This is a genomic window from Propionivibrio sp. (genome assembly GCF_041441355.1).
Lineage (GTDB): Bacteria > Pseudomonadota > Gammaproteobacteria > Burkholderiales > Rhodocyclaceae > Propionivibrio.
In genome coordinates, this window is the sequence record NZ_JASDTF010000019.1 from 283,029 (window position 1) to 392,749 (window position 109,721).

Below are 109,721 nucleotides of genomic sequence, written 5' to 3' on the forward strand. Positions count from 1 at the left end.
GGCCGTGCATGCGCGCGAGCAGGAGCTGCTTTTCCGCATGTCGCGCGCCGCCGAGTTCCGCGATCCCGAGACCGGTGCGCACATCCAGCGCATGGCGCATTGTTCGCGCCTGATCGCACAGCAACTCGGTCTGCCGTCCGAAACCCAGGCGCTGATCCTGCAGGCGGCGCCGATGCACGACATCGGCAAGATCGGGATTCCGGATCACATTCTGCTCAAACCCGGGCCGCTCACTTCCGCCGAGTTCGAGATCATGAAGACGCACGCGACGATCGGACATGAGCTGATGCGGGGGAGCGCCTCGTCCGTCATGCAGGCGGCGGCGACGATCGCCGTCTCGCACCACGAACGTTACGACGGCAACGGCTACCCTTACGGCACGGCGGGCGAGCAGATCCCGCTGCTCGGGCGCATCGTCGCGGTCGCCGATGTTTTCGATGCGCTGCTGGCCGAACGCCCGTACAAATCGGCCTGGACGCTCGAACAGGCGCTGGCTTACTTGCACGACGGGCGCGGCAGCCACTTTGATCCGCAATGCGTCGATGCCTTCATGGCCGTGCTCGACGACGTGCTGGCGGTGTGCGAACGTTACCGCGACGAATACATTCCAGGGGCCGGCTGGGGCGAAGGGAGCGTCGAATGACACCGATTTACGATCGAACCGACGCGATTGCCCGTCTGGGGGGGGACGCCGAGCTGTTCGCCGCGGCGGCGGCGATGTTCGTCGCCGAGAGCGAGACTTACCGCGCCGCGCTCAAAGACGCCCTGGCCACGGGCGATGCGGCGCTGCTCCGGCGCGAGGCGCATACCGTCAAGAGCATGCTGGCGACCTTTTCATTCGCCTCAGGGCGTGCCCGGGCGCTGGCGCTCGAACAGGCCGCAGCGGCCGGCGATCTGGCCGAAGCGCCCGCGTTGGCGGCGGCCGTCGATGCCGACATTGCCCTCCTGGCCGAGGCGCTGGCCGACGAAAGCGCGGTCTAGCGCGGCAGACTCAGGCCGCGCGCGGCGTCGGCGGGGGTGCTGTTTGCCGGGACGATGCCGAGTAGCGGTGCCGGCAGCCGTGCCTTGAGCGCCTCCAGGTTTTCCTCGAAACGGTTCATCTGCGGGTCGATGCGGTTGGCGACCCAGCCGGCGAGCGGCAGGCCACGCGCAGCGATGGCATCGCGCGTGAGCAGGGCGTGGTTGATGCACCCGAGGCGCATGCCGACCACCAGGATCACCGGCAGGGCGAGGTCCTGTGCCAGGTCGGCCGCATCGTAACGCGGGCCGAGCGGAACCAGGAAACCACCGACGCCCTCGACCAGCACCGCGTCGGCGTGCGCACGCAGCGCGTCGAAGGCGGTGCGGATCGGTCCAGGTTCGATGGCCCGGCCAGCTTCGGCGGCGGCGATGTGCGGCGCGATCGGCGGCGCGAAGAGGTAGGGATTGACGAGCTCGCGCGCCGGTTTGACGGGCATCGCAGCGAGCAGTTGCTCGACGTCCTCGTTGCACCCGTCGGCATCGGTGCCGGCGGCGATGGGTTTCATGCCGACCGCGTTCAGGCCTTGTGCGGCGAAAGCGTGCAGCAGGGCGCAGGTGACGAAGGTCTTGCCGACTTCGGTGTCGGTGCCGGCGACGAACCAGGCGGGGGCTTGCGGTGCGTTCATATTCGATGCTCCGGGGGGCGGAAGAAAAGTCTCGGCGCGGTCGGGTTCGATTTGCGTCGGCGGCGAAGGCGCGATGGAGTGCGGTGTCTAGCCCGGCCGTCTGGCCGTATACAGCAGTACGTCGTAGCTCGCGGGCAGCCCGGCGGGCGTCCGGTAGGCTTCGTAAGCGGCCTGGACGCGCGTCCAGGCGTCCTTGCCGAGCATGCCGCTGCGACCGCCCTCGCCGACGTTCTGGGCGCCGATGGCTTTGACCGCGCGCAGCAGCGTCTTGAGTTCAGGGTAGTGCACGAGGTGGCGCTCGCGAACGAGTTCGATGTCGAGGAAACCAGCACCGGCGAGCGCGGCACCGATGGCTTCGGGATCGCTGAAGGGCAGCGTGTGACGGTGCGCGTCGATGCCGGAAAAGGCGCTGCGCAATTCGTGGAAGGTTTCGGTGGCCAGGGTGCTGAGCGCCAAGCGGCCGCCGGGGCGCAGGACGCGATGCGCTTCGGCGAAGACGCGGGCGGCGTCGCACCACTGGATGGTCAGGCTCGACCACCAGAGCTCGAAGCGGGCGTCGGCGAATGGTAGGTGTTCGATGTCGCCGGCCGCGCCGGTGCTGAGTTGGGCGCGGGCCTGGCCGAGCATCGCCGGGGCGAAGTCGACGCCGGTGATTTCGGCCTGCGGCCAGCGCTGGCGCAGGAGACCGGCACCGTAGCCCGTGCCGCAGCCGGCGTCGAGGATGTGCGTCGGCGGCGTGGTGTCGAATGTGCTGCGGGCAACGAGGGTGGCGAGCAGGCGGTCGCAGACGCGGCGCTGGACGACGGCGGCGCTGTCGTAGGTGACGGCGGCACGGTCGAAGGAGGCGCGTACGCGCTGCTTGAGATCAGGCGGAAGCATGGCAAAAGTCGCCGACGAGGGCGGTAAAGCGTTCGAGGTCGTGGAGGAAAGGCGCGTGCGCGGCGTCGGCAAACGTCTCGAGCCGTGCTTGCGGCAAGGTCTGGGCGAGCCAGCGCGCGGCGCCGAGCGGCATCAGGGGGTCGCGTTCGCCGTGGATGAGCAGCGTCGGCGTGCGCACGTTGGCGACTTCGGCGCGCAGGTCAACGTCGCGCAGCCAGGCGAGGCCGGAGAGCAAGCTTGCTGCGTCGGGCAAAGGGGCGTCCTTGAGCGTGCGCGCGAGCTGGCGGCCGATGGTGCGCGCTTGCGCATCGCCCTGGTTGAACAGGGCGACGAAGCGTTGCAGCGCTGTGGCCGGGTCGGCGGCGACGGCGGCGGTGAAACCTTCGAGCAGTGCGGGCGGCTGTGCGTCGGGCCAGCCGGTGGTTTGTACGAAGGCCGGCGTGGCGCCGACGAGGATCAGTCCGGCGAGTTTTTCGGGGGCGATTCGGGCCGCCCGCAGCGCCAGTTGCGCGCCGAGCGACCAGGCGCACAGGACGGCGCCGGGCGGCAGGCGGTTGGCCAGAGTTTGCGCGGCCTGCGTGAAGTCGGCGGTGGCTTCGGTGTTGCCGTAGCCGGGCAGGTCGAGCGGCGTGACGCGCTGCTCGGGATGCGTGGCGGCCAGGCGTTCGACGACGGGCGCCCAGGCTGCACGGCCGGCGCCCCAGCCGTGCAGCAGAAAGAGTTCAGTGCTTTTCATGCCAGTTCGCGCAAGGCGTCGACGAGGCGTTCGACGTGTTCGGTGGTGTGCGCTGCGGAGAGCGAGACACGCAGGCGGGCGCTGCCCTGCGGGACTGTCGGCGGGCGGATTCCGGGCACCCACAGGCCGCGTGAATAAAGGGCTTCAGCCAGGGCGACGACGGCGTGGTTATCGCCGACGACGATGGGCTGAATCGCGGTCGGCGAAGGCAGCAGGCGCCAGGGTGTTCCGGCAAGTCCCGTACGCAGTTGTGCGGTGAGCGCGGCCAGATGCGCGCGGCGCGCGTCGCCTTGGGCGATCAGGGCGAGGCTGGCGCGCAGCGCGCAGGCGATGATCGGGCTCGATCCGGTCGAGAAAATGTAGGTTCGGGCGCGTTGCAGCAGCCACTCGATGACCGTCGCCGAGCCGGCGATGAAGGCGCCCGAGGCGCCCGCGGCCTTGCCCAGCGTACCCATGTAGATGAGGCGCGGTGAGGCCGGCAGGGTGAAGTGGGCGCAGGCGCCGCGCCCTTGCGGGCCGAGGACCCCGAAACCGTGTGCGTCGTCGACCACCAGCCAGGCGTCGAAGCGCTCGGCCAGCGCGAGCAGTTCGGGCAGCGGTGCCACGTCGCCGTCCATGCTGAACACGGCGTCGGTGAGGATCAGCTTGCGCTTGGCGGTGCTCGCCGCGAGGCGTGCTTCGAGCGCGGCGAGGTCGGCGTGCGGGTAGCGCACGCTGTGCGCCCGTGAGAGCTGCACGGCATCGATCAGCGACGCGTGGTTGAGCTTGTCGGCGAAGACCGCGTCGTCGCGCCCGACGAGCGCCGGAACGATGGACAGGTTGGCCATGTAGCCGGTCGATAAAAACAGCGCGCGCTCGGCGCCGACGAAGGCGGCGAGTTCCTGTTCGAGCTGTTCGTGCGGCGCGAGGTGACCGCTGACGAGGTGCGAAGCGCCGCTGCCGACGCCCCATTGTTGGGCTCCGGCGACGGCGGCTTCGACGAGTGCCGGGTCGTTGGCCAGGCCCAGGTAATCGTTGCTGCAGAAGCTGACGAACTCGCGCCCGTCGACCACCGCCAGCGGGCCGCAGGGCGCTTCGAGGGTGCGGCGCCGCCGTTTGAGGCCGGCGGTTTCGAGCGCCGCAAGTTCGTCGTGCAGGCTGTCGTAAATCATCCGGCCAGCGCCTCGTCGAGCGCGCCTTCGAGGGCACGGGCCAGATGCTCGATCTCGGCATCGCTCACGATGTACGGCGGCATCACGTAGACCGTGGTGCCGATCGGGCGCAGCAACGCCTCGCGGGCGAGCGCGGCGCGGTAGAAGCGGCGCGAGAAATGCGGGTCGTCGCTGGCGACGTCAAAGGCCTGGATCATGCCGCGCCGGCGCAGGTGGCGCACTTCGGGGCGCTCGGCGAGCGGTGCCAGCGCCGCGTACAGGCGGTCGGAGAGGCTTTTGTTGCGGGCGATGACGTCGTCTTCAGCGAAGATGTCGAGCGTCGCCAGCGCGGCGCGGCAGGCGAGCGCGTTGCCGGTGTAGGAGTGCGAGTGCAGGAAGCCGCGCGCCGTGGCGTCGTCCCAAAAGGCGCCGTAGACGGCGTCGGTGGTGAGGACGATGGACAGCGGCAGATAACCGCCCGAGATGCCTTTCGACAGGCACAGGAAGTCGGGTTTGATGCCCGCCTGATCGTGCGCGAAGAAGGTGCCGCTGCGACCGCAGCCGACGGCGATTTCGTCGCAGATGAGGTGCACGGCGTAGCGGTCGCACAGCGCACGCGCCAGGCGCAGGTATTCCGGGTCGTACATCGCCATGCCGCTGGCGCACTGGACGAGCGGCTCGACGATCAGCGCGGCGAGGGTCTCGTGATGTTTTTCGAGGTGGGCTTCGAGCGCGGCGGCGGCGCGGCGGGCGACGTCGACGGGTGTTTCACCGGGCTCGGCGCGGCGGGCGTCGGGGGGCGGCACGGTCGCGGCCGGGCGGATCAGCGGCGCGTAGGCGTCCTTGAAGATCGCGACGTCGGTGACCGCCAGCGCGCCGACGGTTTCGCCGTGGTAACTGCCTTCGAGGCAGAGGAAATCCCGTTTCTTGTCGAAGCCGCGGTTGCGCCAGCTGTGGAAGGACATCTTCAGCGCGATTTCGGTCGCCGAGGCGCCGTCCGAGGCGTAGAAGGCGTGTCCAAGCGCGCCGCCGGTCAAGGCCGCGAGGCGCTCGGAGAGTTCGACCACCGGGCGGTGGGTGAAGCCGGCGAGGATGACGTGCTCGAGTTCGTCGAGCTGCGCGCGCAGCGCGGCGTTGATGCGCGGGTTGGCGTGGCCGAAGAGGTTGACCCACCACGAGCTGATGCCGTCGAGGTAGCGACGGCCGTCGAAGTCGTACAGCCAGGCGCCTTGGCCGCGCGCGATCGGGATGAGCGGCAGCGAACCGGCATCGCCGTTGGCGTGCTGCTTCATCTGCGTGCACGGGTGCCAGACGGCGCGTTGGCTGCGCGCGAGCAGTTCGGCGTTGTCCATCAGGGCTCCGTCGGGGGGTCAGTGCAGCGACTGCGAGGCGCTGGCCGGCGCTTCGGGCATTTCGACATGCACCGTGTCGCCGTCGGCGTTGGGGTAGAGCGGGGCGCCGCAGTCGTCGCAGAATTCGAAGGGGAATTGCTGGTTGTGGACCACGATGTCCTTGATTCCGGCTTCGCGCAGCAGGCCTTCGATCTCGCCGGTCGAATCGGTGTTCTCGTCCTCGCTGCCGAGCAGCGGCCAGACGACGCCGTGGTAGATGGCTTCGCTGTCGCGGGCGCCGAAGCCGATGCGGTACTCCTCCAGGCGCTGGTCGTGGAAGCCGCCGATCACCGCGCGCAGCGCTTCGGCGGGCTTGCCGAGCGAAGTCTGCAGGAAGGCGACCGAGGCGCGCAGCGAATACGGGCGCGAGGCGAGGTCGGCGGTGCGGCAGGCGCCGTGGTAGGCGTCGGCCAGAAGCGGTTGGAAGGCGCAGCCGGTGAGCAGCGGTTCGAGGCTGGGGCCACCCTGCTTCATCCATTCCTTGAGGGCGGCCTCGCGCGTCATGCCGTCAGCCTCGTTCCAGCGGAAGAGCGCCTGCCCGCGCGGGACGACGACGGCACCCAGCAGGTAGCGGGTGTCGGAGAGGAACTGGTTGGTTTCCGGCATCGTCTCGATGTCGACTTTGTGCGGCGTTCCGGCCAGGGCCGCGCTGCCGAGGTCGCGCATCAGTTGCCAGGTATCGACGAAGCTGCGCGGCAGCTGGTCGGGGCTGTACAGGAAGTCGGCGAGGGCGATCCGCGCCTTGGCCGAGAAGGCGTGCGCGCCAAGTTGCACGGACAGCGTCTGCAAGGTGCTTTTGGCGATCGTCCCGGCCGGGATCGAGAAGCGCGACCAGGCAAGGATCGGGGCGTTGAACAGCAGCACGTCGTACTCCTCGCCCTGATGCGTGACCACGCTGGACTCGGCGCAGGCCTCGATGGTGTCGGCCAGCGCGTCGTGCGCTGCGGCGTGCGCGTCGAACAAACGGTCGAGCGCCGCGTTGAGGTCGTCCTCGGCGCCGTTGAGCAGGAGCTTTTCGACGAGGTCGGCGAGCTGGCGCTCCCAGAAGCTGTCTTCGAGACGGCCGCCCGATTCGGCGAGGCACAAGGCCAGGCGGCCCAGTTCGGCGGCGTCGGCGGAGACGCGTTTGCGCGAGGAAAGACGGTTGCGTTTCATGGCGACGAGGAGAAATGGTCAATCCAGCATTGTATCAAGGGTCGGAGCCGGCTTCCCCTTGCACTTCCAAATGCTGGCGATAGATGGTGCTTTCTTCCATCACCAGTGCTTGTGTGCCCCTGGCGGTGCGGGGTTTCACGGTGCTTCTTGGCGTCACGGAGGCGGCATCAACGAATTTCGGCGATGTTGTTCTTGGGTGGCATGAAAAAATCGCGCGGCCTTTGGCGCAAATGGCGCCACACTGCGCCGATGATCGTTTTCCAGGGCGTACCGCTGACCTGGCGCGAGCGCAGGGCGACGTTGAGCGCGAGGCTGAAACTGACCACGAGGTTGATCGTGCCGATGGCGGCGACGCCGAGCACGGACCAGAGGAGCAGCCAGGCGTTCGGATGACCGTCAAGGCCGACGAAGCCGAGGCCGACGAAGGCCGAGGAGAACGCGACGTGACGGATGTCGAGCGGCAGGCCGAAGAGAAAACCGAGCAGGGTGGTGCCGCCGAGCATGAATCCGAAAAGGAAATTGCCGGCCAGGGCGCCGAGGTTGTTGCCGACGTAATTCGCCACGCGTTGCAGCCGGTACTCGCCGAGCAGGCGGCGTGCCCAGGCAAGCTGCCGGATGCGTTGCGGAATCCGGTTGTAGGCGGCGTAATTGTCGAAGTAGCCGCTGATCAAACCGGCGACGAAGAGGCAGATGCCGGCGATGGCGGCATAGACGACGACGCCACTGTGGATCAGGCTTTGTTCGGTGAGCAGGTGTTCGGCTTTGGCCGGTGGGACGAAATGCGTGCCGCTGAAAAAGTAGACGGCAAAGGCGATCAGTGCGGCGACCGGGACGGCGACCCCGACGTTGCCGAGGATGGCGACGATCTGGGTACGCACGGTGCGTGCGACCAAGGCGGCAAGGGTTTCGGCGTCGCACAGCTTGCCGCCGGACTGGCAGATGGTGGCGGCAATGGCGTTGGCGGTCATGGCCGGTTGTTTGGTGGCGATGGTGCCGTGCAAGAAATGAATCAGGCAAAAACCGAGGCCGTAGTTGAGGCAGAACGCCAGAGCGCCGGTAAGGGGCGCCATCTCGGTATTGGCGAGTAGCAGCTTGAGGCAGGCCATGAAGGCGACGATGAAGCCGCCGACGGCCGCCGAACGGGCGATGGCGAAGTATTCGGCGCGCGTTTCGGAAATGTAGTGTTCGCCGTGCTGGCCGGCATTCTCGGTGACGCGCAGGGCGATGAGTTCGGTGTTCTGCCGCCAGTGGGCGCGCAGGTCGTCGCGCCGGCATTCGGCGGCGACGAGGTGGGTGAACAGGCGAACGATGGGGGGGCGCGCCTGCTCGCCGTCCGGGTGGTGGAGTAGGGCGTCGAGCACATCGAGCAGCGCCTCGCAACGGTCGATCAGCTGTTGCAGGCGTTGCAAGTGGAAGGTCAGGCGGATGCTCGTGCCGTCGCGTGCGGCGCGTTTGCGGATGCGTTCGCTGCTTTGCCGGCATTGGTCGAGCAGGACGCGCAGGTGCTTGTCGTCGCTGATCAGGGCGGCCGGTTGGCGCCACGCGAGCGGATACGTGTCGATGTAGGCGATCAGCTCGGCGTTCTGCGTGGCGAAAGGCGATTCGTATTGCTCAAGCGCCGGGTCGAGGCGCAGCAGCTCCGGGTCCATGCCGCCGGCCGCGATCCAGAACGAAATGATGCGCAGGGCGCGCAGAACCTCCGCGGCGGCATGCGGCAAGGCGGCGCTGGCCGGGGTTTCTTCGAAATGAATGGCTGCGATCAGCTCGAGCCAAGCGGTTTCGCCGAGCCCCGTGACCCAGCGGGCGTCGGACGCGTGCGGGAAAATCCGCCGCAGGCGGGTGCGCAAGCGTTCGTCGTCGAGGGCTTCGGGCAGCAGTTTGTGGCCGATGCGGCGAAAAAGCTCGGTGAAGAAACCGGTGTTCGGCAGGATGCCGGTCGAGGCGTACAGGTCGGCGTGGCGGGTCTCAGTGCTCAGGCCGAGGATGGCTTCGCGCACGGCGCGGCGCAGGTCGGAGCGCGTCTCGAGCAAATGGCACAGCGCGCGCAGCCGGCGTTCTGCGTCCTCCAACTGGTCCGGATTCTCCGGGCGCAGTTCGGCAACGAGCAGGGCGAGCAAATCGGTGGGGTCGGGGTGGTGATCTTTAAAACGGTTGAGGAGTATTTCCATGCGAACGCGGTCGGGAACGACCGGCCTTTGTTTGAGTCGATTACAATCCTAACAAATTCTGTCGGGCGGCCTTTTCGACCGTCTGATCGTGCCTGGATTCAATTCAACCATGCTTATTCTGCTCTCGCCCGCAAAATCCCTCGATTTCGAAACCCCGCCGCATCTGCACGATCACAGCCAGCCGGATTTCCTCGCCGAGTCGGCGCGGCTGATCGGGCGACTGCGCGAGCTGGCGCCGAACGAGCTGGCGTCGTTGATGGGGATCAGCGATCCCTTGGCCGAACTCAACGTTGGGCGATATGCCGCCTGGTCGACGCCCTTCACGCCGGCCAACGCCAAGCCGGCGGTGCTGGCCTTCAATGGTGACGTCTACGAGGGCTTGGACGCAGGCACGCTGAGCGCTGCCGACCTCCTTTTCGCTCAGGATCGCGTGCGCATCCTGTCCGGGCTTTATGGGGTGCTGCGCCCGCTCGACCTGATCCAGCCCTACCGGCTGGAAATGGGGACGCGCCTCGTCAATTCGCGCGGCAAGGACCTCTATGCCTTCTGGGGCTCACGCATCGCCGAGGCAGTGAATGCGGCCGCACGCGCCAGCGGTTCGCCGACGCTGGTTAATCTGGCCTCCGACGAGTACTTCAAGGCGGTCGGCGCGCGGCGTGTCGACGTCCCGTTCGTGCAGCCGGTGTTCGAAGACTGGAGCAAAGGCACGTACAAAGTGGTGAGCTTCTACGCCAAGCGTGCGCGCGGCTTGATGGCGCGCTATGCCGTGCAGGCGCGCCTCGACGACATCGAAGGGTTGAAGGATTTTTCCGCCGAAGGCTATGCCTACGACCCCGAAGCGTCGTCCGGCGAGCGCTGGGTCTTCCGTCGCCGCCTAGCCTAGGCCAAGGCGACGGCAGGCCTCGTCGGCCTTGACGATGGGGCAGGGCGGCGGCGTGCGTTTGTGCTGAGCCAGGCGCAGCAGCAGCTTGTCGCGTGTCACCAGCAGGCCGGCGCCGCTGCGTGCCGCCAGGATCAGGAATTTCTGGTCGTCGACATCGCGGCAGCGCGGCAGGACGTAGGCTTCCCCGTCCTCGCCCGGCAGGCTGTCAGCCAGGTTCAGGTAGCGTTCGAGCAGCGCCCTCTGCGCGGGAGCGTCGAGGCGGAATTCGGGGTAGGCGAGGACGCGCTCAAGCTCGGCGAGGCAGTCGGGATCGGTCAGGGCCTGCACTCGGCCGGCGGTGAGCGCGGCCAGCAAGGGCGCGGTCGCCGGGTTGGCGAAGTGCAGCATGTCCATGATGATGTTGGTGTCGAGTACAAGGCGCGTGCTAAGCGGCGGAATCGTTTCGTTTTTTTGCATCGATCGGTTGTCGTGGCAAGGGGCGGTGCTTAAAATGTGCGGCGATTATCGCCGCGCACGGGTGGCTTTGGTCAATCATTCTTGCAATCGTCTTGGAATCGACTTGAAGGGAACGGCGTGTTGCCCCTGCTCCAGCGCGTAGAAGCAATGTCCGCATGTCGCGACCGAAGTCGTCTGCCCGACGTCCTGTTCGGTGCTGTCGGCGGCATGTTCGGCGAAGGTGCCGACGTTGGCTTGTTCCTGCGCGAGGGCGCATTTGGGCCGCCAGCGCTCAGGCGCTTTTCCGGAGGGGGGTGCGAACGTCGTGCCTGCGAGCTGTGGCTCGCCTGTCTGGACGAAGTGCCGGGTGACGGCAGCCTGCTGCGCCGCGCCATCGACGGGCGGGACTGCGGACTCGTCGCCTTGCAGGCGTCAGAGCTGTGCAACGAGCAAGTCATTCTGGCGTATGCCCGTCACGACGGCGCCACGCCGGAGGACGGCGAGCGTCAGGCGCACGATGTGCTCAGCCTGGCCCGCATTTATGGCCATCAGCTGCGTCTGCTCGATTACGGCGAACTCGACAGCTTGACCCGGCTGCTCAACCGCAAGACCTTCGAGGAGACTTTCGATCGTCTGCTGCAGGCTTCGACGCGTGGATGCGAGTACCTGGGGGGCGAGCGGCGTCAGGCGGACGCCGCGATGCCGGCCTGGCTGTGCGTGATCGACATCGACCATTTCAAGCGGATCAACGACACCTTCGGTCACCTCTTCGGTGACGAAGTCCTGCTGCGCCTCGGCGAGTTGATGCGCCGCACTTTCCGCACCGGCGACCGGTTGTTTCGCTTCGGCGGTGAGGAATTCGTCGTGCTGCTCAACGCCGTGGATGCGGCGCGGGCGGCGCAGAGTTTCGAGCGCTTCCGCCGGCGTGTCGAACGCCACGATTTTCCTCAGGTGGGGCAAGTGACGTGCTCGATCGGGTTTACCCGCGTCGAGGCGCTCGATGTGCCGACTGACGTGCTCGGTCGCGCCGACCGAGCGCTCTATTACGCCAAAGCCAGCGGTCGCAATCGGGTCTGCGACTATGAGGCGCTGCTGGGGGCTGGCGCCATAGCCCAGCCGCAGGTCGTCGACGCCACCCCGGCTGCCGACATCGACGCCCTGTTCGACTGAGCGCGAGGGCGTGAGTCGATGACGCTGCCCGGCTGTTCCGGCGGTCGATGTGCGCGCCTTGATGGTTGATATGGCATTTTTTGTCACCGTGCGCTGAGTGTTCGGAACACGCGTGGCGATTTCTTCAGCAATTCCGAAAGGTTTTTTTGTGCCGTACCGTTTGATCCGGCCCCTGTGCCGCATGCTATTTGGCGTTGAACCGTCTTCGTTCATGGAGGCGAGCGGATGGGGCGTTTGATCCTGGCGCCGATGGAAGGCCTGGCCGATTGCGTGTTGCGCGACGCCCTGACCCGCATCGGCGGTTTTGACGAGGCGGTGAGCGAATTCATCCGCGTGTCCGGCTCCGTATTGCCTGAGCGGAGCTTTCGTCGCTTTTGCCCCGAACTGGCCAACGGCGCTCGAACGCCCGCCGGGACGCCGCTCGTCGTCCAGCTCCTGGGCAGCGATCCGCACTGGCTGGCGCTCAACGCAGAACGTTTGTCCAGCCTCGCTCCGGCTGGCATCGACCTCAACTTCGGGTGCCCGGCGCCGACGGTCAATCGTCACGGCGGCGGCGCCATGCTGCTCGATGATCCACCCTTGATCGCACGCATCGTCGGCGCGGTGCGCGCGGCCGTGCCGCCGGAGATTCCGGTTTCGGCGAAGATGCGACTGGGGGTTCGGGATGCCTCACGTGCCCTCGAGTGTGCCGCGGCGATCGCCGATGCCGGTGCCGCCCGTCTGGTCGTGCATGCCCGAACCAAACTCGACGGCTATGCGCCGCCAGCCCATTGGCACTGGATCGCACGCATCCGCGAGGCGGTCGGGGCGTGCCTGCCGGTGGTGGCCAACGGAGAAGTCTGGAATGTCGCCGATTACCTTCGCATCCGGGCCGAGACGGGTTGCGAAGATGTCATGCTCGGCCGCGGTGCGGTGGCCGATCCCTGGCTGGCGCGCCGCATCGTGGCCTGCTCCGGCGGTCGCGCGCTGGGCGTTCCGGAGGACGGCGAATGGGCGGCGCTGCTGCCGTATCTCGTGCATTTCTGGGAGAGCGTTCAGGCTCGGGTCGAAGCGCGCTTCGTGCCCGGCCGACTCAAGCTCTGGCTCAACGCCTTGCGTCGGGCGTATCCGGAGGCCGAAGCCCTGTATCAGGCGGTGCGTCCTTTGCCGGGGGCCGTGGAGGTCGAAACCGTCCTGCGCCGTGCTGCCGAAGCTTCAGCATCGGCGGCGGCCGGGGCGCGGCGATGAGGCTGTGTCACTTCAAGTGACGATCGGCGATGCGCCGCAATTCTCCGCTGCGTTCGAGCTGATCGACGGCCAGTCGCAGGCGTTGCTGGACGGCCGGAGGCAGGTGCTTGGACATGATGATGTAACGGGCTTCAGAGGCATGGACGTAAACCATGCGGATTTTGTCGAGGACGCCGAGGCTGCGGGCGATCGGGACGATTGCGACCTCGTTGGAGTAGAGGAACCGTCCGCGACCGCCGAGCAGCATGCGCAGCGAGGCCTCGGCGGTTTGTGCGCTCTTGTCGATGTTCAGGCCGAACGACGCGATTTCCTTGAGCTGGGCGCTGGCCTGCGAGGTGATGACGCGGTGTTCGGGAATGGCTTTGATGTCGGCAAGGCTGTTGAGCTTGATCGGGTCGTCGGCGAGCACGAAGATGCCGTCGCGGGTGTGGTATACCGCTTGGGGAAGGTAGGTGTATTTGTCCTGCCGCTCCTCGTCAAGCCCGATGCCGACGAAAAAATCGAGTTCGCCGGAAGCGACGAGCGCCTGGATGCAGGCGAAAGGAACGTAAGTCTGGTCGCCGCTAAACCGGAGCGTGGGGTCGATTTTTTCAATGGCCCGCAGGACGTCGATACCGATGCCGCCGATCAATCCATTGGGCAGTGTGTAGTACTTTGGCGGCGAGAGCTGCGCGGCCGTGCGCAACTCGATCACTCCGTTGGCCCAAGCCTGGCACGCGAACACGAGCCCGGAGAGAGTGATCAGGGCGCGCAACAGAAATCGTATGAACATGGAAAACGTTGGGATGCGATGGAAAGCGATGGAAAGCGGTGCTGGAGCGGCGCGTTTGGCGGGGCAGGGGGGCGACGGGCGAGGTGGAACGATGGGCAGCGTGGCGTCAGGGTTCAACCTATCATAGTCACCTGCACCTTGCCATTGCAGCTCACGTGCCTAGCGTTTTTTGTCTCGACCTTTTTTGATTCATTCTAGTTCCTGATGCAAGTGAATTCTCGTGTTCCCAGCAGTGCGCAGGACGGCGTTCATGTGCAATTGACGACCTTGGTGGCCAAGCATCTGGCCGCTCCTTTCCTCAAGCCTTACGCCGATTACAACCGCCGCGCCGCCGACGAAAGCCTGGCGCGCTACGCCCGTCGTGGCGCGGGGGCGCCGTTGATCCTTGATGCCTGTTGCGGGGTTGGGGAAAGCAGCATCGCCCTGGCGCGGGCCTTTCCCGATCATTACGTGATCGGCGTCGATCAGTCCGCCGATCGCCTCGCCCGGCGCATCGCCGATAAGTCGGCCGAACGTCTGCCGGAGAACGTCGATCTGGTGCGCGCGGACCTCGTCGATTACTGGCGCCTCTTACAGGCGGAGGGCGTCCGGTTGGCGCGGCAGTATCTGCTTTATCCGAACCCCTGGCCAAAAATCGGCCATCTGGCGCGGCGCTGGCATGGGCATCCGGTTTTTCCGAGCATGCTCGCGCTCGGCGGTGATTTCGAGTGCCGTAGCAACTGGCCGATCTACGTCGAGGAAATGGCCCGGGCGATCACACTGGCCACCGGACGGGACGTTGTGGTCGAGGCGTATGCGCCTGAACCGACGCAAGTGCTGACACCATTCGAACGCAAGTACCTTGCTTCGGGCCACGCGCTGTCGCGCCTGCGCGTGGCCTTGCCTTGATGGGCCAGAAATCCCGGTCGAGAATCAGCAGCGGAAGCGGCCGACCAGCGTATTGAGTTCGCTGGCGATCTGTTCGAGCCGGGCCGCCGTTTCGGCCGAGGCCTGCATGGCGGCCGAGGTTTCTTCGACCATCGAGGCGATCTCCTCGACCTTTTGCGCGATGTTGTCGCTGGCGAGGCTCTGTTCGCGCGTCGAATCGGCGACTTCGCGGATGTGTTCGAGCGTCGTCGTCGCGCCATCCTTGATTTGACGCAACGCAGTCGCGGCCTCCTCGGCGGCGGAGATGCCCTCGTCGACTTCCGGCAGGGTGGCGTCCATCGCCTGGACGACTTCGACGGTGTCGGTCTCGATGCCGGAGATCATCTGTTCGATTTCCACCGTTGCCGTCGATGTCCGTTCGGCGAGTTTCCTCACCTCGTCGGCGACGACGGCGAAGCCGCGGCCCTGTTCGCCGGCGCGTGCCGCCTCGATGGCGGCATTGAGCGCGAGCAAGTTGGTCTGGTTGGCGATGTCCTTGATCACGCTGGCGATCGTCGAAATCTGGCGGGCGCGTGCTTCGAGCTTGCGGATGCGGTCTGAGGCGGCGCTGACGCTGACGGCGATGTCGCGGATCTCGCGCGTCGCCCCTTCAATGCGCTCGACGCCGCTGTGCGAGAGTTCGAGCGAGGACGAGGAGTATTGCTGGGTGTCCTTGGCGTTGTCGGAGATGTGGTTGATGCTGACGGTCATCTCTTCGATCGCCGCGGCCATCGAAGACGTGGCGTCGGACTGCTTGTGGGCGGCCTGGGCAACTTCGCGCGAGGAGGTGCTGATCTGTTCCGCCTCGCGGGCCAGTTGGCCCGAAAGCGCGTTGATGTCGCGCATCATCAGGCGCAGCGCGGCAACCATCTGGCCCATCGAATCGAGCATGCTGCCGCTGGGCGCCGGAGGCATTTCGCCCGAGAGGTCACCGGTTGCCACGCGCGCCATGATGCCGTTTGCGACCTCGGGTTCGCCGCCGACCTGGCGCAGGACGTTGCGCGTGATGTAGATGGCGAGCGCGATCTCGACGATCAGGATGAACAGGATGACACCCAGTTCGGACCACAACCGCGAGCGAAAAGCAGCGTCGATGTCGTCGGTGAAGACGCCGGTGCCGATCATCCAGTCCCAGGGCTCGAAATGCATGATGAACTGCAGTTTCGGAACGCTGACCTGGCTACCCGGACGAGGGAAGCTGGAGTCGACGAAAGCACTGCGCTTGCCCTGCAGGGCGGCGAGCAGATACTTGATGACGTAGCGCCCTTGGCCATCCTTGATTTTTTCCAGGAGGTCCTGGCCCATGAATTCGGGGCGGATGTGGAAGGTATTCACCCCCTTCATGGTGTAGGCGTAGAAGTATTCGGTCTTGCCGTCGCTGCCGCCGTAGCGCGCGGTGCGTAGCGCGTCGATTCCCGCCTTTTTGGCTTGTTCGTTAGTCAGCTTGCCCGCCTTGGCCTGCGCGTCGATGTCGGTGAGTGTGTTGTAAACGGCCTCGGTGACCGAGCGGATCTGCAGTCGGCGCGCCTCGAACATGTCGTTGCGCATCGAGGTCGCCGAATAGATGACCGCGAACAGCAGGCCGAGCAGGGAGGCGGCGACAAGTAAAGCGATCTTGGTGCTCAGCTTCAATTTCTGGAACATTTGACAGTCTCCCGGGGATTTTTTGTTTTGTGTTTCATTAAGCCTTCCGCCGCGAAGAACAACGATTGCGGTGGCTCTACAGCTCTTTACGGTTAATATTAGTCTTTCTTGATTTTTCTTTCCTCTCCGTGTCAGCCTGTCTTGCTTGCGGCGCTTGTTGCGCCGCCTTTCGCGTCGATTTCCACTGTTCCGAACTGGCCGCGTCGGAGCGCCCGGGCGTGCCGCCGGAGTTGACGGTTCCGGTGACGGCGCGCCTGTACCGGATGCGCGGAACCGACGACGCGCCGCCGCGCTGCGCCGCGCTTGCCGGCGAGATCGGCCAGGCGGTGCGCTGCACGATCTACGTGCAGCGTCCCGGGCCGTGCCGGGATTTCGCCCCCTACGCCGGGGTCGGCATCGGCGACGATGCCTGCGACGCCGCCCGTCGCCGCTACGGGCTGCCACCGCTCGCGCTGTGAGCGGTGCTCTTTTTATTATTCCGGGAGCTGTTTCGTGACCATTTCACTCGCCGTTCGTGGCGATTACATTCAATTGGACCAGGTGCTCAAAGCCACCGGGTTGTGTCATTCGGGCGGTTTTGCTCACGCCCAGATCGAAGCCGGCGAGGTGCGCGTCGATGGCGTTACCGAGACGCGCAAACGGGCCAAGTTGCGCCCGGGTCAGCGCGTCGAATACGGAGGCGAAAGTGTGCTTCTGTTTCGTGAGGGAAACCATTGCGAAACGTAAGGTGACTAAGGCTTTGGAGGGCTTGCAGCGGCTTCACACCTGCCAATGCTTTGGATAAGATGGCCGAGCTACCTTGGCGGTAGTGTCGTTCTGCCTCGCAGGCCGGCGAAAGCGGGTTGCGGCCCGTTCGCGCAGTGAATTGTCCGCGTCGTCCGTTGCCAACGGGCGTCGGGGGTTTCGCCAAACGCCACTTTTAAGAAAGGCTGCTGCAATGCTGGAATCCTATCGTGCCCATGTCGCCGAGCGCGCCGCGCTCGGCATCCCGCCGCTGCCCTTGAGTGCCAAGCAGACCCGGGAACTGGTCGAGCTGCTGAAGAATCCGCCGCAGGGTGAGGAAGAGGCGCTGGTCGAACTGATTGCCTATCGCGTTCCGGCCGGCGTCGACGACGCCGCCAAGGTCAAGGCCGAATTCCTGGCCAAGGTGGCGGCCGGCAGCGAGTCCTGCAAACTGATTTCGCGCGCCAAGGCGACCGAACTGCTTGGCACCATGCTGGGCGGTTACAACGTCAAACCGTTGATCGACATGCTTGGCGATGCCGAGGTCGGCGCCGTGGCGGCCGAGGCGCTCAAGAAGACCCTGCTGGTCTTTGATTACTTCCATGACGTCAAAGAGTTGGCCGACAAGGGCAACGCCAACGCCAAGGCCGTGCTGCAGAGCTGGGCCGATGCCGAGTGGTTCACCTCGCGGCCTGAAGTGCCGGCCTCGCAGAAGCTGACCGTCTTCAAGGTGACCGGCGAGACCAACACCGACGACCTGTCGCCGGCGCCGGATGCGACGACGCGCCCGGACATCCCGATGCATGCCCTGGCCATGCTCAAGAACCCGCGTCCGGGCATCGAGCCGGACGAGCCGGGCGTGCGCGGCCCGATCCGCCTGCTCGGTGAGCTGACGAAGAAGGGCAACCTGATCGCTTACGTCGGCGACGTGGTCGGCACGGGCTCGTCGCGCAAGTCGGCGACCAACTCGGTCCTGTGGTGGACCGGCGAGGACATCCCCTTCATCCCGAACAAGCGTTTTGGCGGGGTGTGTCTGGGCAGCAAGATTGCCCCGATTTTCTTCAATACCATGGAAGATGCCGGTGCCTTGCCGGTGGAGATCGACGTCCAGCAGATGGAAATGGGCGACGAAATCGAGCTGCGCATCGACACGGCGACGACCACCGTCACCGCGCTCAAGAACGGCGCCGTGATCGCCGAGGCGCAGCTCAAGACGCCGGTGATCCTCGACGAAGTGCGCGCCGGTGGCCGCATTCCGCTGATCATCGGCCGCGGCCTGACTGCCAAGGCGCGCGAAGCGCTCGGCCTGCCGCCCTCGACCCTGTTCCGGCTGATGGCCGACCCGGTCGAGACCGGCAAGGGCTATTCGCTGGCGCAGAAGATGGTCGGCCGCGCTTGTGGCCTGCCCGAGGGCAAAGGTGTGCGCCCGAACGCCTACTGCGAACCGAAGATGACCACCGTCGGTTCGCAGGACACCACCGGCCCGATGACCCGCGATGAACTGAAAGACCTCGCCTGCCTCGGCTTCTCGGCCGACATGGTGATGCAGTCCTTCTGCCACACCGCGCCGTACCCGAAGCTCGTCGACGTGCAGACACACCGCACGCTGCCGGGCTTCATCACCAACCGCGGTGGCGTCTCGCTGCGTCCGGGGGATGGCGTCATCCACAGCTGGCTCAACCGCCTCTGCCTGCCCGATACCGTTGGTACCGGCGGCGATTCGCACACCCGCTTCCCGATCGGCATTTCCTTCCCGGCCGGCTCCGGCCTCGTCGCCTTCGCCGCGGCGACCGGCGTGATGCCGCTCGACATGCCCGAGTCGGTGCTGGTGCGCTTCAAGGGCACGATGAATCCGGGGATCACCCTGCGCGACCTCGTCAATGCGATCCCGTACTACGCGATCAAGCAGGGCCTCTTGACCGTCGAGAAGAAGGGCAAGAAGAACATCTTCTCCGGCCGCATCCTTGAAATCGAAGGCTTGCCGCAGCTCAAGGTTGAACAGGCCTTCGAGTTGTCCGACGCCTCGGCCGAGCGCTCGGCCGCTGCGTGTACGGTGCATCTGGACAAGGAGCCCGTTGCCGAATACCTGCGTTCGAACATCGTGCTGATGAAGTGGATGATCGCCAACGGCTATTCCGACGTGCGCACGCTGACCCGCCGCATCAAGGCCATGGAAGCCTGGATCGCCGATCCCAAGCTGCTCAAGGCTGATCCGGACGCCGAGTACGCAGCGGTGATCGAGATCGATCTGGCCGACGTCAAGGAGCCGATCCTTGCCTGCCCGAACGACCCCGACGACGTGAAGCTGCTCTCCGAAGTGGCCGGCGACAAGATCGACGAGGTCTTCATCGGCTCGTGCATGACCAACATCGGTCACTTCCGCGCCGCCGGCAAGGTGCTTGCCGGGACGACCGACATCCCGACCCGCCTGTGGATCGCGCCGCCGACCAAGATGGACGCCATGATCCTGACCGAGGAAGGCTATTACGCCGTGCTCGGCAAGAGCGGCGCGCGGATGGAAATGCCGGGTTGTTCGCTGTGCATGGGCAACCAGGCGCAAATCCGCAAGGGATCGACGGCGATTTCGACCTCGACGCGCAACTTCCCCAACCGTCTGGGCATCGACACCCGCGTCTATCTCGGTTCGGCCGAGCTGGCGGCGATCTGTGCGTTGATGGGCAAGATTCCGAACGTCGAGGAGTACATGGCGCAGATCCAAGTGGTCAATGCCAAGGCCGGCGACATCTACCGCTACATGAACTTCGATCAGATCGCCGAGTTCGTCGAAGCGGCGGAGACGGTCACGCTCTGAAAACGTGGCCGCGCGGTCGCTCACGTAACCCCGGCCCTGTGCCGGGGTTTTTATTTTTGGATTTGCTACGGAGAACATGGGGCATCGGAAGTTAAACCGTTTATGCTTTTCTCCGTGTTCTCCGTGGTAATGGTTTCCTATGTCGTCCCCCTCTCTGTCCTCGATCCGCGTTGAAGCCCTGACGCCTGAGTTTTCCGCGCGTGCGGAGGCGCTCGCGGCCCGGCTGGGCCTGCCGCTTTCCGGCGAAGCCGGGTTCGCCCTGCAGCTCGGCCCGCAAGGCCTGCAGTTGCTCGATCTCGCGCCTGGTGCGCCGGGCGCGGTGCGGGCCGATTTTCTCGAAGGCGCGAGCGCGCACCGGCGTCTCTTCGGCGGTGGTAGCGGGCAGATGATCGCCAAAGCCGTCGGCCTCAAGCCCGGCGTGCGTCCGCGCGTCCTCGACGCCACTGCCGGCCTGGGGCGCGATGCTTTCGTGCTGGCTCAGCTCGGCTGTACCTTGGATTTGATCGAGCGCCAGCCCATCGTCGCCGAACTGCTGGCCGATGCTCTGTCGCGGGCGCAGGATGATCCGGAGGTCGGCCCCATCGTCGCGTGCATGCACCTTCGGGTTGGCGATGCGATCGCTGCGATGCGCGCCTGGTCAGAGGCTGCGCCCGAAGTGATCTACCTCGACCCGATGTTTCCCGAGCGCGACAAGAGCGCACTGGTGAAAAAGGAAATGCGCCTCTTCAAAACTCTGGTCGGTGGCGACGACGATGCCCCCGAGTTGCTGGAGGCGGCGCTGGCGTTGGCCAGCCACCGGGTCGTCGTCAAACGACCGCGCAAGGCGCCGGTGGTGACTGGTCGGCCGCCGTCACACGCGTTGGAAGGCAAGTCGAGCCGCTACGACATCTACGCGCTCAAGGCATTGTCGCGCGCCGAGGATTAAGCTTGGCGTCTCCGGCCGAGCGCGAAAAAATGCCCGGCCGGAGGTGCAGCACAAAAGGCCGGGCCGTCGTGGCCGGCGCTCGGGCCGGCCGCGGGGGGGGTATCAGGAGGTGCTTGCCGTGGCGTGCCAGAGCCGCAGCTTTTCGAGGGTCAGTTCATCGGTTTCGTGCAGCACCAGGCGGGCGCCGTCAAAGTCCTCGTCCTGGTGGTAATCGCCCAGCGTGACCACGGTGGGGATGCCGGCGGCGAGGCTGGCGGTCAGTCCCGAGGGGGAGTCCTCGACCGCGAGGCAGTCACGCGGCGGTAGCCCGAGCTTGGCCAGGGCGTTCTTGTAGAGGTCGGGCGCCGGCTTCTTGGCGGGCGTGTCATCGCCGGAAGCGATCACCTCGAACCAGTCGTCGGCCTTGGGGCCCAGGTGGGTCTTGAGCAGGCCGACAATGTTCTGTTCGCACGAGCTTGAGGCAATCGCCAGGCGCACGCCGTCGGTGCGGGCGTCGCAGATCAGCTGGCCGATGTCCGAACGCAGGCGGATGTGGCCTTCGGCGAGGCGGCGCTGGTAGTTGCGCACGGCGATCTCGTGAATGCGCGCCAACAATTCATCGCGGTCGGGACGGGCGTTCACGGCCGGGTCGTGGTGTTCGGCGTAGTAACGCAGGCGTTCCAGTCCGCCGCAGATCTTGAGCAGCGAGCCGTAGAACTTTTCGTCCCAGTGCCAGGACAGTCCGACTTCCTTGAACGCCGCGTTGTAGGCGGGACGGTGGCCGTCCCGCTCGGTGTTGGCTAAAGTGCCATCGACGGCAAAGATAAGTGCGCGTAGAGCCATGAGATTCACCTTCGGATGAAGTGGATGGAATCCGTGTCGACCATGGCACGAGGTTAGTCGATTTGCCCTTCGCGCAAAAGGGGTATTCGTGCCGTCGCAGCAATGCACGCGGAATATGTTGGGATGGCGCGAATCTGATGCAATCCAGTGGCCGTGATTGCATTGTGGGTTCTACGTATTGCGGCTCAAATGCAGTTATGCAGGAATGTTAATGTTTCACGATGCGAGAGAAAAACTTGCAGTTGGTTCCTTGTTTGCACTAGGTTGTGCGCAACGATTGCTTGTTGGTATGGCGCAAGCGGTTGAGAATCCGGGCTCCTGGCCCGGTGGAACCTGCATTTCCAAGGCTTGGTCGTTCCGGCGCTGAGCCGGTACGAGGGAGTTAACAACAGGAGGTCTGACTGACGTGAAGCCGACGAATATCGGCCATCCCGACTACTTCCATAAAGTCGTGGATTGCCAATGGGCGTGTCCAGCCCATACGCCCGTGCCCGAATACATCCGCCTGATCGCTTCGGGCCGTTATTCGGACGCCTACATGATCAACTGGCGGTCGAACGTGTTCCCGGGAATTCTCGGGCGCGTGTGCGACCGTCCCTGCGAGCCTGCCTGCCGGCGCGGCCGCATTGACAAGGAACCGGTCGCCATCTGCCGCTTGAAGCGCGTTGCGGCCGACCTTAAGGACGATCTCTCCGAGCGGCTGCCGAAAGCGCCGACGGCCAAGAACGGCAAGCGCGTCGCCTGTATCGGTGCCGGCCCCGCGTCGCTGACCGTGGCCCGCGACCTGGCGCTGACCGGCTATGAAGTGAGCATTTTCGACTGCGGAACCAAGCCCGGCGGCATGGTGCGCACGCAGATCCCGAAGTTCCGTCTGCCCGAGAGCGTGCTCGACGAGGAGTGCGGTTACATCCTCGACCTCGGCGTGAAGGCGCATTTCAACCATTGGGTTAAGAGCCTCAAAGACGTGCTGGCCGAGGGCTGGGACGCCGTTTTCGTCGGCACCGGCGCGCCGCGCGGGCGCGATGCCGACATTCCGGGGCGCCAGGAAGCTGCGGCGCACATCCACATCGGCATCGACTGGCTGGCCAACGTCGCCTTCGGTCACGTAACCAGCGTTTCGCCGCGGGTGATCGTCCTCGGTGGCGGCAACACCGCGATGGACTGCTGCCGGTCGGCGCGCCGTCTGGGCGGCACCGACGTCAAGGTGGTGGTGCGCAGCGGTTTCGACGAGATGAAGGCCTCGCCCTGGGAGAAGGAAGAGGCGCTGCACGAGAACATCCCCATCCTCAACATGCGCGTGCCGAAAGAATTCGTGCACGACAACGGCAAGCTCACCGGCGTGCGTTTCGAGCTGGTGCGCGCCGAGTATGACGACAAGGGCCGCCGCCAGCTGGTGCCGACCGGCGAGCCGGACGAGCTGATCGAGTGCGATCAGGTGCTCGTCGCCATCGGCCAGGAGAACGCCTTCCCCTGGATCGAGAAGGACATCGGCATCGAGTTCGACAAGTGGGGGCTGCCGGTGCTCAACGCCGACACCCTGCAGTCGACGCAGCCCAAGGTCTTCTTCGGTGGCGATGCCGCCTTCGGCCCCAAGAACATCATCACCGCCGTCGCCCAAGGACATCAGGCCGCGGTGTCGATCGACCTGTTCTGTCGTGGCCAGAACCTCCTCGAGCGCCCGGCGCCCGAAGTGGTGATGACCAGCCAGAAGATGGGCATCCACGAGTGGAGCTACGACAACCAGGTCTCCGAGGAAGCGCGCAAGAAAGTGCCGACCAAGGCGCTGGAAATGACGCTCTCGGACATCAAGCTCGAACTCGAAATGGGCTTCGATCCCTTCATGGCCTGTTCGGAAGCCGAGCGCTGCCTGAACTGCGACATGGAGACGGTGTTCGTTCCCAAGAACTGCATCGAGTGCGACGCCTGCGTCGACATCTGTCCGACCGAGTGCATCACCTTCACCCAGAACGGCGAAGAGGACGACCTGCGTGGCCGCCTGAAAGCCCCGGCGAAGAACCGCGAGCAGGCGCTCTACGTCTCCGACACGGTGAAGACCGGCCGGGTGATGGTCAAGGACGAAAACATCTGCCTGCATTGCGGCATGTGTGCCGAGCGCTGTCCGACCGGCGCTTGGGACATCCAGCATTTCTTCCTGCAAATGGCCGAGGCGGGTACGGAGGTTAGCAAGACATGAGCAGCATCCAATCGATTCAAAGTTGTAACGACTTCGTCATCAAGTTCGCCAACATCAACGGTTCGGGTTCGGCTTCGGCCAACGAGCTGTTCGCCCGCGCGATCATGGGCATGGGCGTGCCGGTGGCGCCGCGCAACATCTTCCCCTCGAACATCCAGGGGATGCCGACCTGGTACGAGATGCGCGTCTCGGCCGAAGGCTGGCTCGGCCGCCGCGGCGGCTGCGACCTGATGGTGGCGATGAACCCGCAGACCTGGGACCGCGACGTCGCCGAGCTCGCGCCCGGTGGCTACCTGTTCTACGACTCGACCAAGGCGCTGCCGCGTTCGCGCTTCCGCGACGACATCGTCGTCCTCGGCGTGCCGCTGACCGAGATGTGCAACCGCGAGTACACCGACGCCCGCCAGCGTCAGCTGCTCAAGAACATCATGTACGTCGGCGCGCTGACCGCGCTGCTGGACATGGACCTCGCGGTGCCCGAGAAGCTGATCGCCGACCAGTACCGCGGCAAAGACAAGCTGATCGGTCCCAACGTCCAGGCCCTGAAGCTCGGCTACGACTACGCCAAGGCCAATCTGCCGTGCCCGATCGGCCTGCGCATCGAGCGTGCCGACGGTGTCGGCGACATGATCTTCGCCAACGGCAACGATGCCGCCGGTCTCGGCGCGGTCTACGGCGGCGCGACCGTCGTTGGCTGGTACCCGATCACCCCGTCGACCTCGGTCATCGAATCCTTCTCGAGCTACTGCCGCAAGCTGCGCACCGACCCGGAAACCGGGCAGGCCAAGTACGCCATCGTGCAGGCCGAGGACGAGCTGGCCGCCATCGGCATGGTCATCGGCGCCTCGTGGAACGGCGCACGCGCCTTCACCGCCACTTCCGGCCCCGGCGTCTCGCTGATGCAGGAATTCTTCGGCCTGGCCTACTTCGCCGAAGTGCCGGCGGTGCTGGTGAACGTGCAACGTGGCGGCCCGTCGACTGGGATGCCGACGCGCACCCAGCAGTCGGACCTGATCGCCTGCGCCTACGCCTCGCACGGCGACACCAAGCACGTCATGCTCTTCCCGGAAGACGCCTACGAGAGCTTCACCTTCACTGCGCAGGCCTTCGACCTCGCCGAGCGTCTGCAGACGCCGGTGTTCGTCATGCTCGACCTCGACATCGGCATGAACGAGCGCCTGTGCAAGCCCTTCGACTGGGACGACAGCCGCCGCTACGATCGCGGCAAGGTGATGAGTGCCGAAGACCTCGACGCCGGCAAAACCTTTGGCCGCTACCTCGACGTTGATGGTGACGGCATTCCGTACCGCACCATCCCGGCGACGCACCCGACCAAGGGCGCCTTCTTCAGCCGCGGCACGACGCGCAACGCCTACGCCAAGTACAGCGAAACCGGCGCCGACTACGTCTATAACATGGAGCGCCTGCGCCGCAAGTTCGAGACCGCCAAGACCCTGGTGCCGGCCCCGATCCTGACCGCGGCCGCCAAGAGCACCCGCTACGGCGTGCTCTACTACGGCTCGACCAGCCCGGCGATGGCCGAGGCCTTCGCGCTGCTGGCCAAGGACGGCGTCCAGGTCGACATGATGCGCGTGCGCGGCTTCCCGTTCGCCGCCGAGATCGAGGACTTCGTCGCCAACCACGACGTGGTTTACGTCGTCGAGCAGAACGAAAGCGGCCAGCTGCGCATGCTGCTCATCAACGAGTGCGAAATCGATCCCAAGCGTCTCGTCCGCGTCCTGCACTACGACGGCACGCCGATCACCGCCCGCTTCATCGCGGGCACGATCGCCGAAAACATCGCGGCGCGCGAAGCTGCGCCCGTTCGTCAACAGGTGGCCTCATGACCTATCTCGCCAAACCCAAACTGCTGCGTCCGGACACCCCGAAGAACGCGCTCGGCTACACCCGCCGCGACTACGAAGGCGCGATCTCGACGCTCTGCGCCGGCTGCGGCCACGACTCGATCAGCGCTGCCGTCGTCCAGGCCTGTTTCGACCTCGACATCGAGCCGCACCGCGTGGCCAAGCTCTCGGGCATCGGTTGTTCGTCGAAGACGCCCGACTACTTCCTCGGCAACTCGCACGGCTTCAACACCACGCACGGGCGCATGCCCTCGGTGCTGACCGGCGCGGCGATGGCCAACCGCGAACTGCTGTACCTCGGCGTGTCCGGCGACGGCGATTCGGCGTCGATCGGCATCGGCCAGTTCGCCCACGCCATGCGGCGTGGCGTGAACATGTGCTACCTGGTCGAGAACAACGGCGTCTACGGCCTCACCAAGGGCCAGTTCTCGGCCACCGCCGACAAGGGTTCGAAGAGCAAGCGCGGGGTGGTCAACAGCGACAGCCCGATCGATCTCGTCTCGCTCGCCCTGCAGCTTGGCGCGACCTACGTCGCGCGCAGCTTCTCGGGCGACAAGGAGCAGTTGATTCCGCTGATCAAGGGCGCGCTGCGTCACCGCGGCTCGGCGCTGATCGACGTCATCAGCCCCTGCGTGACCTTCAACAACCACGCCGGCTCGACGCGCAGCTACGACTACGTGCGCGAGCACAACGAGGCGGTCAACCGGCTCGACGTGATCCTGCCGCGCGACAAGATCGAAGCCACCTACGCCCCCGGCGCGCTGCGTCGCGTGGTGCAGCACGACGGCTCGATCCTGATGTTGCGCAAGGTTGATCACGACTACGATCCGACCGACCGCGTCGGCGCCATGAACTACCTGCAGGAACGTCAGGCGCTGGGCGAAATCGTTACCGGCCTGATCTACGTCGACAGCAACGCCGACGACCTGCACCGGCACCTGAACACGGTGGAAACGCCGCTCAACAAGCTTTCCGACGCCGACCTGTGCCCGGGCAGCAAGGTGCTCGAAACGATCAATGCCGCGCTGCGCGGTCGCTGATTAAAAACGGCCGACAGGCCAGGGAGCAAAAACGGCGGGGGCCTCGGCCCTCGCCGTTTTTATTTTGCGCGCCCGATCATCATGGGCCCTGGCATGAGCCTGGAACGACCGCTGCATGCGCTCTGCAGCCGGCCTGGAAGGCGCATCCAGACGCCCTTTGCGGGCTGCCGTGCAAGGGGTTTGAACGGGATCAGAACGGCGCCGGGTGGGTGAACTCGAGCCGTCGGCCGTCCTGCGGATGGGCGAAGGCGAGGAATTCGGCATGCAGCAGCAGGCGTTCCGCTTTGGCGCGCACCGCCGCTTCGGCGTAGAGCGGGTCGCCGAGGATGACGTGGCCGAGCGCCTGCATGTGCACGCGCAGCTGGTGCGTGCGCCCGGTCTCGGGGGTCAGTTCGACGCGCGTGCTGTGCGTCGCGGCGTCGTAGGCGAGTTGGCGAAAGCGCGTCAGCGAAGGTTTGCCCTGATCGAAATCGACCTTGTGCAGTGGCCGGTTCGGCCAGTCGACGAGAAGCGGCAGGTTCACTTCGCCGTCGCTGGCCATCAATTTGCCGTCGACCACCGCCACGTAACGCTTGTCCACCTCGCGCTCCTGGAAGGCGATGCTCAGCCGCCGGTGCATGGCTTTTCCGCGCGCCAGGACGACGAGGCCGGAGGTGTCGAAGTCGAGGCGGTGCACGATCAGTGCGTCGGGGTAGTCCTGCTGGACGCGTGCGATCAGGCAATCCTGCTTGTCCTCGCCGCGCCCGGGGACCGACAGGAGGCGCGTCGGCTTGGCGACGACGAGCAGGCTATCGTCGGCGTAGAGCAGGGCGTGGGACTCGGCGGTGGTGGCAGCGGGCGGGGGCGGCAGGGGCGTGGACATGGCAGAGGTGGAGGCGAGTGCGGCTCGGCTTGGCCGAGCGGGCGTTCGCCGGGGTGCGAAAGGGCGACATTTTCGCCTGTTTTTGCACGCCGCGCACGTCGCCTTGGTTTAGACTGTGACTTTTGTTTCGCCAGACGGACAAACGTTATCCGTTTCCAGGTCCTCCGTGAGGGGCTCCGCTTTGCCGTGCCGCGCCCGGCCCGGCCTGACGCGCCTCCTGGTGTCACGCAGGGTTTTCGACGGCCTGCCGTTTCCCCGTCCTTCGCGTCTTTTGCCGCCTGCCGCCGATGGATACCTTCCTGCACCACGTCTCGCTTGCCGCGCCGCTTTTTTCGCTTGTCTTCGTCGGTTACGGTCTGATGCGCTTTTCCGGCTGGCCGGTGGCGATGTCCGACAGCCTCTCGCGTTTCGTCTTCTCGGTCGCCATGCCGGCGATGATGTTCCGCCTGATGAGCGACTTCTCCAAGCTGCCGCCGGTTGACGCGCGCCTGCTCATCGCCTTCTTCGGCGGCTGCCTGATCGTCTTCTTCATCGGCCGGCTGATCGCCTGGAAGGCCTTCGGCATGGACGGCACGGCGCAATCGGTGTTCGGGCTGGGCGGGGTGTTCTCGAACAACGTCATGCTCGGCCTGCCGCTCGCCAAGATGGCGCTCGGTGACGCGGCCGTGCCCTCGGTGGCGCTGGTTCTGATCTTCAACGCGCTGATCCTGTGGACGCTGGTCACCGTCTCCATCGAATGGGCCAAGCACGGCAGCCTCTCGGTCAAGGGCTTCGCCAAGACCGTGCGCGGCGTACTCACCAACCCCATCGTCGCCGGCATCCTGCTCGGTTCCCTGTTCGGGCTCACCCGCTGGCCGCTGCCGCAGGCGATCGACATCCCGCTCGGGATGATCTCGCAGGCCGCCGCGCCGATGGCGCTGATCGCCTTGGGGATGGGACTGGCCGAATACGGCATCCGCAGCGGCCTCAAGATCAGCCTCGCGATCTGCGCCGTCAAGCTCATCGTGCAACCGCTGGTGGTGTGGGGGCTGGCCGTCGCTTTGGGATTGCCGACGATGGAGACGCAGGTCATCGTCCTCCTGGCCTCGATCGCCATCGGCGCCAACGTCTACCTCATGTCGCGCCAGTTCAAGACCCTCGAAGGCCCTGTGGCCAGCAGCCTAGTGCTCTCCACCGGCCTCGCCGCGCTCACCACGCCGCTCTTGATGACGCTGGTGGGGGCGCGCTAAGCCTCTTGGGAGGCTTTGATTTTTAGCGCAGCATAAAAATCGAGAATTGAATCTACTGGAGGTAGTGAGGTCTTTCGCGACAGCTGCGTATAGTTGTTTATTGCTCTTCGGATGGAGTCTTCTGCTTCTCTCTCAGGATCGAAATGAACGTATTCGTCTCCGTGGCCTTGTTTGTGTTTGACCGAATTTCGCGCAGCGTTCAGCCGGTCGATAAACCATTTCGAGACTTCGATTTCTTCGCGCTGATTTTTTGGGGAGCAGAGGTGAACAAACAGAGATTTAAGCTCATCAGCAGATGATTTCTCTTGATATGTCGGCGATCTAAGGTAGACAGCAAAAATCTCTTCCGCTGCTCCTGAGAGATGTATTGCTGAGTAGTAGCCTTTCCCGGACAAGAAAGAGCAGATAGCCCAGTTCAGTAGCTCAGTGGCAACTTCACTTTTTGTCGTTGAGTTTGGTGCCACAGCGTGAGCATGATTATTGTCTGGATTGTATTCGGCTGTGTTCATCTCTGTTTTCTCGCTACCCGATCGCCCTCAAAAACTCGTTCCTAAGCTGCGCGTCGGCCTCGAACTCGCCGCTGAAGGCCTGGGTGACGACGCGTTCGTCGCCGCGCCGGTCTTCGCCGAGCAGGAGGCACAGCTGTTCGGCCTCGATCACGCAGGCGGCACCGCGCGCCTGGCCGTGGCGGAGCAGGGCTTCGGCGATGTCGCGGGTCATCCATTCCTGGTAGGTGAAGCGGTGGCCGATGGCGTCCACAAGACGGGCGATGCGGCCAAAGCCGTGCAGGCGGCCGCCGGGCAGGTAGGCGACGTGGGCGACGCCGCGGAAGGGTACCAAGTGGTGCGGGCAGACGCCGTGGATGGCGATGCCGCGCACCACGATCATGTCGCGGCGGGGGTCGGCGAAGCCGTCGCCGAGTGCGGTCGCCGGGTCGAGGTCGTAGCCGCCGAGCAGGCGGCGCTGCCAGAGTTCGCGCACGCGTTGCGTGGTGCGTCCCATGTGCGCGCTTTGGGTTTCGATGCCGCAGGCGTGGAGCAGGTCGCCAACCGCGCGCTCGAAGGCGACGGGGTCGAAGGGGCGGCGGCGCGGGATGCCGATCGCGTCTGGCGTGCGGGCGGCGTGGTCCTGGCCGCAATCGACGTGGTCATGGACGTCGTCCGGGGTAAAACGGTCGTCGGCGGGCATGGCGTCCTCGGCTGGGGCTGGGCTGCGGTTCATGATACACGCGGCGTCGGGGTGGAAGGGCGAACGAACGTTTGCTCGGCCGCGATGGATTTTTCTCGATGCGAAACACGACGCGGAAAGGCGAATGAGCGATAATAGCGCCCTTTCCATGGTCGGGTTCCGTCGCCTTTGCGTCGGCGGTCGTGGAGCAGGAATGGTGCGGAATGAAATGCCTTGACGATTTCCGACTCAAGTTCGGAAAGCAGGAACTGGTGCCGATCATGATCGGCGGTATGGGCGTCGATATCTCGACGGCGGATCTGGCGCTTGAAGCAGCGCGCCTGGGCGGCATCGGGCACATCTCCGATGCGATGGTGAACACGGTGGCGGACCGCCGCTTCAACGCCAAGTTCGTCAAGGAGAAGCTGCAGCAGTACAAGTTCAACGTCAGCAACCCGGACAAGTCGGTCGTCCAGTTCGACCTCGGCCAGCTCGCCGAGGCGACGCGCCTGCACGTCGGCAAGACCATGGAAGCCAAGCGCGGCGAAGGCATGATCTTCGTCAACTGCATGGAAAAGCTGACCATGAACGCGCCCAAGGAGACGCTGCGCGTGCGCCTGCGCACCGCGCTGGACTGCGGCATCGACGGCATCACGCTGGCCGCGGGCCTGCACCTCGGTTCCTTCGCGCTGATCGAGGATCACCCGCGTTTCCGCGACGCCAAGCTGGGGATCATCGTCTCCTCGCTGCGCGCGCTGCAGCTCTTCCTCAAGAAGAACGCGCGCCTCAATCGCCTGCCCGATTACATCGTCATTGAAGGCCCGCTGGCCGGCGGTCACCTCGGTTTCGGCATGGACTGGGCGCAATACGACCTGGCGACGATCGTCGCCGAAATTGCCGCCTACCTCAAGGCCGAGCAACTCGACATTCCGCTGATCCCGGCCGGTGGCATCTTCACCGGCAGCGACGCGACGGCCTTCCTCGAGAACGGCGCGGCGGCGGTGCAGGTGGCGACGCGCTTTACCGTGGCGCGCGAGTGCGGCCTGCCCGAGGACGTGCAGCAGGAGTACTTCAAGGCCAGCGAAAGCCAGATCGTGGTCAACCAGATCTCGCCCACCGGCTATCCGATGCGCATGCTGACGGGCAGCCCGGCGATCGGCGACGGCATCCGCCCGAACTGCGAAGCCTACGGCTACCTGCTCGATTCCGGCGGCAGCTGCTCGTACATCACCTCGTACAACCGCGAGGTCGAGGCGCACCCGGAACTCAAGCGCCCGAAGGTGATGGACAAGACCTGCCTGTGTACCCAGATGCGCAACTTCGACCTCTGGACCTGCGGCCACTACACCTATCGTCTGAAGGACACCTCGCGCGTGCTGGCCGACGGCAGCTATCTCATTCCCAGCGCCGAGCACATCTTCCGCGACTACCAGTTCAGCAAGGATAACCGGATCGCCTTGCCCGATCTGCCGGCCTGACCGAACCTCACATGCTCAGTTACCGTCACGGCTACCACGCCGGGAATCATGCCGACGTGCTCAAGCACATCGTGCTCATCCAGCTCGCCCGCTACATGGGGCAGAAGGACAAGCCCTTCACCTACGCCGATACGCATGCCGGCGGCGGCGTCTATGACCTCGAGTCGACCTTCGCCAGCAAGCTTGCCGAGTACCGCGAAGGTATCGGCCGGCTGTGGGAGCGGCGCGACGTTCCGCCGGCCGTGGCCGAGTACCTCGCCGAAGTGCGCGCGCTCAACCCGAGCGGGCGCCTGCTGCAGTACCCCGGATCGCCGTGGATTGCGGCGCGCGTGCTGCGCGAGCAGGACCGTCTGCGGCTCTTCGAGCTGCACAGCAAGGAATCGCGCCTGCTCGCCGAGTGCTTCAAGGAGGCCGGCAAGCGGGTGTCGGTCGAGCCCTGCGACGGTTTCGCCGGCCTCAAGGCAGTGCTGCCGCCGCCCTCGCGCCGCGGGTTGGTGTTGATCGATCCTTCGTACGAAGACAAACACGACTACGAGCGCGTGGTGCAAGGGGTCAAAGATGCGCTGACGCGCTTTGCCGGCGGCACCTACGCGGTCTGGTATCCGCAGCTCACCCGGCGCGAATCGATCGACCTGCCGCAACGCCTGAAGCGCCTGCCGGCCAAGGGCTGGGTCCATGTCGCGCTGCGCGTGCGGGAGCCTTCCAAGGACGGCTTCGGCATGCACGGCAGCGGCATGTTCGTGCTCAACCCGCCGTGGACGCTGCATGCCACCCTGGTCGAGACGATGCCCTGGCTTACCGGGGTCTTGGCACTCGACGCGGGCGCGGGCTTCACGCTCGAACAGCACGCGGCCTGAACGCGCCACTGGATGCGCCCTGCAGCCGGGCTGCACGGCGCATCCAGACGCGGTATTCAGCCGCCCATCCCGTCATTTTTTCCGGGCCTCGGTGTCGCGCCAGCCGGATCCGCCTTCGCGCGCGCCCGGCCTGTTCGGCGTCGGCGCTCCGGGAGGTTCAGTCTCCGCCCGTTTCAGCCGTCGAGTTCCGTGTACTTGCGGCTCGTGCCGTAGCTCTTCTCGATCGGGTATTTCTCGGCGTTCTTCCTGAGCTTATCCAGCGCCGCGGCTTCGAGGTCGATCCCCGCGCGGTCGGCGATGAGCAGCAGGTAAAGCAGCACGTCGGCGCATTCGTCGCGCAGCGCCTCCTGTTTGGCCGGGTCGGCGAGCAGCGCGTCCATCTCGGCGTCGCTCTTCCATTGCGTGAGCTCAAGGAGCTCGCCAGCCTCGAGGTTGAGCGAGACGATCAGGTTGCGCAGGGTGTGAAACTGCGCCCAGTCGCGTTCGTCGCGAAAACGCAGCAGGGCGCGGGTGAGGGCCTGGAGGTCCATGTTCAGGCGAAGAAGCGTTCTTGCGCCGCGGGCGGCAAGGTCATGCCGGTGGCGTGGGCGCGGGCGAGCAGCTCCCAGTAGTAGCGGTAGGAGGCGCGGTCGTGCAGGCGGCCTTCGTGGGCGATCGGCGCCCAGTCCTTGTCCTGCGCGGCGATGAGGATCGCGCTGGCCGTTTCCACCTCGGAAAAGTCGGGGCGCATGGCTTCGACGATGGGCACGATCTGGTTGGGGTGAATGCTCCACATGCGCAGATAGCCGAATTCGTTGCGTGCGCGCTCGGCGTCGTGGCGGATGACGGCAAGGTCTTTCAGTTCGGTGGTGACGTTGTGTGCCGGAACGACCCCGTTGGCCAGCGCCGCGGTGGCGATCTCGCACTTGGCGCGCACGACGAGCGGATGCTCGAACTGGCCCGGGCTCTTCATCGCCGCGCCGGGAATGGCGCCGTGGTGATCGGAGACGAAATCCATCAGTCCGAAGTCGAGCGACTCGACGCCGGGCAGGGCGGCGATGGCCCACACTTCGCGCAGTGCGCCGAGCGTCTCGATCAGCACATGCACCGGGATCGGCGTGGCGATGCCGGCGTGCGCTTCGGCCTCGCGCAGGGCTGCCAGCTGGATGCGGACGTCTTCCGCGCTGCGCGGCTTGGGCAGGGTGAGGAAGGGCAGGCGCGTGCCGGCGCGGCCGACCAGGATCTCGAGGTCTTGCCGCCAGTGCGGATGGGTGACGTCGTGGATGCGCGCGGCGAGGCGGCCGTGGCGGTTGTCTTCACTCATGATCAGCGCCGCGACCATCTCGGCGTGCTCGCGTTCGGCGCCGGCATGGGCGCCGTCCTCGCAGTCGCAGGTGATGTCGAAGATCGGCCCCAGCTCGTTCTGCAGTTGCAGGGCCTTGCGCATCAGTTTTTCGGAGCCGGCGTAGTGGTCGACGGCGGGGAGTACGGGGAAGGGCTTTTCGCCCGGAAACAGGACGTCGCTCGGGTGGCGCATGAGTCGTTCTCGTTGGAAACAGGATCAAGAGTCAGAGAATCAGACAGGATTGTAACCATCCCGGGCGGGGCTGTGCGTGCGCGTCGGGATTCGTCCGGGGCAGGCAAAAAAAGAGCCGCGCGGCGCGCGGCTCTTTGCTTGGGCGAAAGCCGGGTCAGAGCATGCTCTTGACGGCTTCGGCCTCGTCGGTGAGTTCCTTGAGCGTCTTGTTGATCTTCTCGCGCGAATACTCGTCGATCTCGAGCCCTTGGATGATCGTGTAGTCGCCACCCTTGCACTCGCAGGGGAAGCCGAAGACGATGCCGACCGGAATGCCGTACGAGCCGTCGCTCGGAACGCCCATGGTGACCCAGTCGTCCGAACCGTGGTACCAGTCGCGCATGTGGTCGATCGCGGCGTTGGCGGCCGAGGCGGCCGAGGACAGACCGCGGGCCTCGATGATCGCGGCGCCACGCTTGCCGACGGTGGGCAGGAAGACGTCGTTGTTCCAAACCGGATCGTTGATCAGCGCCTTGACGTTGTCGCCGTTCGAGGTGCAGAAGCGATAGTCGGCGTACATCGTCGGCGAGTGGTTGCCCCAGACGACGATCTTCTTGAGGCTGGCGACCGGGCGGCCGCTCTTGCTCGCCAGTTGCGAGGCAGCGCGGTTATGGTCGAGGCGCAGCATGCCGTGGTAGTTGCGCGGGTTGGTGCGGCCGACTTTTTTGGCCGCGGCGGCGGCGATCAGCGCGTTGGTGTTGCACGGGTTGCCGACCACCAGAACCTTGACGTTTTCCTTGGCGTTTTCGGCGATCGATTTGCCCTGCACGGTGAAGATCGCGCCGTTGGCGGCGAGCAGGTCCGAGCGCTCCATGCCGGGGCCGCGCGGGCGTGCGCCAACGAGCAGGCAAAGGTCAGCGTCCTTGAAGGCGACATCGGGGTTGTCGGTGGCGAAAACGCCGGCGAGCAGCGGGAAAGCGCAGTCGTCGAGCTCCATGATCACGCCCTGGCAGGCCTTCTGGGCTTGCGGCAGGTCGAGCAACTGGAGGATGACGGGCTGGTCCTTGCCCAGCATCTCGCCGGAGGCGATACGGAACAGCAGGCTGTAGCCGATTTGGCCCGCGGCGCCGGTAACGGCGACACGAACGGGTGCTTTGGACATGTGCGACTCCTTCGGAGGATAAAAAAAGAAAAGCGATCTTTTGAATCTGAATCTTATTGTCCGGTGCCTCGACGCCAGGGGCGCGTTGTCTGGAGCCGAGCGTGCTGTTACCCGAACCGATCATAAAAGCAATTTTCTGCCAGTGTCAATTGACATGCCATGATCAAGGCGAAAGCCGGGCGATTGGGCGCAAATGGCGCCACAGTGTGGCTTTCGGCGATGCTGTTGTGACTGCGTTGGGGCGTAGCGTTCTGCATTTTTTTTGCATATTAAACGATTCCCGCGCGGGTTGGTTTTCTTGTCATATATAAGACATCTATACCATAATACGGGTTCATTTCTTTGGGCTTTCAGGTCGCCATGAACCGCCTCGCCACCGAACAGTCGCCGACTTTCAGCCCGCTCTATCGCCAGATCCGGGCCCTGCTGACGCGCAACCTGGAAAGCGGCGAATGGCGCCCGGGTTCGATGATCCCCAGCGAGGCCGAGTTGGCGACGCGCTTCGGCGTCAGCCAGGGGACTGTGCGCAAGGCCATCGACGAAATGGCGGCCGAGAACCTGCTGGTGCGCCGGCAGGGCAAGGGCACCTTCGTCGCCTCGCACTCCGATCCGCGCTCGGTCTTCCGTTTTCTCAGCATCCGCGCCAACGCGGGCGAATTGCCGCCGCTCAAGAGCGTGCCCTTGGAGTGTTGGCGGGCGAAGGCGGGCAGCGACGTGGCGCGCGTCCTGGGGATCGAGGTCGGCGCTTCGGTCATCGTGGTACGGCGGCTGTTGCGTTTCGGCACGGCGCCGGCGGTGTTCGACGAGCTGTACCTGCCCGGCGAGTTGTTCGGCGAGCTGACGCTGGATGTGCTGAAGAACTCCAGCGTCTCGCTCTATAACCTCTTCGAGAGCCGTTTCGGGGTGCCCATGGTGCGGGCCGAAGAGCGTCTGAGCGCGGTGTCGGCCGACCGTCTGAGTGCCGAGCTGTTGCAGGTCAACGAGGGCAGTCCCTTGCTTCTCGTCGAGCGGGTGTCCTATACCTATGGCAACAAGCCCGTCGAATGGCGCAAGGGCGTGTGCGCGACCCACGATTTCCACTATTACAACCAGCTGGGCTGAGCGCACAGCCCCTGTTCGCAGGGCGTGCAGGCGCCAGCCGGGTTTGCTTTGAAAGGGAGTGTTGTTGATGGAGAAGAACGAGGAGTACAACCGGCTACGCTGGATCTGTAACCGCAGGTCATTAGCCGAGATGGATTATCTGCTTGGGAACTTTCTCGAAAGCCGATACCTAACCCTGAACGAAGAGCATGCTGCGGCCTTTCGTGCGCTGGCAGAGATGCAGGATCAGGATCTCTGGGCGCTGGTCACCGGGAAAAAAACCTGTGCCGACACGGCGCAGGCAGAAATCATCGAAATGCTGCGGAGCGTAAGAGTGAAGTAAGTCTGGGCTCCTAGCATCGGTGCGTTGAGCGGCGTGTTCTATTGATCAATCAACGGGAGAGCGCAATGACAACCGAACGTAAGGCCAGGCTGATCATCGACGGCGGCGAACCGATCGAATTCCCGATCCTCAGCCCGGTGCACGGCGACGACTGCATCGATATCCGGACGCTGGGCGCCAAGACCGGCTATTACACGTACGACTCGGGGTTCCTGTCGACGGCGTCGTGCCAGTCGAGGATCACCTTCATCGACGGCGACAAGGGCGAACTGCTGTATCGCGGTTATCCGATCGAGCAGCTCGCCGAGAAGTGCAGCTTCCTCGAGGTCGCGTACTTGCTGAAGAACGGCGAGCTGCCGGACGCGCAGCAGAAGGTCGACTTCGAGAACATCATCAAGCGGCACACCATGGTGCACGAGCAGATGGCCAAGTTCTACCAGGGCTTCCGCCGTGATGCGCATCCGATGGCGGTGATGGTCGGCGTGGTCGGCGCGCTCTCCGCGTTCTACAACGACGCACACGACTTCTCCGACGCCGAGCACCGCAGCATCAGTTTCAACCGCATCGTCGCCAAACTGCCGACGATCGTCGCGCTGGCCTACAAGTACTCGCACGGCGAGCCCTTCATGTACCCGCGCAACGACCTCTCCTACACCGCCAACTTCATGCACATGATGTTCGGCACGCCGTGCGAGGAGTACAAGCCGAACCCGGTGATCGTGCATGCGCTCGACACCATCTTTACCCTGCACGCTGATCACGAGCAGAACGCCTCGACCTCAACCGTCCGCCTTGCCGGTTCGTCCGGCGCCAATCCTTATGCCTGCATCTCGGCCGGCATCGGCTGTCTGTGGGGGCCGGCACACGGTGGCGCCAACGAGGCCTGCCTGAAGATGCTCGAGGAGATCGGCGATGTCTCGCGTGTGCCGCAGTACATCAAGCGCGCCAAGGACAAGAACGACAGCTTCAAGCTGATGGGCTTCGGCCACCGCGTGTACAAGAACTTCGACCCGCGCGCCAAGCTGATGCGCAAGGTCTGCGCCGACGTATTGCAGGAGCTGGGTCTCGAGAACGACCGCCTGTTCAAACTGGCGCTTGAACTCGAGCGTATCGCGCTGGAAGACGAGTACTTCATCGAGAAGAAGCTCTACCCGAACGTCGATTTTTACTCGGGCATCGTCCAGAAGGCGATCGGCATCCCCACCGAGATGTTCACCTGCATCTTCGCGCTGGCCCGGACGGTCGGCTGGATGGTGCAGTGGGAGGAGATGATTTCCGACCCCGAATACAAGATCGGTCGTCCGCGCCAGCTTTACGTCGGCACGCCCAAGCGCAGCGTACCGCCATTGGCGCAACGCTAAGCTCGATGAACGGCGGCGGCCTGGGGCGCCGCCGTTTTTTTGTCCGCATCCCAGGCCTTGAGCCTTCGCGCATGAACCTTCCGCAGCATTTCGGGAACAGGCACCTGTCATGATGAACCAACTCTTTTCCAACTCCCTGCTCTTCGGCGGTAACGCGCCTTTCGTCGAGGAGCTGTACGAGAACTACCTCAACGATCCGACCGCCGTCCCGCCCGAGTGGCGGGAATATTTCGACAAGCTGGCCCAATTGCCCGGCGCGGTGGCGCGCGACGTGCCGCACCTGCCGGTGGTCTCGGCGTTTGCCGAACAGGCGCGCCAGGGCGGCTACCGGGCGCTGGCGATGCAACCGGTCGACGACAAGAAACAGGTTGCCGTGCTGCAGCTCATCGACGCCTACCGCACGCTCGGCACGCGCTGGGCCAACCTCGATCCACTCAAGCGCCTGGGTCGGCCGCGCATCGTCGAACTCGAGCCCGGGTTTTACGGGCTCGGCGACACCGATGTGAACACCCATTTCAACGTCGGCTCCTTCCTCGCCGTGCCCGAGCGCGCGACCTTCGGCCAGATTCTCGATGCCGTGCGCGAGACCTATTGCGGCACGATCGGCATCGAGTACATGAACATCAACAACAGCGCCGAGAAGCGCTGGCTCGAAGCGCGCATCGAACCGATCCGCGCCAAAGGCAATTACACCTCGGCGCAGAAGCTGCGTTTCCTCGAGCGCCTGACCGCAGCCGAAACCCTTGAACGCTACCTGCACACCAAATACGTCGGGCAGAAGCGCTTCTCGCTCGAAGGCGGCGAGGCGCTGATCGTCGCGCTCGATGAACTGGTGCGCGTGGCCGGTGCTGGCGGCGTCGATGACATCGTCGTCGGGATGGCCCATCGCGGCCGGCTCAACGTGCTCGTCAATACGCTCGGCAAGACGCCCTCGATGCTCTTCGCCGAGTTCGAGGGCAAGAAATCGGAAGAGCTGACGGCCGGCGACGTGAAGTACCACATGGGCTTCTCTTCGACCGTCTCGACCCCGGGCGGCCCCTGCCAGCTGACCTTGGCGTTCAATCCTTCGCACCTGGAAATCGTCAATCCGGTGGTCGCCGGTTCGGTCTATTCGCGCCAGCATCGGCGCGGCGAAGGCAGCAAACAGAAGGTGCTGCCGGTCATCGTGCATGGCGACGCGGCGGTGGCCGGGCAGGGCGTGAACCAGGAAATGCTCAACTTCGCGCAGACGCGCGGTTACGGCACCGGCGGCACGGTGCATATCGTGGTGAACAACCAGATCGGCTTCACCACCTCCGATCCGCGCGACCTGCGCTCGTCGATCTATTGCACCGACATCTTCAAGATGATCGACGCGCCGATCCTGCATGTGAACGGCGACGATCCCGAAGCCGTGGCGCTGGCCATCCGGTTGGCGGTCGAATTCCGCCAGGAGTTCGCCAAAGATGTGGTCATCGACATCGTCTGCTTCCGAAAGCTCGGCCACAACGAGCAGGACGAGCCGATGGTCACCCAGCCGCTGATGTACAAGCGCGTTGCCGCGCATCCGGGCACGCGCCAGCTCTATGCCGACAAGCTGGTCGCCGAGGGCGTGCTGCCCGGCGATGGGCCCGAGGCGATGATCAGCAACTACCGCGAGCACCTCGATCGTGGCGAACTCCTCTACAACCCGGTGCTTGCCGGCTACACCAACCCGTTGATCATCGACTGGACGCCTTTCCTTTCCCAGCGCTACATCGACAACTGCGACACCACGGTGCCGCTCAAGGAACTGCGCCGCTTGTCCGAGCGGCTGACCCACGTGCCCGAGGGCTTCACCCTGCACAGCCGGGTGCGCAAGATCATCGACGACCGCCGTCTGATGGGGCAGGGCAGCCAGCCCGTCGATTGGGGCATGGCCGAGAATCTCGCTTACGCCTCGCTGCTCGTTTCCGGGCACGGGGTGCGCATCACCGGCGAGGACGTCGGGCGTAGCACCTTCTTCCACCGCCATGCCGTGCTGCACGACCAGAAGCGCGAGCGCTGGGACGAGGGCACCTACGTTCCGCTCGCCAATCTGCAGGAGAAGCAGGCCGGCTTCCAGTGCTTCGACTCGGTGCTTTCGGAAGAAGCCGTGCTGGCCTTCGAATACGGTTACGCGACCTCGAACCCCTTCGATCTGACGATCTGGGAAGCGCAATTCGGCGACTTCGCCAACGGTGCGCAGGTGGTCATCGACCAGTTCATCGCCTCGGGCGAAGCCAAGTGGGGCCGCGCCTGCGGGTTGACGCTGTTCCTGCCGCACGGCTACGAAGGCCAGGGGCCCGAGCACTCGTCGGCGCGCATCGAGCGCTTCATGCAGCTTTGCGCCGAGATGAACATGGAAGTCTGCCAGCCCTCGACGCCGGCCCAGGTCTTCCACATGCTGCGCCGGCAGGCGATCCGCAAGCAGCGCAAACCGCTGGTGGTGTTCACCCCCAAATCGCTGCTGCGCCACAAGGACGCCGTCTCCACCCTCGACGAGCTGGCCAAGGGGCAGTTCCAGCGCATCATCGGCGAAGTCGACCCGCTCGACGCCAAGAAGGTGACGCGCGTCATCTTCTGCTCCGGCAAGCTCTATTACGAGCTTGTTGCCGCGCGCCGTGAGCGCAACATCGGGCACATCGCCATCGCCCGTCTGGAACAGCTCTACCCCTTCCCGCAGGAGGCCTTCCAGGCCGAGATGGCGAAATACCCGAAGGCCACCGAAGTCGTCTGGTGTCAGGACGAGCCGCGCAACCAGGGCGCCTGGTACTGGATCGCCTCGCGCAACCACCTGTCGCGCTCGCTGACCAGCAAGCAGCAGATGCTGCTCGTCTCGCGCCCGGCTTCGCCGTCGCCGGCCGTCGGCTACCACAGCAAGCATGTGGCCCAGCAAAAATCGCTGATCGATTCCGCGCTGGGCGAAATCGGACCGTACAAACTCGCTTAACCCGGAGTCCTCATTCATCATGATCATCGACGTCAAAGTCCCGCAGCTTTCCGAATCCGTCGCCGAAGCGACCCTGGTCAGCTGGCATAAACAGGTGGGCGAGGCCCTGTCGCGCGACGAAAACCTGATCGACATCGAAACCGACAAGGTCGTCCTCGAACTGCCGGCGCCGGCCGACGGCGTGCTGGTCGAAGTGCTCAAGCCCAACGGCGCGACCGTGACCGCCGGCGAAGTCATCGCCCGCCTTGATACCGAGGCCAAGGCCTCAGTCGCCTCGTCGGCCCCGGCCAAGAGCGCGGCGCCAGCGCCTGCCGCACCGGCAGTAGCATCTGCGCCGGCCGCTGCGCCCGTCGTCGGCCAGGCCATGCCTGCGGCACGCAAGATTCTCGAGGAAAAAGGCCTTGCCGCTGAAGACGTGGCCGGCAGCGGCCGCGGCGGTCGGATCACCAAAGCTGACGCGCTGGCTGCATCGGCACCCGCCGCCAAGCCAGTCCCCACGCCGCCTGCAGCGGCTCCGGGAAGCGCGCCGACGGGCGCGCTGGCGCCAGCCCCCGCCGTGGCGCTGCCTTTTGCCGATCGCCCCGAGCAGCGCGTGCCGATGTCCCGCCTGCGTGCCCGCGTCGCCGAGCGTCTGGTGCAGTCGCAATCGACTAACGCCATCCTGACCACCTTCAACGAGGTGAACATGGCGCCGGTGATGGCGCTACGCAAGCAGTACGGCGAGAAGTTCGAGAAGGCGCACGGCGTACGTCTGGGCTTCATGGGCTTCTTCGTCAAGGCCGCGGTCGCCGCCTTGCAGAAATTCCCCATCCTCAACGCCTCGGTCGACGGCAACGACATCGTCTATCACGGCTACATCGACATCGGCATCGCTGTCGGCAGCCCGCGCGGCCTGGTCGTGCCGATCCTGCGCGACGCCGACCAGATGAGCATCGCCGACATCGAGAAGAAGATCGCCGAGTACGGCAAGAAGGCGCAGGACGGCAAACTCTCGCTTGAAGAGTTGACCGGCGGCACCTTCTCGATTTCCAACGGCGGGGTCTTCGGTTCGATGCTCTCGACGCCGATCATCAACCCGCCGCAGTCGGCCATCCTCGGCGTGCATGCGACCAAGGACCGCGCCGTGGTCGAGAACGGGCAGGTCGTCGTGCGCCCGATCAACTACCTGGCCATGTCCTATGACCACCGCATCATCGACGGGCGCGAGGCGGTGCTCGGTCTGGTCACCATGAAGGAAGCGCTGGAAGACCCGGCGCGTCTGCTGCTCGGGGTTTGAACGGTTTAAAAAGGCTTAGAAAATGTCCAAGCAATTCGATGTGCTCGTCATCGGCGGCGGTCCCGGCGGCTACGTGACCGCGATCCGCGCCGCGCAGCTCGGCTTCAAAGTCGCCTGCTGCGAATCCAACCCCTACGCCGACCCCAAGGGCGAGCCGCGTCTCGGTGGTACTTGCCTCAACGTCGGCTGCATCCCCTCCAAGGCGCTGCTGCACACCTCGCACCTCTTTGCCGAAGCGGCGCACGGTTTCGCCGCGCAGGGCATTTCGGTCGGCGCGCCGAAAATCGACGTTCCGACCATGGTCGGGCGCAAGAACGGCATCGTCACCCAGCTCACCGGCGGCATCAAGGGTCTGTTCAAGAAGAACAAGGTGACGCTCCTTGCCGGTCACGGGGCCTTCGTCGGTCCCGCACAGAACGGCGGCTGGCAGGTCAAGGTCGGCGAGGAAGTCGTCGAGGCCGCGCAGGTGGTGGTCGCCACCGGCTCGAAGGCGCGCCATCTGCCGGGCGTTCCGGTCGACAACGTCATGGTCTGCGACAACGTCGGCGCGCTCGACCTGCAGGCGGTGCCGAAGAAGCTGGCGATCATCGGCGCCGGGGTGATTGGCCTCGAGATGGGCAGCGTCTGGCGCCGTCTCGGCGCCGAGGTGACGATCCTCGAAGCCTTGCCCGATTTCCTCTCGGTGGCCGATGTTGACGTTGCCAAGGAGGCGGCCAAGGTGTTCGCCAAGCAGGGGCTGCAAATCCACCTTGGAGTCAGCATCGGTGAGGTCAAGGTCGGCAAGAAGGGCGTTTCGGTCGTCTACACCGACAAGGCCGGTACGGCCTGCACACTCGACGCCGACCGCCTGATCGTTTCGGTCGGACGCATCCCGAACACCGACGGTCTGAATGCCGAGGCGGTCGGGCTCAAGCTCGATGACCGCGGCCGCATCGAGGTCGACGGGCATTGCCGTACCAATCTTCCGGGCGTCTGGGCCGTCGGCGACGTCGTCTCCGGCCCGATGCTGGCGCACAAGGCGATGGAAGAAGCGGTGATGGTTGCCGAACGCATGGCCGGCCAGGCCGGGCACTGCAATTTCGACACCATCCCCTGGGTGCTCTACACCAGCCCGGAAATCGCCTGGGTCGGCAAGACCGAGCAGGAGCTCAAGGCGGCGGGCGTCGCTTACAAGGTCGGCAAGATTCCGTTCATGGCCAACGGCCGGGCGCTGGGCATGGGCGAGACCTCGGGCTTCGTGAAGATGCTCGCCGACACTGAGAGCGACCGCATCCTCGGGGTGCATGTGATCGGGGCCAATGCTTCGGAGTTGATCAGCGAGGCCGTGGTGGCGATGGAGTTCGGCGCCGCGAGCGAGGACTTGGCGCGCATCTGCCATGCGCACCCGACCCTTTCCGAAGTCATGCACGAGGCGGCACTGGCCTGCGATAAGCGGCCGTTGCACTTCTGACCCGCGAGCGCGCAAGCAAAGACGGCACGGGATTTCGATCCCCGTGCCGTTTTTTTTGTGCCTTGAGCCCTTGGGCCAAGCGCCTGCGGTTCAGTGCTCCGCCGCCTTGAGCGCGGCAATGCGCTCCTCAAGCGGCGGGTGGGTCATGAACAGGCGGCGCAGGCCGCTGCCCAGGCCGCCGGCGATGCCGAAGGCGGCCATCTTGTCGGGCAAGGGCGCGGTGTGCGCGAGCTTCAGGCGTTCGAGCGCGGCGATCATGTTCTGCCGTCCAGCCAGGCGTGCGCCGCCGGTATCGGCGCGGAATTCGCGCTGGCGCGAAAACCACATCACGATCATCGAAGCCAGGATGCCGAGCACCAGTTCGGCGACGATCATGGTGACGAAGAAGGCCGGCCCGTTACCGCGCTCGGTCTTGAACACCACGCGGTCGACGAGGTAGCCGATCACGCGCGACAGGAAAATGACGAAAGTATTGACCACGCCCTGAATCAGCGCCAGCGTGACCATGTCGCCGTTGGCGGCGTGCGCGACTTCGTGGCCGATCACGGCCTCGGCTTCCTGGCGCGTCATCTGCTGCAGCAAGCCGGTGGATACCGCGATCAGCGCGGCGTTGCGGCGCATGCCGGTGGCGAAGGCGTTGACCTCAGGCGAATCGTAGATGCCGACCTCGGGCATGTCGATTCCGGCTTCCTGCGCGTATTTGCGCACCGTCTCGACGAGCCAGAACTCGGTGCTCGTCGAAGGTGAGTCGATGACCTGCACTCCGAGTGCGCGCTTAGCCGACCACTTGGAGATCGCCAGCGAGATCAGCGCGCCGCCAAAACCCATCACCGCGGCGAAAGCAAGCAGGGCGCCGAGATTGAGGCCGTTGGCCGCCAGGTAAGGCTGGATGCCGAGCAGGCGCACGCTGAACGAAAGCACCAGCATGATTGCGAGGTTGGTGCCAAGAAAGAGAAGGATGCGTTTCATGGATAGGCTCGGGGGGCGATGAGTCCGGCCGGTTGCCCGGCGGCTTAGGAAACGTCCGCCGAATGCACCGGCGGACGGGTGAGCAGGGCGGCAAACTGGGGGCGGCGCAGGGACTTGACGACGACCGGTGGCGCGTCGTCCGGGATCGGCGCTAGCGCAGTGGGTGAATCTCCAGGCGCCCGCAGCAGTGCGGCGATCGGGCGCGCGCCCGTACCCGCCGCAAGGGCGGGTGCGGAACGCGCGGCTTTCGGGGGGAAGCGACTGCCCATGCTCAGTGGGCGATCGTGGCGTCAGCGCCCTCGGCCATTTGCGGCCGGGCGTGACGGTGTTCGCGCAGGCGCTCGAGGCGACGGGCGACCGTGCGTTCGCTCCGGTCGGCGGCGCGGTCGATCGCGACGTAGAGGTCGGTCTCGACTTCTTCGATGACGACCGGCTGAACGCGGGGCAGCGGAATCTGGATGCGGCAACGTTTGCCGGGGCCGCCGCGGGCGCCATTGACGTCGGAAAGGTCGACGCTGACCGAGCGGATGTCGTGGTTGGCCCAACTCAACGCGAACTGCAGGCGACGCTCGGTGTGCTGGCGCAGGCCTTCGGTGAGGTCGAAACCGTGGGTTTGGATGTCGATGCGCATGCTGTGCTCCTTTCCTGTGGTTTACGACTTTCATGCTAGAGAAGGTAAAATGATCCAACAAGTCGAATAAAATTTATTGAATGTAAGAAAAATTCGATGAATCTTCGGCGCACGGCGAATCGGGGTTCCGGAACGAAGTCGCGCCGATGATAGGGATTGGTTTCCTTGTGCCACGGAAGATGGAGGCGTCTTGGCCACGCTCAACTACAAGCATTTGCGCTATTTCTGGATGGTGGCGCGGACCGGCAGCATCGCCCGCGCGGCCGAGCAATTGCACCTTACGCCGCAGTCGATCAGCGGCCAGCTGAGCGAGTTCGCCGATGCGCTCGGGGTCGTCCTCTTCCGGCGGACGGGGCGCACGCTCGAACTGAGCGAGGCCGGGCGGCGCATGCTGAGCTACGCCGATGAAATCTTTGCGCTCGGCGACGAGATGCTGGACGTGGTGCGCGACTCGCAGACGGTCCTCAGCCTGCCGCTGCGCGTCGGTGTTGCCGACTCGGTTTCGAAATCGGTGGCCTATCGCCTGCTCGAACCCGCCCTGGAACTCGATGAACCCGTCCGTCTGATTTGCCGCGAAGGGCGCCTGTCATCGCTGCTCGCCGAACTCTCGGTGCATCGACTCGATGCCGTGATCGCCGATCAGGCCATGCCGGCCAATCTTAATGTGCGAGCCTACAGCCACCTGCTCGGCGAAAGCCCGCTCGTCATCTTTGCCGCCAAGAGCCTGCTCGATCGCTTTGCGCCGGCTGGGGTCGGTGCGCGCGGAACGTTTGATGCGGAGGTGTTGGCAGACCTGGTCGCCAAAGCACCGTTTTTGCTACCTGGCGAGGATTTCGCCATCCATTCCGGTCTGCTGCAGTGGTTTGAACAAAACCATTTGCGCCCGCACGTCGTCGGCGAGTTCGACGACAGTGCCCTGATGAAGGCGTTTGGTCAGGCCGGTGCCGGCCTGTTCGCGGCGCCGGAGGCGATTGCCGCGCATGTGGGGCGGCAGTACCAGGTGCGGGTGGTCGGCCGCATTCCCGAGGTCGTCGAACGGTTGTATGTCATTTCCGCCGAACGTCGTTTGAGCCACCCGGCCATCGTCGCGATCAGTCGGGCGGCGCGCGAGAACGTTTTCGGGTCGCTGAATGAGGTCTGAAAGGAAAGGCGATTTTGCTCGATACGGACGTTGCCTTTGACTTTTGGTGTTTTTATGTGCAATCCTCCCGGGGTGCTCGCTCGGGTGCCCCGTGGGTCTCGGGTGGGCTGAATTGACGTTTCGCGCTGGGTTGGACGATACTCGCGCGGTTTTCGAAATTTAGCGGAGAGAAAGATGATTGAGCGCTTGAGCGGCGAGGAACTGGTGGCGTTGGTGCGTCGCGTATTCCAGCCCAAGGCCGATGAAAAGAACATCGCCATCCTGGTGGACCTGCCGGATGCGGTGGTCGCCGACAACCCCGACTGGACCGCGCGCCGCGCGACCGCCCTTGAGTGGGCGACGCTGCTCTCGGCCCATGCCGCCGATCTGGGTGGAACGCAGACGACGCTCGTCCTCTACCGTAACGCCCACACTAACAACGGCAACCTGCCCGATACCTGTTGGATCCACTCCGGTGGCGACCTGCCGGCGACGGCCGAGAGCCTCGATCCGGCGCAGGCCATCCCGTTTGCCCAGATCTTCGCCAGCACCCCGATCATGCTGGTGCCGACCCAGTTTTCGGCCACCGCGCCGCTCAAGATGGCGGCCAAGCAGTACCCCTTCCGCGCGGCGACGATGGGCGGCTTCCGTCACGACATGGTGCCGGCGCTGCGCATCGACTACACCGAAGTCAATCGCCGGGTGAACTACCTCAAGAACGTGCTCGACAAGGCGAGCGGCGCCGACATCGTGTTTACGCACCCGGGCGGCGAAGCCAAGCTGCACCTCGACCTGCGCTTCCGCAGCGCCCATTCTTCGAGCGGCCTGCTGCCGAAGACCGGTGCCGCCGGCAATCTGCCCTCGGGCGAAGCCTACATCGTTCCCTACGAGGGCGAGAATGAGCCGAGCCGTACCGCCGGCATCATGCCAGTGCAGTTCGGCAAGGAAGTGGTGCTCTATCGCATCGAGAACAACAAGGCGGTCGAAGTGATTTCGCAGGGCGAGGCGTCGAAGAAAGAAGCCGAACTGCTCGTCGCCGAACCGGCCTACGGCAACATCGCCGAGCTGGGTCTTGGCGTGCTGGCCGCTTTCGGCATCAAGCCGATCGGCAAGGTGCTGCTCGACGAGAAACTCGGCATGCACATCGCCTTCGGCCGCAGTGAGCATTTCGGCGGCCAGGTCGGGCCCGATGCCTTCACCAAGCCCGAAGCGGTGATCCACATCGATCGCGTCTATGTCCCCGAGATGCAGCCGGACATCGGCGTGAAAATGGTGGATATTGCGCTGGAAGAAGGTACAATCCTGCCCCTCATGCGCAACGGCGAGTACGTCGTCGATTTCGCCTGAGTCGGAACGCGGGGGCGCGACGGGAGTCGGAGCCCCCCGGCCAAGCGCTTCGTTTGGCCAGAAAAAAACGGCAACGCCGCCTCCGGGCGGCGATTGACCGGAGTGGAAAACGAGCTGCGAATTGAATCCCTGCGCTGCCGTGTAACGGCATTCCGTTTTCCTTTGGGAGGACCAGTTGAAGATCAGTGCCATTCACATCGGGCGGGTCAGCATTCCGCTCAAGCGTCCGTTCAAGACGGCCTTGCGCCGGGTCGACTCGGCTGAGGACATCGTCATCAGGGTCGAGGCCGACAGCGGTGAAGTCGGTTTCGGTAACGCCCCTCCCACCGCCGTGATTACCGGCGACAGCCAGGATTCCATCGTTGCGGCGATCCGCGACACCCTCGGGCCGCGCCTGATCGGCCAGGACGTCGAGAACCTCGAGGCGATCATGGGTCTCCTCGATGCGGGCATGCTGCACAACCATTCAGCCAAAGCCGCGCTCGACATCGCCGTCTACGACCTCTTCGCGCGTCGTTTCGGCATGCCCCTCTACAAATTCTTCGGCGGCTACCGCACCGCCTTCGAAACCGACCTCACGATCAGCCTCAACGCTCCGGACGAGATGGTGCGCGATGCGCTCTCCGCCGTCGGCGAGGGCTATACGGCGCTCAAGCTCAAGGTCGGCAACGACCCGGCGCTCGATTTCGCGCGCGTGCGCGCCATCCGCGAAGCCATCGGCGCGGGCGTCGCCATCCGTCTCGACGCCAACCAAGGCTGGGGCGCCAAGGAGGCGGTGCGCATCATCCGCCGCTTCGAGGCCGAAGGCCTGGGCATCGAACTGATCGAGCAGCCCGTCAAGGCGCACGACCTCGAAGGTTTGAAATACGTGACCGACCACGTCGAGACCGACATCATGGCCGACGAGTCGGCCTTCGGTCCGTACGAGGTCTTCCAGTTGCTTTCCCACCGCGCCTGCGACCTGATCAGCATCAAGCTGATGAAGGCCGGCGGCCTGCACAGCGCGCTCAAGATCGCGCACTTCGCCGAGACCCTCGACGTGCAGTGCATGATGAGCTGCATGCTCGAAAGCAAGGTCGGGATCACCGCTGCCGCGAGCCTTGCGGCGGGCAAAAAAATTGTCACTCGCGCCGACCTCGATGCGGCTGTCCTCCTTGCCGAGGATCCCGTCGTCGGCGGCGTGAGTTTCAATGGAAACCAGCTGATCATTCCGGAAACCCCGGGGCTGGGCATCAACGACATCTCAGGCTGGATACCAATTACAACTGTGCACTGAGCGTCGGGCGGCATCATCGAGGCGTCGTCATTGTCATTAATCGCAACACAAACTAGCGGGGTGATATTTTGGGTATCGTCTTATCTATTCTCGTGACCGTCTGGGCCGGTTACTTCATTGTCAAGAAGTACAAGGCCCAGGCCGTCCTGTTCATCGCCGGCTTTGCGCTGATGTTCGCGGCCGTCGGTCTTGGCATCGGCACCATCCTTCCGGCCAAGCAGAGCACGGGCCTCGTGCTTTTCGACGCCTTCGAGTTCATCAAGAACACGCTCAGCTCGCGTGCTGCCGGTCTTGGTCTGAACATCATGGCGGTGGCTGGCTTTGCCCGCTACATGGACCACATCGGCGCCAGCAAGGCGCTGGTGCATGCGACCATCAAGCCGCTGCTGCTGCTCAAGTCGCCCTACGTGGTCATGGCCGCGACCTGGGTGCTCGGCATGTTCCTCGGCCTGGCGATCAACAGCGCCTCGGGCCTGGCCATGCTGCTCATGGTCACCGCCTTCCCGATCCTGATCAGCCTGGGCGTCAGCCGCCTGTCGGCCGTCGCGGTCATCGCCACCACGCTCTGTCTGGACTGGAGCCCGAGCGACACCGGCACGCTGCTCACCGCCAACACCGCGGGCATCGACCCCGTCGAATACTGGGTCAAGTATCAGGTTCCGGTGACGGCCTGGGTTCTGCCCTTCGTCGCCGCTGCGCACTTCTTCACCCAGCGCTGGATGGACAAGCGTGACGGGCACGTCGTGCAGCCGGTCGAACTGACCCCGCACGTCAACGCCGACGGCACGGTCGAGAAGCTGCCGCCCAAGTTCTATGCGCTGCTGCCGCTCGTTCCGCTGGCACTGATCCTGGGTTTCAGCAAATACGCGATCGACTCGGTGAAGATGAACATCATCATCGCCATGATGATCGGTCTGGCGGTCGGCATGCTCGTCGAATTCATCCGCACCCGCGACGGCAAGAAGGTCATGGGCGACATCCAGGTCTTCTTCGATGGCCTGGGGATGCAGATGGCCAACGTCATCACCCTGATCGTCGCCGGCGAAACCTTCGCCAAGGGCTTGCAGACGATCGGCACGATCGACTCGATCATCCACGCCGCCCAGGTTTCGGGCTTCGGCGCCGCCGGCATGATCATGGTTACCACGGGCATCATCATCGTCTGCTCGATCATCATGGGGTCGGGTAACGCACCGTTCTTCGCCTTCGCTGCGATGATCCCGGGCGTTGCCGCCAAGATGGGCGTTGCGCCGGTCGTCATGCTGCTGCCGATGCACTTCGCGGCCAGCTCGGCACGCGCCATGTCGCCGATTACCGCGGTGATCGTGGTGGCCTCGAGCATGGGCAACGTTTCGCCCTTTGACGTGGTCAAACGGACCGCGATTCCGATGACGGTATCGCTGATCACGCTGGTCACGGCCAACTTCGTGATGTTCTACTGATCCGCGATCGGAAACGGTTTCGACGGTTTCGGATTTGAACCGGCCCGCGCTTCGGCGCGGGCTTTTTGTTTTTCAGGAACCGCCCCAAGCCGGCCCGGCGCACGGCAAGGCGATGGTTTAGAATTGACGGGTACCCGAGGCAAGGTCTGCAGCGCTCTACAAGGAGAAAAAAATGCCTTTTCAAATGGCAAGCTTGCGCGCGATGTTCGGTTTCTTGTTGTCCTTAATCCTGCTGGCCTCCGTAGCGACGGCCGAAGAAAAACCCTTGGCGGTCTATACCGGCGAATGGGTTCCTTACAACTACCAAGAGGGGCGCGAGATCAAGGGGCTGTCGACCGAGATCCTGCGGGCGATGTGCGCCGAGGCCAAGCTCGAGTGCGGGATCAACTACCTCCCCTGGGTGCGGTCCTACAAAACCGTGCAGAATACCCGCAATGCTTTGCTCTACACCGTGGCCCGGAAGCCCGAGCGCGAGCATGAATTCCTCTGGATTGGCCCGATCCTGCCGCGCGCGACCTATGTTTACGCGCGTTCCAGCCTCGATCACTTGCCGACCAACGCGCAGGAGCTGTCCAGCCTTCGGGTTGGCGTCGTGCGCGGCGAAGCTTCGATCACCGACCTCGAACGCGCCGGCGTGAGCAGTCAGGCGATCGTCGTCCTGCCGGTGAACGTCGATGCCTTGCGCATGATGGCGCGCGGCATGATCGATGCCATGGTCGATACCGAGATTGGCATGAGCTGGAACCTGCGCAACGCCGGCCTGGCGCCGGGGCAGGTGAAGCGGGTGATGCCGTTGAGCGACGTCGGCGCCTACTATTTTGCCCTCAATGTCGATTCCGACCCCGCGCTGGCGCAACGCCTGCAGGCGGCGGTCGATCGCCTGCAGCGGAGCGGCCGGATCAACGCCATCGTCCGCGCCTTCCTGGTCACCGACTAGGCCTGCCCGGGCAGGCCTGGCGCGGATTTAGACGATCATGCCGGCGCCGACGGTGTTGTTGGTCGCCTCGTCGATGACGATGAAGGCACCGGTGGCCCGGCTGTCGGCGTAGGCGTCGATGCACAACGCCTGCGCCAGCTTGAAGCGCACCCGGGCGATGTCGTTCATCGCCAGGTGCTCGGCCGGACCGCGCGCCAGAGTGTTGATGTCCAGGCGGTACTCGACGCCGTCGAGCAAAGCCTTGGTTTCGCGCGTGGTGTGGCGGATGAGGTACTTGCGGCGCGGGTCGAGCGGCGTTTCCGACAGCCAGCAGAGCATGGCTTCGAGCTCGCGCGTCACGCGCGGAGCTTCCCCGGGGCGCACGATCATGTCGCCGCGCGAAATGTCGATCTCGTCCTCGAGCAGCAGGGTGACCGATTGCTCGACCGAAGCGGTGGGCAGCGAAGCTTCGAGGACGCGGATGTCGCGCACCCGGCTCGTGCGTCCGGACGGCAGAACGGCCACTTCGTCGCCGACGGCGATGCAACCCGCCTCGATGCGCCCCATGAAGCCCCGGTAGTCGTGCAGTTCCGGATTGGCCGAATCTTGCGGTCGGCAGACGTACTGCACCGGAAAGCGGAAGGGTTCGGCATGGTCCTGATGGGCCGTGCCAGCGCGTTCCAGCAGCTCGATCAGGGTCGGGCCGGTGTACCAGTCCAGGCGCTCGCCACGTTCGACGACCATGTCGCCGTTCAGGGCCGAGAGCGGAATGAAGTGGACGTCGTCGATCCCGAGTTGGCGGGCGAAGGCGAGGTAGTCGTCCATGATCCGGATGAAGACCTCGTGCGAGTAGTCAACGAGGTCCATTTTGTTGATCGCCACCACGAGGTGCGGAATGCCGACCAGATGCGCGATGCAGGAGTGACGGCGGGTTTGGGTCAGGACGCCCTTGCGCGCATCGACGAGGATGATCGCCAGGTCGGCGGTCGACGCGGCGGTGACCATGTTGCGCGTGTACTGCTCGTGCCCCGGCGCGTCGGCGATGATGTACTTGCGGGTGCCGGTGGTGAAGTAGCGGTAGGCGACGTCGATGGTGATGCCCTGTTCGCGTTCGGCCTGCAGCCCGTCGGTGAGCAGCGAGAGGTCCATGGCCGTGAGGCCGCGTTTCTGCGAGGTGCGTTCGATGGCATTCAGGGTGTCGGCGAGGATGGCCTTGGTGTCGTAGAGCAGGCGGCCGATCAGCGTGCTCTTGCCGTCGTCGACGCTGCCGCAAGTCAGGAAGCGCAGCAGGCCGTTGTCCTGGGTTTGCTCCTTGGACGGGGGGAGGTGTTCGAGTGCGGACATCAGAAATACCCTTCCTTCTTGCGTTGTTCCATTGAAGCTTCGGAGGTCTGGTCGTCGAGGCGGGTGGCGCCGCGCTCGGTGATCGTCGTCGTCGCCGTCTCGGCGATGATCTTCTCCAGCGTGTCGGCGTCGGACTCGACCGGTGCCGTGCAGGTGATGTCGCCGACAGTACGGAAGCGCACGCGCAGCTGTTCGACCGTCTCGCCCGGCGCGGCCGGGGTGATCGCCGTCACCGGCAGCAGGCCGCCGGCCTTGCGTACGACCGGACGGATGTGGGCGTAATAGATCGACGGCAGTTCGAGCCGTTCACGTTCGATGTACTGCCAGACGTCGAATTCGGTCCAGTTCGAGATCGGGAAGACGCGGATGTTCTCGCCCTTGTGGCTGCGGGCGTTATAAAGATCCCAGAGTTCCGGGCGCTGGTTCTTCGGGTCCCATTGGCCGAAGGCGTCGCGGAAGGAGAAGATGCGCTCCTTGGCGCGGGCCTTCTCCTCGTCGCGGCGGGCGCCGCCGATGCAGGCGTCGAAGCCGAACTCCTCGATCGCTTCGAGCAGCGTCACCGACTGGTGCTTGTTGCGCGATTCGTCGGGCGTTTTGAGCACCACCGTGCCGCGGCGCATCGAGTCCTCGACCGAGCGCACGATCAGGCGTTCGCCCATTTCAGCGGCGCGCCGGTCGCGGTATTCGATGACTTCGGGGTAGTTGTGGCCGGTGTCGATGTGCAGCAGCGGGAACGGAAAGCGACCGGGGCGGAAAGCTTTCTCGGCCAGACGCAGCAGGCAGATCGAATCCTTGCCGCCCGAGAAGAGCAGGGCCGGGTTGCTGCACTGGCCGGCGACTTCACGCAGGATATGGATGGCCTCGGATTCCAGCCAGTCGAGGTGGGAGAGGTTGGCGGCGGTTTGCTGGGTCAGTGTGGTCATTGAAACACCTGTGGTTTTATTGTTCAGGTTTTGTCTTCGGCCGGCGCCTGCGACGCCTTGACGGGGGCGAGGCCCTCGTTCGCCTGCGACGACGTCCCGTCGAGCGTGGAATGGACATGCAGGCCGCATTCCTTGGTGTCGGCATTTTCCCACCACCAGCGTCCGGAGCGGACGTCTTCGCCCGGCGTGATGGCGCGGGTACAGGGGGCGCAGCCGATGCTCGGGTAGAAGCGGTCGTGCAGGGCGTTGTAGGGCACGTCGTGCAGACGGATGTAGGCCCACACTTCGCGCTCGGACCAGTCGGCGAGCGGGTTGAATTTCTCCAGCCCGTGCGTCGTGTCGTACTCCTGCTCGGGCAGCGCGCTGCGCGTTGGCGACTGGGCGCTGCGCAGACCGGTGATCCAGGCCTTGCGCCCGGCGAGGGCGCGGCGCAGCGGTTCGACCTTGCGCACTTCGCAGCAGGCGCGGCGCAGTTCGACCGAGTCGTAAAAGCCGTTGATGCCGTGGGTTCGCGTGTAAGTTTCGAGCGCTTCGTGCTGCGGGGTGTAGTAGCGCAGGTGGCGGTTGTAGCGCAGCTCAAGACGGGCCATCAGGTCGTAGGTCTCGGGCGGCAGGCGGCCGGTGTCGAGCGAGAAGATGTCGATCTCCAGGCCGTCGCGTGCGATCAGGTCGGTGAGTACCATGTCTTCGGCGCCCAGACTGTTGGCGAGGACGGCCGGCGCGTAATCGGCGGCGATCCGGGCGAGCAGGGCGCGGGCGCTGTTCACCCTGGCCTGCAGGGCGAGGCGCAAGGCCTCGTCGTCGAGGTGGATGGCCAGGTGCTTCATGCGCGTCCTCCAGCGTCGGCGCGACGGCGGAAGAGCGGCTGCGGCTCGGTGACGGCGGTCTGGTAATGCTCGCTGAAATCGGCGAAACCGCGCAGGGCATCCTCGAGGTCGCGCCCTTCGCGGACGGCGAAAGCATCGAAGCCGCAACGTCGCAGGTTCTGCAGCTGGTCGCGCAGCACGTCGCCGATGGCGCGGATTTCGCCGCGGTAGGCGTAGCGTTCGCGCAGCAGGCGGGCCGTGGTGTAGCCGCGGCCGTCGGTGAATTTGGGGAAATTCACCGCGATGACCGAGAGGTGAGCGAGGTCACCAGCCAGCGTTTCCGCACCCTCGTGGCTGTCGAGCCAGACGCCGACTTCATGCGGTCGGGCGAGGATGGCGGTGCGCTGTGCCTGCCAGACGGCGAGCGGAAAAATGACTGAAGCATTGGGCAGGGCCACACTTTCGGGTGCTTCGCCCTCGGTGAGGACGAGGCGCGTCCAGGCGTCGTCGACGATGCGGTCGTTCTTGATCAGGCGGGGCATCACGCGCTCTCCTTGGCGGTTTCCAGGGCGGCCGTCTTGCGTCGGTCGCGGCCGGCGTAGGCGCGGGCCTTGAAAGGCTCGGTGCCGATCCGGTCAAAGGTATCGATGAAGCGTTCCTCGGGCGTGCGTGCCTCGACATAAACGGCGAGCAGCGCGGCGATCACGTCGGGGATTTCCTCGGCGGCGAATGACGGGCCGATGACTTTTCCGATCGTGGTGGCGTTGCCCTGACGGCCGCCGAGCGTGACCTGATACCACTCCTCGTTGTTCTTATCGACGCCGAGGATGCCGATGTTGGCGACGTGGTGGTGGCCGCAGGAGTTCATGCAGCCCGAGAGGTTGAGCGAGAGTTCGCCGAGGTCATGCTGGTAGTCGAGGTCGTCGAAACGATCCTGGATCGCCTGGGCGACCGGCACCGAGCGCGCATTGGCTAGGGCGCAGAGGTCGCCGCCCGGGCAGCAGATCATGTCGGTCAAGAGGCCGATGTGGGGCGTCGCCAGGCGGTTGGCGCGGGCGATGGTCCATACCGTGTAGAGGTCGGCCTGGCGCACGTCGGCGAGGACGAGGTTCTGTTCGTGGGTGCTGCGCAGTTCGCCGAAGGCGAAGCGCTCGGCCAGGTCGGCGACGGCGTCCATCTGCTCGGCGCTGATGTCGCCCGGCGCGTTACCGTGCGCTTTGAGCGAGAGCGTGACGGCAGCGTAGCCGGGGACGCGGTGGGCATGTACAGCGCGGCTCGCCCAGCGTGCGAAGGCGCGATCCTCAGCCAGCGCGGCGCTGTAGGCCGGGTCGCGGCCACTCTCGTCGAGCGTCACGCGAGCATAGGCCGGGGGCGCAAAGTGCGCGCTGACGCGGGCGAATTCGGCGGCGGTCAGCGTGTTCGGCCCGTCCTTGAGGTGCGCCCATTCCGCCTCGACCTGGCGTGCGAATTCCTCGATGCCGAGAGCATTGACGAGGATTTTGATGCGCGCCTTGTAGGCGTTGTCGCGCCGGCCGTGCTGGTTGTAGACGCGCAGTACGGCGTCGAGGTAGCTGAGCAGATGTTCGGGTTCGAGGTCTTCGCGCAGCACCTGGCCGAGGATGGGGGTGCGCCCGAGACCGCCGCCGACGAAAACGCGCACGCGCACTTCGCCTGCGGCATTGCGCCACAGTTCGAGGCCGACGTCATGCGCGCGGATTACCGCGCGGTCTTCCGCCGCGGCATTGACGGCGATCTTGAACTTGCGCGGCAGGAAGGCGAATTCCGGATGGAAGGTCGACCACTGGCGCAGGATCTCGCAGTACGGGCGCGGGTCGACGAGCTCGTCCGGGGCAACGCCGGCAAAGGGATCGGTGGTGATGTTGCGGATGCAGTTGCCCGAAGTCTGGACGGCGTGCATCTGCACGCTCGCCAAGTCGGCGAGGATGGCCGGCGTTTCCTCGAACTTCGGCCAGTTGAGCTGCAGGTTCTGGCGCGTCGTGAAGTGCCCGTAGCCGCGGTCGTAGCGGCGGGTGATCTCGGCCAGCCGGCGCAGTTGCTCGGCCGAGAGCAGGCCGTAGGGGACGGCGATGCGCAGCATCGGGCCGTGGCGCTGGATGTAGAGACCGTTCTGCAGGCGCAGCGGACGCAGCTCGTCATCCGGCAGCTGGCCGGCGAGGTTGCGTTCGATCTGGCCGCGGAACTGGGCAACCCGTTCGTCGATGATGCGCTGGTCGATTTGATCGTAGCGGTACACGCTGCGCTCCTTAGGCAATTGGTGCAATGAAACTGGAGCGGTGCATCGTAGCAGCGGGCAGTTGCTGCAAAAAGAATATTAAGTTAGATTTGTAGAACTTAAAGTTATTTTGCGTGCTGCCGATGAAGCTGCAACAACTCCGTTATCTGGTTGAAGTCTCCCGCTGCGGGCTCAACGTTTCCGAAGCCGCCGAGACCCTCTATACCTCGCAACCGGGCATCTCCAAGCAGATCAAACTGCTTGAGGACGAACTCGGGGTGATCGTCTTCGAGCGCAGCGGCAAGCGCCTGACCGCGGTGACCGAGCCCGGCCAGCGCGTGCTTGAGATCGCCGCCCGCATCCTGCGCGAAGTCGACAACATCAAGCGGGTTGGCGAGGAATACGCCGGCGGCGACACCGGCAGCCTGGTGATCGCCACCACTCACACCCAGGCGCGCTACGCGCTGCCCGAGGTGGTCAAGCGCTTCGTCGAGCGCCACCCGCGCGTGCGCCTCTCGATGCATCAGGGCAGCCCGACGCAGATCGCCGAATGGACGATCAAGGGCGAGGCCGACATCGCCATCGCCACCGAAGCGCTCGACCAGTACTCGCAGCTCATCATGCTGCCGTGCTACCAGTGGGGGCACTGCGTGATCGCCCCGGATGGCCACCCGATCCTGAACGAGCCCGGCCTTTCGCTGCAGTCCCTGGCGCGCTGGCCGTTGATCACCTACGACCCGGCGTTCTCCGGGCGTTCGCGCATCAATAAAGCCTTCGAGCGCGCCGGCCTGGAACCCAACGTGGTGCTCGCGGCGATCGACGCCGACGTGATCAAGACCTACGTCGGCCTCGGCCTGGGCCTCGGCATCATCGCCCACATGGCCTTCGATCCGGCGCGCGACACCGGCCTCAAGGCGCTGGACGCCACCCACCTCTTCGGCACCAACACCACCCGCCTCGGTTTGCGGCGCGGCACTTACCTGCGCCGTTTCGAATACGATTTCATTGAACTCTTCGCGCCCCAGTTGGGGCGCAAGGCCGTCGATATGGCGATGGCCGGAACAGGAAACCAGGATGAGTACCAACTTTAACGCCGGCGGCCCCGGCCAGGGGCCGGTGGCTCGCGTTTTCGCCGTCATCCTCGGCGCCGTGGCGCTGGCCGCCAGCTTCATGTTCTCGCTCGTGGTGGTGGCCGTGCTGGCCGTCGTCGCGCTCGGCGTTGGGCTTTATTTCTGGTGGAAGACGCGTGCCCTGCGCGAAGCGATGCGCGAGTCGATCGAAGCGCAGCAGCGCGCCGCCGAGGCCATGGGCGCTGCCGGAGCCGACGCACCGCCGGCCGACGGGGCCGTCATCGAAGGCGAGGCCGTGCGCGTGCAGGACGATCCAAACCGCATGATCCGCTGATACGGAGGGGGCTGCGATGTCATGGCGAAACAACGCGATTCGTTTCCGCGCGTCGCTTCTGTTGATGGCCGGCGTGATGTTTGTGGGCGCGGTCTATCTCTGGGGTTCTTCGCCCGCGCTGCCCGAGGCAGTTTTTGCGCGGCACGACGCGCGCGTGCCCATGAGTGGAAAGGCGGTTCGGGTCCAGACCGCGCGCGGGGGCGGAGAAATCCGTCTGGAGCTTGAGGGCGGGGAGAAAGGGCGGACGGATTGCCTGGCCATGTCCTTCGTGTGCGAAGGCGAAGGCGCGGTGATCTATGCCGTGGCCGGTGAGGTCTTGCCCCTTGAGCATGGTTTCGTCTGGCCCGTTTCAGTGGTCCGCCAGGGGCGGGCCGAGCTTTCTCCGGGCGAGAGCCGGCTGGCCTACGAGCAATATTACGAACGCGAATCGACGCGTTACCGCCTGCCGCTGGCGATTGCCTTTGCCCTGCTCGGGCTGGCCTGGTGGGTCGGCCGGTATACCGAGAACGATCCCGAAAACGATTGAGCCGCCGGTGGGCCTTATTCCGTTGATAAAGCCATCGTGCCACGACGCCGCGTTGCAGACCGTGCGAATCGCCGGCAAGGCGAAGGCAAGGACTTGACGACCTTACGGAAGATCTCGGCGCGGAATTACAGCCAGCGCCGCACGTGTGCTTGATAGGCGGCGTACTCCGGGCCGAACTTTTCGCGCAGGTGCCGTTCTTCGGGCACGATCTGGAAGCGCGTGAGGTAGGCGATAAACAGCGGCCAGGCGACGAGGGCCAGCGCGTGGGCGAGGTACGTTGCCCACGCGGCGAGAAGAAGGGCGATGCCGAGGTACATCGGATTGCGCGTGCATCGGTAGATGCCGGTACTGACGACGCAACTGGCCTGTTCCGGGCGCCTCGGGTCCAAGGTGGTTTGCGCGTTGCGGAAGGCCCAGGCCCCGGCCAGGGCGCAGACGAGGCCGGCGAGGGCCAGGGCCGCCGCCAGAGGGCGCCGTGCCGGAAGGTCGAAGGCCAGCGCCGGCCAAACCCAGGCGCCGGCTTTCATGGCCGCGGCCCAGAGGAGCAGCACGGCCGGCGGCGGCAGGCGAAGCTCGAGGCGCTGCATGTTTTTTCCGATCACTGAGCAGGGTCTGACGGCCCGCTGCGGCGGGCCGCCTGGGCCTCCCGCTTCGCCTATTTGACGACGCCGCAGACGAGGCGCGCGCCGCCGCCGCCGAGTGGGGCCGGGTGATCGGCGTGGTTGTCGCCGCCGGCGTGAATCATCAGCGAGCGGCCAGCGAAATCGCTCTCCTTGAGGCGCGGAGCCAGCACCGGCTGGTTGGCGTTGCCCTGTGCATCGACATACAGGGCGGGGAGGTCGCCGAGGTGGCCGTCGCCCCAAGGAGTGCCGTGCTTGCCGCTGCCCTGCGGATCGTAATGGCCGCCGGCGGCCAGCGCCGCGACCTTCTTGCCATTCTGTTCGGCGGCGTCGCAACTCGGGTTCTGGTGCACGTGGAAACCATGCACGCCGGGCGCCACACCTTTCAGGTCGGGCGTCAGGACGACGCCGTAGGGGCTGCTCGTCACGGCGATGGTGCCGACCGGGGCGCCGACGCCGTTTTCATCGACCTTGTACATCGGAACGCTGAGGTCGGCGACGGCCTGACCGGCCGCGAAGAGCAAAGCGGCGGCAACGAAACACTGCGAGACGTGGAACGGAGTACGGAATCCTGACTGCATGCGTGTTCCCTCCTGAATGGATGATGGGGCGTCTGCGGCGGAACCGCCGACGCGTGCACCGCGCGCTGCGGGCGGCCACCGGCGTCTGACCGGTCAGGGGCGGAAAAGTGCGATGCGGGCGATTGTGTCCCGGCGGTGCCGGCCATAAAACACGTGCTGCGCGGGCGGTGGGGGGGCCTATGGCCCTGTGGTGGTCGGTTCAGCGCGTGGCGCCGGGGTGGTTTTCGCCCTCGGCGAGCAACGCCTCGACGGCGTTGAGCTCATCTTCGCAGAACACCGGGAAACCGGCGGCGCGCAAGGCTTCCGTCGTCAGGCCGGCGCCAGCGATGCGGCGACCGCTGAAGCTGCCGTCGTAGATCCGGTGCACGCCGCAGGACGGGCTGCCTTCCTTGAGCAGGGCGCCGACCACCGCCTGCTGGCGGGCCGTGGCCAGTGCCTGGGCGGCGCCGGCGGCGAAGGTCGCGCTCAGGTCGTCGCCGTTGACGCTGACGACGCGGGTGCCTTGGGGCGTCTGTTGGCGTTCGGCCGGCGGGCGCGGGGTCGGCAGGCCGGCGGCGCACTCCGGGCAAAACGGAACGAGGCGGCCTTCCGTGGCCCAGCGTTCGAGGCGTGCGTCGGGCACGGGTTTGCTCTGGCCGTCGTAGCGTACCGGCTGCCCGAGCAGGCAGGCGCTGACCAGAAGGCGTTTCATCGCCGGGCGCCGGCGAGCAGCACGCCGAAGAGGATGAAAGCACTGCCCGAGGCGCGGTTGATCCAGCGGCCGGCGCCGGGGCGGCGCAGCCAGCCGCCGGCGTAGCGCGCGCTGGTGGCGTAGGCCAGGTGGATCAGCACCAGCAGGGTGCTGAAGGTGCACACCAGGACGACGAACTGCGGCACGAAGGGCGAAGCAGGGTCGATGAACTGCGGGAAGACCGACATGAAGAACAGGATCGACTGCGGGTTTGTCAGTTGCAGCGCGAGGCCGGCGGCGAAGCGGCGGTGGAAGGGCGCGGTGACCGCCGCAATCTCGGCATCGCTGCGCACCGGTGCGCGCCACAGGCGCAGGCCGAGGTAAACGAGGTAAGCCGCGCCGACATACTTGACCACGGTGAACGCCTGCGCCGAACTGGCGAGGAGCACGCCGAGACTGGTCGCCGAGAGCGTCGCGACGCAGAAGATGCCGGCTGCCAGCCCCAGAATGCCCCCCAGCGAGTTGCGCAGGCCGAAGCGCACGGTGTTGGTGAGCGTCATGATCACGCCCGGCCCGGGCGTGGCGATGGTGACCGCGGCCATCAGCAAGAAGACGGGAAAGGCGTTCCAGAAAAAGGCGGTCGAAGGCGCAGCGAAGACGTCAGCAGGCATGGCGGGGGAGCGAAAAAATGGCGCGCGAAGCGGAAAGGCGCGGTGGGGAGCGACGAAAGGCGCCATTCTGGCACGTTCCGCCGCGGCTTGTCCGCAGGGCGTGGACCTGTCATCGTGATGGCATAATGGGTGGCGTGCCGGACAATCTTGCCGCCGCACCTTCAAGGAGCGCATGAATGGAAATCGTCGTTTCCCTCGCCGATGCCGTGGCCGAGGCGGAAGTCCTGGCCCTGTACCGCGCCCACCGCTGGTCGGCAGCGGAGAAGCCGGGGCAGCTCATGGCCGCCTTGCGGAACTCGCACGCCCTCGTGACGGCGCGCGTGGCCGGGCGCCTCGTTGGTCTCGCCAATGCCATTTCCGACGGGCATCTGGTGGTCTACTTTCCGCACCTGCTGGTGCATCCCGATTTCCAGCGGCGCGGGGTGGGGCGGCGGATGATGACCTGCCTGCTGGATCAATACCGCGACTTTCATCAGCGCATCCTGGTCGCCGACGGCGCAGCGGTTTCGTTCTACGCGGCCTTGGGTTTTTCCCGCGCCGGGCGGACCGAATCGATGTGGATCTATGCCGGCGGCGAGCATTGACACGATGGCCGCCCGAACCTATCCTGAGCCGGCCTGGAAGCCGCATCCAGACGGGCTTTGCGCCGTGTTGCAAGGCGCTTGAAACGGGCTTTCCAGGCACCCGTTCGGACGAACGGAAACTGCATTTTCGAGGGGAAGGGAAGGACAGTGCTCAAAATTCTGGTGCCCGTGAAGCGGGCGGTCGATTACAACGTGCGCGTGCGCGCCAAGGCCGACGGTTCCGGGCTGGACATCGCCAACGCCAAAATGGCGATGAATCCGTTCGACGAGATCGCCGTGGAAGAAGCCGTGCGCCTCAAGGAAGCCGGCGCGGCCGGCGACGTCGAAGTGGTGGTGGTTTCGGCCGGCGGTGCGGCCTGCCAGGAGACGCTGCGCACAGCGCTGGCGCTCGGCGCCGATCGCGCGCTGCTGATCGAGACCGACGCTGAACTGCAGCCGCTGGCCGTGGCCCGCCTGCTCGCCGCGGTGTGCGCGCGGGAAACGCCGGACCTCGTGCTGTGCGGCAAACAGGCCATCGACGACGACGCGGCGCAGGTCGGTGCGATGCTCGCTGCCAAGCTCGGCTGGGCGCAGGCGCTGTACGCCTCGAAGCTTGAAATGGACACTGGCGCGCGGCTGGCGCGCGTCACGCGCGAAGTCGACGGCGGGCACGAGACGCTTGAAGCCCGCCTGCCGCTGGTGGTGAGCGCCGACCTGCGGCTCAACGAGCCGCGCTACGCAACCCTGCCGAACATCATGAAGGCCAAGAAGAAGCCACTCGAAACGCTGACGCCGGCCGAACTCGGCGTCGACGTTGCGCCGGGGCTGGCCGTGCTCGGCTATGCCGAACCGCCGCGCCGCGCCGCCGGGGTGCGCCTCGAAAGCGTTGCCGAACTCGTCGACAAACTCAAAAACGAAGCCCGGGTGATCGGATGACGCGCTTCCTCGTCCTCGCCGAACACGACCGGCAAATCCTCAAGCCCGCGACGGCGGCCACCGTTGCCGCCGCCGTCCGCATCGCCAAATGTGGCAGCAGTCCCGCCGAAATCGACGTGCTTGTCGTCGGCGACGGCTGCGCTGAAATCGCCGCGCAGGCCGCGCAGCTCGACGGCGTGACGCGCGTGCGCTGCTGCGATGCGCCGCATTACGCCGACCTGGGCGCGGAGAACCTGGCCGCGCTGCTCGCGCCGCTGGCCGCCGAATACTCACACCTGCTGGCGCCGGCCAGCGCCCTGGGCAAGTCGGTGCTGCCGCGCCTCGCCGGGCTGCTCGACGTGCCGCAGGTCTCCGAGATCGTCGACGTCCTGGCGCCGGACACCTTTGTGCGGCCGATCTACGCCGGCAGCGTGCTGACGACGGTGCGCGTGCCTGCGGGCTCGAGCCCGATCCTCGCCACGGTGCGCGCCACCGCCTTCGAACCTGCGACGGTGGCTGTCGCTGCGGCGCCGGTCGAGACCATGGCCGCCGGGCCGGACCTCGGCCTGTCGCGCGTGATCGGGCGCGAGCTCAACGTCTCCGCGCGCCCCGAACTGACGGCGGCCAGCGTCGTCGTCGCCGGCGGCCGCGGGCTCGCCAGCGGCGAGAATTTCCGCGCCCTGCTCGAACCGCTCGCCGACCGCCTGGGCGGCGCGCTCGGCGCTTCGCGCGCCGCCGTCGACGCGGGCTACGTGACCAACGACCTGCAGGTCGGGCAGACTGGCAAGGTCGTCGCGCCGCAGCTCTACATCGCCGTCGGCATTTCCGGCGCCATCCAGCATCTGGCCGGAATGAAGGACAGCCGGGTGATCGTCGCGATCAACAAGGACCCGGAGGCGCCGATCTTCCAGGTCGCCGACTACGGCCTCGTCGGCGACCTGTTTACGCTGGTGCCCGAACTCACCGCCGCGCTTGGCTGAACCCCGGCCCGCCGGGCCGGTCCCAGCCAGGAGAAATCCTGGTGCGGGCCCGGCACGGGCCCCGGGCAAGCGGGAGGTGGCGATGGGCGAATACCGTGCGCCGTTGCGCGACATGCGCTTCGTGCTGGAAGAGTTGGCCGGCCTGGAGGCGATCGCCGCCTTGCCGGGATGCGAGGAGGCCACGCCCGACGTGGTCGAGGCGATCCTCGCCGAAGCGGCCAAGTTCGCCGAGACCGTGCTGGCGCCGCTCAACGCCTCCGGCGACCGCGAAGGCACGCGCTTTGAGGCCGGCGCGGTGCGCCTGCCGCAGGGCTTTGCCGAGGCCTACCGGCGCTTCGTCGAAGGCGGCTGGTCGGCGCTCTCGGGGCCGCCCGAATACGGCGGCCAGGGCCTGCCGCGAGTGGTCGCCGCGGCGGTTGGCGAAATGTGGAAGTCGGCCAACCACGCCTTTTCGCTCTGCCCGCTGTTGACCACGGGGGCCGTCGAAGCCCTGGTGCTGGCCGGCTCTGACGAACTCAAGGCGATCTACCTCGAACCTTTGGTGAGCGGCCGCTGGACAGGGACGATGAACCTCACCGAGCCGCAGGCCGGCTCCGACCTCGCCGCGGTGCGCACCCGGGCCGAGCCGCAGGCCGACGGCCGCTACCGCCTCTACGGGCAAAAGAGCTTCATCACCTACGGCGAGCACGACCTCGCCGAGAACATCGTCCATCTGGTGCTGGCGCGCACGCCGGGCGCGCCGGAAGGCGTCAAGGGCATCTCGCTGTTCCTGGTGCCGAAATTCATCCCCAACGCCGACGGCAGCCTCGGCGCGCGCAACGATGCCCACTGCATCGCGCTCGAACACAAGCTCGGCATCCACGCCAGTCCGACGGCGACGATGGCGTTCGGCGAGCGCGAGGGCGCGCTCGGCTTCCTCGTCGGTGAGGCGCAGCGCGGCCTCGAATACATGTTCGTGATGATGAACGCGGCGCGTTTCGGCGTCGGCATGGAAGGCGTCGCCGTTTGCGAACGCGCTTACCAGCAGGCGCGCGACTACGCCCGCGAACGCATCCAGGGCTATGCCGTCGGCGTGCGCGGCGGGCCGCGTGTGCCCATCGTGACGCACCCCGACGTGCGCCGCATGCTGCTCGTCATGCGCGCCCAGGCCGAAGCCAGCCGGGCCCTGGCCTACGTCGTCGCCGCCGCGCTTGACCTCGGCGAGCGCCATCCCGACCCGGCGCTGCGCGCCGAACGGCAGGCCTTTGCCGAGCTGCTGATCCCAGTGGTCAAGGGCTGGAGCACCGAGCTGGGCGTCGAGGTTGCCTCGCTCGGCATCCAGGTGCATGGCGGTGCGGGCTACATCGAGGGCACCGGCGCCGCGCAACTGCTGCGCGACGCGCGCATCTCGCCGATCTACGAGGGGACGACCGGCATCCAGGCCAACGACCTCGTCTGGCGCAAGCTCGCGCGCGACGGCGGCGCGGCCTTCGTGCGGACGCTGGCCGCAATGCGCGAAGACGCCGAGGCGCTGCCGGGCGCTTGCGCCGACCTGCGCCGCCGCCTCGAAGCGGGCATCGCCGCGCTCGATGCGGCGGGCCGTGCCGAGCTTGCCTACGCCGCACAGGCACCGCGCGCCGCGGCGGCCGGCGCGGTGCCTTTCCTGCGCCTCTTCGGCCTGGTGGCCGGCGGCTGGCAGATGGCGCGCGCCGCGGGCATCGCCGCGCAACGCCTCGCCGCCGGCGGCACCGATCCTTTCGACACCGACAAGCTGACGAGCGCGCGGGTGTACGCCGAACATGCCCTCGTAATGGCCGACGGGCTGTCGGCCTGCGTGTGCGAGGGCGCTGCAAGCGTGCTCGGCCCGTCCGACGAACGGATTTAGATCGTTCGCCTGCGGGCGTGACCTCGCGCCTGCGAGCGGTATAGAATGTGGCGAAGACATATTCTGCAAGCGAGGCGAGGGTGATCCAGACGAGCGATGAAGCCGCAGTCGCGTTGCGACGGGCCATGGATGTTGAGATCAAGGGCGAGCTGTCGTTCCCGACCAGCATCGACGCCAGCCGGCGCGTGCTGCGCGCGGTCGAGAACCCCGACATCGGCCTCGGCGCGCTGGCCAAGATCGTCGTCGCCGAGCCGCTGCTTTCGGCCAAGGTGATTCGTCTCGCCAACTCGGTGGCGCTCAATCCGATGGGCCAGATGGTGAGCGACGTGCGCCACGCCGTGGTGCGCGTGGGCATGGACCCGATCAAGGTCATGGCCATGGCCCTCTTGCTCGATCAGCTGCGCCAGACCCAGCGCCAGGCCGCCTGCCGCGACATCGCCAACCGCCTGTGGGAGCGCTGCGTGCATGTCGCCGCGCTGGCCTTCGTCCTGGCGCGCAAGCTCACCCGGCTCGACGCCGACGAAGCCATGTTTGCCGGCATCGTGCATGAACTCGGGCGCTTCTACCTGCTCTCGCGCGCCGCCGACTTCCCCGCGCTGCTCAGCGATCCGGCGCTGCTCGCCGAGACGATCAACGACCTCGAACCGCTGGCCACCGAGCGCGTGCTGCAGGCGCTCAACCTGCCGCAGAGCGTGCTCACGGCGGTGCGTGCCTCGCGCCACTTCTCCGGCAAGATGCCGCCCGAAACCCTGGGCGACGTGCTCTACGTCGCGCGTGCCGTCTCGCCGCGCGAAAACCCGCTCGACGCCCTCGATGAGCGCGTTGCCGCCAGCACCGAAGCTGCCGTGGCCGCGATCGGCCTCGACGAAGCGACGGTGCGCGAAGTCCTCGCCGCTTCAGGCGACGAGATCTACTCCATCGTGGTGGCGCTCGAAGCCTGAGCCAGAAGGGCGCGGCGCGTTTTTATCGCGCCGCGGAATTACAGACCGCGCATCACGCCGATCTGATCGCAAATCACCGACGTCACCCCGCGCGCGAGCAGGTTTTCGGCCTGCTCGCGGTCGTTGACCGTCCAGCACAGCACCGGAATCTCATGCGCACGGGCGGTCGCCAGAACCGCCTCGCTCGCGCCGCGCGCCGAACAGTGCAGGCTGTAGACGCCGTGCCGAGCGGCACGCGCCAGCCAATCCTCGGGCGGAACGTCCCACAGGTAACCCAGCGGCAGGTCGGGCGCCACGCGCCGCGCTGCGGCCAGGGCTGCGTCGGAGAATGAAGAGACGAGCGGCAGCGCATCGCCCGCCCAGTGTTCGAGGATGGCGCGGGCCACGACTTCGCCCGTCTTTTCCTCAAAGCCTGCTGCCGGCTTGATCTCGACGTTGGCCTTGAGGCCCAGGGCGCGGCAGCGCGCCGCCGTCGCGGCAAAGGTGGGCAGTGGCTCGCCGGCGTAGGCGCGGTGATGGCGGGCGCCGGCATCGAGCATCGCCAGCACGGCGTCGCTCGCCTCGCACACCTTGCCGTGCCCGTCGGTTGTGCGCTCCAGCGTCTCGTCGTGGATCAGCCAGGGCGTGCCGTCGGCCGAGAGCATGACGTCGAACTCGACGGCGCAAAAACCCAGCGCCTGCGTGAGGTCGAGGCCAACCAGAGTGTTTTCGGGCGCCAGCGCCCCGCCGCAGCGGTGCGCGACGACGCGGGGCAAGGGCCAGAGCGGAGCGGGGCGGGAAGCGTTCATTGGGGCGGGGTCCTGTGATGGACAGCAGGTGTTTAAAGAGTGGCGAACATCATATCCTGATCTTTTCCTGAAAGCGCTCTGGATCATCCAGGATCTAACCGTTATCTATCTTTAGAGCCTCGTGGTTCAGCTGGTACTCCTTTTGATCTCGATTTTTCCGTTACGAATGGCGTCAATGAGTTTGTCGATGCTTCCATCGCTCGGTTTGCGACGTTTGTAATCCTCAAGGTTTTTCAAAGCTTGTTCTTTGTCTCCGAGCGTCAAGTATGTCATTCCGATCGTGTACGCTGCATCAACAACGCCGACGGAAAGAGCCTTTTCAAGAAACGGGAGTGCTTCCTTCGGTTTTCCGGTGCCGGCTAGAAAGGTTCCGTACATGTAGTTTCCACGCGGATCGGACGGCGCTGCGGTCAGTAGTCTCAGGAAGATTGAATTGGCTTTTTCGGCCATCCCAGGGATTTTTAGATTATGGCCAATGCTATTGAGGTGTCCGGCGCGGACAAGAAGCTCGATGTTGGGCGTGGGAGAGTTGATTAACGTGTCGAGCATTCCCGATAGTGTCTTCACATCTTGGGTGGCGCGTTGCTGATCTTGTGGTGTGTCAAATTGAGGTGGGTAGTTTTTTGCATGTGCAGACAAGTCATTCAGTATCTGGTCGAGATATGCGCCGTCGAAGCCATATTTTTTCCCTGAAGGCGTTTCGGTAACGGTGAGCAGGCGCTTTAGGTCGTAATTTCCATATTCCTTTGCGTTTGCAATTGGAATGGCGAGTGCAGCAATAATCACGAGAATTAATTTGCGCATGATGTGTAGGTGCCTGGCGTCTGTTATGTGAAGGGTTGTTGTCACTGCTGCCGCGGTGATCTGATCGGGGTGACTCTACGGCATGGCAGAACAGAACAATAAGGGGCGGGCTCCTCTTTGTCCCAGTGCACACCCGTATGTGCGCTGGCTCATCCCGAAATGGGGAAGTGATAAATCAGGAACTGTTGGTCGCGTGTCCATCCGGCGGCCTGATATACGGCCTGGGCGCTTTTGTTGCTGATCGCGGTCGAGAGCGAGACGCGAACGGCGCCCAAGGCCTGCGCAAATTCCGTCGCTGCGGACAGCAATTTTGAGGCCACGCCTTTCCGGCGCGCGCATTCATGCACGAAGAGGTCGTTGAGCACGAAGATGCGCGCCAGCGAGACGGACGAGAAACTCGGGTAGAGCTGGGTAAAGCCCACCGGTGTGTCGCCATCGAGCGCAATGAAGACAAAGGACTCGCCGTGTTCGAAACGGGCGCGCAAAAACGCGTGGGCGGCCGAAATGTCGCTGGGCTGGCCGTAGAACTGGCGGTAGCCATCGAAGAGCGGCGCCAGGGCCTCAAGGTCGGCGAGGACGGCTTGGCGAATGGTGAGCGTGTTCATGCTTTCCTGGAAATAAACGGGCGGGCAGCGTGCGCTGGCTCAGTGACGGGGGCGGATGAATTCAGACCAGGCGCTTGCCTAAGCTTGCCCGCTCCTCAAGGTCGTAGCCGAGTGCTTGGTAGAACTGGATGACTTCGAGGTTGGTCGAGCGTACCTGCAAATTCACTTTGGGGCAGCCGAGTTGATGCAGCCCGGATTCGGCGGCACGCATCAACTTTGTCGCAATTCCTTGGCGGCGGGACGCCGGATCGACCGCCAGATGATGCACCCAGCCCCGCACGCCGTCGAAGCCGGCCATGATGGCGCCAACGATTTTTGCCTCCAGGCAGGCGACGAAAAGGAGCTCGGGCTGGACGGTGAGCTTGGTCTGGATGAGCTTGCTGGGTTCGTTCCACGGCGAGTCGCCCGGAAACACCGTGTTCCAGAGGGCAACCAAGGAGTCGTGGTCGGCGGGGCGGTAGGGGCGGATGGTTAAGGTCGGGACGCTCATGCGATTTTCGGGGGCTGGAGTTGGTCAGCTCTGTGTTGCTCTATTACTAAATGATTTTTTAGGGGGTTACCAGGGAGGTTCATCAAAATCAACACGCGAAACAATTTCCCCATTCTTTACTAGAAGTACGACATATTTTTCGTATATAGATGCGTATCCAAAGTTTACGAATTCCTTTAATTTCCCTCTTGCGATAACAAGTATTCCTGAGTGCCAGTCCGCAAGAATTGGTGGGTTTTTATCCTGGAATTGTGTTTTGAGGTCGACTTCCCTTGGTTTGCTGCATTGCCTATCAATTATTTTTTCAAGAAAAAGTTGATTGTCTTCGATTCGCCAAGATGCATTGTATCCAATTGAGCCAGTGCAAAACCCACCGCTTTCAATTTTGATCTTGCCTTTTTCGATCAAGGTCCGTAAAGGGTTCGAGTGGAGTCGAGAGGTCTCCCCTTCGAAAGTTATCAGATCAGGAGTTAGGGCTGTGGCCTGTGCTGTACCGGTAAGGATCGCGATACAGACAAAGAAAATTGATAGAAGTGTGTGAATGTGAAACCTGATGTGTGATGCGCTTAAATACCCATTGTTTTTTCAGCGCGCTATGTTTTTTCTGGTTTTGCTGGAAAATAGCGGAGATCGGACCAACAAAAGGACAGTACAGTTTTTCTTTTTATCGTCAAAGCGCGGACGGACGATGCGATGCCTGAAACATGTTTTTTGCATCCTACGCCTTGCCATCGGCATCTTCAATCATCATTTTTGATCGTGCCGGAGAGGCGCATCCAGATGCGCCTCTCAGCGGGTGCCATGCCGGGAGCGCCATTCCATGCGCCTTCCAGGCATACCCTAGCGCCCGCGGGATGGGCACTCCAGGCCGTTTTTTGGGAAAGGCGGGGAGCGTTTTTAGGGGTGCTCCCTGTTGCTGTGGCTTCAGTCTCTGACCGGCTCTCCGTCCAGCCAAACCTGTGCCGGGCTGAAAAGCGCGCGAATGTCCGTGAGCGGATCGCCATGCACCATCAGCAAATCGGCCCGTTTTCCCGGCTCGATGGTGCCGAGGTCTGCGAGTCTTCCGCTGGCTTCAGCGGCATGGCGGGTGCCGGCGACGATGATGTCCATGGGGGATAGCCCGGCTTTTTGCAACAACAGCACTTCGGTTTGCGGAAAGCCACGGTCGAACGGTGTGTCGTAGCCGCCGAAGTCGGTGCCCAGCGCGATCTTGCCGCCCTCGCGAAAGAAGACGCCGGTGTTGGCGACGGCGATGTCGCCCCAGTGGATGCCGTGCCGTTGCTGCACGCCCTGCCACAATTCAAGCGTCGGCACCCAGAGGATGCCTCGCGCGGCGATGCGTTTTGCCAGGGGGCGGGGGAGCGGCTCGACGACCATGTGCGCGAAGTCCGTAGCACCGATCCCGATCGCCTGCGGCAGCCGTCGGGTGTGGCTGAGATGAACGGCGACCGGCATGCCCAGCGCCCGAGCCCGCGCAGCCATGGCGCGGGCGATCTTCGGCGGCAGTACCGGCCAGTCCTGTCCTTGCAGCTGGTCTTCCTGGGTGAGTTTGATGAGGTCGTAGCCCAGGTGGTGGGCGCGCTCGACGAGCGCGATGCCTTCCGCCGTGCTATTGACGATCAGGCTGGCATAGCCGCCGGTCGGTCCGATCAAGGGTGTGGCGGCAATCAGGCGTGCGTGCCCGGGGATTCGTTTCAGCTCATTCCACGATCGGTCGTCTTCCAGTTGAGCTTCCGTGCCCAGATCGCGGACGCTGGTGACCCCGGCCTGCAGCCAGTCCTTCAGGTTCTGGCGGTTGTAGGCGCCATGCACATGCGCATTGATGAACCCGGGCAGGACGGTGAGCCCTCTGAGGCTGATCTCCCGGTAGCCGGCGGGGGGCGGGCCGTCGGGTTGGATGGCCTTGATCGTGCCGTCGCCCAGCAGCAGGGTGACGTTGTCGCGGGGCGGCGCTCCCGTGCCGTCGATCAGCCGTGCGTGGCGCAGGGCGGCAGGCTGGGCGCAGCCCGACGCCGGGCAGAGCGAGCTGCCGAGCCGTGCCTTCATGCTTTTGCTTCCCGGATGGGGGGGGGCTGCGCTACCCGACCAAGCGGTCGCCCCTGAACATCAGGTAGAGCAGGTTCCAGAGGCCGAAGCCGATGTACGCGCCCATGATCATCCAGTCCGGCGCGGCGAGAACGGCGTGGTAGCCGGGCATCCCGTTGAGGTTATGCACCATGACGCCATAGGCGATCACCCAGTAGATCGATATTCCCGCGGCGGCGGCCGTGGGGAACAAGGCCCAGCGTTTCTTCATCAGCAGGCCAATCAGGGCGAGCACGGTCAGCGGAATGAAGACCACGGTATCGCTCAGGCAAAACGCGCGGATGACGTGTACGCCGAAATCGGTGATTTGGTCGGCGCCCTTCTGGAATCCGAGCCTGGCGGCCAGATCGTAGTCAAAGACGGGCGTCGTCTGTGTCAGCAGCATCAGGACGGTGGATAGGGCGAGAAAGCTGACGATGGCCCGAAAGGCGGCCGGCGAGTGTGCATTTTTCATTTTCACTGTGCTTTCAAAAAAGCGTTCGACAGTGTCGAACCAGGGGGAGAAAAATCGATGTCGAGCCGCGCGCCAGCCATCATTGGGGCCGTCGGGAGGTGCGGCGCTTGGGCGTTGGGGGGCTTGCTGGTGCGCTGGCCCCGGTATTTTTCGGCGATCGCTGTACCACCGCATTGGCGGTGCTCTGTTGCGCGATGAGGAGGCGCAGCAAGGCGTCGATTCCGCGCGGGAACTCGGCCAACGATTCTGCATTCAGGCGCGACTGGTGCATGAGCGCCAGCCCGACCGCTGTGGCCTGCAACAGCAGGGCGTCGTCGTCGCTCGCGGGGAGCCCCGCGCTGACAAGGATGCCCTTGAAATGCGTACGCATCACCCCGTCGAGATGACGCAAGGTTTCGCGGATACGGGGTTCGGCGTCGGCGGCGACGATCAGGCCGATGATGCCGCGCGCGGGCTCTCCTTTGATCATCGTTTCGGCCAGGTTGCCGGCCAGTGTGGCGAACGCCGGTTTTTCACCCACGCGCACGCTCAGGGCGTCCATCGCCTGCGTCACCCAACGGTCGGCGATCGCCGTCAGCAAGTCGGTGCGCGTCGGGAAGTAATAGGTCAGGTGACTCTGTTTGATCCCTGCGGCGCTGGCGACCTGCGGTTGCGTCAAGGCGGCGATTCCCTTGCTTTCCAGCAGGGCGATCCCGGCTTCCAGAATCGATTCTTTGACACTCATGGGGGGGGCCGTGTGTTGTGCTGAAGATGCATTATCCATAAATTTGGTATAACTACCAAATTCTCGGCGGATGAGGTGATGCCCCACGCGATGGTCGCGAGCTTTGGCGGTCGGAATGGCAGGGGCGATCTGGACGTCCGTTCCATGCGCCTTCCAGGCAGGCGCCAACGCCCGTCGGACGGGTGTTCCAGGCCGGTGGGGTGGAGGGGGAAAGCGCGCCGCCGCTGGGCGGCGCGTGTGGCAGAACACAGGGCGTTCGGCGCGGCCGAGCTTACGTTCCGCGTATGAACTCAGCGCCGTCCGTCGCCTTAAATCACGGCAGAAACGTCTTCCACGAATACGACCGCCTGTTGCCCAAGGCGCACTGCGCGGCCGCCGTGGCGGGCGGCGTGGGCTTCGGCGTCCGCCAGCGAGGAGAACCACAGGTTGGGGTAGCCGGCTGCACGTGTGTGCACGTCGAAGGGCAGCGGTGGATCATGCGGCGTTTCGGCGAGGGCGCCGCGATAGGCGTCCCAGTTGAGGAAGCCGGCTTCGATTGCCAGGGTCTGCAGGAGGTGTTTGCGTTGAATGAGGCTGCGGCGCTGGCTCAGTTGCGGCAGCGTCAGGCCGCGGATGACCTGCGCGGCGAGCAGCCGTCTGAGGACGGGGAGCGATTCCGCCAGCGAGGACGAGACGGCGGCGCGGTGCAGCCGCTTGGCGACCCGCAATAGCGGGGCGACGCCGGGTTCGTGCGCTGCACTCGGGACGTGAGGGGAATTTGGGGGGTGAATGGGCATACCAGCTCCTTGATCTCGGCCTGCTCGCTGTCGGCCTGGAGGGGTATGCAAGCGAAGGGCTTGCGGAATGCTGTGGTGCGTGTGCTTGCGCGAGGCGGGCGCCCAGAGAGCCCGGGCGCATGATAGCCGAGTTTGCCGGATTCGCCGAATGCAGGGCGTTTCCAAATTCGCGCATCGGGCTGGGCGCGCCATTCCATGCGCCCTCCAGGCCAGTGCCAGGCCGCGGCCTGCGCGCGGCGCCGAAGGTGGCGTCGGCGCGCGGGCTGCGGTGTCGGCCGTTGTTTAGCCGTAGGTCAGCGGCGTGCTCTTGCCGCGGAACACCCAGTAGGCGAAGGCGGTGTAGGCGAGAATCACCGGCACGGTCAGCACGGTGCCGAAGAAGATCACGGTGAGCGCCGGGGTGGAGGCGGCGGCGTCCCAGAGCGTCATGCGGTCCATGATGACGTAGGGGTACAGGCTGTAGGCCAGGCCAAAGAAGCCCATCAGCAGGATGATGGTGGCGAGCACAAAAGGCAGCCAGGAGAATTCATGGCGAACCTTGGGGCGTTGCAACACCCAGGCCAGGCCGGCCAGGGCGATGACGCTGATCAGGGGGATGGGCAGCAGGGCCAGGAAGGCCGGCATCGCGAACCATTTTTCGCGCACCGTTTCGCTGATCCAGGGGGTGGCCAGCGAGATGACCAGCATGCCCAGCGCCACCGGGGCGAGGCTGTTGCGGGCCCAGCGGCGGGCTTTTTCCTGCAGCTCGCCCTCGGTCTTGAGCAGCAGCCAGCAGCCGCCGAGCATCAGATAGGCAGCCGGCAGGGTCAGCGCGATGAGCAGGGCGAAAACCTGATGGCTGACGCCCTCGCCGAAGCCGGTGACGTAGCGGCCGAGCATCCAGCCCTGGGCCAGGGTGGCCACCAGCGAGCCGGCGAAGAAGGTCAGGTTCCACAGGTGCTTGTGCTGGTCGCGTGCCTTGACGCGGAAGTCGAAGGCCACGCCGCGCAGGATCAGCCCGATCAGCATGGCGGTGACCGGCAAATAGAGGGCACCGAGAATCTGCCCATGTGCCTGCGGGAAGGCGATCAGCAGCACGCCGACGCCGAGCACCAGCCAGGTTTCGTTGGCGTCCCAGAAGGGGCCGATGGAGGCGATCATGCTGTCCTTCTCGGCGTCCTCGGCGAGCGGCAGGAGCAGTCCGATGCCGAGGTCGAAGCCGTCGAGGATCACGTACAGCAGCATCGCCACGCCGAGGATGACGAAGAAGTAAATCGGGAGGAATTGGTCGAAGCTCATGCCTGGACTCCTTGGGCGCTGACCGGCTTGCCGATCATGTAGAAAAGCACGCTGATGTAGGCGACGATCAGCACCAGGTAAGTGATGAGGTAGGCGGCCAGCGAAATGGCGATCGAGGAGGCCGGCGCCGGGCCGACGAGGTCGCGCGTGAGCAGCTCGCCGAAGACCATGTAGGGCTGGCGGCCGATTTCGGTCACGTACCAGCCGGCGACGGTGGCGACCCAGCCGGAGAAGGTCATCCCGACGAGGCTCCACAGCAGCGGGCGCGGCAGCGAGTTTGCGGCACTCGCCGCGCGGCGGCGCAGCGCCCACACGCCGGCCCAGCTGGTGGCCAGCATCAGCAGGCCGATGCCGACCATGATGCGGAAGCCCCAGAACAAGGGCGCGACCGGCGGATGCTTGCCTTCAAATTCGTTCAGGCCGCGGATTTCGCCATTCGGGTCGTGGGTGAGGATGAGGCTGGCGCCCTTGGGAATGCCGATTTCGAAATGGTTGCTGCGCGTTTTTTCATCCGGTAGCGCAAACATCAAGAGTGGGGCGCCGCGCTGGGTCTCCCACACGCCTTCCATTGCGGCGACTTTCTGCGGCTGGTGTTCGAAGGTGTTGAGCCCGTGCAGGTCGCCGACGAAGATCTGGATCGGAATCAGGATCGCGCCGGCAATCAGGCCGGTGCGGAGCGACACGCCGGTGGCCGGGCTTTCGCGCCGACGCAGGATCTGCCAGGCCGACAGCCCGGCGAGCAGGAAGGCCACGGTCAGCCCCGAAGCCAGCAGCATGTGGGCAAAGCGGTAGGGGAAGGAGGGGTTGAAGATCACCGCCAGCCAGCTTTCGACATGGTACTGGCCGCCTTCGACGTAGAAGCCGGCCGGGGTTTGCATCCAGGAGTTCAGTGCCAGAATCCAGAAGGCCGACGAGGTGGTGCCCAGCGCGACCATCGCGGTGGCGAAGAGGTGGACCCGCTCGGACACCTTGCCGTGGCCGAACAGCATGACGCCGAGGAAGGTGGCTTCCAGGAAGAACGCGGTGAGTACCTCATAGCCGAGCAAGGGGCCGGCAATGTTGCCGATGCGCTCCATGAAGCCCGGCCAGTTGGTGCCGAACTGGAAACTCATGGTGATGCCCGAGACCACGCCGAGAGCAAACGAGAGCGCGAAGACCTTGGTCCAGAGCCGGTAAGCCTCGAGCCAAGCCGTATCGCGGGTGGCGAGCCAGCGCCAGCGGAAGAACAGCAAGGCCCAGCACAGGGCAATGGTGACGGTGGGAAACAGGATGTGAAAGGTGATGTTGGCGGCAAACTGGATGCGCGCCAGCACAAGGGGGTCAAAGGCTTCCATGGTGGTGTTCAGGGGAGGGTGTAGGGATTCGGGTCAGGGGCGGATGCGTCGCCGTCGGTCTGTGCGCGCGCTCGCCCCGATTCATCCACGCGCGCGGGGGCGCGCTATCGCGGTGCAGGCGGGGTTGGAACGGTCGGTTTTTCCGCTGGCCGGCTCTGTCTCGCGGCACGAGGTGCGGCAACACGAGTGTAAGAGGGGGGCGGCGGCGACGTTCTGCGAGGTTCTCGTCGGGGTTCGGAGCGAGATTGCGAAGCGTCAATCGGTGCGTGGAGCCGGCTTGCAGCGGGGTTGATCCCTCAGGGGAATCCCGCTGGGCGAGGGCGGATACAAGTGGTGTCAGGGCAAGCTTTAACGGATTTTTGATTTACATCAATATTACCATAGGGCTCCCGGAAAGCTGAAGTCAGGCACAGGACAATCGCATCAACCGGCGGCGGTCAGAAGCGATCAATTGTCCGCTGACGCGATCGGGGTCGGGGGGGCTGGGTCGGTGCCATGGGGCATTCCCGGTGCGCAGCCGCCCTAGGTGTTCGGGTAGTTCGGCCCCTCGCCGCCCTGCGGCGGCTGCCAGTCGATGTTTTGGCCCGGGTCCTTGATGTCGCAGCTCTTGCAGTGGATGCAGTTCTGGGCGTTGATGCGCAGGCGCGGGGGGGCGCTTGCTTCGCGTTCGACCTCGTAGACGCCGGCCGGGCAGTAGCGCTGCTCGGGGGCGTCGTAGCGCGGCAGGTTGAGCTGGGCGAAGAGGCTTTCGTCCCGCAGCTTGAGGTGGCAGGGCTGGTCTTCGGCGTGGTTGGTGTTCGAGAGGTAGACCGAGTCGAGCCGGTCGAAGCTGAGCACGCCGTCGGGCTTGGGGTAGGCGATCGGCGCGCACTCAGCGGCCGGGCGCAGGGTTTCGTGATCGGCGGCCGGGTGGTGCAGGGTCCAGGGCGCGCGGCCACGGAAGACATGCTGGTCGATGCCGAAAAGCAGGCTGCCGAGGTAGAGGCCCTTGGCGAGCAGGGGCTTGAAGTTGCGCGCGGCGTGCAGTTCTTCGTGGAGCCAGCTGCTCCGGAAGTCTTGCGGAAACGCTTCGAGCCGATCGCCCCGGCGCCCGGCGGCGAGCGCGGCGGCGCAGGCGTCGGCGGCGAGCATGCCGGACTTCATCGCGGCGTGGATGCCCTTGATGCGCGCGGCGTTGAGGAAGCCGGCGTCGTCGCCGATCAGCGCGCCGCCGGGGAAAACGAGTTGCGGCAGCGACTGCAGGCCGCCGGCGGCGATGGCGCGCGCGCCGTAGGCGAGGCGGCGGCCGCCGGCGAGGGTGGCGGCCAGCGCCGGGTGCGTCTTGAGGCGCTGGAATTCCTCGTAGGGCGAGAGGTAGGGGTTGGCGTAGCCGAGGCCGACGACGAGGCCGACCGAAACGAGGCGCTTTTCCGGTGTGCCCCAATGGTAGAGGAAGCCGCCGCCGTAGGTGTCGGGATCGAGCGGCCATCCGGCGGTGTGCACGACGCGTCCGGGCGCGTGCTGCGCGGCAGGGACTTCCCAGAGCTCCTTGAAGCCGAGCCCGTGGACCTGCGGGTCGCACTCGTGGCGCAGCTTGAAGCGCGCTTCGAGCTGTTTGCCGAGGTGGCCGCGGCAGCCTTCGGCGAACAGGGTGTAGGCAGCGCGCAGTTCCATGCCGGGCTGGAAGGTCGGGCCGGGCGTGCCGTCCTTGCGGCGGCCGAGGTCGCCGGTCACGACGCCAGCAACTGCACCGTCTTCGCCGTAGAGCACTTCGGCGGCGGCGAAGCCGGGGTAGATTTCGACGCCCAGCGCTTCGGCTTCGCGCCCAAGCCAGCGGCAGAGGTCGGCGAGGCTGACGATGAAGTTTCCGGCGTTGTGCAGGCAGGCCGGGAGCAGGGCGTCGGGCAGGCGCCAGTGGCGCGTCTGGCTGAGCAGCAGGAAGGCGTCTTCAGCGACGGGCGTGGCGAGCGGGGCGCCGCGCGCCGCGTGGTCCGGCAGAAGTTCGTCGAGTGCGCGCGGGTCGAGGACGGCACCGGAGAGGATGTGGCCGCCGAGTTCGGCAGATTTTTCGATCAGGCAGACGCTGATCTCACGCCCGTTTTGGGCCGCCTGCTGCTTGAGCCGGATTGCCGCCGCCAGACCGGCAGGGCCGCCGCCAACGATGACGACGTCAAATTCCATGGCTTCTCGCTGCATTGCGTTCTCGGTGGCGTGGATGGGCGCCGCGGCGCCGGTTGTGACGGGAGGGGCGATCGGCTAGAGTACGCCAGCCCGTTCGCCGGCGTCATCGTAGGGAATCGGCCCGGGCAGCGTCAAGCGCGCAGGCGTGGGGGCGTCGTTCCCCGCAAGCCTGTGCTGCGCAGCACGCGTTCAAGCACGCTTCGGGAGAACGGGATGCAAGACGAACAGAAACCGGAGGCCGGGGCGCTCGGCACGGCCGCGCCGGAGACCTGGTGCGAAGTGCAGCGCAGCCGGATTCCGATCCGCTGGGGCGACATGGACGCCTACGGCCACGTCAATAACGCCGTCTACTTCCGCTACATGGAGCAGGCGCGGGTCGATCTGCTCGAACGCCTGGGCATGCCGATCGACACGGCCACGCAAGGGCCGGTGATCGTGCATACGGCCTGCACCTTCCACGTACCGCTCAACTACCCGGGCGAGGTCGAAGTGCGTGTTTTCGGCGGCCCGCTTGGGCGCAGCAGCATCCCGACCCGCTACGAGCTGCGCAAGCTGGGCGAGGAGACGCTGTACGCCACCGGCGAGGCGACCATCGTCTGGATCGACGTGTCGACCGGCCGCTCGGTGCCGCTGCCCGATGCCTTGCGCACGGCCCTGGGCCGCTGAGCGATGTTCTACTACGTCCTCAAGGTGGCGCTGACGGCTGCGGTGATCGTTGCCGTGAGCGAGATCGCCAAGCGGCACACGGCCCTTGCGGCCCTGCTCGCCGCCTTGCCGTTGACCTCGTTGCTGGCCTTCGTCTGGTTCCACCTCGAGGGGGCCAGCGCGGTGCAGGTGGCGGCGCTGTCGCGCGGGATTTTCTGGCTGGTGCTGCCGTCGCTGCTGTTCTTCGTGCTTTTCCCGACGCTGCTGGAGCGCGGGGTGAGCTTTTGGTGGGCGCTGGTCGCTGCGGCGGCGGCCACGGGCGCCGTTTATGCCATGCTCTTTGCGCTCTTGCAGCGCATCGGCGTGCGCATCGAATGATCAAGGATCGGGAGGGATACTTGAGTACGATCGGCAACATTTTCTGGTTTGTTTTCGGCGGCGCGGTGATGGGCTTGGGCTGGTGGCTCGCCGGCCTGCTGTGTTTCCTCTCCATCATCGGCATACCGTGGGGGCGGGCGTGCTTCGTCATCGGCGGCTTCGCCTTCTTCCCCTTCGGGCGCGACGCGGTCGACCGCGAGGACCTGACCCGGCGCGGCGACCTTGGCACCGGGACGCTCGGCTTCCTCGGCAACGTGATCTGGTTCGTCGTCGTCGGCGTCTGGCTGGCGATCGGCCACCTCGTGTCGGCGCTGGCCTGCTTCGTCACCATCATCGGCATTCCCTTCGGCCTTCAGCACCTCAAGCTCGCGGTGCTGACCCTGGCGCCGGTCGGCAAGACCATCGTCGACAAGGAGGTCGCCGCCGCGGTGCGCGGCGAGGCGGCGCAGGACGCCTTGAACAAATACCGGTCGTGAGGGCGCATGTTTGCACTGACCCGACGCTATTACGTGCAACTCTCCGAGAACCGCGTGCGCGTGCGCGACCTCGATTCGGGGCGCGAATGCGAGCGTCGCGCCGAACCGCCGTTTTCGCATCCGCGGATGCTGGTCGCTGACTTCTCCGCCGCGGAGGCTTGCCTCAAAGGCGCCCTGCGCGAACTCGGCAGCGGCGGGCTGGCGCTCAAGACCGAGGTGCTGATGCATCCGCTCGAGCGCCTTGAAGGTGGGCTGACGCCGATCGAAAGCCGTTGTCTGGAGGAATTGGGGGCTGGCTGTGGCGCGGGCAAGGTGCGTGTCTGGACAGGCGCGCGGCTGGGCGATTCAGAGGCGCGCAGCCGCCTGGACGGAGGCTGACGATGCGCGATCGTAGCCTGTGGCGACACCGCCTGGTCGGTCTGGCGCGCGAGGGTGCGCTGAACGCGGCTGGGCTCGAATTGGCTTTGCGCCGTCTTGCGCTCCTGCCCACGCCGGCCGACTGGCGGCGCTTGGCGGATCGGCTGCTACTCGCGGCCGGGCTGGTTTTGCTGCTCGCCGGCGTGCTTTTTTTCTTTGCCTTCAACTGGAGTGCGCTGCACCGCTACGCGCGCCTTGCCTTGGCCGCCGCGCCGCTCTGCGTCGCCGCGCTCGCGGCGCTGTGGTGCGGGCGGGGCTACGAGCGCCATCCCACGCCCGAGGGGCTGCGGCGCTTGCAGGCGGCGCTCGGCGCGGCCGTGGTCCTTATCGGCGTTCTGCTCGCGGTGATCGGGCAGATCTACCAGACCGGGGCTGATAGCGAACTCCTGTTCGCCGGCTGGGCACTGCTTGCGCTGCCCTGGGTATTGGTCGCGGCGGCACCGTGGCTGTGGCTGTTCTGGCTGCTCGTCGTCAATGTCGCCGTGCTGCTCTTCTTGGCTGGGCGCGCGGATCTGTGGGCGGCGCTCGTCCTGCCTGTCGGCAGCCTGTGGTCGCCGCTGTGGCTCAATCTCGCGGTCCTGGCGGTCTGGGAGGGCCTGGCCGCATGGCGCGGCGTGGCGCGGCCCGACTACGCGCCGCGTTGCGTCGCGGTGCTGACCGCGATTGCGGCGACGGCCTTCGCCCTGGCTTGGGTCTTCCGTTCCACGGGCGACGGTTGGCCGGGGCAGGACTGGGCGCCCGTCTTTTATGCTGGCTGGGCTGTGGCCCTGAGTCTTTATTACCGGCACTTCCGGCGCGATCTGGTGCCGTTGGCGCTGGTCGCGGGTTCGTTGGTGATCGTCGGCAGCGCCGGGTTCGGGCGACAGATTTTCGTCGTCCAGCGCTTCGACGTCAGTGGCTTCCTGCTGTTGGGGGCGATCGTCGCCGGACTGAGTGCGGCAGCCACCGTCTGGCTGCGGCATACGGCGCGGCGTTGGCAGGCACACGCCGAAAGCCAGCTCAAAGGCGAAGCGACGGATGGGGCAAAGGACGAGGCGAAGGGAGGCGCGGCATGAGCGCGCGGCAAACATTGGATGCCTTGGATGAAGCCTTGCGCGCGCAAGGCGCTTGGCGCGGCGCGCCGGAAACCGGTGTGGCGGACGTGCTGGCCGCCCCTGTCGACATGGCCGGTGCCTCGCGCTGGGTGATGGCGGTACAGATTGGCGGTGCCTGGCTGGCGGCCATTTTTCTGCTGCTCTTTCTCGGCATTGGCACGGCGGCGCTGATCAAGTCCGCCACCGGCTGGGCGGTGCTGGGCGTGGCGCTGACGGGGCTGACCGGTTTTGCCTTCGCTCAATGGCGCGGTCCGGTCGTGCGCCAGTTCCTGCTTGTCGCCAGCCTGGCCGGACACGGTGCGCTGCTGCTCGGGGCGGCCACTTTCGACGAGGCACGCGGCCACGGCTTTGCCGCCATTGCGGTCTATGAGGCGGCCTTGCTTTTTGCGGTTGGCTGGCAGCCGCATCGGCTGGTCGCCGCGCTGATGGGCTGCGGCGCGATCCTGGCGGCGCTGATCGAGTTGCGTGCTGAGGTTTTCTTGCATTGGGCACCGGCAGCGTTCTGGCTTGCCGCCGTGCTGCTCTGGGCGAGCGAACGGCGCTGGCTGGCGCACCCGCGTGCGGGTGCACTCGAAGCGCTGGCCCTCGCCCTGACGCTGGCGGCCTTGCAGGGGGCGGTGTTCGGTGTGTCCTGGTGGGCGCTGCCCACCTCCGGCGCGGCCATGCCGGTTCGGCTGGCAATGGGGGCAATCAGTCTGGCGACCTTGGCGTGGCAGGCGCGTGGCCTGCGTGGCTTGGCTTATGGCCGCGCTGGGCGGGCGCTGGGCGGCGCGGGGCTGCTCGGCTTGGCCCTGGCCGCGACCTGGCAGGCGCCGGCCGTGGCGATGGGGGTGACGCTGCTGCTCCTTGTCTACGCGCGCGGACGGCGCGTCTTGGCGGGTTTCGGCGCCGTGGTCGCGGTGCTGGCGCTTGGCCGCTATTACTACGATCTGCAGGCGACGCTGCTCGTGAAAGCCGGTTGGATGGTGCTCGGCGGCGTTTTGCTGCTCGCCGCGCGGGCGCTCTTGGGCGCTGCGTTCCGGGGCGGCTTTTCGGCACAGGAAACGGGGCGATGAAGGCAACGAATTGGCGCTTGCACGTCATTGCCCTGGGGCTGCTTGGCGTGCTGGGTGTGGCGGGCTGGAGCGTGTGGAGCAACGAACGCATCCTCGCCGAGGGGCAGGTGGTGCATCTGGAGCTGGCGCCGGTCGATCCGCGCTCCCTGATGCAGGGCGATTACATGGTGCTCAATTACGCTGTGGCCGATGCCTTGCGCCGCATGGCGGGCGCGGAACGTCGCGCCGACGGTTTCGCCGTGTTGCGCCTCGATGCGCAAAGGGTGGGGCAGCTCGTGCGCACCGCACCGACGCTGGCCGAAGCCGCGCCGGGCGAAGGCGAGGTGGCGCTTCGCTACCGGGTGCGGGAACGGCGCCTGCACGTGGCGACCAATGCCTTTTTTTTCCAGGAGGGGCATGAGCCGGTGTTCCGCGACGCGCGCTACGGCGAGTTCCGGGTCGGGGCCGGCGGTGAGCCGCGCTTAGTGGCCTTGCTCGATGAGCGCTTGAGACGATTGGGCGAAAACCGCTTCTGAGTGGTCGGTGCCGATGGCGGGCGGTCTTCCGGTCGCTCAAACCAGGGTGAGGTTGTCGGTCGTGGTGCGCAGACGTTCGGCGAGCTTGAGCGCGAGCGACTGGTAGAAGCGGCTGGAAAGCCCGGGAACCGAGGCGAGAAGGGCGTGGACGTCGGCTTGGGCGAGGAGGTCGACCTCGCAGGATTCGACGGCGATCACGGTGGCGCTGGCCGGGCGGTTGTCGATGAAGGAGACTTCGCCGAAAACTTCGCCAGGAACCAGGGTGGCGATGTGCTGCGTCTTTCCCCCCGGCCGTTTTTCGACCAGCACCCGCCCTGAACGCAAAACGAAGATGCCCGGCGTCTGGCCGCCTTCGCGCAGGACGACGTCGCCTGCGGCGTAGCTGATGTGGCGCGCGCGCTCCGCGAGCAGGCGGAGGTCGTCGCCGGTAAGGAACTGGAAGACATCGCTCATGCCCGTAAATTAAGCTGAATGCGTGGTGAGATCAAGTGCTTGATTATGATGACTTTGGCATTCTAACTTCACTTTTTTGATGTCCTTGGCATGCGGAATCGGGTGTTAAATGCGACGGCGAAGGGCGGGCTGCGCCGGATTTTCTGGCGTGCAGCCGCTGCCCTCAAGGCACGATGAAACGGTTTTTTTGTTCGGAATCGTGCATGAGTTGCCGAAAAGGTGCAGAATTCCGAAAAATAAAGAACATGCCGGAGGGGGCGATTTTTCGCTTGCGCGTTGAGTGCGGCGTGCGTGGCTACCTCCGGGGCGTTTTTCTGTCTGTCTATCGCTGAATCGGGAGGAATGGGATGAAGAAGCTCGCACTCTTTGCACTGGGTATGACCACGGCTTCGCTGGCTTTCGGCCAGCAGTCGGTTGCGGCTTACACGACGCTCGAGGAGCCGCACGCCAAGCAGCTTTTCGAACGCTTCGAAAAGGACACCGGGATCAAGGTTAACTGGCAGCGTCTGGCCGGTGGCGAAGTCGAGAGCCGTCTTGAAGCCGAAAAAGCCAATCCCCAGGCGTCGATCTGGGTGGGCGGCGTCGGCCTCAACCACATGAGCGCCAAGGCCAAGGGCCTGACCGCACCGTACAAATCGCGTGCGGCCGACAACACCCCGGCCCAGTACCGTGACAAGGACAACTTCTGGATCGGCCTCTACGTCGGCCCGCTGGCCTTCATCACCAACGAGAAGGTGGCCAAGGAGCAGGGTCTGACCCCGCCCAAGTCCTGGGCCGACCTGCTCAAACCCGAGTACAAGAACAAGGTGCGCGTGGCCAACCCGACGACTTCGGGCACGGCCTACAACGTGATCACCACGATGCGCTACGTCTTCAAGGGCGACGAAGAGAAGACCTTCGACTACCTGCGCAAGATGGACGCCAGCATCAACCAGTACACCAAGTCCGGCGCTGCCGGCAACAAGAGCGTCGCCATCGGCGAGATCCCGGTGGCCATCGGCTATGCGCACGACATGGTCAAGCTCAAGGTCGAAGGCGCGCCGGTGGTCATCACCGTGCCGTCGGAAGGCACGGGTTACGAAGTCGCCTCGATGTCGCTGGTCAAGGGCGGCAAGGACGCGGTCAACGCCAAGAAGCTCTACGACTGGGTGCTGACCAAGCCGGCGCAGGACCTCATCGGCAGCTGGTACGTGGTGCCGCTCTCCAAGCTGGCCGAGAAGAATCCGGTCGCCTTCAGCCTGGAAGACGTGAAGACCGTGAACCAGGACCTGCAGTGGGACGCCGAGAACAAGACGCGCCTGCTCGAGCGCTGGACGAAGGAAATCGGTTCGAAGCGCTAAGCGCTTAAACGACCGATCGGAAGGAAAAGCCGGGGCGCCGCGGTGCCCCGGCTTGTTTTGATACCAGGAGAAGGCCCTGTTTACCAAAAAGAAAATCATCGTCTTTCTGACGGCCTGCGTGCTCTTCCTGATTGTCGACCTGTGGATGTTCTCCGTCCTGCGCGACAGTCACGAGAAGACCGTGCTGCAAGGCAAGAAGGAACTCGTTACGGCGCTGGCGCGCTCGGCGCCGGGGGAGGGCAGCGACGCCTCCGTCTGGCTGTCGGAAGCGAAACGCTCGTACCCGGAATTGCACCTGCTCTTCATGCGCGGGGTGCCGGGCATCGACGACGTCAAGGAGCATGCGCTCGACGTCGACCTGTTGCGCGTCTGGCAGGATCGCAAGGCGGAACGCACCTTCCTGACGGCGGTCGAGGCCGCCTCCTACCTTGAAACCTACGTCCTCGATGAGGCCGTGCGCATCGGCAGCAAGGATTCGCTGCTCGTCTTCGCGCCGGTGGTCAATGCCGAGGGCGATACGGCGATCGGGGTCATGGTCGCGGCGATCGACGAGAGTGTCCTGACCTCCTTCCTCAACCTGACCTACGCCTTGTCGGCGATTGCTTTCGCGCTGTTCGCCGTCGGTTTCGGCATCGCCACCTTCTCGCGCGATCCGCCCACCGGTTACGCGATCCTGGTGCTCTTTGCCATCGTGCTGGTCTTCGTCGCCTACCCGCTGTTCGAGGCGGTGCGGCTGACCTTTGTTCAGGAAGGGCGGTTCTCGCTCGGCATCTGGAAGGAAATCCTGACCAACCGGCAATACCTCTCGGCGCTGGCCGGCTCGATCGAACTGGGGGTGTGGACAGCGACGATCTCGACCATCATCGGCTTCCTCTTCGCCTTCTTCGTCTCGCGCACCAGCATGCGCGGCAAGAAGTTCGTTACCGCGTTGGCGACGCTGCCGGTGATCTCGCCGCCGTTCTCGCTGACCCTCTCGATCATCCTGCTGTTCGGCAACAACGGGCTGATCACCAAGGGGCTGCTGGGGCTGGAGAACTTCTCGATCTACGGGCTCACCGGCCTGACCATCGTGCAGACGATCTCGATGTTCCCGATCGCCTTCCTGACCATGGTCGGTGTGCTCGAGGCCATCGATTCGACGCTCGAGGACGCCAGCCTCGACCTCAACGCGACGCGCTGGCAGACCTTCATGGGCGTGACCCTGCCGCTGGCCATGCCGGGCATCCTGTCGTCGTGGCTCCTGGTGTTCACCAACTCGCTGGCCGACTTCGCCAACCCGCTGCTGCTCTCCGGCAGCTTCCGCGTGCTCTCGGTCGAGTCCTACATCGAAGTCACCGGCATGAACCGCCTCGGCAACGGCGCGGCGCTGTCGATCCTGCTGCTGCTTCCGACGCTCACGGCCTTCTTCGTGCAGCGCTCGTGGGTGGCCAAGAAGTCCTTCGTGGTGGTCACCGGCAAGCCGTCGGGACGGCTCTCCGACCTCGCTTCGAAGCCGACGCGCTGGATGCTGCTGGGCTTCGTCAGCCTGGTCAGTCTGTTCATCGTCTCGCTCTACGGCACCATCGTCGCCGGCTGCTTCGTCAAGAACTGGGGCATCGACTACACCTTCACCACCGAGAACATCGTCGAAGCGCTGCAGCGCGGCAAGGACGCGATGTTCCAGACCATGACCCTGGCCGGTATCGCGACGCCGATCGCCGGCATCATCGCGATGATCGGTGCGGTGCTGGTGGTGCGCAAGCAGTTCCCCGGCAAGCGCATGCTTGAAGCCTTGATGATGACGCCTTTCGCCGTGCCCGGCACGCTGGTCGGCATCAGCTACATCCTGGCCTTCAACGAGCCGCCCTTCCTGCTCGTCGGCACCGGCGCGATCCTGGTGATCTGCTACGTGATCCGCGAGTTGCCGGTGGGTCTTGAAGGCGGGGTGGCGACACTGCGCCAGATCGATCCGGCCATCGAGGAGGCGGCGTCCGACCTTGGCGCCGACCAACCGACGGTGTTCCGCACGGTGATCCTGCCGCTGATCCGGCCGGCCTTCATCTCCAGCATGTCGTACACCTTCGTGCGGTCGATGACGGCGGTCAGCGCCATCGTCTTCCTGATCAGCGCCAAGTGGTATCACATCACCATCCAGATCTACAACTTCTCCGAGAACATCCGCTTCGGTCTGGCCAGCGTCCTGGCCACCGCGCTCATCTTCGTGGTGCTGGCGGCGTTCGGTATCATGCGCCTCCTGGTGCGCAAGAGCGAACATCTCGAGAAAACCGTGACCGTACAGTAAGAGGAATTCATGGAAAAACTATCCGTTCCGGTGTCGCTCGAGAAAGTGACCAAGACCTTCCGGGACCCGAAGACCAAGTCCGATGTGCATGCCGTGCGCGAAGCACAGTTGGAGATCGGCGGTGGTGAACTGGTGACCCTGCTCGGGCCTTCGGGCTGCGGCAAGACGACGATGCTGCGCATGATCGGCGGTTTCGAACTGCCCACCAGTGGCAAGATCGGCATCGGCGGCGTGGATGTCACCTTCCTGCCGCCCAACCAGCGCGCCACGGCGACCGTCTTCCAGTCCTACGGCCTCTTCCCGCACCTCGACGTGTTCGACAACGTCGCCTACGGCCTGCGCGTGCGCAAGGTCGCCGAGCCGGAGATCGAAACCCGCGTCATGGAGGCGCTCGACCTCGTCGGCCTGAAAGCACTCGCCAAACGGGCGCCGGGGCGCCTCTCGGGCGGGCAGCAGCAGCGCGTCGCGCTGGCGCGCAGCCTGGTGGTGCGGCCGCAGGTGCTGCTGCTCGACGAGCCATTGTCCAACCTCGATGCGCTGCTGCGCGAGCAGATGCGCGTCGAAATCCGACGCATCCAGAAGACGCTCGGGATTACCGCGATCTACGTCACGCACGACCGTGTCGAGGCGATGAGCCTTTCCGACCGCGTGGTGGTGATGAAGGAAGGCGTCATCCAGCAGGTCGGCTCGCCGTCGACGATCTACGAGAAGCCCGACTCCAAGTTCGTCGCCGGCTTCGTCGGCAAGGTCGCCTTCTTCCCGGTCGATGTGCCCGACAACACGCTCACCGGCCCGGTGCCCTGCCTGCTGGCCGGCAAACCGGTCACTGCCGGCTCGATGGCGCCCGGCGTCGGCAGCAAGGCCTTGCTGATGGCGCGCCCCGAATCACTGCGCTTGGGCGAACCGGGCGAGGGCGCCTGCGACGGGACGGTGTCGACCAACGTCTATCTCGGTTCGAGCGTCGAGAGTTTTGTCGCCACCGAGTACGGCGAAATCCTGGTGCAGATCGACGACCCTTCGGAAGACCGCGTCAAACCCGAAGGTTCGCGCGTCTCGATCGCCTTCGACGAAGCTCGGGTACGCCTGTTGCCCGAGGCGTAATAACGGCCACTAGGCAGCGCAGCGCGCCCGTCAGACGACGGGCGCGTTTTTTTGCGCGTCGCGTTTTAAGCGGCGAGCCGCGCCTGTGCTTGAGCACGGCGCATCAGTTCGCTGTCGGGGCGGTCGCCGAGTGCTCGGATCGCCCGCAGGCAGCGATACTCCATGAGGACCAGCGTGTCCTTCTTCGCTTCAAATTCCATGCTGCTCAGCTGCTTGCGGTTTTTGACGAGTGTGTCGCGGAACGCCGCGATCTCGGCATAGGTCGGGATGTGGGGGAGCGCCATGATTCCGTAGTCATTGTGTGTCGAGACGCGACAATGACATTGAACTGGCACAAAAGGTTCCTGGCCGGCGCTGTTCCGCAGCACCGGCCTAGCTTTTTTCCACGGGCTCCGTTCCGAGCGCCTTGCGCAGTCTCCAGGCGGTGTGCGAGCCGATGCCGACCGCGCTGCCGACGATCCAGAACACGCCGCTGATCCCGATCAGCGTGCCGAGCGTGCCAAAGAGGGTCGGCATGATCACGCTCGAGCCGTTGATTGTCATCATGCGCAGGCCGAGCGCCTCGCCGTGCCGATGCGTCGGGGTGATCTGGTGCAGGGTGCTGAGGATCATCGGCTGTACCGAGCCGAGTGCGAAGCCGAGCAGCACCGAGCACAGGCCCATCGCCAGCGGGGCGTGCAGCAGCGGATAGACGGCGAAAAGCAGAGCGGTGGCGGTCATCGCCCCGGCGATCACCGCCCATTCCCTGATCCGCGCGGCAACGAGCGGCATCACGGTACGGATCAGCGTTGCGGCAATGGCGAAGGCCCCGAGGATGCTGCCGATGACCGAGGCGCTGAGGCCGCGTTCGTGACCGAGCACCGGCAGGACGAAGGTATGCACGTCCCAGCACGAGGAAAGCAGCCAGTTGATCAGCAGCAGGCGGCGCATCTGGGGCTCTTTCAGAAGCTCCCAGGAACGTTGGCGGCGGGCGTCGGCCGGCGGTTTGGTCGGCGCCAGTTCGCGCGTGCGGCGGGTGAGCAGCCAGGAGATCACGGGCAGTACGGCCATCAGGGCGAAGGCGGCGCGAAAGCCGGCATGATCGATCATCAGGCCGGCGGTGAAGGGGCCGAGGAAGTTGGAGACCGAAGGACCGATGGCCAGCCAGCTGAAGACTTTTTTCAGCTGCGTCGGGTCGGTCGTCATGCAGCCGACGTGGCGTTGCAACGAAATCAGTGCCGCCCCGGTCGAGCCGCCGGTGAGCAGTGCGGCAAAGCAGAGCACGGGATACGTCGGCCATACAGCGGCGAGGACGGCGCCGAAGACGGTGCAACAGATGCTGATCCGAACCGGCCGCTTGAGGCCGTGCCGGTCGGCGAAGCGCCCGGCGGGGATCGAAAGAAAAACCTGGGTGAGCGAGAAAAGGGCGAGCAGGACGCCCACTGCGACGGCGCTGTAACCCTGGCGCAAGGCCAGCAACGGCGCGGCCATGCGGATGCCGGCCATGCAGGCGTGGATGCAGATCTGGACGATAATCAGCCGGGCGAGGGCTGCGTTGAGGGAAACCTTCGGACTGGAAGCGCCGGACGGCGTGGGGCTAGGGTCGGGGTCAGGCATGCGTGTGCTTCGGAGGGCTCTGGATCGGGGGGGAAAGGGAGATGCGGCGGGCGTTCAGCACGGGATCAGCTCCTGGCGGTAGCGCTGCCAGTTGCGCACGTAGCGTTCGGCGCTTCCCGGCAGGCGCGCGACTTCCTCGTCGCTTAAGGTGCGCACGAGGCGGGCCGGTGAGCCGAGGATCAGCGAGCGGTCGGGGAAGGTCTTGCCTTCGGGCACCAGGGTGTGCGCGCCGACCAGGCAGTCGTTGCCGATCCGGGCGCGGTTGAGGATCACCGCGCCGATGCCGATCAGGCAGCGGTCGCCGATCGTGCACCCGTGCAGCATGACCATGTGCCCGACGGTGACCTGGCGGCCGACCGTGAGGTGAAGGTGAAAATCGGTGTGCAGAACGCTGCCGTCCTGAATGTTGCTTTCCTCGCCGATCGAGATGGCATCCTTGTCGCCGCGCAGCGTGGCGTTCCACCACACCGAGGCATTGCGCGCGAGCCGCACCTGGCCGATGACGTTGGCGTCGGGGGCGACCCAGCTTTCCGGGTCGAGGTCGGGGGCGAGGTCGCCGAGGCGGTAGATGGGCATGGCGGGGCCTATGGGGTCATTGGTAGCGTAGTGCTTCGATCGGGTCGAGGGCGGCGGCCTTGCGCGCCGGGTAGAAACCGAAGAAGACGCCGACGCCGGCGGCGACGGCAAAGGCGACCAGCACCGAGCCGCCGGATATGACGATGACCATGTCGGTCAGCGCGTTGATCAAGAGCGCGCCGCCGATGCCGAGCACCAGGCCGATGAAGCAGCCGGTGATCGAAATCATGATCGCTTCGAGCAGGAATTGGGTCAGGATGTCCTTCTGGCGGGCACCGATGGCCATGCGGATGCCGATTTCACGCGTTCGCTCGGTGACCGAAACGAGCATGATGTTCATGATCCCGATCCCGCCCACGAGCAGCGACACCGAAGCGATGGCGCCGAGCAGCAGCGACATCACGCGCGTCGTTTCGGCGGCGGTGTCAGCCGCGGCGGCGAGGTTGCGGATGTAGAAATCGTTGTCCTGGTCGTCGCGCAGGCGGTGGCGTTGGCGCAAGAGCGCGGTGACCGATTTTTCCACCCCGGGCATGGCTTCGGCCGACGCGGCCTGGACGATGATCGAGCGCACCGAACCGGCGAAGCGCACCCCGAAGAGTTTGCGCTGGGCGGTGGTGAGCGGTACCAGGATGGTGTCGTCCTGATCGCGGCCGTCGAGGTTCTGGCCCTTGGCACCGAGCGTGCCGATGATCTCGAACGGCGTGTTGTTGATGCGGATGGTTTTGCCGATCGGATTCTCGCCCGGCTCGAAAAGGTTTTCGACCACCGTGATGCCGACCACGGCGACGCGCGTCGCCGAGCGAACGTCGGTTTCGTCGAAGCCGTAGCCGCCCGAGAGCGCCCACGAGCGCGCGTCGAGGTAAGAGGGCGTGGTGCCGACCACGGCGGTGCTCCAGTTCTTGGCGCCGTAAACCACCTGTTGCGTGCCCTGGTGCACCGGGGCGACCTGGGTGATGTCGTCGAGTTCTCCGATGGCGTCGGCATCGCCGATCTTGAGCGTGTAGCCGAAGCCGCTGCCGGTGCGTACGCCGCTTTGCTGGGTCCAGCCGGAGATGATGACGTAGAGGTTGCTGCCCATGGTGCTGATGGTCTGCGCGACGGCGTACTGCGCACCCTGGCCGATGGCCATCATCAGCACCACCGAACCGACGCCGATCACCATCCCGAGCATGGTCAGCGCCGTGCGCAGGCGGTTGGCGCCCATCGCGTGCCAGGCTTCGCCGAGCATCGGCCTTAGCATGGCGTGCCCTCCTTGCCCGGCGTCGGGGCATCGCTGACGATCAGGCCGTCGAGGAAGCGTACCTGGCGTTTGGTGTGCGCGGCGATGTCGGCCTCGTGGGTGACGAGGACGATGGTGATGCCCTCGGCGTTGAGCTGGCCGAAGACGCCCATGATCTCTTCGCTGGTGTGGCTGTCGAGGTTGCCGGTCGGCTCGTCGGCGAGGATCAGGCTGGGCGCGTTGATCAGCGCCCGGGCAATCGCCACGCGCTGCTGTTGGCCGCCCGAAATGCGTGAAGGCAGCGATGCCGCGTAGCCGTCGAGGCCGACCTTGGCCAGCATCTGCCGGGCGCGGGCGCGGCGCTCCTCACGTTCGACGTGAGCGTAGACGAGCGGCAGGGCGACGTTGTCTTCAAGGCTCATGCGCGGCAGAAGGTTGAAGCCCTGGAAGACGAAGCCAATGGTGCGATTTCTGAGGATGGCGAGTTCGTCGCCGTGCATCTGTGCGACATTGCGTCCGACGAGGAAATAGTCACCCATGGTCGGTGTGTCGAGGCAACCGAGCAGGTTCATGAAGGTCGATTTGCCCGAGCCCGACGGGCCCATGATGGCGACGTATTCGCCGCGGCGAATGCTGAGGTCGACGCCCTTCAACGCCGGGAACAGGCCGGCGGCGGTGACATAGGATTTACCGAGGCCGGCGACGCGGATGACGTCGTCGCGGTCGGGGGCGATCGGCGTACTCATCGCGCGGGGTTCTGCGGGAAAGGCGGTTGCATCATGCCGGCCTCAGAACAGGCGCACGCCGACGCTGCTCGGCTTGCTTGCCGCCTGCGTCGGATTGTCGCCGACGATGACGCGGTCGCCGACCTTGAGGTCGCCGCCGGTGATCTCGGTGTTGCGCCCGTCGGTGATGCCGATCTGGACGCTGACCGCGCGCATGGTCTTGCCGTCGATGACATGCACCGTGCCGCTCGAGAGGTCGCGCTTGCGCCCGCGCCCCTCGCCGCTGCGCGGTGCGGTGCCGTTGTTCGAACGGCTGGTGCTGGCCGGCTTGGCGGCTTTTTCTTCCTTCTCGCGTTCGGCGTCCGAGGGTTTGAAACGCAGTGCAGCATTGGGCACTTGCAGCACATCCTTGCGCTGGGCGACGGCGATCGTGACGTAGGCCGTCATCCCTGGCAGCAGGACATGGTCGGCGTTGTCGAAGGAGACGCGCACGTTGTAGGTGACGACGTTCTGCACATTGGTCGGGTTCAGGCGGATCTGCTGCACTTCGCCGCTGAACTGGCGGTCGGGGAAGGCGTCGACGGTGAAGCGGACCTTCTGGCCTTCCTTGATCTTGCCCACGTCGGCCTCGGCGAAGCTCGAGTCGATGCGCATTTCGGAGAGGTCCTGGGCGATCTTGATCAGGGTCGGCGTCTGGTAGCTGGCGGCGACCGTCTGGCCGAGGTCGATGACCCGGTCGACGACGATGCCCGAGACCGGAGAGCGGATCACGGTGTAGCCGAGGTTGACCTTGTCCTTGTCAGCGGCGGCCTGGGCCTGGCGCAACTGGGCTTCGGCCGAGCGGCGCGCCTGGATGGCCTGGTCGAGTTCTTGCCGCGAGACGTATTCCTCCTTGAACAGGGCCTGCATCCGGGCCTCGTTGGCGCGGGCCAGGTCGAGCGTCGCCGCGACGTTGCCGATGCTGGCCTCAGACTGGCGCGACTGGGCCTCGAACAGCGAGCGATCAAGTTCGAGCAAGGGCTGGCCTTTCTCGACCTTGTCGTTGAAATCGACGAACAGCCGGGTCACGGTGCCGGAAACCTGGGTGCCGACGTTGACCAGCACCACCGGGTTGAGCGTGCCGTTGGCCGAAACGCTCTGGGTGATGTCGCCCTTGTCGATGGTCTGCAGACGGTAGCGCTCCTCAAGTGAGGGCTGGCTGAAGGCGCGCAGCAGGCCGTACGCGGTGGCCAGCACGGCCAGGACGAGCGCGGCGAGGAGGATGAGGGTACTGTTCTTCGCTTTCATGGGGCGGGTCTTTCGCCGGGCGGGAGGAGCAGGCGGTTGTCGAGGGCGCCGACGGCGCGGGCCAGCGTCGCGCGCGACACATGCCAGTCGAGCAGCGACTGAATGCGTTGCAGGCGGGCTGAGGCAAGTGCGCTCTGGGCGTTGAGGACGTCGAGGATGTTGCCGACGCCGGCCTTGTAGCGGCCCAGCGCGACACGTTCGGACTGCTCGGCGCTGGCCAGCAGGTCGGCGGTGGTGCGCACCGTCTGGGTCGCCGTGGTGAGGTTCTGGTACGCCGTCCAGACGTCGAGCGCCACCTGCAGGCGCAGGTCTTCGCGCTGCGCGGAAACCGCCTCGGCCTGGGCCTCGGCCTTGCGCACGGCATAGGTGGTGGCAAAGCCGGAGAAGATCGGCAGGGTCAGCGTCAGGCCGACGCTGTTGCCGTGCGTATGAGCACCGTCGAGGTTCTGCCAGGTTGGCCCGGCGCCGAGGCTGAGTTTCGGCAGACCGTCGGCCCGGATCGCGTCGATGTTGGCGCGCGCGGCTTGGTATTGGGCTTCGGCAGCCTTGAGGTCCGGGCGGCGGGCGCGCGCCTGTTCGATCAGCGCCTCGATGTTGCGCTCGAAGCCCGGGTCGAGGCGCGGCGGGGCGGTTTCGGCGAGGCGCAGGGGTTGGCCGGCATCAAGCCCGATGACGTTGGACAGGGTGCCGAGCGCGGTCTGGTGCGCGCCTTCGGCGCGGATGCGGGCAAGCGTTGCCTGCGACCAGGCCGTCTGCGCCTGCAAGCGGTCGGCCGGGGTCGCCGTGCCGACGCGGTAGCGCGTTTCGGCGGCAGTGAGGCTTTCTCGGCTGGCTTTCTCGGATTCAATCGCGGCACTGACCGCGGCGCGCGTCGCCTGGGCGTTGTAGTAGCTTTGAAGCGCAGCGAGGAACACGCTCTGCACCGTTGCGTCGAGGCTGTGGCTGGCTGCAGCGAGCAACTGGCGGGCGTTTTCGAGGTTGGCCGAGCGGGCGCCGAAATCGTAGAGCAGCCAGGACAGGGTGAGCGCGGCGTTTTCTTGGCGCATCGTGCCACGACGATCGCCGTCGATCTGAACGCGGTTGCTGACCGCTTTGCCGTCGAGGTTGGGCAGGTAGTCGCCGAGAGCGCTGCCGACCTGTGCCGCCTGTACCCGCGCCGTAGCCCAGGCCTGGCGGGTCTTGGGGTTGCGGCAGAGGGCTAGGTCGACGACCTCGAGCACGTTGTAGACGGTGTCGGCCGCCGGGGGCTGGCAGGGCACGAAGTCGGGACGTTCGGGGAGGTTCAGACGCGCCGGCGGCGGCGTCATCGCTTCGGTGGAAAAAGGATCGGGGCCCGTGAAAGCGTGCGCACCGACCGCCGGAACGAGCGCCGCCAGGAGCAGGCAGCGGTAGGGGCGGCGGGAAAACACGGCGCCGGGAAGGGAACGGCAAGGCATTGCGGCGTGGCCCGAAAGGAAATTTCCGCTAGTATAACGGCCTTCCCGCGCGCCCACATTGCGCCACTCTTGCGTCATGTAAGCAAATGTATCGGTCGTGCTTTGGCCTGGAGCGCGGGGTTGGCACGGCTCGCTGCGGCGACGCCGGTTTCATCCATTCCGGCGGACTTTCGGGATGCGCCGATGAATGCGAATGGGGTGGCGGATGCAATCGCGGCATGGACTGCGCGGCGTTCGTCGGCAAGTTCCTACGCTCGGCGCCCCGTCCCAAGGTCGGTCGACGCGTTTTTTTGGCGGTTCAATGGCCCTCAAGGCAACCATCTTCAAGGTCGAGTTGGCGCTTGCCGATCTCGATCGCAACCTGTACGACACCTTTAATCTGACGCTGGCGCGTCATCCCTCGGAGAACGACGCGCGGATGATGGTTCGGCTGCTGGCCTTCGCCGGTTGCGCCGATCCGGCGCTGGCGTTCGGGCGCGGCCTGTCGACCGATGATGAACCCGACCTTTGGCGTCGCGACCTGACCGGGGCGGTCGAGCAGTGGATTCTGGTCGGATTGCCCGACGAGCGCGAGGTGCGCAAGGCCTGCGGCCGTGCCGCCGAGGTGGTCGTCTTTGCCTACGGCGACAAGGCTGCCGACGTGTGGTGGACGCAAAGCCGCGCGGCGCTGGAAAAGCAGGGCAATCTGCGCGTGATGCGCATCACTGCGGCGGAGTGTGAGGCGCTGGCCGCGCTCGCCGAACGTTCGATGAGCCTGCACTGCACGGTGCAGGACGGCGAGTATTTGATCGCCGGTCGCGAGACGACGGTGCGTGTCGTTCCGCAGTGTTTTTTCGGCGCTGCGGGTTGAGCGCTTCGAGCGTGTTTAGTGCCGGTGTTCGGCGCCGAGTGCCCGGGCGAGTTCGTCGAGGCTGAGGTCCAGGCTGCGGAACAAGGCCTTGGCGAGGCGGCTCTGCGGGTTGTAGTCGAGGCTCAGCAGCGGCTCGTCGCAGCGTCCTTCGGCATTGAAGCGCGTGGACAGTCGGCCGTTGCTTTCGCGCAGCGCGAGTTGCGCCGCGAAACGCTGGGCCGATGACAGGCGTTCTGCACCCGAGCCGCCAAGCTTGAGATCGTAAAGGGCGAGGTTGCCCGGCGCGCGCAGGCGGTTGTCGCGACAGTCGGCGTTGATCTCGAGGTCGATACGGCCAGAGGCGAAGGGCAGGCGGCCCCGGGCGATGTAAGGTTGGATCGCGGCCAATTCGACGTGGCGCAAGCGGAGCTGGAAGCCGTATTCACGTTCGCGCGGAACGAAGTAACCGTCGAGGAAGACTGAACTCGCTGAGTTTGCCGAGCCCGCCGCGGGCGCGTCGCCGACCGTCGCCGTGAGGGTCAGGTGGGTCTTGTCACCCAGGTCGGGCAACTGTAGTGGGGCGAGTTTCAGGTCGAGGTTTTCCAGTTCGATGCGGTGCGTCGGGCGGGTGACGACGAAGTCGCTCAGCTCAAGGCTGGAGTCCACCATCTCCAGGCGTTTGATGCGCAACGAGGTGCGTCCGCTCTTCTCCGCGTCGGGCTTGGCGGTGCGCTCGCTGCCCGTGGCGACGGGCGCAGGCGATGGAAGGCTGAGGGTTTCGGCGGGCGTGGTCGGGTCGGGCAGCGGCAGATCCCAACCCTCGTCGAGACGGCGCAGGCTGACCTGACCGCCTTCGATGCGGACTCGCTCGAGTGTGAACCGGCCGAACAGGAGGTCGGAATAATCGGGGCTGAGCAGCACGCGGCGGGCCGTCAGGACGTCGGCGGCCGGACGTTCGGGGTGGCCGATGCGCAACTGTTCGAGCGTGATGCCCGAAAACCCGAGCCGGATTTCGTCGGCCGAGCCATAAGGACCGAGCGCGGCGGCGATGCGTTCGCGCCAGTGATCGTCCAGGCGGCACAGACCGGCCCAGACCCCGGCAACGAGCATGGACAGGGTACTGATGACGACGGCAACGGTGATGAGGCGGAGACGCGAGGCTGGCATGCAGATCGGGCCGGGGCGGAACGAAGGGGGCGTGCGGAGAAAAGAGCGGCAGAAACAGAACAACAGCAAGAGGCTAAGCATAGCAGCCCAGGTGCTGTTTTGTCCTCCTCCGCCCTTTTGATCCGGGCTTCCAGGCTGCGCTCGGGGCCGCTTTGGTCTATGCTGGGAATGGCGTTGGGAGTGCGCTCTAGCGCGTGACCGGTGTTCCCAACGGGTTGTCGAGGAGCATGAACATGGATGTGAACGCCGTTCAACCGGCGCAAAATGCGTCGGTCGGCCGTAGCACTGGCGCCAATACCGCCGCGACGCAGCAGGACGAGGCTGCAGGTCTGAGCGAGCGCTTGGCGCGCGAGGCCCGTCAGTCCGAACAGTCGACGCGGGCGCAAGAGGCGCGCCAGGCGCAGCGCAGCCAGCAGACGCAAGCGGCGAACGAGGCCGCGGCTGCCGAGCAGGCTCGCGCCGAGGCGCGGCGGGCTGCGCCGACGGTCAACGCCCAGGGGCAGACCGTCGGGACCCGCGTCAATACGACGGCCTGAAGCCGCGCCCCTTGCGATCGGGGGCGCCGTCCGGAGAGCCCGGGCGTCTGGCGTCTGGCGGGTAGTCGCGTTTGGCCTTGACTGGTCAGGGCGCGTCTTGCCTTCAGGCCAGACGCGCGAGCGCCCAAGTGCCGCCGGCCAGCGCAGCCGCCAGCCCGGCGAGCAGCAACGCGGCGCGCTCCCAGGCATAGAGCGAGGGGCGCTCCTTGCGGTCGGCGATGGCGAAGATGTGCACAGCGCCACAGACCACGGCCAGCCCGATCAGCAGCGGTACGCCAACAGCCTGCAGTTCGGCGCGGTTGAGCGCCAGGAGGCGGCCTTCGTGCCAGGGCACGGTGAACAGGGCGCCGAACGTCCAGAGCAATCCCCAGCCACCGAGCGCGCAGAGCAAGCCGAGAATGCGGGCCAACCAGGCTTCCATGTTCATTCCTTGGTGTCGTGCCAGGGCGCCGGAGCAAAACGCGAGCGCAGGGCGTCGAGGTTGAGTTCGTGCAGTACCGCTTCGAGGCGCTCCAGGGCGTCGCGACGGGGGCGCCCGGTGTGGCGGGCGACGATGAGTTCATTCTTCATCGAGTGCTCCCAGCCGACGAGTTCGGTGACCGTCACCTGATAGCCGCTGGCTTCGAGCTGCAGGCAACGCAGGGCATTGGTGACCTGGCTGCCGAATTCGCGGGTGTGAATCGGGTGGCGCCTGAGTTCGGACAACGCGGTTTTTCCGAACGACTCGTTCTTCAGCCGCCGCAACTCGGCAGCAACCTCGGCCTGGCAGCAAGGGACGAGGACCAGCGCTCCAGCGCGCTTGGCGAGCGCGAAGCGGATCGCGTCGTCGGTGGCCGTGTCGCAGGCGTGCAATGCGGTGACGACCTCGACGCGGGCGGGCAGCTCGGGTGCGGCGATCGATGCATCGACCGAGAGGTTGAGGAAATGCATGCGGTCAAAATCGAGCCGCCCGGCCAGCTCGCGGGAGGCGTCGATCAGCTCAGGCCGGGTTTCGATGCCGTAGATGCGGCCGCCCGAACGCGCCTTGAAATACAGGTCGTAGAGGATGAAACCGAGGTACGACTTGCCCGCACCGTGGTCGACGAGGACCGGGTCGCTGCCGGGGGCGTGCGCATAGGCCTCGTCGAGCAAGGGGTCGATGAACTGGTAGAGGTGGTAGACCTGCTTGAGCTTGCGCCGCGTGTCCTGGTTGAGTCGGCCGTCACGGGTCAGGATGTGCAGCGCCTTGAGCAGTTCGATCGACTGGCCGGGACGCAGGTCGAGGTCGGCGAGCGGATTGGTGGAGGACGCGGTGGGCGGCGTGGCCGCGGCGTGTTTCTTCTTCATGGTCGGTGGCGGGAGCGAGAGGGGCGATTATCGGCGATAATGGCGGCCTTCGCATCCTTTGTTCCTTTTCAGAGTTGGGCGGTACGCATGGCTATCCAGTGGTTTCCCGGGCACATGACTTCGGCGCGCAAGAAGGCGGCCGAAACCATGGCTTCGATCGACGTGGTGATCGAGGTGGTCGACGCGCGCCTGCCTGAGGCCAGCACCAACCCGATGGTGCGCGAGCTGCGTCTACAGCGCCAGCGCCCTTGCCTCAAGGTGCTCAACAAGTCCGACCTCGCCGATCCGCAGGCCACGCGCGCCTGGATCGATTTCTACAACCGCCAGCCGGGCGTCAAGGCCGTGGCCATCACCAGCAAGAACGCCGGTGAAGTGGCGCGCCTGCCGCGCTTGTGCCAGAGCCTGGCGCCTCACCGCAACGACAACGTGAAACCGTTGCGCATGCTGATCATGGGCATCCCCAACGTCGGCAAGTCGACGCTGATGAATGCGCTGGTCGGGCGCAAGATCGCCAAGGTTGGTGATGAGCCTGCGGTGACCAAGTCGCAGCAAATGTACATGCTCGACTTGCGTCACCAGATCACCGACACGCCGGGGCTGATGTGGCCCAAGATCGAGCACGACAGCGACGGCATGATGCTCGCCGCGAGCCATGCCATCGGCCGCAACGCGGTGATCGACGAGGAGGTGGCGGTGTTCCTTGCCGGCCTGCTGCTCGAGCGTTATCCGGCCCTGATCAAGGCACGCTACGGCTTCGCAGTCGACGGCGTCGACGCGGTGGCGGTGGTCGAGGGCGTTGCCAAGCGCCGGGCGTTGGTGATGCGCGGCGGTGGTTACGACTTCGAGAAAGCTTCGTGTGTGTTTTTGCAGGATTACCGCGACGGCAAACTCGGACGCATCAGCCTGGAGACGCCGCAGACGCGCGAACGGATGCTGGCTGCCGCGGCCGAACGAGTACAGGCGCTGGCGGCTGAAACGCCGAGTGCGAAAGACGAGAAAGGCCGGGGAGCGACTCAGGACGAGGCTGCAGACGATCTGTCGGCCTAACCGCCGTTGGCGGCCGCGGCGCGGTGCGCCGGGATGATGGGCGCAGGCGCGATGCTGGCCGGTGCTTCAGCGACGGGTTTGCTGATGTACTGCTTGGCCAGCGGAATCAGGGTGTGCCAGGCGTACCAGCCGCCGAAGCCGAGGGCGGCGCTCCAGAAAACGAGCTGGACGACGAAATAGATGGCGTTGCGTTGCTGCCGGCTGATCTTGCAGCCGGGGTCGGTGGCGCCGCAGCGCGGGCAGGCGAGGGCCGAGGTGTCGACCTGATGACCGCAGGCGCGGCATGGAACCAGTGACATTACGCTATCCTTGTTTCGAAGCCTGGCCGATTATAGTGCGCCACGGGGCCTCCGGGCTATCCAAGGCATACGCCGTCCGCATGCAGCGGTGGTGAAAAGGACACTCGATGGAAAAGCCGATGGAAGATCGTTTGACCGAACTCGAAATCAAGTTGAGCCTGACCGAAGACACGGTCGACGAGCTCAATCGCCTGGTCTTTGAACAGCAGCGCCAGCTTGAGCTGATGCAGGCGCAGTTGCGCCTGCTCTATGCCCAGCTCCAAAGCGCGGGCGGGGCGGCCGAGCCGCGCAGCCTGCGCGACGAGATTCCGCCGCACTACTGAGTTACGGGGCTGTCTGCCGGCTGGGCTTGGAGGGATTGGACGGCTTGGTCGGTTTTGTCGTCGCGGCCGTGTTTTCCGCCGCACGCGCGGGGGCTTCCGGGTGGTGCTCCTTGATCCCGGTGACCATTGCCTTGATCAGCTGGGTGCGTTCGATCCGCCCCATGACGAGGGCCGCCAGCGCGTGCAGGGTGGCGCAGGCGATCAGCGCGTCGGCCAGCGTCTCGTGCAGTTCCTGCAGCCATTCTTCGCCCCAGAAGGCGTCGCTCGTCTGCAGAAAACCGGTCAGGCCCAGGCCCAGCACCAGCGCACAGAGAACGAAGATCATCAGGGCACCGACCGGATTGTGCCCGGGCTGGAACGTATGTTGTCCTTTCAGCAGGTCGAGCACATGCCGCTTGAGGCGAGTTGGCGTCGGGAAGAAATCGTCGAAACGTGCGTGCCGGCTGCCGACGAATCCCCATACGATGCGCGCCAGAACGAGTGCGCTGGCCGTGTACCCCAGCCAGCGATGCAGCGTCTCGCCGTCGTCGAGCAGGAAAGCGTTGACCAGTACGCAGCCGACCAGCGACCAATGAAAAAGGCGGACAAAACGGTCCCAGACCGCAACACGGACGACTTCTGAAGGCGCTTGCATCGACGTCCTCGTGGAAGAAATGGTGGGGGCTGAAAGAGGGCGCGGCGCGCCCTGCGGCGATTACTTGGATTCGAGAACGGCGGCCGTCTCGGGGTTGAAGTAGATTTCGACCTTCTTGCCCGCCTTGTCGAAACCGTAGATTTCGTAGCACTTGCCCTTGCTGACTTTGAAGGTCTTGATCTGGTAGCCCTGAGCCTCCATGCGCGCGCGGAAATCGGATTCCTTCATCCATTTTTCCTGCGGCACGGTGCAGGTCGGGCCGGCGAAAGCCGAAGCGGAGGCCAGGGCGGCCAGGCTGGCCAGCAGGACGGTGAGCAATTTATTCATCGGTATTTCCTTTCGCAGGTGAAGGTCAGCAGATCATTGGTCGTGTCCGGGACGTTCGGAAGCCGCGGGGCACGGGCCGAATTAAACGAAAGCCGCCTTAAACCAGACTTAAAACCTGAACTTCACTTTCCGGATCGGTGCTGCCGATGCCGGTGGCCGAGGTTTCGTGCGATGATCCAGGGCGCCGGCGCGTCTAACCGGCGAGGAGAGGAGCGATGCGGATTTTGCTGGTCGAGGACGATGTGCTGATCGGCGACGGTGTGAGTGCTGGGCTTAAACTGTGCGGCCATGCGGTCGATTGGGTGCGCGAGGGCGAGAGCGCGTTGCGCGCCCTGTTCGACCACGATTACGACGCCTGCATTCTCGATCTCGGTTTGCCGGGACGTGACGGCCTGAGCGTGTTGCAAAGCGTACGCGAGCGCGGTTTGCGCGTGCCGATGCTGATCCTGACCGCGCGTGACAGCCGCGAGGACAAAATCGCCGGCCTCGATTGCGGTGCCGATGATTACCTGACCAAACCCTTTGACCTCGACGAGTTGCTGGCGCGTTTGCGCGCGCTCGTGCGGCGCGCCGCCGGCGAGTCACGTCCGCGCCTTAAGCACGGCAAACTCGAACTCGAGCCGGCGAGCCGGCAGGTCTGGTACGACGCGCAGCCGGTCGCCCTGTCGGCGCGCGAATACGCGCTGCTCGAAGACCTGATGCGGCACAAGCAGCAGATCCGCTCGCGCGCCCAGCTCGAAGAGAGCCTCTACGCCTGGGGCGAGGAAGCGGGCAGCAACATCGTCGAGGTGTATGTGCATCACCTGCGCCGGAAATTCGGGCGCGAGACCATCCAGACGGTGCGTGGCATGGGCTATCGTCTCTCGGGAGACGTCTGATGGGCGGGATCGAAGCTCCGGACGGGCTGGCGAAACGCCGGCCGTCCTTGCGCTGGCGCCTCTTGGCCCTGGTTTCGGCGGCGGCCCTGCTGACTCTGGCGCTCGCGGTGAGCGCGAGCTATCGGCGCGCCAAGCATGAAATCCAGGAACTGATGGACGGCCAGATGCTGACCGTCGCGCAGTTGGCCCTACTTTCTGCGCGCCAAGCGCAGACGGGCGCCGATTTTTCCGCGTTCGTCGCCCAGCTTGAGCGCGGGCGCGCCAAAGCACCGATCAAGGTGCCGCTCGAAGTTCGCTTGATCCGGGGCGACGGCCAGGTGCATGCACAGAGCGCGGGGGCGCCGGCAACCGCGGCGAACGGGGCGGCGGGGTTCGCCGACCTTGTTCTTCCGGGCGGGGCGTGGCGCCGACTGACCCTTTTCGAGGCGCCGGAGGGCGCACGCGTCGAGGTATTCGCCTCGGTCGCGCGTCGCGACAAGGAAGCATTCGAGATTGCCGCCAAGACGGTGCAGCCACTGTTCGTCGCCTTCCCGGCGCTGCTGCTGTTCATTTTTGTCGCCGTGCGGCGCGGCCTTCAACCACTCGAGTCGATGGCCTCCGAAGTGTCGACGCGGACTTTCGACAACCTGGCGCCGGTGGCTTCGTCCAAAGTGCCGCGCGAAGCGCTGCCGTTGGCCGAGGCGATCGACCGGCTGCTGGCGCGTCTGGCCGCCGCGCGCGACAACGAGCGGCGGTTTACCGCCGACGCCGCGCACGAGCTTCGCACGCCCCTGGCGGCGATCCGCGTACAGGCGCAGGTGGCGCGCATGGCTCCGGAAAGCGAGGCGCGGGAACGGGCGTTGAGCAATGTCATCGCCGGCCTGGATCGTGCGACGCGTCTCGTCGAGCAGTTGCTGCGACTGGCGCGCCTCGATCCATTGGCACGTTTGCCGCAGACGGAAACGGTGGATTTTGTGACGTTGCTTGAAGGGGTTTTCGTCGAACTGCGCGACCATTATCCGCAGGCCGAGCTGCGCCTCGAAATCAGCGGCAGTGACAGCATTCCGGGCGACACCGACCTGCTGCGGGTGGCCTTGCGCAATCTCGTGGATAACGCCGTGCGTTATGCCGACGGTGCGGCGGTGGCGCTTTTCGTGCGTCGCGACCCCGAAGGCGACGCCTTGCTCCTCGGCGTTTCCGACGACGGCCCCGGCGTTGCCGACAACGAACTGACGCGCCTGCGCGAACGCTTCTACCGCAGCCCGACGGTACAGCCCTTGTCGGGCAGCGGCTTGGGGCTGGCGATCGTCGAACGCATCGCCGAACTGCATGGCGCCACGCTGCGCCTGATCAATCGCCCAGAAGGGGGCTTCGAGGCGGCCCTCCGCTGGCCGTCGGAGGGCCGCTGAGAACCGGGGTTACATGCCCAGCGACTTGAGCAGGTCGTCGTGTTCGCTCGCCGGGTGGGCGGGTTTGGTCGTATGGGACGGATTTGCAGTGGGTGCGGCCGAGGCTTGGGCGAAGAGGGCCTCGGGGTCGTGCGCTCCTTGGGGTTCGAAGTCGCGCAAAGGGATGAATTCGGTCCGGTCGATCGCCAGTTCGAGGTAAAAAAGGTTGTGTCCGCCAGTGTAGAAGGTGACGCGGCGGGCCTCGGGCTTATCGAGATTGGCGTCGACGCTGAGCACCACCTGGCGGTTGAGGGCCAGCATCTTGGGCTGGCTCTGGGTGACGTGGGTTTCCAGTTCGCGTTCGATCTTGCCGGTGAAGTCGCCGACGATCTGGTTCATCAGTTCGCCCATCGTGTTGCCGACTTCATCGGCGGTGAAGGTGCTGGCGAGGCTCGCTTTATCCATGCCCATGTTGAGCATGTAGCGGGCATATAGCTCCATCGCCGCCGGGGCGGTGAAGTTGATGATCACCAGCCCCGAAAATCCGCCGTCGAAAAGGACGAAACACCCCAGGTCGGGTTTGAGGCAGGTCTTGCCGATTTTCTGCACCATGCCGGAATAGCGGATTTCGCTGTGCGTGGCGAGCGTGAGCACTTTGCTGACCGAGTCGCAGAGCCCCGAAAGGAGGTGCTCGGTGCCGTAAACAACGTTTTTTTTCCGGGTGCTCATGAGTATCGTCCTTATGGATTGCGTCTGAATTGAAACGTTGCGGGGGCTTTGCGCTCTTTCCACCATAGACACGGGAAGGGGGGCGGAGCAAACCGCGTGAGCGGTCCCGCCGCGTCAGCGCCCCGGCACAGCCTTGAGCTGAAGGGCCCGCTTACCGAGTTTACCGACCACGTGCATCTCGCAGGGCTTGCAGTCGAAACGCAGGGTCAGCTTTTCCTTGCCGTTGATCAGCACCAGTGGGTCGGGGCGGAGGCCTTTGACCTGCTTGGGGCAGAGGTTGAAACTGTAGCGCAGGCAGTGCTTGGTGATCATCAGCGAGACTTCGCCGCGTTCCTGCTGGCATTCGAAAGCTGGGGCGATGACGCGTACACCGTGCTTCTCGTAGAAGGCGCGCGCCCGGGCATTGAAAACGTTGCCGAGGTAATCGAGCGTCTCTTGCGGGTAGGGGGGCGGCGGCGCAAGCGGGACGGCGCGCGCAGGCCGGCGGTAGGCCGCACGGCGTGCGGTCTCGAGGGCATCGACGAGCGCCCGGCGCAAGCCGTTGAGTACCGCCGCAGGCAGGAAGCGCGGCCCGCGGGTGTCGATTTCGATCGATTCGGCGCAGTAGATCGTGGTGCCGAGCTTGCCCAGGCCTTCGCGCAGCGTTGCTTCGGCGCGTGCGGCATCGCGGGCGGCGTCCAGCGGGTGTTCGATTTCGGCCTGCGCGACGATGCCTTCGTCGTCCGTCGCGCTCAGGGCGTAGCCGCTTGTGGTCTCGTACAAGCGCAGACGGAGCGGGATGCGCCGTTCGGCCGAGGTTTTTTCCAGCTGGCGTTCGAACTCCTGGTCGCGGTTACGGTAGAGCGCCGTACCGACGGCCAGATCGTCGGGCAGGCGGCCGCCGCTCAAGGCCGGATAAAGACGGTAGCCCGCGCCCTGTTTCTCGACACGGTTGATGCGCAGGCCAACGAGCTCGCCGTGTGCGTCGTAGTAGGCGATGCCGTCGCCGTTGTTCAGTGTGTTGCGGGTGTCGACGTCGGCAAAGTCGCGCCCCAGACGCAGGACCGTGCCGATTGGTTCGCCGGTGAATTTGGGCGAGTCGAAAGCGCCGACGTCCACGTGCCGGGTGTTGACGAAATAGTCGGTGGCACCGCGGTTGAAAGTCTTTTCCGGCTGCGGGACGAAGTGGTGCGTGGTGCGTCCGGAGGACGCGCGGCGAAAGCCCGCCAGCGTCTCCAGCTCGGCGTCGAGGCGCTGGCGGTAGTACGCGGTGATGTTCTTGACGTAGGACAGGTCCTTCAGGCGGCCCTCGATCTTGAATGAGCGGATGCCGGCCTCGATCAGCGCGCGTAGATTGTCGCTCTGGTCGTTGTCCTTGAGCGACAGGAGGTGCTTGTTCTCGGCGATCACGCCGCCCTGTGCGTCGCTCAGGGTGTAGGGCAGGCGGCAGGCCTGCGAGCAGTCGCCGCGGTTGGCGCTGCGCCCGGTGGTGGCGTGGCTGAGGTTGCACAAGCCGCTGTAGCTCACGCACAGCGCGCCATGTACGAAGAACTCGAGCGGGATCGTGGTCTGCGCGGCGATATCGCGAATCTGCGCCAGCGAGAGTTCGCGCGCCAGGACAATCTGGGAAAATCCGACGTCCTGGAGGAAGCGCGCCTTCTCCGGGGTGCGGATGTCGGTCTGGGTGCTGGCGTGCAGCTGGATTGGCGGCAGCTCGAGTTCGAGCAGGCCCATGTCCTGCAGGATCAGTGCGTCGGCACCCGCCTCGTAGCATTGCCAGGCCAGCCGGCGGGCGGTTTCGAGCTCCTCGTCCTTGAGCAAGGTGTTGAGCGCGACCAGCACCCGGGCGTTGAAACGGTGGGCGTGATCGGCGAGGCGGGCGATGTCGGTAAGACTGTTGCCGGCGTTGGCGCGAGCACCGAACGAGGGGCCTCCGATATAGACGGCGTCGGCACCGTGGTCGATGGCGGCGATGCCGAAATCGGCGTTCTTGGCCGGAGCGAGGAGTTCGATGCGGGGACGGGAATCGGTCATGCGAAAGGGCGTTGGCGGCGGAACAAAGGGGCGATAAAAGCCAGAAAGGTGATTTGTTGCAGTCGGGGCGGATTGTAACCTATTGATCGTAAAGGCGAGTTTTTCTGTGGGAGGGGTTTGCACTTTTTTTGCGGTTTTTTCGAAAAAAAGTGTCAACCGGCAGAAACGCCTCCGCGTTATTAGGCTCATGTTGAACCACCAACCGCACCAAACGGAGTCGAACATGGGCAGTCTGAGCAACGAATCCTTTGACGAGTTCCTGGATTCCCTAAAACAAGCTGGCGTCGCCATCAGCAACGAGCGCGAACTGCGCGAACGTCTCGCCGAAGCCCAGCGTTGGCGCTTTGCCTTCGCCACCCTGGCCTCGAACGGTCGTCCGCTCGGCATCCGCTTCGAAGACCAGAGCGCCGGCGGCAACGAAGCCGAGATTCACCGCGCCTTCGAAGCCTTCCAGTTCCCCGCCAGCATGGAAGCCGCCTTCTCGGCCAGCCTCCGCGCCAGCCACTAAACCCCGATACTCTGCGCGCCCGTCCTGAGGGCGCGCCTGCAGGACCTGTGCTGGGGGGCTGGCAGCGTCACCGCACGCAAGAACGCTCCTTCTTTCATCCGATGAAATGAAAACGGCCCGCCTTCGCGGGCCGTTGTTTTTTCTGCGGCGGAAACAGACGCTGAGACTCTGAAAACTGAGTTTCGCCGCCAGGTGCTGGGAAGCCTTTGGCTTCCCAGTCCCGCAGATTAGCGACTGATCGGCTTGTAGCGGATGCGCTTGGGCTTGGCGCCTTCCTCACCCAGACGTTTGCGCTTGTCTTCCTCGTACTCCTGATAGTTGCCGGTAAAGAAGCTCCACTGGGACTCGCCTTCGCAGGCCAGGATGTGGGTGCAGATGCGATCGAGGAACCAGCGGTCGTGGCTGATGATCAGCGCGCTGCCGGCGAATTCGAGCAGGGCGTCTTCGAGCGCGCGCAGCGTCTCGACGTCGAGGTCGTTCGACGGTTCGTCGAGGAGCAGCACGTTGCCACCGGTCATCAGCGTCTTGGCCAGATGCAGGCGGCCGCGTTCGCCGCCCGAGAGTTTGCCGACGACCTTCTGCTGGTCGCCGCCCTTGAAGTTGAAGCGGCCGATGTAAGCGCGGCTGGGCATCTCGAACTTGCCGATCTGCAGGATGTCGCGGCCTTCGGCAAGCTCGTCGAAAACGGTCTTTTCGGCCGAGAGGTCAGCGCGGCTCTGATCGACGTAGGCCATCTTGACCGTCGGGCCGACGACGACTTCGCCGCTGTCGGGCTGCTCCTGGCCGGTGATCATGCGGAACAGCGTCGATTTACCGGCGCCGTTGGGGCCGATGATGCCGACGATGGCGCCGGCCGGGATGGTGAACGACAGGTTGTCGATCAACAGGCGGTCGCCAAAGCCCTTGGATACATTGTTGAACTCGATGACCTTGTCGCCCAGTCGCTCGGCGACGGGGATGAAAATTTCCTGCGTTTCATTGCGTTTCTGGTACTCGTAGCTTGCCATTTCCTCGTAGCGGGCCAGGCGCGCCTTGCTCTTGGCCTGGCGCGCCTTGGGGTTGCTGCGCACCCATTCGAGCTCCTGCTTCATTGACTTCATGTGCGCGTCGACTTGCTTTTGCTCCTGCTCGAGGCGCTCTTCCTTCTGCTCCAGCCACGAAGAGTAGTTGCCCTTCCACGGGATGCCGTGGCCGCGGTCCAGTTCGAGGATCCATTCGGCGGCGTTGTCGAGGAAGTAGCGGTCGTGGGTGACGGCCACCACGGTGCCCGGGAAGCGGCACAGGAACTGCTCGAGCCACTCGACCGACTCGGCATCGAGGTGGTTGGTCGGTTCGTCGAGCAGCAGCATGTCGGGCTTGGACAGGAGCAGTTTGCACAGCGCGACGCGGCGCTTCTCACCGCCCGAGAGGTGCTTGATCGGGGCGTCCCAGGGCGGCAGGCGCAGCGCGTCGGCGGCGATTTCCATCTGGTTCTCGAGGTCGGAGCCGGCAGTGGCGATGATCGCCTCCAAGCGGGCTTGTTCCTCGGCCAGCTTGTCGAAATCGGCGTCCGGTTCGGCGTAGGCGGCGTAGACGGCTTCGAGCTTGCTCTGGGCTTCCATCACTTCGCCCATGCCCGACTCAACTTCCTGGCGCACGCTCATTTCGGGATTGAGTTCAGGTTCCTGCGGCAAGTAGCCGATGCGGATGCCGGCGAGGTGCTGCACCTCGCCTTCGTATTCCTTGTCGACGTTGGCCATGATGCGCAGCACGGTCGACTTGCCCGAGCCGTTGAGGCCCAGCAGACCGATCTTGGCGCCCGGGAAGAAGGACAAGGAGATGTCCTTGATGATCTGGCGTTTCGGGGGGACGATTTTGCTCACGCGGAGCATCGACATGACGTATTGGGCCATAGCTCTGAAAACGGATGCGGGATGGTGGGGGACAAAGACGCAAGTGTACCCGAGGCATCGCTGCTTGCGCGAGCCTCGGGCGGTTTGATGGAAGGATTAACGCGGGCGCAGCGCTTCGTCGAGCGCGATGTCGACCATCAGGTCGTTCGACAAACGCTCGAGGTCGGCGATCAGGGCGCGGGCGTCGAGACTGGCGTCGGCGGTGAGTTCGGCGCTGGCGTGGAACATCGAGGTGGCCGACATCGGGGCGCTGGCCGTGCGCGTGACCAGTTCCTCGACGTTGACCGCGTGCCGGGCGAGAACCTGGGTGACTTCGCGCACGATGCCGATGCGGTCGTGCCCGACCAGTGAAAGCTTGAGGCGGCGCGTTGCGGCGCATGCACTTGGAGGCGACGAGGCTTCCGCCCGAACGCGCAACCCGGGCAGCGTGGACAGCGCGGCATTGAGGGCGTCGAGCCGGGCTTCAGGAAGGTCGACGCAGACGATCCCGGCGAACTTCCCGGCCAGGTGCGACATCGACGATTCGCACCAACTGCCTTCGTGGGCGCTGATGGCGCTGGCGAGCTGCTCGACGAGGCCGGGGCGGTCGTCGCCGATGACGGTGAGGACGACCGAGGTTCGGGCTTGGGTCATGGTGAGGCCTTCCTGACGTTGCGTGATTTTGCGGATGGCTTCGATTCTAGCGCTTCCATCGGCACCAAGGGGGACTCGGTCGGTGCTTAGTCGGTGCTCAAGGTCAGCACGAGCTGGCGTTCGGCGACCAGATCGCCAGGGGCGACGAAGAGTTCGACGACGGTGCCGCTGTAGGGCGAAGGAATGTCCAGAGCGACCTTGCCGGTTTCGAGGACGATCAGGGTGTCGTCGCGTTCGACGCGCTGGCCGGGGAGCACCAGGACATCGTCCACGCTGACTGCGCCGCTGCCACAGTTGCCGCAGGATTCCCAGCATTCGGGGTATTTGGGCAGACGGATTTCGACGATCGAGGACATGAAGCAGGGCGGCGGCGGAGGTGGTCGCGCGGGAGGCGGTGCGGACATTATCCTTGCGTGGGTCACCGTTGTGACAGCGGGAATTCGGGTGCTTACAGATTGTTACGCAAGCACTGCAAAGCAACAACAGACGACGGATTCAGGGCTGCCTAGAATGGGTTCGTTGCTTCAGCGTTCCCCCGCTGATCAATGTATGGCCCTCCCTGGCCCATCGCAATGATGGGACTTTTAAACCCGCAGCCGACTGCTGCGGGTTTTTTTTATCCTGAATTCGCTTTTCGTGCAAGTTGCTGGCGCAGGCCTCGGCTTGCCGTTCGCTTCGCTTGTCTGGATACTCGGCTCAGCGTTTGGGCTAAGCGCTTGATCATCGAGGAGCCGGAGTGCGTCTTTTCATTGCCTTGCTGCCGCCACCACCTGTCGTTCAGGCGCTCGAACGTCTGAGCGTGGCGGCCGTTGCGCATTTCGAGGGGCGCGCGACGCAGCCTGAAACCCTGCACCTGACCCTGGCCTTTCTCGGCGAAGTGGCGCCCGAGACGCTGTCTGCCGTCGAATGTGCCTGCGCTGAGATCGCGAACGACCCGGCGCTGGCCGGTGGTTTCGAACTTCGCCTGGATCGGCTGGCGTGCTGGCGGCACAACCGTTTGCTTTGGGCCGGGTGCCAGATGCCGCCGGAGGCCTTGCTGCGCCTTGCCGAGGGTTTGCGCCAGAGGCTGTCGGAACCCGGCAGATGTCACGTCGGGATGACCCCTCATGTCACCTTGGTGCGCCGGGTTGCTGCGGTCGACCGGGC

At 65.4% G+C, this 109,721-nt stretch carries 113 protein-coding genes (2 of these 113 cut by a window edge); 53 read left to right on the top strand and 60 right to left on the bottom strand.

Annotated elements, in window-relative coordinates:
* Positions 1–643 carry the 3' portion of an HD domain-containing phosphohydrolase gene (locus tag QMB55_RS07780; RefSeq protein WP_497588116.1) on the top strand. 455 nt of this gene lie to the left of the window's left edge, so the window shows 643 of its 1,098 coding nt (coding positions 456–1,098); the start codon falls outside the window, past its left edge; its stop codon occupies positions 641–643.
* Positions 640–981 (top strand): Hpt domain-containing protein, encoded by a 342-nt coding sequence (locus QMB55_RS07785; protein ID WP_497588117.1) that lies wholly within the window; start codon positions 640–642, stop codon positions 979–981. The genes QMB55_RS07780 and QMB55_RS07785 overlap by 4 nt, the downstream gene beginning before the upstream one ends.
* Here QMB55_RS07785 and bioD read toward each other — a convergent pair.
* The 7 genes from bioD to QMB55_RS07820 all read right to left on the bottom strand — a co-directional run bounded on the left by bioD (position 978) and on the right by QMB55_RS07820 (position 9,105).
* Positions 978–1,646 (bottom strand): dethiobiotin synthase, encoded by a 669-nt coding sequence (gene bioD / locus QMB55_RS07790; RefSeq protein WP_497588118.1) that lies wholly within the window; start codon positions 1,644–1,646, stop codon positions 978–980. The two genes, QMB55_RS07785 and bioD, sit on opposite strands and share 4 nt — an antisense overlap.
* A gap of 87 nt (positions 1,647–1,733) precedes the next feature.
* The gene (bioC, locus tag QMB55_RS07795; RefSeq protein WP_497588119.1) at positions 1,734–2,525 is read right to left on the bottom strand and encodes a malonyl-ACP O-methyltransferase BioC; all 792 of its coding nucleotides are present in this window, start codon (positions 2,523–2,525) and stop codon (positions 1,734–1,736) included.
* Entirely contained in the window at positions 2,512–3,261 is a 750-nt protein-coding gene (locus QMB55_RS07800; protein ID WP_497588120.1) for an alpha/beta fold hydrolase, read from the bottom strand. The genes bioC and QMB55_RS07800 overlap by 14 nt, the downstream gene beginning before the upstream one ends.
* A complete protein-coding gene (gene bioF, locus QMB55_RS07805; RefSeq protein WP_497588121.1) occupies positions 3,258–4,412 on the bottom strand; it encodes an 8-amino-7-oxononanoate synthase in 1,155 nt (384 codons plus the stop codon). The genes QMB55_RS07800 and bioF overlap by 4 nt, the downstream gene beginning before the upstream one ends.
* Positions 4,409–5,743, bottom strand: a complete 1,335-nt coding sequence (locus QMB55_RS07810) for an adenosylmethionine--8-amino-7-oxononanoate transaminase (protein WP_497588122.1) — start codon at positions 5,741–5,743, stop codon at positions 4,409–4,411. Before QMB55_RS07810 ends, bioF begins: the two co-directional genes overlap by 4 nt.
* A gap of 18 nt (positions 5,744–5,761) precedes the next feature.
* Positions 5,762–6,937, bottom strand: a complete 1,176-nt coding sequence (locus tag QMB55_RS07815; protein WP_497588123.1) for a DUF2863 family protein — start codon at positions 6,935–6,937, stop codon at positions 5,762–5,764.
* A 167-nt stretch (positions 6,938–7,104) separates the two neighbouring features.
* On the bottom strand, positions 7,105–9,105 hold the full coding sequence (locus tag QMB55_RS07820) for a site-specific recombinase (RefSeq protein ID WP_497588124.1): 2,001 nt from the start codon (positions 9,103–9,105) through the stop codon (positions 7,105–7,107).
* A 109-nt stretch (positions 9,106–9,214) separates the two neighbouring features.
* Between QMB55_RS07820 and yaaA the strand changes: the two genes are divergently transcribed.
* Positions 9,215–9,988 carry a peroxide stress protein YaaA gene (gene yaaA / locus QMB55_RS07825; RefSeq protein WP_497588125.1) on the top strand — a complete coding sequence of 258 codons (774 nt, stop codon included), beginning with the start codon at positions 9,215–9,217 and terminating at the stop codon, positions 9,986–9,988.
* Here the strand turns inward: yaaA and QMB55_RS07830 are convergent.
* Complete coding sequence (locus QMB55_RS07830; protein WP_497588126.1) at positions 9,980–10,444, bottom strand: putative toxin-antitoxin system toxin component, PIN family; 465 nt, start codon at positions 10,442–10,444, stop codon at positions 9,980–9,982. The genes yaaA and QMB55_RS07830 overlap by 9 nt on opposite strands.
* Positions 10,445–10,591: 147 nt before the next feature.
* On the opposite strand from QMB55_RS07830, the gene QMB55_RS07835 reads away from it, so the two are divergent.
* Positions 10,592–11,593, top strand: coding sequence for a GGDEF domain-containing protein (locus tag QMB55_RS07835; protein WP_497588127.1), 1,002 nt, complete (start codon positions 10,592–10,594; stop codon positions 11,591–11,593).
* Between the two features lie 225 nt (positions 11,594–11,818).
* The gene (locus QMB55_RS07840; RefSeq protein WP_497588128.1) at positions 11,819–12,820 is read left to right on the top strand and encodes a tRNA dihydrouridine synthase; all 1,002 of its coding nucleotides are present in this window, start codon (positions 11,819–11,821) and stop codon (positions 12,818–12,820) included.
* 7 nt (positions 12,821–12,827) lie between these two features.
* Here the strand turns inward: QMB55_RS07840 and QMB55_RS07845 are convergent, their stop codons facing one another.
* Positions 12,828–13,592 (bottom strand): substrate-binding periplasmic protein, encoded by a 765-nt coding sequence (locus tag QMB55_RS07845; RefSeq protein ID WP_497588129.1) that lies wholly within the window; start codon positions 13,590–13,592, stop codon positions 12,828–12,830.
* Positions 13,593–13,793: 201 nt separating this feature from the next.
* Between QMB55_RS07845 and trmB the strand changes: the two genes are divergently transcribed.
* Positions 13,794–14,480, top strand: coding sequence for a tRNA (guanine(46)-N(7))-methyltransferase TrmB (gene trmB / locus QMB55_RS07850; RefSeq protein ID WP_497588285.1), 687 nt, complete (start codon positions 13,794–13,796; stop codon positions 14,478–14,480).
* Between the two features lie 24 nt (positions 14,481–14,504).
* On the opposite strand, the gene QMB55_RS07855 is transcribed toward trmB, so the two are convergent.
* Complete coding sequence (locus QMB55_RS07855) at positions 14,505–16,142, bottom strand: methyl-accepting chemotaxis protein (RefSeq protein ID WP_497588130.1); 1,638 nt, start codon at positions 16,140–16,142, stop codon at positions 14,505–14,507.
* 128 nt (positions 16,143–16,270) lie between these two features.
* On the opposite strand from QMB55_RS07855, the gene QMB55_RS07860 reads away from it, so the two are divergent.
* The 4 genes from QMB55_RS07860 to QMB55_RS07875 all read left to right on the top strand — a co-directional run bounded on the left by QMB55_RS07860 (position 16,271) and on the right by QMB55_RS07875 (position 20,602).
* Entirely contained in the window at positions 16,271–16,600 is a 330-nt protein-coding gene (locus QMB55_RS07860; protein WP_497588131.1) for a YkgJ family cysteine cluster protein, read from the top strand.
* Between the two features lie 34 nt (positions 16,601–16,634).
* Positions 16,635–16,868, top strand: coding sequence for an RNA-binding S4 domain-containing protein (locus QMB55_RS07865; RefSeq protein WP_497588132.1), 234 nt, complete (start codon positions 16,635–16,637; stop codon positions 16,866–16,868).
* A 211-nt stretch (positions 16,869–17,079) separates the two neighbouring features.
* Positions 17,080–19,677, top strand: a complete 2,598-nt coding sequence (locus QMB55_RS07870) for a bifunctional aconitate hydratase 2/2-methylisocitrate dehydratase (RefSeq protein WP_497588133.1) — start codon at positions 17,080–17,082, stop codon at positions 19,675–19,677.
* Positions 19,678–19,816: 139 nt separating this feature from the next.
* Positions 19,817–20,602, top strand: coding sequence for a class I SAM-dependent methyltransferase (locus QMB55_RS07875; protein WP_497588134.1), 786 nt, complete (start codon positions 19,817–19,819; stop codon positions 20,600–20,602).
* A 102-nt stretch (positions 20,603–20,704) separates the two neighbouring features.
* Here the strand turns inward: QMB55_RS07875 and QMB55_RS07880 are convergent, their stop codons facing one another.
* Positions 20,705–21,424, bottom strand: a complete 720-nt coding sequence (locus tag QMB55_RS07880) for an HAD-IA family hydrolase (protein WP_497588135.1) — start codon at positions 21,422–21,424, stop codon at positions 20,705–20,707.
* Positions 21,425–21,830: 406 nt separating this feature from the next.
* Between QMB55_RS07880 and QMB55_RS07885 the strand changes: the two genes are divergently transcribed.
* From QMB55_RS07885 to QMB55_RS07895, 3 genes are read left to right on the top strand one after another with little or no spacing between them, the layout of a single operon-like run.
* The gene (locus QMB55_RS07885; protein ID WP_497588136.1) at positions 21,831–23,618 is read left to right on the top strand and encodes an FAD-dependent oxidoreductase; all 1,788 of its coding nucleotides are present in this window, start codon (positions 21,831–21,833) and stop codon (positions 23,616–23,618) included.
* A complete protein-coding gene (locus QMB55_RS07890) occupies positions 23,615–25,465 on the top strand; it encodes a 2-oxoacid:acceptor oxidoreductase subunit alpha (protein ID WP_497588137.1) in 1,851 nt (616 codons plus the stop codon). Before QMB55_RS07885 ends, QMB55_RS07890 begins: the two co-directional genes overlap by 4 nt.
* Entirely contained in the window at positions 25,462–26,523 is a 1,062-nt protein-coding gene (locus QMB55_RS07895) for a 2-oxoacid:ferredoxin oxidoreductase subunit beta (RefSeq protein WP_497588138.1), read from the top strand. The genes QMB55_RS07890 and QMB55_RS07895 overlap by 4 nt, the downstream gene beginning before the upstream one ends.
* 190 nt (positions 26,524–26,713) lie before the next feature.
* Here the strand turns inward: QMB55_RS07895 and QMB55_RS07900 are convergent, their stop codons facing one another.
* Positions 26,714–27,385, bottom strand: coding sequence for a pseudouridine synthase (locus QMB55_RS07900; protein WP_497588139.1), 672 nt, complete (start codon positions 27,383–27,385; stop codon positions 26,714–26,716).
* 287 nt (positions 27,386–27,672) lie between these two features.
* Between QMB55_RS07900 and QMB55_RS07905 the strand changes: the two genes are divergently transcribed.
* The gene (locus QMB55_RS07905; protein ID WP_497588140.1) at positions 27,673–28,614 is read left to right on the top strand and encodes an AEC family transporter; all 942 of its coding nucleotides are present in this window, start codon (positions 27,673–27,675) and stop codon (positions 28,612–28,614) included.
* On the opposite strand, the gene QMB55_RS07910 is transcribed toward QMB55_RS07905, so the two are convergent.
* Both QMB55_RS07910 and folE read right to left on the bottom strand, forming a co-directional pair.
* Positions 28,611–29,123, bottom strand: coding sequence for a hypothetical protein (locus QMB55_RS07910; protein WP_497588141.1), 513 nt, complete (start codon positions 29,121–29,123; stop codon positions 28,611–28,613). The two genes, QMB55_RS07905 and QMB55_RS07910, sit on opposite strands and share 4 nt — an antisense overlap.
* Before the next feature lie 13 nt (positions 29,124–29,136).
* Complete coding sequence (folE, locus tag QMB55_RS07915; RefSeq protein WP_497588286.1) at positions 29,137–29,802, bottom strand: GTP cyclohydrolase I FolE; 666 nt, start codon at positions 29,800–29,802, stop codon at positions 29,137–29,139.
* Positions 29,803–30,005: 203 nt separating this feature from the next.
* On the opposite strand from folE, the gene QMB55_RS07920 reads away from it, so the two are divergent.
* Both QMB55_RS07920 and QMB55_RS07925 read left to right on the top strand, forming a co-directional pair.
* A complete protein-coding gene (locus QMB55_RS07920) occupies positions 30,006–31,259 on the top strand; it encodes a nitronate monooxygenase (protein WP_497588142.1) in 1,254 nt (417 codons plus the stop codon).
* 11 nt (positions 31,260–31,270) lie between these two features.
* Positions 31,271–32,116, top strand: a complete 846-nt coding sequence (locus tag QMB55_RS07925; RefSeq protein WP_497588143.1) for a 23S rRNA (adenine(2030)-N(6))-methyltransferase RlmJ — start codon at positions 31,271–31,273, stop codon at positions 32,114–32,116.
* A gap of 173 nt (positions 32,117–32,289) precedes the next feature.
* On the opposite strand, the gene QMB55_RS07930 is transcribed toward QMB55_RS07925, so the two are convergent.
* The 3 genes from QMB55_RS07930 to QMB55_RS07940 all read right to left on the bottom strand — a co-directional run bounded on the left by QMB55_RS07930 (position 32,290) and on the right by QMB55_RS07940 (position 34,773).
* On the bottom strand, positions 32,290–32,646 hold the full coding sequence (locus tag QMB55_RS07930; RefSeq protein WP_497588144.1) for a nucleotide pyrophosphohydrolase: 357 nt from the start codon (positions 32,644–32,646) through the stop codon (positions 32,290–32,292).
* Positions 32,647–32,648: 2 nt separating this feature from the next.
* Positions 32,649–33,632 (bottom strand): HpcH/HpaI aldolase/citrate lyase family protein, encoded by a 984-nt coding sequence (locus tag QMB55_RS07935; protein ID WP_497588145.1) that lies wholly within the window; start codon positions 33,630–33,632, stop codon positions 32,649–32,651.
* Between the two features lie 154 nt (positions 33,633–33,786).
* A complete protein-coding gene (locus tag QMB55_RS07940; protein WP_497588146.1) occupies positions 33,787–34,773 on the bottom strand; it encodes a malate dehydrogenase in 987 nt (328 codons plus the stop codon).
* A 360-nt stretch (positions 34,774–35,133) separates the two neighbouring features.
* On the opposite strand from QMB55_RS07940, the gene QMB55_RS07945 reads away from it, so the two are divergent.
* The 6 genes from QMB55_RS07945 to lpdA all read left to right on the top strand — a co-directional run bounded on the left by QMB55_RS07945 (position 35,134) and on the right by lpdA (position 43,233).
* Positions 35,134–35,874: a GntR family transcriptional regulator gene (locus QMB55_RS07945; protein WP_497588147.1), complete on the top strand. Its 741-nt coding sequence runs from the start codon at positions 35,134–35,136 to the stop codon at positions 35,872–35,874.
* Positions 35,875–35,941: 67 nt separating this feature from the next.
* Complete coding sequence (locus QMB55_RS07950; RefSeq protein WP_497588148.1) at positions 35,942–36,196, top strand: FAD assembly factor SdhE; 255 nt, start codon at positions 35,942–35,944, stop codon at positions 36,194–36,196.
* Between the two features lie 65 nt (positions 36,197–36,261).
* On the top strand, positions 36,262–37,557 hold the full coding sequence (gene gltA, locus QMB55_RS07955) for a citrate synthase (protein ID WP_497588149.1): 1,296 nt from the start codon (positions 36,262–36,264) through the stop codon (positions 37,555–37,557).
* A gap of 109 nt (positions 37,558–37,666) precedes the next feature.
* Entirely contained in the window at positions 37,667–40,507 is a 2,841-nt protein-coding gene (locus QMB55_RS07960) for a 2-oxoglutarate dehydrogenase E1 component (RefSeq protein WP_497588150.1), read from the top strand.
* A gap of 19 nt (positions 40,508–40,526) precedes the next feature.
* Positions 40,527–41,783 (top strand): 2-oxoglutarate dehydrogenase complex dihydrolipoyllysine-residue succinyltransferase, encoded by a 1,257-nt coding sequence (odhB, locus tag QMB55_RS07965; protein ID WP_497588151.1) that lies wholly within the window; start codon positions 40,527–40,529, stop codon positions 41,781–41,783.
* 22 nt (positions 41,784–41,805) lie between these two features.
* The gene (lpdA, locus tag QMB55_RS07970; protein WP_497588152.1) at positions 41,806–43,233 is read left to right on the top strand and encodes a dihydrolipoyl dehydrogenase; all 1,428 of its coding nucleotides are present in this window, start codon (positions 41,806–41,808) and stop codon (positions 43,231–43,233) included.
* Positions 43,234–43,323: 90 nt separating this feature from the next.
* On the opposite strand, the gene htpX is transcribed toward lpdA, so the two are convergent.
* The 3 genes from htpX to QMB55_RS07985 are packed head-to-tail and all read right to left on the bottom strand — an operon-like array spanning position 43,324 to position 44,833.
* Positions 43,324–44,202, bottom strand: a complete 879-nt coding sequence (gene htpX, locus QMB55_RS07975; RefSeq protein WP_497588153.1) for a protease HtpX — start codon at positions 44,200–44,202, stop codon at positions 43,324–43,326.
* A gap of 44 nt (positions 44,203–44,246) precedes the next feature.
* Entirely contained in the window at positions 44,247–44,471 is a 225-nt protein-coding gene (locus QMB55_RS07980; protein WP_497588154.1) for a hypothetical protein, read from the bottom strand.
* A gap of 2 nt (positions 44,472–44,473) precedes the next feature.
* Positions 44,474–44,833, bottom strand: coding sequence for an HPF/RaiA family ribosome-associated protein (locus QMB55_RS07985; protein ID WP_497588155.1), 360 nt, complete (start codon positions 44,831–44,833; stop codon positions 44,474–44,476).
* Positions 44,834–45,023: 190 nt separating this feature from the next.
* Between QMB55_RS07985 and nhaR the strand changes: the two genes are divergently transcribed.
* The 5 genes from nhaR to QMB55_RS08010 all read left to right on the top strand — a co-directional run bounded on the left by nhaR (position 45,024) and on the right by QMB55_RS08010 (position 50,955).
* Positions 45,024–45,974, top strand: coding sequence for a transcriptional activator NhaR (nhaR, locus tag QMB55_RS07990; RefSeq protein ID WP_497588156.1), 951 nt, complete (start codon positions 45,024–45,026; stop codon positions 45,972–45,974).
* Between the two features lie 174 nt (positions 45,975–46,148).
* Positions 46,149–47,300 (top strand): M29 family metallopeptidase, encoded by a 1,152-nt coding sequence (locus tag QMB55_RS07995; RefSeq protein WP_497588157.1) that lies wholly within the window; start codon positions 46,149–46,151, stop codon positions 47,298–47,300.
* Between the two features lie 175 nt (positions 47,301–47,475).
* Positions 47,476–48,576 (top strand): mandelate racemase/muconate lactonizing enzyme family protein, encoded by a 1,101-nt coding sequence (locus QMB55_RS08000; RefSeq protein ID WP_497588158.1) that lies wholly within the window; start codon positions 47,476–47,478, stop codon positions 48,574–48,576.
* 68 nt (positions 48,577–48,644) lie between these two features.
* The gene (gene dcuC / locus QMB55_RS08005; RefSeq protein ID WP_497588159.1) at positions 48,645–50,018 is read left to right on the top strand and encodes a C4-dicarboxylate transporter DcuC; all 1,374 of its coding nucleotides are present in this window, start codon (positions 48,645–48,647) and stop codon (positions 50,016–50,018) included.
* Positions 50,019–50,190: 172 nt separating this feature from the next.
* The gene (locus QMB55_RS08010; RefSeq protein WP_497588160.1) at positions 50,191–50,955 is read left to right on the top strand and encodes a substrate-binding periplasmic protein; all 765 of its coding nucleotides are present in this window, start codon (positions 50,191–50,193) and stop codon (positions 50,953–50,955) included.
* Positions 50,956–50,982: 27 nt separating this feature from the next.
* Here the strand turns inward: QMB55_RS08010 and cysN are convergent, their stop codons facing one another.
* Genes cysN through QMB55_RS08035 form a run of 5 tightly spaced genes read right to left on the bottom strand, consistent with a single transcriptional unit; the run spans position 50,983 to position 56,261 of the window.
* Entirely contained in the window at positions 50,983–52,278 is a 1,296-nt protein-coding gene (cysN, locus tag QMB55_RS08015) for a sulfate adenylyltransferase subunit CysN (protein WP_497588161.1), read from the bottom strand.
* A complete protein-coding gene (gene cysD / locus QMB55_RS08020; RefSeq protein ID WP_497588162.1) occupies positions 52,278–53,201 on the bottom strand; it encodes a sulfate adenylyltransferase subunit CysD in 924 nt (307 codons plus the stop codon). Before cysD ends, cysN begins: the two co-directional genes overlap by 1 nt.
* Positions 53,202–53,224: 23 nt before the next feature.
* Positions 53,225–54,028 (bottom strand): phosphoadenylyl-sulfate reductase, encoded by an 804-nt coding sequence (locus QMB55_RS08025; protein WP_497588163.1) that lies wholly within the window; start codon positions 54,026–54,028, stop codon positions 53,225–53,227.
* A complete protein-coding gene (locus tag QMB55_RS08030; RefSeq protein WP_497588164.1) occupies positions 54,025–54,549 on the bottom strand; it encodes a DUF934 domain-containing protein in 525 nt (174 codons plus the stop codon). Before QMB55_RS08030 ends, QMB55_RS08025 begins: the two co-directional genes overlap by 4 nt.
* Positions 54,549–56,261, bottom strand: a complete 1,713-nt coding sequence (locus tag QMB55_RS08035) for a nitrite/sulfite reductase (RefSeq protein WP_497588165.1) — start codon at positions 56,259–56,261, stop codon at positions 54,549–54,551. Before QMB55_RS08035 ends, QMB55_RS08030 begins: the two co-directional genes overlap by 1 nt.
* Before the next feature lie 122 nt (positions 56,262–56,383).
* Between QMB55_RS08035 and cysB the strand changes: the two genes are divergently transcribed.
* The 3 genes from cysB to QMB55_RS08050 are packed head-to-tail and all read left to right on the top strand — an operon-like array spanning position 56,384 to position 58,170.
* Positions 56,384–57,331 (top strand): HTH-type transcriptional regulator CysB, encoded by a 948-nt coding sequence (gene cysB / locus QMB55_RS08040; protein ID WP_497588166.1) that lies wholly within the window; start codon positions 56,384–56,386, stop codon positions 57,329–57,331.
* Positions 57,315–57,644: a hypothetical protein gene (locus tag QMB55_RS08045; RefSeq protein WP_497588167.1), complete on the top strand. Its 330-nt coding sequence runs from the start codon at positions 57,315–57,317 to the stop codon at positions 57,642–57,644. The genes cysB and QMB55_RS08045 overlap by 17 nt, the downstream gene beginning before the upstream one ends.
* Positions 57,645–57,660: 16 nt before the next feature.
* Positions 57,661–58,170 (top strand): hypothetical protein, encoded by a 510-nt coding sequence (locus QMB55_RS08050; RefSeq protein WP_497588168.1) that lies wholly within the window; start codon positions 57,661–57,663, stop codon positions 58,168–58,170.
* A gap of 125 nt (positions 58,171–58,295) precedes the next feature.
* Here the strand turns inward: QMB55_RS08050 and QMB55_RS08055 are convergent, their stop codons facing one another.
* The 4 genes from QMB55_RS08055 to QMB55_RS08070 all read right to left on the bottom strand — a co-directional run bounded on the left by QMB55_RS08055 (position 58,296) and on the right by QMB55_RS08070 (position 60,712).
* On the bottom strand, positions 58,296–58,757 hold the full coding sequence (locus tag QMB55_RS08055; RefSeq protein WP_497588169.1) for a methyltransferase family protein: 462 nt from the start codon (positions 58,755–58,757) through the stop codon (positions 58,296–58,298).
* 68 nt (positions 58,758–58,825) lie between these two features.
* Positions 58,826–59,371 carry a superoxide dismutase [Cu-Zn] SodC gene (gene sodC / locus QMB55_RS08060; RefSeq protein ID WP_497588170.1) on the bottom strand — a complete coding sequence of 182 codons (546 nt, stop codon included), beginning with the start codon at positions 59,369–59,371 and terminating at the stop codon, positions 58,826–58,828.
* A 199-nt stretch (positions 59,372–59,570) separates the two neighbouring features.
* The gene (locus QMB55_RS08065) at positions 59,571–60,062 is read right to left on the bottom strand and encodes a 2-thiouracil desulfurase family protein (RefSeq protein ID WP_497588171.1); all 492 of its coding nucleotides are present in this window, start codon (positions 60,060–60,062) and stop codon (positions 59,571–59,573) included.
* Positions 60,059–60,712, bottom strand: a complete 654-nt coding sequence (locus tag QMB55_RS08070; protein WP_497588172.1) for a LysE family translocator — start codon at positions 60,710–60,712, stop codon at positions 60,059–60,061. Before QMB55_RS08070 ends, QMB55_RS08065 begins: the two co-directional genes overlap by 4 nt.
* A gap of 176 nt (positions 60,713–60,888) precedes the next feature.
* On the opposite strand from QMB55_RS08070, the gene QMB55_RS08075 reads away from it, so the two are divergent.
* The 5 genes from QMB55_RS08075 to QMB55_RS08095 all read left to right on the top strand — a co-directional run bounded on the left by QMB55_RS08075 (position 60,889) and on the right by QMB55_RS08095 (position 65,975).
* A complete protein-coding gene (locus QMB55_RS08075) occupies positions 60,889–61,296 on the top strand; it encodes a GNAT family N-acetyltransferase (RefSeq protein ID WP_497588173.1) in 408 nt (135 codons plus the stop codon).
* Between the two features lie 147 nt (positions 61,297–61,443).
* Positions 61,444–62,211 (top strand): electron transfer flavoprotein subunit beta/FixA family protein, encoded by a 768-nt coding sequence (locus QMB55_RS08080; RefSeq protein WP_497588174.1) that lies wholly within the window; start codon positions 61,444–61,446, stop codon positions 62,209–62,211.
* Complete coding sequence (locus tag QMB55_RS08085) at positions 62,208–63,170, top strand: electron transfer flavoprotein subunit alpha/FixB family protein (protein WP_497588175.1); 963 nt, start codon at positions 62,208–62,210, stop codon at positions 63,168–63,170. The genes QMB55_RS08080 and QMB55_RS08085 overlap by 4 nt, the downstream gene beginning before the upstream one ends.
* Before the next feature lie 82 nt (positions 63,171–63,252).
* Positions 63,253–65,034: an acyl-CoA dehydrogenase gene (locus QMB55_RS08090; protein WP_497588176.1), complete on the top strand. Its 1,782-nt coding sequence runs from the start codon at positions 63,253–63,255 to the stop codon at positions 65,032–65,034.
* Positions 65,035–65,159: 125 nt separating this feature from the next.
* Positions 65,160–65,975 carry an HDOD domain-containing protein gene (locus tag QMB55_RS08095; protein ID WP_497588177.1) on the top strand — a complete coding sequence of 272 codons (816 nt, stop codon included), beginning with the start codon at positions 65,160–65,162 and terminating at the stop codon, positions 65,973–65,975.
* A gap of 38 nt (positions 65,976–66,013) precedes the next feature.
* Here QMB55_RS08095 and ugpQ read toward each other — a convergent pair whose 3' ends face one another.
* The 12 genes from ugpQ to QMB55_RS08155 all read right to left on the bottom strand — a co-directional run bounded on the left by ugpQ (position 66,014) and on the right by QMB55_RS08155 (position 77,488).
* On the bottom strand, positions 66,014–66,763 hold the full coding sequence (ugpQ, locus tag QMB55_RS08100) for a glycerophosphodiester phosphodiesterase (RefSeq protein WP_497588178.1): 750 nt from the start codon (positions 66,761–66,763) through the stop codon (positions 66,014–66,016).
* Between the two features lie 126 nt (positions 66,764–66,889).
* Positions 66,890–67,567, bottom strand: coding sequence for a tetratricopeptide repeat protein (locus QMB55_RS08105; RefSeq protein ID WP_497588179.1), 678 nt, complete (start codon positions 67,565–67,567; stop codon positions 66,890–66,892).
* 149 nt (positions 67,568–67,716) lie between these two features.
* The gene (locus tag QMB55_RS08110; protein WP_497588180.1) at positions 67,717–68,172 is read right to left on the bottom strand and encodes a GNAT family N-acetyltransferase; all 456 of its coding nucleotides are present in this window, start codon (positions 68,170–68,172) and stop codon (positions 67,717–67,719) included.
* Between the two features lie 61 nt (positions 68,173–68,233).
* The gene (locus QMB55_RS08115) at positions 68,234–68,662 is read right to left on the bottom strand and encodes a GNAT family acetyltransferase (RefSeq protein ID WP_497588181.1); all 429 of its coding nucleotides are present in this window, start codon (positions 68,660–68,662) and stop codon (positions 68,234–68,236) included.
* A gap of 66 nt (positions 68,663–68,728) precedes the next feature.
* Positions 68,729–69,070, bottom strand: a complete 342-nt coding sequence (locus QMB55_RS08120) for a hypothetical protein (RefSeq protein ID WP_497588182.1) — start codon at positions 69,068–69,070, stop codon at positions 68,729–68,731.
* 516 nt (positions 69,071–69,586) lie between these two features.
* Positions 69,587–70,708 carry an amidohydrolase family protein gene (locus tag QMB55_RS08125; protein ID WP_497588183.1) on the bottom strand — a complete coding sequence of 374 codons (1,122 nt, stop codon included), beginning with the start codon at positions 70,706–70,708 and terminating at the stop codon, positions 69,587–69,589.
* Between the two features lie 31 nt (positions 70,709–70,739).
* A complete protein-coding gene (locus tag QMB55_RS08130; RefSeq protein ID WP_497588184.1) occupies positions 70,740–71,201 on the bottom strand; it encodes a hypothetical protein in 462 nt (153 codons plus the stop codon).
* 79 nt (positions 71,202–71,280) lie between these two features.
* Positions 71,281–72,093, bottom strand: a complete 813-nt coding sequence (locus tag QMB55_RS08135; RefSeq protein WP_497588185.1) for a TetR/AcrR family transcriptional regulator — start codon at positions 72,091–72,093, stop codon at positions 71,281–71,283.
* 140 nt (positions 72,094–72,233) lie between these two features.
* Positions 72,234–72,701, bottom strand: coding sequence for a hypothetical protein (locus QMB55_RS08140; protein WP_497588186.1), 468 nt, complete (start codon positions 72,699–72,701; stop codon positions 72,234–72,236).
* A 282-nt stretch (positions 72,702–72,983) separates the two neighbouring features.
* Entirely contained in the window at positions 72,984–73,979 is a 996-nt protein-coding gene (locus tag QMB55_RS08145) for a cytochrome d ubiquinol oxidase subunit II (protein WP_497588187.1), read from the bottom strand.
* Complete coding sequence (locus QMB55_RS08150) at positions 73,976–75,313, bottom strand: cytochrome ubiquinol oxidase subunit I (protein ID WP_497588188.1); 1,338 nt, start codon at positions 75,311–75,313, stop codon at positions 73,976–73,978. Before QMB55_RS08150 ends, QMB55_RS08145 begins: the two co-directional genes overlap by 4 nt.
* Positions 75,314–75,835: 522 nt before the next feature.
* On the bottom strand, positions 75,836–77,488 hold the full coding sequence (locus tag QMB55_RS08155; RefSeq protein WP_497588189.1) for an electron transfer flavoprotein-ubiquinone oxidoreductase: 1,653 nt from the start codon (positions 77,486–77,488) through the stop codon (positions 75,836–75,838).
* A 198-nt stretch (positions 77,489–77,686) separates the two neighbouring features.
* Between QMB55_RS08155 and QMB55_RS08160 the strand changes: the two genes are divergently transcribed.
* Genes QMB55_RS08160 through QMB55_RS08190 form a run of 7 tightly spaced genes read left to right on the top strand, consistent with a single transcriptional unit; the run spans position 77,687 to position 82,053 of the window.
* Positions 77,687–78,139 carry an acyl-CoA thioesterase gene (locus tag QMB55_RS08160; RefSeq protein ID WP_497588190.1) on the top strand — a complete coding sequence of 151 codons (453 nt, stop codon included), beginning with the start codon at positions 77,687–77,689 and terminating at the stop codon, positions 78,137–78,139.
* A 3-nt stretch (positions 78,140–78,142) separates the two neighbouring features.
* Positions 78,143–78,496, top strand: a complete 354-nt coding sequence (locus tag QMB55_RS08165; RefSeq protein ID WP_497588191.1) for a DUF3147 family protein — start codon at positions 78,143–78,145, stop codon at positions 78,494–78,496.
* Between the two features lie 20 nt (positions 78,497–78,516).
* Positions 78,517–78,972 carry a YccF domain-containing protein gene (locus QMB55_RS08170; protein WP_497588192.1) on the top strand — a complete coding sequence of 152 codons (456 nt, stop codon included), beginning with the start codon at positions 78,517–78,519 and terminating at the stop codon, positions 78,970–78,972.
* Between the two features lie 6 nt (positions 78,973–78,978).
* Positions 78,979–79,350: a hypothetical protein gene (locus tag QMB55_RS08175; protein ID WP_497588193.1), complete on the top strand. Its 372-nt coding sequence runs from the start codon at positions 78,979–78,981 to the stop codon at positions 79,348–79,350.
* 2 nt (positions 79,351–79,352) lie between these two features.
* Entirely contained in the window at positions 79,353–80,444 is a 1,092-nt protein-coding gene (locus QMB55_RS08180; protein ID WP_497588194.1) for a DUF2157 domain-containing protein, read from the top strand.
* Positions 80,441–81,538 (top strand): DUF4401 domain-containing protein, encoded by a 1,098-nt coding sequence (locus QMB55_RS08185; RefSeq protein WP_497588195.1) that lies wholly within the window; start codon positions 80,441–80,443, stop codon positions 81,536–81,538. Before QMB55_RS08180 ends, QMB55_RS08185 begins: the two co-directional genes overlap by 4 nt.
* Positions 81,535–82,053, top strand: coding sequence for a GDYXXLXY domain-containing protein (locus QMB55_RS08190; RefSeq protein WP_497588196.1), 519 nt, complete (start codon positions 81,535–81,537; stop codon positions 82,051–82,053). Before QMB55_RS08185 ends, QMB55_RS08190 begins: the two co-directional genes overlap by 4 nt.
* A gap of 36 nt (positions 82,054–82,089) precedes the next feature.
* Here the strand turns inward: QMB55_RS08190 and QMB55_RS08195 are convergent, their stop codons facing one another.
* On the bottom strand, positions 82,090–82,506 hold the full coding sequence (locus QMB55_RS08195; protein ID WP_497588197.1) for a cyclic nucleotide-binding domain-containing protein: 417 nt from the start codon (positions 82,504–82,506) through the stop codon (positions 82,090–82,092).
* A gap of 347 nt (positions 82,507–82,853) precedes the next feature.
* On the opposite strand from QMB55_RS08195, the gene QMB55_RS08200 reads away from it, so the two are divergent.
* The 3 genes from QMB55_RS08200 to QMB55_RS08210 all read left to right on the top strand — a co-directional run bounded on the left by QMB55_RS08200 (position 82,854) and on the right by QMB55_RS08210 (position 87,228).
* A complete protein-coding gene (locus QMB55_RS08200; RefSeq protein WP_497588198.1) occupies positions 82,854–83,846 on the top strand; it encodes an ABC transporter substrate-binding protein in 993 nt (330 codons plus the stop codon).
* A 118-nt stretch (positions 83,847–83,964) separates the two neighbouring features.
* Positions 83,965–86,127 carry an ABC transporter permease gene (locus tag QMB55_RS08205; RefSeq protein ID WP_497588199.1) on the top strand — a complete coding sequence of 721 codons (2,163 nt, stop codon included), beginning with the start codon at positions 83,965–83,967 and terminating at the stop codon, positions 86,125–86,127.
* Positions 86,128–86,136: 9 nt separating this feature from the next.
* Positions 86,137–87,228, top strand: coding sequence for an ABC transporter ATP-binding protein (locus QMB55_RS08210; RefSeq protein WP_497588200.1), 1,092 nt, complete (start codon positions 86,137–86,139; stop codon positions 87,226–87,228).
* A gap of 65 nt (positions 87,229–87,293) precedes the next feature.
* Here QMB55_RS08210 and QMB55_RS08215 read toward each other — a convergent pair whose 3' ends face one another.
* The 7 genes from QMB55_RS08215 to QMB55_RS08245 form a co-directional block, all read right to left on the bottom strand.
* A complete protein-coding gene (locus QMB55_RS08215; RefSeq protein ID WP_497588201.1) occupies positions 87,294–87,512 on the bottom strand; it encodes a hypothetical protein in 219 nt (72 codons plus the stop codon).
* An 88-nt stretch (positions 87,513–87,600) separates the two neighbouring features.
* The gene (locus QMB55_RS08220) at positions 87,601–88,824 is read right to left on the bottom strand and encodes an MFS transporter (RefSeq protein ID WP_497588202.1); all 1,224 of its coding nucleotides are present in this window, start codon (positions 88,822–88,824) and stop codon (positions 87,601–87,603) included.
* A 54-nt stretch (positions 88,825–88,878) separates the two neighbouring features.
* Entirely contained in the window at positions 88,879–89,400 is a 522-nt protein-coding gene (locus tag QMB55_RS08225) for a gamma carbonic anhydrase family protein (protein ID WP_497588203.1), read from the bottom strand.
* Between the two features lie 16 nt (positions 89,401–89,416).
* The gene (locus tag QMB55_RS08230; RefSeq protein WP_497588204.1) at positions 89,417–90,640 is read right to left on the bottom strand and encodes an ABC transporter permease; all 1,224 of its coding nucleotides are present in this window, start codon (positions 90,638–90,640) and stop codon (positions 89,417–89,419) included.
* On the bottom strand, positions 90,634–91,365 hold the full coding sequence (locus tag QMB55_RS08235) for an ABC transporter ATP-binding protein (RefSeq protein WP_497588205.1): 732 nt from the start codon (positions 91,363–91,365) through the stop codon (positions 90,634–90,636). Before QMB55_RS08235 ends, QMB55_RS08230 begins: the two co-directional genes overlap by 7 nt.
* A gap of 42 nt (positions 91,366–91,407) precedes the next feature.
* A complete protein-coding gene (locus QMB55_RS08240; protein ID WP_497588206.1) occupies positions 91,408–92,631 on the bottom strand; it encodes an efflux RND transporter periplasmic adaptor subunit in 1,224 nt (407 codons plus the stop codon).
* Positions 92,628–94,067, bottom strand: coding sequence for a TolC family protein (locus QMB55_RS08245; RefSeq protein ID WP_497588207.1), 1,440 nt, complete (start codon positions 94,065–94,067; stop codon positions 92,628–92,630). Before QMB55_RS08245 ends, QMB55_RS08240 begins: the two co-directional genes overlap by 4 nt.
* 301 nt (positions 94,068–94,368) lie before the next feature.
* Here QMB55_RS08245 and QMB55_RS08250 point away from each other — a divergent pair, with 301 nt between their 5' ends.
* Complete coding sequence (locus tag QMB55_RS08250; protein ID WP_497588208.1) at positions 94,369–94,917, top strand: YaeQ family protein; 549 nt, start codon at positions 94,369–94,371, stop codon at positions 94,915–94,917.
* A 15-nt stretch (positions 94,918–94,932) separates the two neighbouring features.
* On the opposite strand, the gene QMB55_RS08255 is transcribed toward QMB55_RS08250, so the two are convergent.
* On the bottom strand, positions 94,933–96,063 hold the full coding sequence (locus QMB55_RS08255; protein ID WP_497588209.1) for a DUF748 domain-containing protein: 1,131 nt from the start codon (positions 96,061–96,063) through the stop codon (positions 94,933–94,935).
* A gap of 233 nt (positions 96,064–96,296) precedes the next feature.
* Between QMB55_RS08255 and QMB55_RS08260 the strand changes: the two genes are divergently transcribed.
* On the top strand, positions 96,297–96,599 hold the full coding sequence (locus QMB55_RS08260; protein ID WP_497588210.1) for a hypothetical protein: 303 nt from the start codon (positions 96,297–96,299) through the stop codon (positions 96,597–96,599).
* 103 nt (positions 96,600–96,702) lie between these two features.
* On the opposite strand, the gene QMB55_RS08265 is transcribed toward QMB55_RS08260, so the two are convergent.
* Both QMB55_RS08265 and QMB55_RS08270 read right to left on the bottom strand, forming a co-directional pair.
* Positions 96,703–97,020, bottom strand: a complete 318-nt coding sequence (locus QMB55_RS08265; RefSeq protein ID WP_497588211.1) for a hypothetical protein — start codon at positions 97,018–97,020, stop codon at positions 96,703–96,705.
* Positions 97,021–97,022: 2 nt separating this feature from the next.
* A complete protein-coding gene (locus tag QMB55_RS08270; RefSeq protein WP_497588212.1) occupies positions 97,023–97,925 on the bottom strand; it encodes a class I SAM-dependent methyltransferase in 903 nt (300 codons plus the stop codon).
* An 87-nt stretch (positions 97,926–98,012) separates the two neighbouring features.
* Here QMB55_RS08270 and ylqF point away from each other — a divergent pair, with 87 nt between their 5' ends.
* On the top strand, positions 98,013–98,972 hold the full coding sequence (gene ylqF, locus QMB55_RS08275; RefSeq protein WP_497588213.1) for a ribosome biogenesis GTPase YlqF: 960 nt from the start codon (positions 98,013–98,015) through the stop codon (positions 98,970–98,972).
* Here the strand turns inward: ylqF and QMB55_RS08280 are convergent.
* A complete protein-coding gene (locus QMB55_RS08280; RefSeq protein WP_497588214.1) occupies positions 98,969–99,271 on the bottom strand; it encodes a hypothetical protein in 303 nt (100 codons plus the stop codon). The genes ylqF and QMB55_RS08280 overlap by 4 nt on opposite strands.
* 119 nt (positions 99,272–99,390) lie before the next feature.
* Between QMB55_RS08280 and QMB55_RS08285 the strand changes: the two genes are divergently transcribed.
* The gene (locus tag QMB55_RS08285; protein ID WP_497588215.1) at positions 99,391–99,594 is read left to right on the top strand and encodes a SlyX family protein; all 204 of its coding nucleotides are present in this window, start codon (positions 99,391–99,393) and stop codon (positions 99,592–99,594) included.
* 1 nt (position 99,595) lies between these two features.
* Here the strand turns inward: QMB55_RS08285 and QMB55_RS08290 are convergent, their stop codons facing one another.
* Positions 99,596–100,228, bottom strand: a complete 633-nt coding sequence (locus QMB55_RS08290) for a cytochrome b/b6 domain-containing protein (protein ID WP_497588216.1) — start codon at positions 100,226–100,228, stop codon at positions 99,596–99,598.
* A 60-nt stretch (positions 100,229–100,288) separates the two neighbouring features.
* Positions 100,289–100,555, bottom strand: coding sequence for a PepSY domain-containing protein (locus QMB55_RS08295; RefSeq protein ID WP_497588217.1), 267 nt, complete (start codon positions 100,553–100,555; stop codon positions 100,289–100,291).
* A gap of 215 nt (positions 100,556–100,770) precedes the next feature.
* On the opposite strand from QMB55_RS08295, the gene QMB55_RS08300 reads away from it, so the two are divergent.
* Positions 100,771–101,433: a response regulator gene (locus QMB55_RS08300; RefSeq protein WP_497588218.1), complete on the top strand. Its 663-nt coding sequence runs from the start codon at positions 100,771–100,773 to the stop codon at positions 101,431–101,433.
* Positions 101,433–102,821, top strand: a complete 1,389-nt coding sequence (locus QMB55_RS08305; RefSeq protein ID WP_497588219.1) for an ATP-binding protein — start codon at positions 101,433–101,435, stop codon at positions 102,819–102,821. Before QMB55_RS08300 ends, QMB55_RS08305 begins: the two co-directional genes overlap by 1 nt.
* Before the next feature lie 9 nt (positions 102,822–102,830).
* On the opposite strand, the gene QMB55_RS08310 is transcribed toward QMB55_RS08305, so the two are convergent.
* The gene (locus QMB55_RS08310) at positions 102,831–103,529 is read right to left on the bottom strand and encodes a DUF3334 family protein (protein WP_497588220.1); all 699 of its coding nucleotides are present in this window, start codon (positions 103,527–103,529) and stop codon (positions 102,831–102,833) included.
* Between the two features lie 114 nt (positions 103,530–103,643).
* A complete protein-coding gene (locus tag QMB55_RS08315; protein WP_497588221.1) occupies positions 103,644–105,542 on the bottom strand; it encodes a peptidase U32 family protein in 1,899 nt (632 codons plus the stop codon).
* 223 nt (positions 105,543–105,765) lie between these two features.
* Here QMB55_RS08315 and QMB55_RS08320 point away from each other — a divergent pair, with 223 nt between their 5' ends.
* The gene (locus tag QMB55_RS08320; RefSeq protein WP_497588222.1) at positions 105,766–106,050 is read left to right on the top strand and encodes a hypothetical protein; all 285 of its coding nucleotides are present in this window, start codon (positions 105,766–105,768) and stop codon (positions 106,048–106,050) included.
* A gap of 227 nt (positions 106,051–106,277) precedes the next feature.
* On the opposite strand, the gene ettA is transcribed toward QMB55_RS08320, so the two are convergent.
* From ettA to QMB55_RS08335, 3 genes are all read right to left on the bottom strand, one after another.
* Entirely contained in the window at positions 106,278–107,942 is a 1,665-nt protein-coding gene (gene ettA, locus QMB55_RS08325) for an energy-dependent translational throttle protein EttA (protein WP_497588223.1), read from the bottom strand.
* Positions 107,943–108,038: 96 nt separating this feature from the next.
* Positions 108,039–108,575 carry a glycine cleavage system transcriptional repressor gene (locus QMB55_RS08330; RefSeq protein ID WP_497588224.1) on the bottom strand — a complete coding sequence of 179 codons (537 nt, stop codon included), beginning with the start codon at positions 108,573–108,575 and terminating at the stop codon, positions 108,039–108,041.
* A gap of 86 nt (positions 108,576–108,661) precedes the next feature.
* Positions 108,662–108,931 (bottom strand): biotin/lipoyl-containing protein, encoded by a 270-nt coding sequence (locus tag QMB55_RS08335; protein ID WP_497588225.1) that lies wholly within the window; start codon positions 108,929–108,931, stop codon positions 108,662–108,664.
* A gap of 380 nt (positions 108,932–109,311) precedes the next feature.
* Between QMB55_RS08335 and thpR the strand changes: the two genes are divergently transcribed.
* A protein-coding gene (gene thpR, locus QMB55_RS08340) for an RNA 2',3'-cyclic phosphodiesterase (protein WP_497588226.1) crosses the window boundary here: on the top strand, positions 109,312–109,721 show its 5' portion. 172 nt of this gene lie beyond the right edge of the window; 410 of the gene's 582 nt are visible here — the first part of the coding sequence; it begins with the start codon at positions 109,312–109,314; its stop codon lies beyond the right edge, outside the window.

Coding starts and splice junctions, on each gene's coding strand:
- QMB55_RS07785 (WP_497588117.1), top strand. CDS start 640: ATGACACCGATTTACGATCGAACCGACGCGATTGCCCGTCTGGGGGGG.
- bioD (WP_497588118.1), bottom strand. CDS start 1,646: ATGAACGCACCGCAAGCCCCCGCCTGGTTCGTCGCCGGCACCGACACC.
- bioC (WP_497588119.1), bottom strand. CDS start 2,525: ATGCTTCCGCCTGATCTCAAGCAGCGCGTACGCGCCTCCTTCGACCGT.
- QMB55_RS07800 (WP_497588120.1), bottom strand. CDS start 3,261: ATGAAAAGCACTGAACTCTTTCTGCTGCACGGCTGGGGCGCCGGCCGT.
- bioF (WP_497588121.1), bottom strand. CDS start 4,412: ATGATTTACGACAGCCTGCACGACGAACTTGCGGCGCTCGAAACCGCC.
- QMB55_RS07810 (WP_497588122.1), bottom strand. CDS start 5,743: ATGGACAACGCCGAACTGCTCGCGCGCAGCCAACGCGCCGTCTGGCAC.
- QMB55_RS07815 (WP_497588123.1), bottom strand. CDS start 6,937: ATGAAACGCAACCGTCTTTCCTCGCGCAAACGCGTCTCCGCCGACGCC.
- QMB55_RS07820 (WP_497588124.1), bottom strand. CDS start 9,105: ATGGAAATACTCCTCAACCGTTTTAAAGATCACCACCCCGACCCCACC.
- yaaA (WP_497588125.1), top strand. CDS start 9,215: ATGCTTATTCTGCTCTCGCCCGCAAAATCCCTCGATTTCGAAACCCCG.
- QMB55_RS07830 (WP_497588126.1), bottom strand. CDS start 10,444: ATGCAAAAAAACGAAACGATTCCGCCGCTTAGCACGCGCCTTGTACTC.
- QMB55_RS07835 (WP_497588127.1), top strand. CDS start 10,592: ATGTCCGCATGTCGCGACCGAAGTCGTCTGCCCGACGTCCTGTTCGGT.
- QMB55_RS07840 (WP_497588128.1), top strand. CDS start 11,819: ATGGGGCGTTTGATCCTGGCGCCGATGGAAGGCCTGGCCGATTGCGTG.
- QMB55_RS07845 (WP_497588129.1), bottom strand. CDS start 13,592: ATGTTCATACGATTTCTGTTGCGCGCCCTGATCACTCTCTCCGGGCTC.
- QMB55_RS07855 (WP_497588130.1), bottom strand. CDS start 16,142: ATGTTCCAGAAATTGAAGCTGAGCACCAAGATCGCTTTACTTGTCGCC.
- QMB55_RS07870 (WP_497588133.1), top strand. CDS start 17,080: ATGCTGGAATCCTATCGTGCCCATGTCGCCGAGCGCGCCGCGCTCGGC.
- QMB55_RS07875 (WP_497588134.1), top strand. CDS start 19,817: ATGTCGTCCCCCTCTCTGTCCTCGATCCGCGTTGAAGCCCTGACGCCT.
- QMB55_RS07880 (WP_497588135.1), bottom strand. CDS start 21,424: ATGGCTCTACGCGCACTTATCTTTGCCGTCGATGGCACTTTAGCCAAC.
- QMB55_RS07890 (WP_497588137.1), top strand. CDS start 23,615: ATGAGCAGCATCCAATCGATTCAAAGTTGTAACGACTTCGTCATCAAG.
- QMB55_RS07895 (WP_497588138.1), top strand. CDS start 25,462: ATGACCTATCTCGCCAAACCCAAACTGCTGCGTCCGGACACCCCGAAG.
- QMB55_RS07900 (WP_497588139.1), bottom strand. CDS start 27,385: ATGTCCACGCCCCTGCCGCCCCCGCCCGCTGCCACCACCGCCGAGTCC.
- QMB55_RS07905 (WP_497588140.1), top strand. CDS start 27,673: ATGGATACCTTCCTGCACCACGTCTCGCTTGCCGCGCCGCTTTTTTCG.
- QMB55_RS07910 (WP_497588141.1), bottom strand. CDS start 29,123: ATGAACACAGCCGAATACAATCCAGACAATAATCATGCTCACGCTGTG.
- folE (WP_497588286.1), bottom strand. CDS start 29,802: ATGCCCGCCGACGACCGTTTTACCCCGGACGACGTCCATGACCACGTC.
- QMB55_RS07920 (WP_497588142.1), top strand. CDS start 30,006: ATGAAATGCCTTGACGATTTCCGACTCAAGTTCGGAAAGCAGGAACTG.
- QMB55_RS07925 (WP_497588143.1), top strand. CDS start 31,271: ATGCTCAGTTACCGTCACGGCTACCACGCCGGGAATCATGCCGACGTG.
- QMB55_RS07930 (WP_497588144.1), bottom strand. CDS start 32,646: ATGGACCTCCAGGCCCTCACCCGCGCCCTGCTGCGTTTTCGCGACGAA.
- QMB55_RS07935 (WP_497588145.1), bottom strand. CDS start 33,632: ATGCGCCACCCGAGCGACGTCCTGTTTCCGGGCGAAAAGCCCTTCCCC.
- QMB55_RS07940 (WP_497588146.1), bottom strand. CDS start 34,773: ATGTCCAAAGCACCCGTTCGTGTCGCCGTTACCGGCGCCGCGGGCCAA.
- QMB55_RS07945 (WP_497588147.1), top strand. CDS start 35,134: ATGAACCGCCTCGCCACCGAACAGTCGCCGACTTTCAGCCCGCTCTAT.
- QMB55_RS07950 (WP_497588148.1), top strand. CDS start 35,942: ATGGAGAAGAACGAGGAGTACAACCGGCTACGCTGGATCTGTAACCGC.
- gltA (WP_497588149.1), top strand. CDS start 36,262: ATGACAACCGAACGTAAGGCCAGGCTGATCATCGACGGCGGCGAACCG.
- QMB55_RS07960 (WP_497588150.1), top strand. CDS start 37,667: ATGATGAACCAACTCTTTTCCAACTCCCTGCTCTTCGGCGGTAACGCG.
- odhB (WP_497588151.1), top strand. CDS start 40,527: ATGATCATCGACGTCAAAGTCCCGCAGCTTTCCGAATCCGTCGCCGAA.
- lpdA (WP_497588152.1), top strand. CDS start 41,806: ATGTCCAAGCAATTCGATGTGCTCGTCATCGGCGGCGGTCCCGGCGGC.
- htpX (WP_497588153.1), bottom strand. CDS start 44,202: ATGAAACGCATCCTTCTCTTTCTTGGCACCAACCTCGCAATCATGCTG.
- QMB55_RS07980 (WP_497588154.1), bottom strand. CDS start 44,471: ATGGGCAGTCGCTTCCCCCCGAAAGCCGCGCGTTCCGCACCCGCCCTT.
- QMB55_RS07985 (WP_497588155.1), bottom strand. CDS start 44,833: ATGCGCATCGACATCCAAACCCACGGTTTCGACCTCACCGAAGGCCTG.
- QMB55_RS07995 (WP_497588157.1), top strand. CDS start 46,149: ATGATTGAGCGCTTGAGCGGCGAGGAACTGGTGGCGTTGGTGCGTCGC.
- QMB55_RS08010 (WP_497588160.1), top strand. CDS start 50,191: ATGCCTTTTCAAATGGCAAGCTTGCGCGCGATGTTCGGTTTCTTGTTG.
- cysN (WP_497588161.1), bottom strand. CDS start 52,278: ATGTCCGCACTCGAACACCTCCCCCCGTCCAAGGAGCAAACCCAGGAC.
- cysD (WP_497588162.1), bottom strand. CDS start 53,201: ATGACCACACTGACCCAGCAAACCGCCGCCAACCTCTCCCACCTCGAC.
- QMB55_RS08025 (WP_497588163.1), bottom strand. CDS start 54,028: ATGAAGCACCTGGCCATCCACCTCGACGACGAGGCCTTGCGCCTCGCC.
- QMB55_RS08030 (WP_497588164.1), bottom strand. CDS start 54,549: ATGCCCCGCCTGATCAAGAACGACCGCATCGTCGACGACGCCTGGACG.
- cysB (WP_497588166.1), top strand. CDS start 56,384: ATGAAGCTGCAACAACTCCGTTATCTGGTTGAAGTCTCCCGCTGCGGG.
- QMB55_RS08045 (WP_497588167.1), top strand. CDS start 57,315: ATGAGTACCAACTTTAACGCCGGCGGCCCCGGCCAGGGGCCGGTGGCT.
- QMB55_RS08050 (WP_497588168.1), top strand. CDS start 57,661: ATGTCATGGCGAAACAACGCGATTCGTTTCCGCGCGTCGCTTCTGTTG.
- QMB55_RS08055 (WP_497588169.1), bottom strand. CDS start 58,757: ATGCAGCGCCTCGAGCTTCGCCTGCCGCCGCCGGCCGTGCTGCTCCTC.
- sodC (WP_497588170.1), bottom strand. CDS start 59,371: ATGCAGTCAGGATTCCGTACTCCGTTCCACGTCTCGCAGTGTTTCGTT.
- QMB55_RS08065 (WP_497588171.1), bottom strand. CDS start 60,062: ATGAAACGCCTTCTGGTCAGCGCCTGCCTGCTCGGGCAGCCGGTACGC.
- QMB55_RS08070 (WP_497588172.1), bottom strand. CDS start 60,712: ATGCCTGCTGACGTCTTCGCTGCGCCTTCGACCGCCTTTTTCTGGAAC.
- QMB55_RS08075 (WP_497588173.1), top strand. CDS start 60,889: ATGGAAATCGTCGTTTCCCTCGCCGATGCCGTGGCCGAGGCGGAAGTC.
- QMB55_RS08085 (WP_497588175.1), top strand. CDS start 62,208: ATGACGCGCTTCCTCGTCCTCGCCGAACACGACCGGCAAATCCTCAAG.
- QMB55_RS08090 (WP_497588176.1), top strand. CDS start 63,253: ATGGGCGAATACCGTGCGCCGTTGCGCGACATGCGCTTCGTGCTGGAA.
- QMB55_RS08095 (WP_497588177.1), top strand. CDS start 65,160: ATGGATGTTGAGATCAAGGGCGAGCTGTCGTTCCCGACCAGCATCGAC.
- ugpQ (WP_497588178.1), bottom strand. CDS start 66,763: ATGAACGCTTCCCGCCCCGCTCCGCTCTGGCCCTTGCCCCGCGTCGTC.
- QMB55_RS08105 (WP_497588179.1), bottom strand. CDS start 67,567: ATGCGCAAATTAATTCTCGTGATTATTGCTGCACTCGCCATTCCAATT.
- QMB55_RS08110 (WP_497588180.1), bottom strand. CDS start 68,172: ATGAACACGCTCACCATTCGCCAAGCCGTCCTCGCCGACCTTGAGGCC.
- QMB55_RS08115 (WP_497588181.1), bottom strand. CDS start 68,662: ATGAGCGTCCCGACCTTAACCATCCGCCCCTACCGCCCCGCCGACCAC.
- QMB55_RS08125 (WP_497588183.1), bottom strand. CDS start 70,708: ATGAAGGCACGGCTCGGCAGCTCGCTCTGCCCGGCGTCGGGCTGCGCC.
- QMB55_RS08130 (WP_497588184.1), bottom strand. CDS start 71,201: ATGAAAAATGCACACTCGCCGGCCGCCTTTCGGGCCATCGTCAGCTTT.
- QMB55_RS08140 (WP_497588186.1), bottom strand. CDS start 72,701: ATGCCCATTCACCCCCCAAATTCCCCTCACGTCCCGAGTGCAGCGCAC.
- QMB55_RS08145 (WP_497588187.1), bottom strand. CDS start 73,979: ATGAGCTTCGACCAATTCCTCCCGATTTACTTCTTCGTCATCCTCGGC.
- QMB55_RS08150 (WP_497588188.1), bottom strand. CDS start 75,313: ATGGAAGCCTTTGACCCCCTTGTGCTGGCGCGCATCCAGTTTGCCGCC.
- QMB55_RS08155 (WP_497588189.1), bottom strand. CDS start 77,488: ATGCAGCGAGAAGCCATGGAATTTGACGTCGTCATCGTTGGCGGCGGC.
- QMB55_RS08160 (WP_497588190.1), top strand. CDS start 77,687: ATGCAAGACGAACAGAAACCGGAGGCCGGGGCGCTCGGCACGGCCGCG.
- QMB55_RS08165 (WP_497588191.1), top strand. CDS start 78,143: ATGTTCTACTACGTCCTCAAGGTGGCGCTGACGGCTGCGGTGATCGTT.
- QMB55_RS08175 (WP_497588193.1), top strand. CDS start 78,979: ATGTTTGCACTGACCCGACGCTATTACGTGCAACTCTCCGAGAACCGC.
- QMB55_RS08180 (WP_497588194.1), top strand. CDS start 79,353: ATGCGCGATCGTAGCCTGTGGCGACACCGCCTGGTCGGTCTGGCGCGC.
- QMB55_RS08185 (WP_497588195.1), top strand. CDS start 80,441: ATGAGCGCGCGGCAAACATTGGATGCCTTGGATGAAGCCTTGCGCGCG.
- QMB55_RS08190 (WP_497588196.1), top strand. CDS start 81,535: ATGAAGGCAACGAATTGGCGCTTGCACGTCATTGCCCTGGGGCTGCTT.
- QMB55_RS08195 (WP_497588197.1), bottom strand. CDS start 82,506: ATGAGCGATGTCTTCCAGTTCCTTACCGGCGACGACCTCCGCCTGCTC.
- QMB55_RS08200 (WP_497588198.1), top strand. CDS start 82,854: ATGAAGAAGCTCGCACTCTTTGCACTGGGTATGACCACGGCTTCGCTG.
- QMB55_RS08210 (WP_497588200.1), top strand. CDS start 86,137: ATGGAAAAACTATCCGTTCCGGTGTCGCTCGAGAAAGTGACCAAGACC.
- QMB55_RS08215 (WP_497588201.1), bottom strand. CDS start 87,512: ATGGCGCTCCCCCACATCCCGACCTATGCCGAGATCGCGGCGTTCCGC.
- QMB55_RS08220 (WP_497588202.1), bottom strand. CDS start 88,824: ATGCCTGACCCCGACCCTAGCCCCACGCCGTCCGGCGCTTCCAGTCCG.
- QMB55_RS08225 (WP_497588203.1), bottom strand. CDS start 89,400: ATGCCCATCTACCGCCTCGGCGACCTCGCCCCCGACCTCGACCCGGAA.
- QMB55_RS08230 (WP_497588204.1), bottom strand. CDS start 90,640: ATGCTAAGGCCGATGCTCGGCGAAGCCTGGCACGCGATGGGCGCCAAC.
- QMB55_RS08235 (WP_497588205.1), bottom strand. CDS start 91,365: ATGAGTACGCCGATCGCCCCCGACCGCGACGACGTCATCCGCGTCGCC.
- QMB55_RS08240 (WP_497588206.1), bottom strand. CDS start 92,631: ATGAAAGCGAAGAACAGTACCCTCATCCTCCTCGCCGCGCTCGTCCTG.
- QMB55_RS08245 (WP_497588207.1), bottom strand. CDS start 94,067: ATGCCTTGCCGTTCCCTTCCCGGCGCCGTGTTTTCCCGCCGCCCCTAC.
- QMB55_RS08250 (WP_497588208.1), top strand. CDS start 94,369: ATGGCCCTCAAGGCAACCATCTTCAAGGTCGAGTTGGCGCTTGCCGAT.
- QMB55_RS08255 (WP_497588209.1), bottom strand. CDS start 96,063: ATGCCAGCCTCGCGTCTCCGCCTCATCACCGTTGCCGTCGTCATCAGT.
- QMB55_RS08260 (WP_497588210.1), top strand. CDS start 96,297: ATGGATGTGAACGCCGTTCAACCGGCGCAAAATGCGTCGGTCGGCCGT.
- QMB55_RS08265 (WP_497588211.1), bottom strand. CDS start 97,020: ATGGAAGCCTGGTTGGCCCGCATTCTCGGCTTGCTCTGCGCGCTCGGT.
- QMB55_RS08270 (WP_497588212.1), bottom strand. CDS start 97,925: ATGAAGAAGAAACACGCCGCGGCCACGCCGCCCACCGCGTCCTCCACC.
- ylqF (WP_497588213.1), top strand. CDS start 98,013: ATGGCTATCCAGTGGTTTCCCGGGCACATGACTTCGGCGCGCAAGAAG.
- QMB55_RS08280 (WP_497588214.1), bottom strand. CDS start 99,271: ATGTCACTGGTTCCATGCCGCGCCTGCGGTCATCAGGTCGACACCTCG.
- QMB55_RS08285 (WP_497588215.1), top strand. CDS start 99,391: ATGGAAGATCGTTTGACCGAACTCGAAATCAAGTTGAGCCTGACCGAA.
- QMB55_RS08290 (WP_497588216.1), bottom strand. CDS start 100,228: ATGCAAGCGCCTTCAGAAGTCGTCCGTGTTGCGGTCTGGGACCGTTTT.
- QMB55_RS08295 (WP_497588217.1), bottom strand. CDS start 100,555: ATGAATAAATTGCTCACCGTCCTGCTGGCCAGCCTGGCCGCCCTGGCC.
- QMB55_RS08300 (WP_497588218.1), top strand. CDS start 100,771: ATGCGGATTTTGCTGGTCGAGGACGATGTGCTGATCGGCGACGGTGTG.
- QMB55_RS08305 (WP_497588219.1), top strand. CDS start 101,433: ATGGGCGGGATCGAAGCTCCGGACGGGCTGGCGAAACGCCGGCCGTCC.
- QMB55_RS08310 (WP_497588220.1), bottom strand. CDS start 103,529: ATGAGCACCCGGAAAAAAAACGTTGTTTACGGCACCGAGCACCTCCTT.
- QMB55_RS08315 (WP_497588221.1), bottom strand. CDS start 105,542: ATGACCGATTCCCGTCCCCGCATCGAACTCCTCGCTCCGGCCAAGAAC.
- QMB55_RS08320 (WP_497588222.1), top strand. CDS start 105,766: ATGGGCAGTCTGAGCAACGAATCCTTTGACGAGTTCCTGGATTCCCTA.
- ettA (WP_497588223.1), bottom strand. CDS start 107,942: ATGGCCCAATACGTCATGTCGATGCTCCGCGTGAGCAAAATCGTCCCC.
- QMB55_RS08330 (WP_497588224.1), bottom strand. CDS start 108,575: ATGACCCAAGCCCGAACCTCGGTCGTCCTCACCGTCATCGGCGACGAC.
- QMB55_RS08335 (WP_497588225.1), bottom strand. CDS start 108,931: ATGTCCTCGATCGTCGAAATCCGTCTGCCCAAATACCCCGAATGCTGG.